At 30.9% G+C, this 115343-nt stretch carries 131 protein-coding genes, 1 tRNA gene and 1 pseudogene (2 of these 133 running past the window's edge); 58 read left to right on the forward strand and 75 right to left on the reverse strand.

Features of this window, described 5'->3' with window-relative positions; all coding sequences use genetic code 11:
* The 4 genes in view from B6F84_RS09460 to B6F84_RS09475 are tightly spaced (at most 15 nt apart) and all read left to right on the forward strand, a layout consistent with a single transcriptional unit that may run on beyond the window.
* Positions 1 to 11, forward strand: the 3' portion of a protein-coding gene (locus B6F84_RS09460; RefSeq protein ID WP_148692009.1) for a hypothetical protein. Its footprint begins 217 nt before the window's first position; the window shows 11 of its 228 coding nt (coding positions 218-228); its start codon lies beyond the left edge, outside the window; its stop codon occupies positions 9 to 11.
* Between the two features lie 2 nt (positions 12 to 13).
* Entirely contained in the window at positions 14 to 1525 is a 1512-nt protein-coding gene (locus tag B6F84_RS09465; protein WP_148692010.1) for a polysaccharide biosynthesis protein, read from the forward strand.
* Positions 1526 to 1540: 15 nt separating this feature from the next.
* Positions 1541 to 2344: a class I fructose-bisphosphate aldolase gene (locus tag B6F84_RS09470; RefSeq protein ID WP_148692011.1), complete on the forward strand. Its 804-nt coding sequence runs from the start codon at positions 1541 to 1543 to the stop codon at positions 2342 to 2344.
* A 10-nt stretch (positions 2345 to 2354) separates the two neighbouring features.
* Positions 2355 to 3110 (forward strand): sugar phosphate nucleotidyltransferase, encoded by a 756-nt coding sequence (locus B6F84_RS09475; RefSeq protein ID WP_148692012.1) that lies wholly within the window; start codon positions 2355 to 2357, stop codon positions 3108 to 3110.
* A gap of 11 nt (positions 3111 to 3121) precedes the next feature.
* On the opposite strand, the gene agl3 is transcribed toward B6F84_RS09475, so the two are convergent.
* A complete protein-coding gene (gene agl3 / locus B6F84_RS09480) occupies positions 3122 to 4276 on the reverse strand; it encodes a UDP-sulfoquinovose synthase (RefSeq protein ID WP_148692013.1) in 1155 nt (384 codons plus the stop codon).
* A gap of 473 nt (positions 4277 to 4749) precedes the next feature.
* Here agl3 and B6F84_RS09485 point away from each other — a divergent pair, with 473 nt between their 5' ends.
* Entirely contained in the window at positions 4750 to 5640 is an 891-nt protein-coding gene (locus B6F84_RS09485; RefSeq protein WP_148692014.1) for a BadF/BadG/BcrA/BcrD ATPase family protein, read from the forward strand.
* On the opposite strand, the gene B6F84_RS09490 is transcribed toward B6F84_RS09485, so the two are convergent.
* Positions 5624 to 7054, reverse strand: a complete 1431-nt coding sequence (locus B6F84_RS09490) for a gamma-glutamyltransferase family protein (protein WP_148692015.1) — start codon at positions 7052 to 7054, stop codon at positions 5624 to 5626. The genes B6F84_RS09485 and B6F84_RS09490 overlap by 17 nt on opposite strands.
* Before the next feature lie 39 nt (positions 7055 to 7093).
* On the opposite strand from B6F84_RS09490, the gene B6F84_RS09495 reads away from it, so the two are divergent.
* Genes B6F84_RS09495 through B6F84_RS09505 form a run of 3 tightly spaced genes read left to right on the forward strand, consistent with a single transcriptional unit; the run spans position 7094 to position 9987 of the window.
* Entirely contained in the window at positions 7094 to 7453 is a 360-nt protein-coding gene (locus B6F84_RS09495; RefSeq protein WP_148692016.1) for a hypothetical protein, read from the forward strand.
* The gene (locus B6F84_RS09500) at positions 7443 to 7688 is read left to right on the forward strand and encodes a MazG nucleotide pyrophosphohydrolase domain-containing protein (RefSeq protein WP_148692017.1); all 246 of its coding nucleotides are present in this window, start codon (positions 7443 to 7445) and stop codon (positions 7686 to 7688) included. The genes B6F84_RS09495 and B6F84_RS09500 overlap by 11 nt, the downstream gene beginning before the upstream one ends.
* A gap of 4 nt (positions 7689 to 7692) precedes the next feature.
* A complete protein-coding gene (locus tag B6F84_RS09505; RefSeq protein WP_148692018.1) occupies positions 7693 to 9987 on the forward strand; it encodes a tRNA(Met) cytidine acetyltransferase TmcA in 2295 nt (764 codons plus the stop codon).
* 27 nt (positions 9988 to 10014) lie between these two features.
* On the opposite strand, the gene B6F84_RS09510 is transcribed toward B6F84_RS09505, so the two are convergent.
* Entirely contained in the window at positions 10015 to 10776 is a 762-nt protein-coding gene (locus B6F84_RS09510; RefSeq protein WP_148692019.1) for a cytochrome C oxidase assembly protein, read from the reverse strand.
* 330 nt (positions 10777 to 11106) lie between these two features.
* On the opposite strand from B6F84_RS09510, the gene B6F84_RS09515 reads away from it, so the two are divergent.
* Complete coding sequence (locus tag B6F84_RS09515; RefSeq protein ID WP_236748939.1) at positions 11107 to 11442, forward strand: hypothetical protein; 336 nt, start codon at positions 11107 to 11109, stop codon at positions 11440 to 11442.
* Between the two features lie 163 nt (positions 11443 to 11605).
* On the forward strand, positions 11606 to 13018 hold the full coding sequence (locus tag B6F84_RS09520) for an APC family permease (protein WP_148692888.1): 1413 nt from the start codon (positions 11606 to 11608) through the stop codon (positions 13016 to 13018).
* On the opposite strand, the gene B6F84_RS09525 is transcribed toward B6F84_RS09520, so the two are convergent.
* Genes B6F84_RS09525 through tldD form a run of 3 tightly spaced genes read right to left on the reverse strand, consistent with a single transcriptional unit; the run spans position 13019 to position 16047 of the window.
* Entirely contained in the window at positions 13019 to 13411 is a 393-nt protein-coding gene (locus B6F84_RS09525) for a universal stress protein (RefSeq protein WP_148692020.1), read from the reverse strand. It lies immediately after the preceding gene.
* Between the two features lie 58 nt (positions 13412 to 13469).
* Positions 13470 to 14717, reverse strand: a complete 1248-nt coding sequence (locus B6F84_RS09530; RefSeq protein ID WP_148692021.1) for a TldD/PmbA family protein — start codon at positions 14715 to 14717, stop codon at positions 13470 to 13472.
* A complete protein-coding gene (gene tldD / locus B6F84_RS09535) occupies positions 14710 to 16047 on the reverse strand; it encodes a zinc metalloprotease TldD (protein ID WP_148692022.1) in 1338 nt (445 codons plus the stop codon). The genes B6F84_RS09530 and tldD overlap by 8 nt, the downstream gene beginning before the upstream one ends.
* Positions 16048 to 16080: 33 nt before the next feature.
* Between tldD and B6F84_RS09540 the strand changes: the two genes are divergently transcribed.
* From B6F84_RS09540 to cyoE, 4 genes are all read left to right on the forward strand, one after another.
* A complete protein-coding gene (locus tag B6F84_RS09540; protein ID WP_148692023.1) occupies positions 16081 to 16476 on the forward strand; it encodes a CopG family ribbon-helix-helix protein in 396 nt (131 codons plus the stop codon).
* Positions 16473 to 17135, forward strand: coding sequence for a B3/B4 domain-containing protein (locus tag B6F84_RS09545; protein ID WP_148692024.1), 663 nt, complete (start codon positions 16473 to 16475; stop codon positions 17133 to 17135). The genes B6F84_RS09540 and B6F84_RS09545 overlap by 4 nt, the downstream gene beginning before the upstream one ends.
* Positions 17132 to 18067 (forward strand): homoserine dehydrogenase, encoded by a 936-nt coding sequence (locus B6F84_RS09550; RefSeq protein WP_148692025.1) that lies wholly within the window; start codon positions 17132 to 17134, stop codon positions 18065 to 18067. The genes B6F84_RS09545 and B6F84_RS09550 overlap by 4 nt, the downstream gene beginning before the upstream one ends.
* An 83-nt stretch (positions 18068 to 18150) precedes the next feature.
* On the forward strand, positions 18151 to 19008 hold the full coding sequence (gene cyoE, locus B6F84_RS09555) for a heme o synthase (protein ID WP_148692026.1): 858 nt from the start codon (positions 18151 to 18153) through the stop codon (positions 19006 to 19008).
* Here the strand turns inward: cyoE and B6F84_RS09560 are convergent.
* On the reverse strand, positions 19005 to 19625 hold the full coding sequence (locus B6F84_RS09560; RefSeq protein ID WP_148692027.1) for a hypothetical protein: 621 nt from the start codon (positions 19623 to 19625) through the stop codon (positions 19005 to 19007). The two genes, cyoE and B6F84_RS09560, sit on opposite strands and share 4 nt — an antisense overlap.
* Positions 19626 to 19689: 64 nt before the next feature.
* On the opposite strand from B6F84_RS09560, the gene B6F84_RS09565 reads away from it, so the two are divergent.
* A complete protein-coding gene (locus B6F84_RS09565; protein WP_148692028.1) occupies positions 19690 to 20463 on the forward strand; it encodes an enoyl-CoA hydratase/isomerase family protein in 774 nt (257 codons plus the stop codon).
* A 42-nt stretch (positions 20464 to 20505) separates the two neighbouring features.
* On the opposite strand, the gene amrS is transcribed toward B6F84_RS09565, so the two are convergent.
* The gene (gene amrS / locus B6F84_RS09570) at positions 20506 to 21561 is read right to left on the reverse strand and encodes an AmmeMemoRadiSam system radical SAM enzyme (RefSeq protein ID WP_148692029.1); all 1056 of its coding nucleotides are present in this window, start codon (positions 21559 to 21561) and stop codon (positions 20506 to 20508) included.
* A 19-nt stretch (positions 21562 to 21580) separates the two neighbouring features.
* Between amrS and B6F84_RS09575 the strand changes: the two genes are divergently transcribed.
* Positions 21581 to 22030, forward strand: coding sequence for a DUF309 domain-containing protein (locus tag B6F84_RS09575; protein WP_236748940.1), 450 nt, complete (start codon positions 21581 to 21583; stop codon positions 22028 to 22030).
* Here the strand turns inward: B6F84_RS09575 and B6F84_RS09580 are convergent.
* Both B6F84_RS09580 and B6F84_RS09585 read right to left on the reverse strand, forming a co-directional pair.
* On the reverse strand, positions 21959 to 22444 hold the full coding sequence (locus tag B6F84_RS09580; protein WP_148692030.1) for an adenosine-specific kinase: 486 nt from the start codon (positions 22442 to 22444) through the stop codon (positions 21959 to 21961). The two genes, B6F84_RS09575 and B6F84_RS09580, sit on opposite strands and share 72 nt — an antisense overlap.
* Before the next feature lie 30 nt (positions 22445 to 22474).
* Positions 22475 to 22855, reverse strand: a complete 381-nt coding sequence (locus B6F84_RS09585; protein WP_148692031.1) for a prealbumin-like fold domain-containing protein — start codon at positions 22853 to 22855, stop codon at positions 22475 to 22477.
* A 44-nt stretch (positions 22856 to 22899) separates the two neighbouring features.
* Here B6F84_RS09585 and B6F84_RS09590 point away from each other — a divergent pair, with 44 nt between their 5' ends.
* Positions 22900 to 23445 (forward strand): hypothetical protein, encoded by a 546-nt coding sequence (locus B6F84_RS09590; protein ID WP_148692032.1) that lies wholly within the window; start codon positions 22900 to 22902, stop codon positions 23443 to 23445.
* 17 nt (positions 23446 to 23462) lie between these two features.
* Here the strand turns inward: B6F84_RS09590 and B6F84_RS09595 are convergent, their stop codons facing one another.
* A complete protein-coding gene (locus B6F84_RS09595; protein ID WP_148692033.1) occupies positions 23463 to 23654 on the reverse strand; it encodes a hypothetical protein in 192 nt (63 codons plus the stop codon).
* Positions 23655 to 23693: 39 nt separating this feature from the next.
* Here B6F84_RS09595 and B6F84_RS09600 point away from each other — a divergent pair, with 39 nt between their 5' ends.
* Positions 23694 to 24242 carry a cupin domain-containing protein gene (locus B6F84_RS09600; RefSeq protein ID WP_148692034.1) on the forward strand — a complete coding sequence of 183 codons (549 nt, stop codon included), beginning with the start codon at positions 23694 to 23696 and terminating at the stop codon, positions 24240 to 24242.
* A gap of 20 nt (positions 24243 to 24262) precedes the next feature.
* On the opposite strand, the gene B6F84_RS09605 is transcribed toward B6F84_RS09600, so the two are convergent.
* The gene (locus B6F84_RS09605) at positions 24263 to 25222 is read right to left on the reverse strand and encodes a 3-hydroxyacyl-CoA dehydrogenase family protein (RefSeq protein ID WP_148692035.1); all 960 of its coding nucleotides are present in this window, start codon (positions 25220 to 25222) and stop codon (positions 24263 to 24265) included.
* A 283-nt stretch (positions 25223 to 25505) separates the two neighbouring features.
* Here B6F84_RS09605 and B6F84_RS09610 point away from each other — a divergent pair, with 283 nt between their 5' ends.
* Positions 25506 to 26096: a translin family protein gene (locus tag B6F84_RS09610; protein WP_148692036.1), complete on the forward strand. Its 591-nt coding sequence runs from the start codon at positions 25506 to 25508 to the stop codon at positions 26094 to 26096.
* On the opposite strand, the gene lysX is transcribed toward B6F84_RS09610, so the two are convergent.
* From lysX to purC, 15 genes are all read right to left on the reverse strand, one after another.
* Positions 26082 to 26927 carry a lysine biosynthesis protein LysX gene (lysX, locus tag B6F84_RS09615; RefSeq protein WP_148692037.1) on the reverse strand — a complete coding sequence of 282 codons (846 nt, stop codon included), beginning with the start codon at positions 26925 to 26927 and terminating at the stop codon, positions 26082 to 26084. The two genes, B6F84_RS09610 and lysX, sit on opposite strands and share 15 nt — an antisense overlap.
* A complete protein-coding gene (carB, locus tag B6F84_RS09620) occupies positions 26924 to 30073 on the reverse strand; it encodes a carbamoyl-phosphate synthase (glutamine-hydrolyzing) large subunit (RefSeq protein WP_148692038.1) in 3150 nt (1049 codons plus the stop codon). The genes lysX and carB overlap by 4 nt, the downstream gene beginning before the upstream one ends.
* A complete protein-coding gene (carA, locus tag B6F84_RS09625) occupies positions 30060 to 31178 on the reverse strand; it encodes a glutamine-hydrolyzing carbamoyl-phosphate synthase small subunit (protein ID WP_148692039.1) in 1119 nt (372 codons plus the stop codon). Before carA ends, carB begins: the two co-directional genes overlap by 14 nt.
* Positions 31159 to 32493 carry an argininosuccinate lyase gene (argH, locus tag B6F84_RS09630; RefSeq protein WP_148692040.1) on the reverse strand — a complete coding sequence of 445 codons (1335 nt, stop codon included), beginning with the start codon at positions 32491 to 32493 and terminating at the stop codon, positions 31159 to 31161. Before argH ends, carA begins: the two co-directional genes overlap by 20 nt.
* A 5-nt stretch (positions 32494 to 32498) precedes the next feature.
* Positions 32499 to 33674 (reverse strand): argininosuccinate synthase, encoded by a 1176-nt coding sequence (locus B6F84_RS09635; protein WP_148692041.1) that lies wholly within the window; start codon positions 33672 to 33674, stop codon positions 32499 to 32501.
* Between the two features lie 97 nt (positions 33675 to 33771).
* Positions 33772 to 33912, reverse strand: a complete 141-nt coding sequence (locus tag B6F84_RS09640; RefSeq protein ID WP_148692042.1) for a ribbon-helix-helix domain-containing protein — start codon at positions 33910 to 33912, stop codon at positions 33772 to 33774.
* Positions 33913 to 34011: 99 nt separating this feature from the next.
* Positions 34012 to 34461 (reverse strand): hypothetical protein, encoded by a 450-nt coding sequence (locus B6F84_RS09645; RefSeq protein WP_148692890.1) that lies wholly within the window; start codon positions 34459 to 34461, stop codon positions 34012 to 34014.
* A gap of 55 nt (positions 34462 to 34516) precedes the next feature.
* Complete coding sequence (gene purM, locus B6F84_RS09650) at positions 34517 to 35485, reverse strand: phosphoribosylformylglycinamidine cyclo-ligase (protein ID WP_148692043.1); 969 nt, start codon at positions 35483 to 35485, stop codon at positions 34517 to 34519.
* The gene (gene purD, locus B6F84_RS09655; RefSeq protein WP_148692044.1) at positions 35479 to 36909 is read right to left on the reverse strand and encodes a phosphoribosylamine--glycine ligase; all 1431 of its coding nucleotides are present in this window, start codon (positions 36907 to 36909) and stop codon (positions 35479 to 35481) included. Before purD ends, purM begins: the two co-directional genes overlap by 7 nt.
* 1 nt (position 36910) lies before the next feature.
* A complete protein-coding gene (locus B6F84_RS09660) occupies positions 36911 to 38116 on the reverse strand; it encodes an amidophosphoribosyltransferase (RefSeq protein WP_148692045.1) in 1206 nt (401 codons plus the stop codon).
* 6 nt (positions 38117 to 38122) lie between these two features.
* Positions 38123 to 39463 (reverse strand): amidophosphoribosyltransferase, encoded by a 1341-nt coding sequence (gene purF / locus B6F84_RS09665; protein WP_148692046.1) that lies wholly within the window; start codon positions 39461 to 39463, stop codon positions 38123 to 38125.
* Positions 39457 to 41565, reverse strand: a complete 2109-nt coding sequence (gene purL, locus B6F84_RS09670) for a phosphoribosylformylglycinamidine synthase subunit PurL (protein WP_148692047.1) — start codon at positions 41563 to 41565, stop codon at positions 39457 to 39459. Before purL ends, purF begins: the two co-directional genes overlap by 7 nt.
* Entirely contained in the window at positions 41562 to 42227 is a 666-nt protein-coding gene (gene purQ / locus B6F84_RS09675; RefSeq protein WP_148692048.1) for a phosphoribosylformylglycinamidine synthase I, read from the reverse strand. The genes purL and purQ overlap by 4 nt, the downstream gene beginning before the upstream one ends.
* Positions 42208 to 42471, reverse strand: a complete 264-nt coding sequence (purS, locus tag B6F84_RS09680; protein ID WP_148692049.1) for a phosphoribosylformylglycinamidine synthase subunit PurS — start codon at positions 42469 to 42471, stop codon at positions 42208 to 42210. The genes purQ and purS overlap by 20 nt, the downstream gene beginning before the upstream one ends.
* 3 nt (positions 42472 to 42474) lie before the next feature.
* Complete coding sequence (gene purC, locus B6F84_RS09685; RefSeq protein ID WP_148692050.1) at positions 42475 to 43185, reverse strand: phosphoribosylaminoimidazolesuccinocarboxamide synthase; 711 nt, start codon at positions 43183 to 43185, stop codon at positions 42475 to 42477.
* Positions 43186 to 43373: 188 nt separating this feature from the next.
* Between purC and metG (B6F84_RS09690) the strand changes: the two genes are divergently transcribed.
* The 3 genes from metG (B6F84_RS09690) to B6F84_RS09700 are packed head-to-tail and all read left to right on the forward strand — an operon-like array spanning position 43374 to position 45317.
* Entirely contained in the window at positions 43374 to 43712 is a 339-nt protein-coding gene (gene metG, locus B6F84_RS09690; RefSeq protein ID WP_148692051.1) for a methionine--tRNA ligase subunit beta, read from the forward strand.
* The gene (locus B6F84_RS09695; RefSeq protein ID WP_148692052.1) at positions 43706 to 44698 is read left to right on the forward strand and encodes an NOG1 family protein; all 993 of its coding nucleotides are present in this window, start codon (positions 43706 to 43708) and stop codon (positions 44696 to 44698) included. Before metG (B6F84_RS09690) ends, B6F84_RS09695 begins: the two co-directional genes overlap by 7 nt.
* Positions 44685 to 45317 (forward strand): 7-carboxy-7-deazaguanine synthase QueE, encoded by a 633-nt coding sequence (locus B6F84_RS09700; RefSeq protein WP_148692053.1) that lies wholly within the window; start codon positions 44685 to 44687, stop codon positions 45315 to 45317. Before B6F84_RS09695 ends, B6F84_RS09700 begins: the two co-directional genes overlap by 14 nt.
* Here the strand turns inward: B6F84_RS09700 and B6F84_RS09705 are convergent.
* The gene (locus B6F84_RS09705; RefSeq protein ID WP_148692054.1) at positions 45243 to 45881 is read right to left on the reverse strand and encodes a tRNA(Phe) 7-((3-amino-3-carboxypropyl)-4-demethylwyosine(37)-N(4))-methyltransferase; all 639 of its coding nucleotides are present in this window, start codon (positions 45879 to 45881) and stop codon (positions 45243 to 45245) included. The two genes, B6F84_RS09700 and B6F84_RS09705, sit on opposite strands and share 75 nt — an antisense overlap.
* A 37-nt stretch (positions 45882 to 45918) precedes the next feature.
* Here B6F84_RS09705 and B6F84_RS09710 point away from each other — a divergent pair, with 37 nt between their 5' ends.
* The 5 genes from B6F84_RS09710 to B6F84_RS09730 are packed head-to-tail and all read left to right on the forward strand — an operon-like array spanning position 45919 to position 49512.
* Positions 45919 to 46293, forward strand: coding sequence for a hypothetical protein (locus tag B6F84_RS09710; RefSeq protein ID WP_148692055.1), 375 nt, complete (start codon positions 45919 to 45921; stop codon positions 46291 to 46293).
* Complete coding sequence (locus B6F84_RS09715; RefSeq protein WP_148692056.1) at positions 46283 to 47632, forward strand: dihydrolipoyl dehydrogenase family protein; 1350 nt, start codon at positions 46283 to 46285, stop codon at positions 47630 to 47632. Before B6F84_RS09710 ends, B6F84_RS09715 begins: the two co-directional genes overlap by 11 nt.
* A 21-nt stretch (positions 47633 to 47653) precedes the next feature.
* Positions 47654 to 47959, forward strand: a complete 306-nt coding sequence (locus B6F84_RS09720) for a winged helix-turn-helix domain-containing protein (protein ID WP_148692057.1) — start codon at positions 47654 to 47656, stop codon at positions 47957 to 47959.
* 24 nt (positions 47960 to 47983) lie between these two features.
* Complete coding sequence (gene cdvB3, locus B6F84_RS09725) at positions 47984 to 48487, forward strand: cell division protein CdvB3 (protein ID WP_148692058.1); 504 nt, start codon at positions 47984 to 47986, stop codon at positions 48485 to 48487.
* A 17-nt stretch (positions 48488 to 48504) separates the two neighbouring features.
* Positions 48505 to 49512: a phosphate uptake regulator PhoU gene (locus tag B6F84_RS09730; protein WP_148692059.1), complete on the forward strand. Its 1008-nt coding sequence runs from the start codon at positions 48505 to 48507 to the stop codon at positions 49510 to 49512.
* Here B6F84_RS09730 and B6F84_RS09735 read toward each other — a convergent pair.
* The 3 genes from B6F84_RS09735 to pyrE are packed head-to-tail and all read right to left on the reverse strand — an operon-like array spanning position 49490 to position 51363.
* The gene (locus tag B6F84_RS09735; RefSeq protein ID WP_148692060.1) at positions 49490 to 50158 is read right to left on the reverse strand and encodes a hypothetical protein; all 669 of its coding nucleotides are present in this window, start codon (positions 50156 to 50158) and stop codon (positions 49490 to 49492) included. The two genes, B6F84_RS09730 and B6F84_RS09735, sit on opposite strands and share 23 nt — an antisense overlap.
* The gene (pyrF, locus tag B6F84_RS09740) at positions 50133 to 50792 is read right to left on the reverse strand and encodes an orotidine-5'-phosphate decarboxylase (RefSeq protein ID WP_420807157.1); all 660 of its coding nucleotides are present in this window, start codon (positions 50790 to 50792) and stop codon (positions 50133 to 50135) included. Before pyrF ends, B6F84_RS09735 begins: the two co-directional genes overlap by 26 nt.
* Positions 50785 to 51363 (reverse strand): orotate phosphoribosyltransferase, encoded by a 579-nt coding sequence (gene pyrE, locus B6F84_RS09745; protein WP_148692062.1) that lies wholly within the window; start codon positions 51361 to 51363, stop codon positions 50785 to 50787. Before pyrE ends, pyrF begins: the two co-directional genes overlap by 8 nt.
* Before the next feature lie 62 nt (positions 51364 to 51425).
* Here pyrE and pyrB point away from each other — a divergent pair, with 62 nt between their 5' ends.
* The 12 genes from pyrB (at position 51426) to B6F84_RS09805 (ending at position 59510) form a co-directional block, all read left to right on the forward strand.
* Entirely contained in the window at positions 51426 to 52319 is an 894-nt protein-coding gene (pyrB, locus tag B6F84_RS09750) for an aspartate carbamoyltransferase (protein ID WP_148692063.1), read from the forward strand.
* On the forward strand, positions 52319 to 52786 hold the full coding sequence (gene pyrI / locus B6F84_RS09755; RefSeq protein WP_148692064.1) for an aspartate carbamoyltransferase regulatory subunit: 468 nt from the start codon (positions 52319 to 52321) through the stop codon (positions 52784 to 52786). The genes pyrB and pyrI overlap by 1 nt, the downstream gene beginning before the upstream one ends.
* Positions 52783 to 53376, forward strand: a complete 594-nt coding sequence (locus tag B6F84_RS09760) for a ferredoxin reductase domain-containing protein (RefSeq protein ID WP_148692065.1) — start codon at positions 52783 to 52785, stop codon at positions 53374 to 53376. The genes pyrI and B6F84_RS09760 overlap by 4 nt, the downstream gene beginning before the upstream one ends.
* On the forward strand, positions 53366 to 54535 hold the full coding sequence (pyrC, locus tag B6F84_RS09765; RefSeq protein WP_148692066.1) for a dihydroorotase: 1170 nt from the start codon (positions 53366 to 53368) through the stop codon (positions 54533 to 54535). Before B6F84_RS09760 ends, pyrC begins: the two co-directional genes overlap by 11 nt.
* Complete coding sequence (gene pyrD, locus B6F84_RS09770; RefSeq protein WP_148692067.1) at positions 54504 to 55379, forward strand: dihydroorotate dehydrogenase PyrD; 876 nt, start codon at positions 54504 to 54506, stop codon at positions 55377 to 55379. The genes pyrC and pyrD overlap by 32 nt, the downstream gene beginning before the upstream one ends.
* Complete coding sequence (locus tag B6F84_RS09775) at positions 55376 to 55675, forward strand: hypothetical protein (protein ID WP_148692068.1); 300 nt, start codon at positions 55376 to 55378, stop codon at positions 55673 to 55675. Before pyrD ends, B6F84_RS09775 begins: the two co-directional genes overlap by 4 nt.
* Positions 55647 to 55964, forward strand: coding sequence for a hypothetical protein (locus B6F84_RS09780; RefSeq protein WP_148692069.1), 318 nt, complete (start codon positions 55647 to 55649; stop codon positions 55962 to 55964). Before B6F84_RS09775 ends, B6F84_RS09780 begins: the two co-directional genes overlap by 29 nt.
* Positions 55964 to 56572, forward strand: coding sequence for a MarC family protein (locus tag B6F84_RS09785; RefSeq protein ID WP_420807175.1), 609 nt, complete (start codon positions 55964 to 55966; stop codon positions 56570 to 56572). The genes B6F84_RS09780 and B6F84_RS09785 overlap by 1 nt, the downstream gene beginning before the upstream one ends.
* Positions 56573 to 56686: 114 nt before the next feature.
* Positions 56687 to 57157, forward strand: coding sequence for an Lrp/AsnC family transcriptional regulator (locus tag B6F84_RS09790; RefSeq protein WP_148692891.1), 471 nt, complete (start codon positions 56687 to 56689; stop codon positions 57155 to 57157).
* 63 nt (positions 57158 to 57220) lie between these two features.
* The gene (locus B6F84_RS09795) at positions 57221 to 57523 is read left to right on the forward strand and encodes an RPA12/RPB9/RPC11 RNA polymerase family protein (protein ID WP_148692071.1); all 303 of its coding nucleotides are present in this window, start codon (positions 57221 to 57223) and stop codon (positions 57521 to 57523) included.
* A gap of 233 nt (positions 57524 to 57756) precedes the next feature.
* Positions 57757 to 57993 (forward strand): hypothetical protein, encoded by a 237-nt coding sequence (locus B6F84_RS09800; RefSeq protein WP_148692072.1) that lies wholly within the window; start codon positions 57757 to 57759, stop codon positions 57991 to 57993.
* Between the two features lie 8 nt (positions 57994 to 58001).
* A complete protein-coding gene (locus tag B6F84_RS09805) occupies positions 58002 to 59510 on the forward strand; it encodes a B12-binding domain-containing radical SAM protein (protein ID WP_236748941.1) in 1509 nt (502 codons plus the stop codon).
* A gap of 15 nt (positions 59511 to 59525) precedes the next feature.
* Here the strand turns inward: B6F84_RS09805 and serS are convergent, their stop codons facing one another.
* From serS to hisC, 11 genes are all read right to left on the reverse strand, one after another.
* On the reverse strand, positions 59526 to 60890 hold the full coding sequence (gene serS, locus B6F84_RS09810; protein ID WP_148692073.1) for a serine--tRNA ligase: 1365 nt from the start codon (positions 60888 to 60890) through the stop codon (positions 59526 to 59528).
* 25 nt (positions 60891 to 60915) lie between these two features.
* Positions 60916 to 61314 carry a metal-sulfur cluster assembly factor gene (locus B6F84_RS09815; RefSeq protein WP_148692893.1) on the reverse strand — a complete coding sequence of 133 codons (399 nt, stop codon included), beginning with the start codon at positions 61312 to 61314 and terminating at the stop codon, positions 60916 to 60918.
* Positions 61315 to 61397: 83 nt separating this feature from the next.
* Positions 61398 to 61784, reverse strand: coding sequence for a phosphoribosyl-AMP cyclohydrolase (gene hisI, locus B6F84_RS09820; RefSeq protein ID WP_148692074.1), 387 nt, complete (start codon positions 61782 to 61784; stop codon positions 61398 to 61400).
* A gap of 2 nt (positions 61785 to 61786) precedes the next feature.
* Entirely contained in the window at positions 61787 to 62374 is a 588-nt protein-coding gene (gene hisH, locus B6F84_RS09825; RefSeq protein WP_148692075.1) for an imidazole glycerol phosphate synthase subunit HisH, read from the reverse strand.
* On the reverse strand, positions 62371 to 62658 hold the full coding sequence (gene hisE, locus B6F84_RS09830) for a phosphoribosyl-ATP diphosphatase (protein ID WP_148692076.1): 288 nt from the start codon (positions 62656 to 62658) through the stop codon (positions 62371 to 62373). Before hisE ends, hisH begins: the two co-directional genes overlap by 4 nt.
* On the reverse strand, positions 62651 to 63841 hold the full coding sequence (hisD, locus tag B6F84_RS09835) for a histidinol dehydrogenase (protein WP_148692077.1): 1191 nt from the start codon (positions 63839 to 63841) through the stop codon (positions 62651 to 62653). Before hisD ends, hisE begins: the two co-directional genes overlap by 8 nt.
* On the reverse strand, positions 63838 to 64590 hold the full coding sequence (hisF, locus tag B6F84_RS09840; protein WP_148692078.1) for an imidazole glycerol phosphate synthase subunit HisF: 753 nt from the start codon (positions 64588 to 64590) through the stop codon (positions 63838 to 63840). Before hisF ends, hisD begins: the two co-directional genes overlap by 4 nt.
* Positions 64587 to 65171, reverse strand: a complete 585-nt coding sequence (gene hisBd, locus B6F84_RS09845; protein ID WP_148692079.1) for an imidazoleglycerol-phosphate dehydratase — start codon at positions 65169 to 65171, stop codon at positions 64587 to 64589. The genes hisF and hisBd overlap by 4 nt, the downstream gene beginning before the upstream one ends.
* Complete coding sequence (gene hisA, locus B6F84_RS09850; RefSeq protein WP_187152780.1) at positions 65164 to 65856, reverse strand: 1-(5-phosphoribosyl)-5-((5-phosphoribosylamino)methylideneamino)imidazole-4-carboxamide isomerase; 693 nt, start codon at positions 65854 to 65856, stop codon at positions 65164 to 65166. The genes hisBd and hisA overlap by 8 nt, the downstream gene beginning before the upstream one ends.
* Positions 65853 to 66713 carry an ATP phosphoribosyltransferase gene (hisG, locus tag B6F84_RS09855; RefSeq protein WP_148692081.1) on the reverse strand — a complete coding sequence of 287 codons (861 nt, stop codon included), beginning with the start codon at positions 66711 to 66713 and terminating at the stop codon, positions 65853 to 65855. Before hisG ends, hisA begins: the two co-directional genes overlap by 4 nt.
* Entirely contained in the window at positions 66691 to 67722 is a 1032-nt protein-coding gene (gene hisC, locus B6F84_RS09860; protein WP_148692082.1) for a histidinol-phosphate transaminase, read from the reverse strand. The genes hisG and hisC overlap by 23 nt, the downstream gene beginning before the upstream one ends.
* A gap of 91 nt (positions 67723 to 67813) precedes the next feature.
* Between hisC and B6F84_RS09865 the strand changes: the two genes are divergently transcribed.
* On the forward strand, positions 67814 to 68410 hold the full coding sequence (locus tag B6F84_RS09865) for a hypothetical protein (protein WP_148692083.1): 597 nt from the start codon (positions 67814 to 67816) through the stop codon (positions 68408 to 68410).
* On the opposite strand, the gene leuS is transcribed toward B6F84_RS09865, so the two are convergent.
* On the reverse strand, positions 68400 to 71261 hold the full coding sequence (gene leuS / locus B6F84_RS09870) for a leucine--tRNA ligase (RefSeq protein WP_236748942.1): 2862 nt from the start codon (positions 71259 to 71261) through the stop codon (positions 68400 to 68402). The two genes, B6F84_RS09865 and leuS, sit on opposite strands and share 11 nt — an antisense overlap.
* Positions 71262 to 71300: 39 nt before the next feature.
* Here leuS and B6F84_RS09875 point away from each other — a divergent pair, with 39 nt between their 5' ends.
* Positions 71301 to 71825 carry a cob(I)yrinic acid a,c-diamide adenosyltransferase gene (locus B6F84_RS09875; RefSeq protein WP_148692084.1) on the forward strand — a complete coding sequence of 175 codons (525 nt, stop codon included), beginning with the start codon at positions 71301 to 71303 and terminating at the stop codon, positions 71823 to 71825.
* Here the strand turns inward: B6F84_RS09875 and B6F84_RS09880 are convergent.
* Positions 71801 to 72760 carry a TIGR00269 family protein gene (locus B6F84_RS09880; RefSeq protein WP_148692085.1) on the reverse strand — a complete coding sequence of 320 codons (960 nt, stop codon included), beginning with the start codon at positions 72758 to 72760 and terminating at the stop codon, positions 71801 to 71803. The genes B6F84_RS09875 and B6F84_RS09880 overlap by 25 nt on opposite strands.
* Complete coding sequence (locus B6F84_RS09885; protein WP_148692086.1) at positions 72757 to 73038, reverse strand: DUF211 domain-containing protein; 282 nt, start codon at positions 73036 to 73038, stop codon at positions 72757 to 72759. The genes B6F84_RS09880 and B6F84_RS09885 overlap by 4 nt, the downstream gene beginning before the upstream one ends.
* A gap of 213 nt (positions 73039 to 73251) precedes the next feature.
* Here B6F84_RS09885 and speD point away from each other — a divergent pair, with 213 nt between their 5' ends.
* Positions 73252 to 73626, forward strand: a complete 375-nt coding sequence (speD, locus tag B6F84_RS09890; protein ID WP_187152676.1) for an adenosylmethionine decarboxylase — start codon at positions 73252 to 73254, stop codon at positions 73624 to 73626.
* Positions 73627 to 74114: 488 nt separating this feature from the next.
* Complete coding sequence (locus tag B6F84_RS14100) at positions 74115 to 74507, forward strand: hypothetical protein (RefSeq protein WP_236748943.1); 393 nt, start codon at positions 74115 to 74117, stop codon at positions 74505 to 74507.
* Here B6F84_RS14100 and B6F84_RS09900 read toward each other — a convergent pair.
* Positions 74487 to 74675 (reverse strand): PolB1-binding protein PBP2 family protein, encoded by a 189-nt coding sequence (locus tag B6F84_RS09900; RefSeq protein WP_187152677.1) that lies wholly within the window; start codon positions 74673 to 74675, stop codon positions 74487 to 74489. The genes B6F84_RS14100 and B6F84_RS09900 overlap by 21 nt on opposite strands.
* Before the next feature lie 38 nt (positions 74676 to 74713).
* On the opposite strand from B6F84_RS09900, the gene B6F84_RS09905 reads away from it, so the two are divergent.
* A complete protein-coding gene (locus B6F84_RS09905; RefSeq protein WP_148692089.1) occupies positions 74714 to 75556 on the forward strand; it encodes a UbiA family prenyltransferase in 843 nt (280 codons plus the stop codon).
* On the opposite strand, the gene B6F84_RS09910 is transcribed toward B6F84_RS09905, so the two are convergent.
* Positions 75533 to 76477 carry a hypothetical protein gene (locus B6F84_RS09910; RefSeq protein WP_148692090.1) on the reverse strand — a complete coding sequence of 315 codons (945 nt, stop codon included), beginning with the start codon at positions 76475 to 76477 and terminating at the stop codon, positions 75533 to 75535. The genes B6F84_RS09905 and B6F84_RS09910 overlap by 24 nt on opposite strands.
* Before the next feature lie 34 nt (positions 76478 to 76511).
* Between B6F84_RS09910 and B6F84_RS09915 the strand changes: the two genes are divergently transcribed.
* The 6 genes from B6F84_RS09915 (at position 76512) to hjc (ending at position 81516) form a co-directional block, all read left to right on the forward strand.
* Positions 76512 to 77315, forward strand: coding sequence for a GTPase (locus B6F84_RS09915; protein WP_148692091.1), 804 nt, complete (start codon positions 76512 to 76514; stop codon positions 77313 to 77315).
* On the forward strand, positions 77290 to 77775 hold the full coding sequence (locus tag B6F84_RS09920; protein WP_148692092.1) for a magnesium-dependent phosphatase-1: 486 nt from the start codon (positions 77290 to 77292) through the stop codon (positions 77773 to 77775). Before B6F84_RS09915 ends, B6F84_RS09920 begins: the two co-directional genes overlap by 26 nt.
* Positions 77776 to 78002: 227 nt before the next feature.
* Positions 78003 to 79721, forward strand: coding sequence for an acetolactate synthase large subunit (locus tag B6F84_RS09925; protein WP_148692093.1), 1719 nt, complete (start codon positions 78003 to 78005; stop codon positions 79719 to 79721).
* A complete protein-coding gene (locus B6F84_RS09930; RefSeq protein ID WP_148692094.1) occupies positions 79699 to 80073 on the forward strand; it encodes an ACT domain-containing protein in 375 nt (124 codons plus the stop codon). The genes B6F84_RS09925 and B6F84_RS09930 overlap by 23 nt, the downstream gene beginning before the upstream one ends.
* A complete protein-coding gene (gene ilvC / locus B6F84_RS09935; RefSeq protein ID WP_420807158.1) occupies positions 80054 to 81064 on the forward strand; it encodes a ketol-acid reductoisomerase in 1011 nt (336 codons plus the stop codon). Before B6F84_RS09930 ends, ilvC begins: the two co-directional genes overlap by 20 nt.
* Positions 81065 to 81081: 17 nt before the next feature.
* Positions 81082 to 81516, forward strand: a complete 435-nt coding sequence (gene hjc / locus B6F84_RS09940; protein ID WP_148692096.1) for a Holliday junction resolvase Hjc — start codon at positions 81082 to 81084, stop codon at positions 81514 to 81516.
* Here the strand turns inward: hjc and B6F84_RS09945 are convergent.
* From B6F84_RS09945 to B6F84_RS10000, 12 genes are read right to left on the reverse strand one after another with little or no spacing between them, the layout of a single operon-like run.
* Positions 81505 to 83073, reverse strand: a complete 1569-nt coding sequence (locus B6F84_RS09945; protein ID WP_148692097.1) for a holliday junction branch migration ATPase PINA — start codon at positions 83071 to 83073, stop codon at positions 81505 to 81507. The genes hjc and B6F84_RS09945 overlap by 12 nt on opposite strands.
* Before the next feature lie 47 nt (positions 83074 to 83120).
* Entirely contained in the window at positions 83121 to 83723 is a 603-nt protein-coding gene (gene pdxT, locus B6F84_RS09950) for a pyridoxal 5'-phosphate synthase glutaminase subunit PdxT (RefSeq protein ID WP_148692098.1), read from the reverse strand.
* The gene (gene pdxS / locus B6F84_RS09955) at positions 83720 to 84730 is read right to left on the reverse strand and encodes a pyridoxal 5'-phosphate synthase lyase subunit PdxS (protein ID WP_148692099.1); all 1011 of its coding nucleotides are present in this window, start codon (positions 84728 to 84730) and stop codon (positions 83720 to 83722) included. The genes pdxT and pdxS overlap by 4 nt, the downstream gene beginning before the upstream one ends.
* A gap of 38 nt (positions 84731 to 84768) precedes the next feature.
* The gene (locus B6F84_RS09960) at positions 84769 to 85056 is read right to left on the reverse strand and encodes a 30S ribosomal protein S26e (protein WP_148692100.1); all 288 of its coding nucleotides are present in this window, start codon (positions 85054 to 85056) and stop codon (positions 84769 to 84771) included.
* Between the two features lie 32 nt (positions 85057 to 85088).
* Entirely contained in the window at positions 85089 to 86534 is a 1446-nt protein-coding gene (gene proS, locus B6F84_RS09965) for a proline--tRNA ligase (RefSeq protein ID WP_148692101.1), read from the reverse strand.
* 43 nt (positions 86535 to 86577) lie between these two features.
* Positions 86578 to 86883, reverse strand: coding sequence for an ATP synthase subunit c family protein (locus tag B6F84_RS09970; protein ID WP_148692102.1), 306 nt, complete (start codon positions 86881 to 86883; stop codon positions 86578 to 86580).
* Positions 86884 to 86901: 18 nt separating this feature from the next.
* On the reverse strand, positions 86902 to 87063 hold the full coding sequence (locus tag B6F84_RS09975) for a hypothetical protein (protein ID WP_148692103.1): 162 nt from the start codon (positions 87061 to 87063) through the stop codon (positions 86902 to 86904).
* Positions 87053 to 87694 (reverse strand): V-type ATP synthase subunit D, encoded by a 642-nt coding sequence (locus B6F84_RS09980; protein ID WP_148692104.1) that lies wholly within the window; start codon positions 87692 to 87694, stop codon positions 87053 to 87055. The genes B6F84_RS09975 and B6F84_RS09980 overlap by 11 nt, the downstream gene beginning before the upstream one ends.
* Positions 87691 to 89088, reverse strand: a complete 1398-nt coding sequence (locus tag B6F84_RS09985) for a V-type ATP synthase subunit B (RefSeq protein ID WP_148692105.1) — start codon at positions 89086 to 89088, stop codon at positions 87691 to 87693. The genes B6F84_RS09980 and B6F84_RS09985 overlap by 4 nt, the downstream gene beginning before the upstream one ends.
* A gap of 2 nt (positions 89089 to 89090) precedes the next feature.
* Entirely contained in the window at positions 89091 to 90866 is a 1776-nt protein-coding gene (locus B6F84_RS09990; protein WP_148692106.1) for an ATP synthase subunit A, read from the reverse strand.
* Between the two features lie 2 nt (positions 90867 to 90868).
* A complete protein-coding gene (locus B6F84_RS09995) occupies positions 90869 to 91441 on the reverse strand; it encodes a V-type ATP synthase subunit E (protein WP_148692107.1) in 573 nt (190 codons plus the stop codon).
* Between the two features lie 7 nt (positions 91442 to 91448).
* Positions 91449 to 91751, reverse strand: a complete 303-nt coding sequence (locus tag B6F84_RS10000; RefSeq protein ID WP_148692108.1) for a V-type ATP synthase subunit F — start codon at positions 91749 to 91751, stop codon at positions 91449 to 91451.
* A gap of 66 nt (positions 91752 to 91817) precedes the next feature.
* On the opposite strand from B6F84_RS10000, the gene B6F84_RS10005 reads away from it, so the two are divergent.
* Positions 91818 to 93995 (forward strand): V-type ATP synthase subunit I, encoded by a 2178-nt coding sequence (locus tag B6F84_RS10005; RefSeq protein ID WP_187152678.1) that lies wholly within the window; start codon positions 91818 to 91820, stop codon positions 93993 to 93995.
* On the opposite strand, the gene metG (B6F84_RS10010) is transcribed toward B6F84_RS10005, so the two are convergent.
* Entirely contained in the window at positions 93973 to 95688 is a 1716-nt protein-coding gene (metG, locus tag B6F84_RS10010) for a methionine--tRNA ligase (RefSeq protein ID WP_148692109.1), read from the reverse strand. The genes B6F84_RS10005 and metG (B6F84_RS10010) overlap by 23 nt on opposite strands.
* A 156-nt stretch (positions 95689 to 95844) precedes the next feature.
* Between metG (B6F84_RS10010) and B6F84_RS10015 the strand changes: the two genes are divergently transcribed.
* On the forward strand, positions 95845 to 97200 hold the full coding sequence (locus B6F84_RS10015; RefSeq protein WP_148692110.1) for an RNA-guided endonuclease InsQ/TnpB family protein: 1356 nt from the start codon (positions 95845 to 95847) through the stop codon (positions 97198 to 97200).
* A gap of 58 nt (positions 97201 to 97258) precedes the next feature.
* Positions 97259 to 98188, forward strand: a complete 930-nt coding sequence (locus tag B6F84_RS10020) for a DNA primase regulatory subunit PriL (RefSeq protein WP_148692111.1) — start codon at positions 97259 to 97261, stop codon at positions 98186 to 98188.
* Here B6F84_RS10020 and pgsA read toward each other — a convergent pair.
* Positions 98158 to 98742 carry an archaetidylinositol phosphate synthase gene (pgsA, locus tag B6F84_RS10025; protein ID WP_187152679.1) on the reverse strand — a complete coding sequence of 195 codons (585 nt, stop codon included), beginning with the start codon at positions 98740 to 98742 and terminating at the stop codon, positions 98158 to 98160. The two genes, B6F84_RS10020 and pgsA, sit on opposite strands and share 31 nt — an antisense overlap.
* A 42-nt stretch (positions 98743 to 98784) precedes the next feature.
* Between pgsA and B6F84_RS10030 the strand changes: the two genes are divergently transcribed.
* Genes B6F84_RS10030 through B6F84_RS10040 form a run of 3 tightly spaced genes read left to right on the forward strand, consistent with a single transcriptional unit; the run spans position 98785 to position 100047 of the window.
* The gene (locus B6F84_RS10030; RefSeq protein ID WP_148692113.1) at positions 98785 to 99099 is read left to right on the forward strand and encodes a hypothetical protein; all 315 of its coding nucleotides are present in this window, start codon (positions 98785 to 98787) and stop codon (positions 99097 to 99099) included.
* 22 nt (positions 99100 to 99121) lie between these two features.
* Positions 99122 to 99607, forward strand: coding sequence for a protein-lysine N-methyltransferase (locus B6F84_RS10035; protein ID WP_148692114.1), 486 nt, complete (start codon positions 99122 to 99124; stop codon positions 99605 to 99607).
* Positions 99604 to 100047 (forward strand): DUF2286 domain-containing protein, encoded by a 444-nt coding sequence (locus B6F84_RS10040; protein WP_148692115.1) that lies wholly within the window; start codon positions 99604 to 99606, stop codon positions 100045 to 100047. The genes B6F84_RS10035 and B6F84_RS10040 overlap by 4 nt, the downstream gene beginning before the upstream one ends.
* A 112-nt stretch (positions 100048 to 100159) precedes the next feature.
* Here the strand turns inward: B6F84_RS10040 and B6F84_RS10045 are convergent, their stop codons facing one another.
* Positions 100160 to 102778: a DNA-directed DNA polymerase I gene (locus B6F84_RS10045; RefSeq protein ID WP_148692116.1), complete on the reverse strand. Its 2619-nt coding sequence runs from the start codon at positions 102776 to 102778 to the stop codon at positions 100160 to 100162.
* A 73-nt stretch (positions 102779 to 102851) separates the two neighbouring features.
* Between B6F84_RS10045 and B6F84_RS10050 the strand changes: the two genes are divergently transcribed.
* Positions 102852 to 102926, forward strand: a tRNA-Arg gene (locus tag B6F84_RS10050).
* 28 nt (positions 102927 to 102954) lie between these two features.
* On the opposite strand, the pseudogene B6F84_RS10055 reads toward B6F84_RS10050, so the two are convergent.
* The 13 genes and pseudogenes from B6F84_RS10055 to B6F84_RS10115 form a co-directional block, all read right to left on the reverse strand.
* Positions 102955 to 103116: pseudogene (locus B6F84_RS10055) on the reverse strand (putative integrase); the annotation flags it as partial.
* Between the two features lie 563 nt (positions 103117 to 103679).
* Positions 103680 to 104711: an inositol-3-phosphate synthase gene (locus B6F84_RS10060; protein ID WP_148692117.1), complete on the reverse strand. Its 1032-nt coding sequence runs from the start codon at positions 104709 to 104711 to the stop codon at positions 103680 to 103682.
* Positions 104708 to 106081 (reverse strand): NADH-quinone oxidoreductase subunit NuoN, encoded by a 1374-nt coding sequence (gene nuoN, locus B6F84_RS10065; RefSeq protein ID WP_148692118.1) that lies wholly within the window; start codon positions 106079 to 106081, stop codon positions 104708 to 104710. Before nuoN ends, B6F84_RS10060 begins: the two co-directional genes overlap by 4 nt.
* Before the next feature lie 6 nt (positions 106082 to 106087).
* Positions 106088 to 109543, reverse strand: a complete 3456-nt coding sequence (locus B6F84_RS10070) for a proton-conducting transporter transmembrane domain-containing protein (protein WP_148692119.1) — start codon at positions 109541 to 109543, stop codon at positions 106088 to 106090.
* A gap of 4 nt (positions 109544 to 109547) precedes the next feature.
* Complete coding sequence (locus tag B6F84_RS10075; protein WP_148692120.1) at positions 109548 to 109832, reverse strand: NADH-quinone oxidoreductase subunit NuoK; 285 nt, start codon at positions 109830 to 109832, stop codon at positions 109548 to 109550.
* Between the two features lies 1 nt (position 109833).
* The gene (locus tag B6F84_RS10080; protein WP_148692121.1) at positions 109834 to 110325 is read right to left on the reverse strand and encodes an NADH-quinone oxidoreductase subunit J family protein; all 492 of its coding nucleotides are present in this window, start codon (positions 110323 to 110325) and stop codon (positions 109834 to 109836) included.
* Positions 110309 to 110803, reverse strand: coding sequence for an NADH-quinone oxidoreductase subunit NuoI (gene nuoI / locus B6F84_RS10085; protein ID WP_148692122.1), 495 nt, complete (start codon positions 110801 to 110803; stop codon positions 110309 to 110311). Before nuoI ends, B6F84_RS10080 begins: the two co-directional genes overlap by 17 nt.
* Positions 110794 to 111849: an NADH-quinone oxidoreductase subunit NuoH gene (gene nuoH / locus B6F84_RS10090; RefSeq protein WP_148692897.1), complete on the reverse strand. Its 1056-nt coding sequence runs from the start codon at positions 111847 to 111849 to the stop codon at positions 110794 to 110796. Before nuoH ends, nuoI begins: the two co-directional genes overlap by 10 nt.
* Positions 111849 to 113030 carry an NADH-quinone oxidoreductase subunit D gene (locus tag B6F84_RS10095; RefSeq protein WP_148692898.1) on the reverse strand — a complete coding sequence of 394 codons (1182 nt, stop codon included), beginning with the start codon at positions 113028 to 113030 and terminating at the stop codon, positions 111849 to 111851. The genes nuoH and B6F84_RS10095 overlap by 1 nt, the downstream gene beginning before the upstream one ends.
* A gap of 10 nt (positions 113031 to 113040) precedes the next feature.
* Complete coding sequence (locus B6F84_RS10100) at positions 113041 to 113523, reverse strand: NADH-quinone oxidoreductase subunit C (protein WP_148692123.1); 483 nt, start codon at positions 113521 to 113523, stop codon at positions 113041 to 113043.
* The gene (locus B6F84_RS10105; protein WP_148692124.1) at positions 113520 to 113909 is read right to left on the reverse strand and encodes an NADH dehydrogenase subunit 3; all 390 of its coding nucleotides are present in this window, start codon (positions 113907 to 113909) and stop codon (positions 113520 to 113522) included. The genes B6F84_RS10100 and B6F84_RS10105 overlap by 4 nt, the downstream gene beginning before the upstream one ends.
* A 100-nt stretch (positions 113910 to 114009) precedes the next feature.
* A complete protein-coding gene (thyX, locus tag B6F84_RS10110) occupies positions 114010 to 114780 on the reverse strand; it encodes an FAD-dependent thymidylate synthase (protein ID WP_148692125.1) in 771 nt (256 codons plus the stop codon).
* A 99-nt stretch (positions 114781 to 114879) separates the two neighbouring features.
* A complete protein-coding gene (locus B6F84_RS10115) occupies positions 114880 to 115215 on the reverse strand; it encodes a DUF2175 domain-containing protein (protein ID WP_148692126.1) in 336 nt (111 codons plus the stop codon).
* A gap of 44 nt (positions 115216 to 115259) precedes the next feature.
* Here B6F84_RS10115 and B6F84_RS10120 point away from each other — a divergent pair, with 44 nt between their 5' ends.
* A protein-coding gene (locus B6F84_RS10120; protein WP_148692127.1) for a hypothetical protein crosses the window boundary here: on the forward strand, positions 115260 to 115343 show its start. It continues 1077 nt past the right edge of the window; only the first 84 of its 1161 coding nucleotides appear in the window; its start codon is at positions 115260 to 115262; its stop codon lies off the right edge, out of view.

Here is a 115343-nt window from a genome sequence, read left to right on the forward strand (position 1 = left end):
TTTGTGATTAATTATGGAAAATAAGGAAAAGCAAGGGAATAGGAGTGCAGGATTTGTAAGAATAGGCTTATTCAATCTTTTGTTAAAAACTTTAGTTGCTCCTATTTCTTTCCTTTTTTCGCTTTTAGTTGTTAGATACTTGTCTTCAATATCAATAGAAACTTTTGGAATATGGCAGTATATTTTCATTTTAGTAACTGGTTATTTTACTATTCCTGGAGATCTTTTTTCGTCAATAACGTCTAGATATTCCGCAGAAGGAAGAAAAATAGGTGGAATAATTATAATAAACGCTCTGGCAGGAGCTTTGTCCTCTCTTATTTATTTCTTTCTTATTCCTGACTTTGTAAATATTTCTGGGTATCATATATTTTCGTACTTTTACTTAGCCATTCTCTTAATAATATCAATTTATCTAATGAAGATAAGCAATTCTATAGCTATAGGAAAATCTCCTAGATTAACAGCTATATCTACAGTATCTTTTCAATTATTGAGATTAGGATCGGGTATTGTACTAATGTTTTATTTTCATTTATCAATAGAAGCAGTAATTTTAGCGTACACTATAGGCTACTTGTCTCAAATACTTTTCAACTTAGTTTTCGTCAATGCCAACTTAAAAGTAGATTTTAAAGTAGCATTTACAGCAGTTAAAAAGTCTCTAGTCTTTATCATGAATTATGTGCAATTAATAATAGAATCGACTTTAACGCTAATTATAGTTGCATTAGTAGGCTCTGCAATTCCAATTTCTTATTTTGAATCCGCATTAATAATTTCGAATATAGTATATTGGAGCCAAGCTTCAACAGATGGACTAGTTTTAAAGTTACAAGAATCTAAAGATCCTAAGCTAATTGAAACAGCATTAAAGCTATTTTTTACTGCCGGAGGAATTTTTCTCTTAATAATATTAGTAGATGGAGAAAGACTTTTGTATATTCTAAGACCAGAGTATATAGCTTCCATATGGGCATTGTTAGTTCTTTCTACTTCAAATTTTATCCGCGCTTTATATAGCATTTTTTATAGAGCAATATACATGAAGGATGAGACTCTGTCAGTAGAGTCAAAAGGTGAATTTAAAGGATATACAGCTAAATTGACTAGAAATAATGTAATAATATCAGCTTTTGGTGTAACATCAATGCTAATATTAGCATATATGATTAAAGATAATGAAAATATATATCAAATCTCTCCTTTACTTGCTGTAATAATATCTTCTGCTTTACTCATTAATTCTATTGGTATGTTAATTTCTTCTTTCTTAACCTCAAAAAAATTGTATAGTTTTAGATTTCCAAAAAGAGAAGCTATAGTATCAATTTTCTTATCGTTGTTAGCTTCGTTTCCTTTTCTTGGATTAACTAAAGAAAGAACTATTCCTGAATTAGAAATAATGATAAAACTAACACTTTTCTCGATAATAATTTATGTAGTATTAAGCTACTTCTTAAATCCATATGCAAGAAGCTTGATTAGAACGGCAATAAAAGAAGTAAAAAACTTTAAGCTATAAGATTGCTCTATATATATGTCAGGTTTAGATATAAGGTTAAAAAGACTTTTCGAAAAAGGGAAAACTTTCATTGTAGCCTTGGATCATGGATTAGTAATGGGACCATTAAAGGGAATAGAAAATCCGGCTGAAATAGTTTCAAAACTCTCTGGAATACCAGATGCATTACAGATGTCTCCTGCTATGCTAAGAATAGTAGAAGAAAACTTTTACACCAGATCTTCTTCTATGATAATAGCTAGGCTTGATACTGCAAACGTATGGAGAAAAGAAAGAAAGTTCTCGTCTGGCTATTATTCAATGGTTTATAATGTTAAAGAAGCAGTAGAAGCTGGAGCTGACGCTGTAGTCACTTACTTAGTAGTAGGCTATGGAGATGATAGAGTTGAAGGATATAACATAGATCAACTATCATTAGCTAGGAAAGAAGCTCATGATTATGGAATTCCTTTTATTATCGAACCATTATACGTTTCTCCAGATAATCCAGATTCTGTTAAAGATGTAAACTTAGTGAAATATGTTACTAGGTTAGCATCAGAAATAGGTGCTGATATTCTAAAAGTCGATTATACTGGAAGCAAAGAATCATTTAGAGAAGTAGTAAATGTTGCCTTTTCACCTATAGTAATTAGAGGAGGTCCAAAGACTAAGGATGATAAAGAATTTCTCATGATGTTAAAAGATGCTATAGATGCTGGAGCAAAAGGCATTACAGTAGGAAGAAACTTATGGCAATCCAAAGATCCAGTTAGTATGGCTAAGGCAATAGCTAGTATAATAAAAGAAGATAAAAAAATCGAGGAAATAACAGTCTAATGTGAATATAATGGTAAGCAAAGCTATTATTACGTCTGCTGGCCTAGGAAGTAGAATGAAATATATAACTTCAGTAATGCCTAAAGCACTACTACCACTATTTAAAAAAGAAGATGGAAAAAGAGTAATGAGACCTATAATTGATCTTATTATGGATTCTTTAAGAGCTTGTGGAGTTAACAATTTTAGCATAGTTGTAGGAAAACATGGAAAGCTTTTAATGGATTATTTATTCGAAAGAGGAGTAACTTTCTTCTTTCAAGACACTCCAAAAGGATTTGGGGATGCAGTATTAAGAGCAGAAAATTTTGCTTGTGGTGAACCCTTTTTTGTACATGCAGATGATGGTGTACTAACTGGAGGATATTATGAAGCAAAAGAATTATTTGAACAAAATAATCCTGATGCAGTATTATTATTAAGGAAGGTAAATAATCCACATAGATACGGTATAGCAAAAGTCAAAGACCAGGGAAAATTCATGAATCATGCTATGTATTACATTTTAGATGTTCAAGAAAAACCTCCTCAGCCTTTCTCTAATTTAGCAATTTCAGCAGTTTATATTTTCAAACCTAAAATCTTTACATATCTGAAAAATATAAAAATAAGCGAAGGAGAATTAGAATTAACATATGGGATAAAGAAAATTTTAGATGATGGAGGAGAAGTATTAAGTCTTGAATTAGAAGATGAAAAATGGTTAAATGTAGGAGATCCAGATAATTACTTTAAAGCATTAGAGTATTCATTTCAAAATTTATAATTATTTTCTTATTACCTCCATTTTGTTTTTGGCATAATTACTTGTTTATATCTTTCTAGCCTTTCCTTATAAGGAAGCAAATCTTCTATCATTACTTTTACTTCATCTTTCATATTTCTTTTTGGTTTGAATCCTAATTCTTCTAGAATTCTCTTCTCAGGATTATAATAATGTTCTTCTTTTTCTACTCTTGGATTTGGAACATGTTGAATTGAAGTCTGTAGTCCTAACTGTTCTCCAGCATTTTTTACCATTTCTGCAATTTCATTTACGCTATGAACTTCCATGAATTGATTTACAACTCTATATTCTCCTTGCTTAGGTGGATGCTCTATTAATGTCTTTAAAGCCTCTACGCTATCCTCGAGGGATATAAATCCTCTAGTTTGTCCACCTTTCCCGTATGGAGTTAGAGGTAAACCTAGGATTGCTTCTACACAAAATCTATTCACTACTGTACCATAGCTTTCATCGAAATCAAATCTAGTTCTTAATGATTCTGAAGTCATTTCTGGAATTTTTGTACCATAAACTGGACCTTGCATTATATCAGTCATTGTTAATCCATATAATTGATTATAGTAAGCTAAGAGATAGCTATCGAATATTTTAGAAAAATGGTAAATAGAACCTCCCCACCTAGGTGTAAAAATTTTGTCTTCTTTTCCATTTATTATAGCATTTACAAATGGAGATTCAGGAATATCGAAGTTAGGTGTACCGAATTCACCCATAGTACCCATTTTAAGAATATGAATTGCTGGATCAATTTCTTTCACAGAGTAAATTAAATTAAGAGTACCAAATAAATTGTTTTGCAAAGTGTATTTTGCATGATCAAGATCTCTCATAGAATATGGAGCAGATCTTTGTTCGGCAAAGTGAACTACAACATCAGGCTTATTCCTTTTTATTATATCAGAAAGAAAATCCTTATTAGTTATATCTCCAACATGAAATTCGAGATTTCCTCCTAGGTGTTTTTTAACTTCTTTAACTCTTTCTTCTGGACTAGGTAAAGGAAATGCTGAATCTGAACCTATTTCTTCTACTGCTTTCCTTGTTGCTAAATTATCTATACCTATTACTTCATGATTTCTTGATATTAGTCTTAATGCTAAAGCCCAACCCAAGTATCCGTCTATTCCAAGTATAAGAACTTTCATCACTAATAATTAGAATAAAAGATAAAAAAAGAATCGCTTCAAGTCACAAAATATCGTATAAATTTTATATACGTAATTCTGGGAAATTTTTAGTAGATGATTTTCTTTAGCTTTCTAAAACTTTAAACCATATATCCCAAAATCTTATAAAGTCTAAAAGGAATAAAGACTTATTAAACTTCTTACTGCATTTTTGTAAGTTAATTGGTTATTTCTAACTCTATATAGATAGCAGTTTTTATCTTGTATAATTATACGTTGTTCATCAATGAAAATTTATTTATATTACTGTTTTAAGATGATAAAAGCTGATATAACATCTAAAGTTGTCCATCAATTTAATCAATTTAAATTAGATTTTTATTTATATCTAGTCAGTAATATTATCGAAGGCTTAACTATCTTGAATAGCTATTCCATCTAATATCTTTCATAAAAATTTATTTGGTACTTTTTAAAAAGTATATATTATCATGATTCTTGTAGGAGTAGATGCAGGAGGAACTTCTACGGCAGCTATAGCATATTCTTGTGATGGAAAATACATAGGTGAAGGAGAAGCAGGACCAGGCAATTTTCATAATATAGGAATAGAAAAAACTGTAAATAATATAAGGGAAGCAATACAGTCAGCAACTCATAATATTAAACCTGATGTAGCATGTATAGGTTTAGCTGGATTAGATTCTAAGCATGACTATAAAATTTTGTTTAATGCATTGAAAGATATTGCAGAAAATACAATAATAGAGCATGATTCATTTATTTCACTATATGCAGAGACTAGAGGAAGGCCCGGCGTAATAGTAATTTCAGGTACTGGAAGCGTGGTTATGGGATTTGATGGAAAGAATAGAATTAGAGTAGGAGGAGCAGGATGGTTATTATCAGATGAGGGATCAGCTTATTGGATAGGAAGAAAAGCATTAAGATTACTTGTAAAAATGCTAGATGGAAGAGAAGAAAAATCATTATTAGCAGAACTTATTCTTGCAAATATAAAAGCAAGGGATTTAGATGATATAATAAGATGGAGTTATCACGAAGGACATAAAATTGACGAAATAGCATCTTTAGCAAAAGTAGTAAATGAGGCAGCAATTAAAGGCGATAATAAAGCAAAACAAATAATGATTGAAGCAGCAAAGCAATTAGCTGAGGATGCTATCTATGTTTCTAAACGAGTAGGTATATCACAAGTATATGTAAGCGGAGGGATGTTCGAATCTGAATTTTTCTCTTCAAATTTTCAGTCATTATTGAAAGAAAAAGGAATAGAAACTCTTAAGAAGAAAAAATCACCTGAATATGGCGCATTACTAATAGCTTTTGATTATGCCAATTGCGTTAACGTACCGGAATAACAACGCCTTCACTTCTAGGATCGGCTACTCCAATAATTTTTCCGTTTTTATTCTTTATAGCTTGAACAATTCCTACGTTTCTCGAATAATAGTCTTCTTGTGTTGCGGGAATACCTAGTCTCTTTTCAGCAATTACTTTATTTCCTAAGTACATAAATCTAGGAGCATTTACTGCTTCATCTATTTCCATCATATAATCAGAGTAATATTCAAAAACTTCAGCATGAATTTGTGGTCTTAAATCTCCACCTGCACAACCTATTATTAAACTCTCTTTATCTCTTTTCTCCGCATATAGTATAGAAAGCGTATGTAATGGCCTTTTTCTTCCCTCTGGTTTGTTATTTCCTTCTGAGAATCCATATCCTCTATTATTGAATACTATGTCATCTATAATTATTCCCGAACCAAAAGGATAAAATAAGCTTTGAACTAATCCCACATCGTTTTCACCATCTGAAACTGCAAAAAATGTAGTGTCTCCGTTGTTAAGTGATAATTGAACTCCTTCATCTATCATTCTTTTTGCTAAATATTCCTCATCTAACAAGTAATCCGGAATTTTGTAAAATCTTGGATCAGCAACGTAATTATTTCTATCTTCGTAAGCTATTGTAGAAATTTTTATATGATTATTTACTCTTTTAATATCGTTATAAGGCATTGAGTTAATTTTTGATATTTCTACCATTTTCAAGATCTGTAAAGTAGTTATACCTTGAGTATTTGGAGGAAATTCATGAACAACAAAATCTTTGTAATTAATTTTTATTAGATTAACTTTCTCTCCATGAAATTCAGAAAAGTCTGACTGCTCTACAGGGACATTAAACTTGTGTAATCCTTCTACTAATTCTTCTGATATCTTTCCTTCATAAAAGCTTCTTGGATCTCTTGCAATCTCTTTAAGTATTCTGCCCAGTTTAGGAAACTTTATAAAATCTCCAAATCTTTTATTGCCAAAAACAGAATACCATTCATTATTTAGCTTTACTGTATTTAAAATTGCATGATGAAGAGACTTCCCTACATAAAATCCATTAATAGCTAATGAAATTGCTGGATAAAGTAATTCTTCATAAGGTAGAGTAGTATATTCTTCTAGAAAATACCATAAATCTACTAGCCCCGGAATTACTACAGAATTAGGATCTCTTTCACCTATTTTTTCTGCCTTAAGATTCTTAGGAGACCAACCAGAAGAATTATACGCTATAATCCCTTCTGGAGTTCTAGCTAATAGAAAGCCATCTCCTCCTAATCCGCTTGTATGAGGGATTACTACAGATAATGCAGCACTAACTGCTATGGCAGCGTCAAAAGCATTTCCTCCTTTTTCTAGTATTTCTGCACCTATATGAGAAGCTATATAGTTTTCAGACGTAACTATTTTTTTGCCTGTTGCTGTAGGCATACATATTTTTATTTTTAAGTTATAATTAAGTATATAGTCTTGAACATTCCAGAAGATATTAAGAATGCATTAAACGAGAATTCATGTATATTATGTTGTGACGAATTTGTTATATGTAAAACTACAGAATTACCTAAAAAATATGATGCAAAAACTGATTTAGAAGTTGATAGAGAAAAGGGCCAAGTATTACTTAGAAATATAATAAATGATGATCCTAATAATCCATTATATATTGAATATTTTATTAATAGAAAATTTGTCGATAAGATCAGTAAAGAGATGAAAATAGATATAATATTTGTAGATAATAGCTGGAACGAAAGAGCTAAATATACAGTAAAATTGATGAAAGATGATATATCAATAATAAGGAGGGAGATAGGACTTGGAACTTAAAGAATTGCAAGATAAAATGAGGCAAATGTACTTAGAGCAAGATACTAAGAGAGGATTATTCCCAACTTTCACGTGGTTTGTAGAAGAAGTGGGCGAATTAGCAGAAGCTTTATTATCAAACGAAGATAAAAATATTCAAGAAGAATTAGCAGACGTTATAGCTTGGGCTATATCAATAGCAAACATGAAAAATATAGATGTAGAAGAAGCTTTAAGGAAAAAATATAATTTGTAGGTAAATGGAAAAACAGGAATTTTACGCTCAGCTAAAAAATGCGCTCATTGATGGAATGAATAGATATTACAGAAATTTAGTTTATATAGAAAAAGAGGATTATATTAGCGATTTAATAGATACTATTAAAACATACTTACAAGTTAATAGTTCTCCTAGTATATTATATGCGTTCCATCCTTGGGTTAAACACGCAAAAGATAGAAGAGATGAAATTAAGAAAATTCTTTCAGATAAAAACTTTGAAGATATAGATTATTCGTCATCAGAAAATTATCTTGGTAATACTTATGATTTAGTTATTCTTGATTTAGTAGATAATTTCCAGCCTAATTACATTGGTAGATTAGTAGACTTAGCAAGAGGTGGCGGATTAATAATATTATATACCAATGATTTAGTGACTAATAAGATATTTAGAAATTCAATAATAAGAAATGGTAAAATATCTAATATATATGAAAATCGATTTAAAAGAAAATTACATGATCATCAAGGAATATTTATAGTAGAACAAGATACTTATACTGCAAATATATTTAGTGGCAATGTAAAAAAACCAGAAAAAATAATTCCCAATAGAATACTAATGCCAAAAGAACTCCATGAATTAACTATCAGCCAAGATCAAATTAAAGCACTAGATGGAATAAAATATATAATAAGAGGAGGAAAAAGAATAGTAGCAATTACAGCACCCAGAGGAAGAGGCAAAAGCGCAGTAACCGGCCTAGGATTAGCAGGAATAATAAAAGAAAATTTAGAAGATAATTTTGATAGTGATATTGTAGTTACAGCTCCTTCAATAGCTTCTTCGTCTCAAATAATGGAATTTGCAAAAAAAGGATTGGAGGCACTAGACATAGAATTTGATGAGGAAAAATCAGACCTAGGTTTTACCAGGAGTATAGAAGGCAAAAAATTTAGGATAATCTATAAACCACCCGACGCTGCAGTAGAAAGTAAAGGAAATTTAATTGTTGTAGATGAGGCAGCAGCAATAGGCATGAATTTTTTGATTCATACTCTTAGAAAGTGGAGAAAAATAATTTTAGTTACAACAACTCATGGATATGAAGGTACTGGAAAGACATTTTTAAGATATTTAAATGAATTAATCAAAGAAAAGAAAATTCCAGTAAATTGGATCACTATGGAAAAGCCTTTGCGTTATGCTGAAGGAGATCCAATAGAATCTTGGCTTTATGATGCTTTAGTATTAAACGCTGATATAACTCCCCTACCTAAAGATATAAAAATAGCTGAATATGAAACTCAAGATAAAGAATCATTATTTAACCAAGATGAAAAATTATCGCAGGTATATGGAATTTTGGTAACAGCACATTATAGAAATAATCCAGATGACTTGATGATTATGGCAGATGGAGTTCATCATACAATAAAGACAATTTCAACATGTGAAGGAAAATATTACATTGCTGTAGCTCAAGTTTCAGAAGAAGGAGAATTAAGCGATAGTTTAATTGATACTGCTTTGAGAGGAGGTACTTTTGATGGGGATTTGATTCCAGATAGAATATTAAAGCATGGACGAATAAGAGATTTTGGAAAACTAAAAGGCTGGAGAATAGTTAGAATTGCTGTAACTCCAGAATTTCAAGGGAAAGGATTTGGGAGTAAACTACTGCAATTAATAAGTGAAAATTCTAATGTAGATTGGATAGGCTCTTCATTTATGGGAGATCCAAAAGTCTTGAATTTTTGGATAAAAAATGGTTTCATTCCTGTTCATGTTTCACCTAGAAAAAATGAGAAATTTGGAGACTTTCCAGTAATAGTCATCAAACCTATATCAGAAAAAGCAAAGGAAATACTAAGCATAATATCATTCATTTTCAAAGAGAGATTGTTACAAACTTTACATGACATATACTTTAATATGAGTCCACAATTAGCTAGATTACTATTAAAAGGAAATCCTTCTGTTAAGGAATTTAAAATCAATAAAATATATTTAGCTAAAGCATTAGCATTCCTTCAAGGCTCAAGTCCATATGAAGCTTCAGCAGATGCAATACATCTACTTACGTTAAAATATTTCTGGAGTACTGATAAATTATTGGATCCAGAAGAAGAAATAATACTTATAGGAAAAGTGCTACAAGGAAAACCTTGGGGAGTTATATCTTCTGAATCTGGTATTAATAGAACAACTATGTCTGAATTTATATACTCAGCAATAGCTAAGATTATAAAGAAATATTATAACTTAGATGCAGATACACAACTTAATATAACACTTGATACTTTAGATGATGAATTCACAACACGATGATATTATGATATGATGCACCTCGACTGATTAGACAGATGCAATTATTAGTGCAGTTACTACCAGAAGAGAAAACAATTGATGTAAACCTACAGATATGCCTGGTTTGCTGGCATTTCTATTAGATGAATCATAAACCCATAAACCTACTATTGCTTCAATTATGGTTAAACCTAAAGCTAAATAAAGCCTTTCTATAGCTAATGCAATAATAAATATAGCTGCTAAAGCTCCATGAATAAGCCAAGCGTATTGTATTTTATTTTTAGGTCTAGTTACATTTCCTATTTGGAATTTCATTTTTCGAAGTCCAGTTACTACCCCACCCATAAATATAACAAAATATAGGAAATGAGGTGGTAAAACTGCATAAAGGAAGAAGCTTATAATATTAAAGTTAAATCCTTTTAAAAATATTACTAAGTAAACTGCGAATACACTATATGCAGCAATATCATGCAATCCTTGAAAATATGATGGTAGTTTGCCAGCTAATACGTATAAAGTGGCCATCCCTAATAATGCAGTAGCTACAACTCCCAGGAATCCTGCTAATGTAATTATAGAGAATCTTAAAATTAAGAAAGCTAATGATATTAATCCTACTATAGTAGCGCTAATTCTATGTATAGCTTCTGGATCTTTTTTAGCTGCTGTTTGTAATATATCTCTGGTATAAGGCCAATTAGTACCTAGGGATAAACCATAGCCGTATCCCTCTACTATTCCACCTAACACTATTGTTATACCTGCAAAAATTGCTCCGATTAAACTAATTTGACTTAATAACATATGCTATTCATTATCATAATGTATAATAAAAAATTTGTTAATAGTTTCTTATCATATGGACTTTCGGTTAAATTTCAAATAAATAGTTATTTTTTGATATAATCATTTCTATAAACTAAGAATATTTCTATAAAACTAATAAAAAGAATAACTTATCTATATAAGCTGACTTCTCCCAGTACTGATTCTCCTTATTTTAGGTTTACATTCCATCTTAGGATCTAGACCTACTCCATCTTTGCTGTTTAAAAAGATTAGAGTCATTTATCTTAGCCAAGCTCACACTTTATGTAATAATAGCTTATTTTCTTTAGCTTCTCTTTAAACTTGATGAGCATAATAAACAAATTATGGATGGTAATAGATTTACAGCTACCGCTAGTTAAGAGTGATATGAATACATTTTTACTACAAGATGGAGAGATAACTCAAGACGACCTAAATAATTTTAATAATGCTGAAAAAATCATAAGGCAGGCTTATCAAATATCTGATAGTAATGAAAGCAAAGCTAAAGATCTTATTAAAGACGCTTTACAAATTTTAGATAATATAAAACCTAAAAAACCATTTCCGCCAGAAATGAGAATTAGATTTGAAGAATTAAAGGCTTCACTTAAAGATATACTATCTGAAAATGTTTCTCAATCTGCAGTTCAGAAATAACAATATATCAAAAATCTTTTGTTAACCTTAAGTAACTTTTTTATCTCCCTATAAGCCAAGTTAATATTTTTTATATATTCTTCCCTTTAAGTTTTGCTGAAACTTATGTAAAAAAGTAAGGGAAACTTTATAATAGCTTATGACCGAAAAGCTTAAAGGGAGTATGAAACTCAGTAAATCTTCCATTTCATTAAAAGAAACTTATGGCCAAGCAATGGCTGTTACAGCACCATTAGGTAGTGTAGTCTCTACTACTACAGCAGCAATAGCTTTTGTAGGATATTCTGTAGTTTTCACTACAATTTTGGCTTTACTTGGTAGTGCATTATGGATATATACTCTAACAAGGTATACTTCTAAAGTTGCATCAGCCGGAGGATATTATACTTTTGGATATAGTGCATGGAAAAATAGAACTGTATCTTTTTATGAGGCAGTACTTGAAGCCTTAGCTTATTCTTTTCTTAACGCTGTAAACGCAATCGCAATATACCTTTTGTTAAGTGTCGCGTTAAGTATGTATGGAATATCTTTATCCCCAATTTATGAAGGAATTATAATAGCATTTGGAATATTATATCCTTCCCTAATTTCTTTAACTCATATTAAATTTGTTTTAGGAAAAATAGTAAGTATAAGTGCAACAGCAGAAGCTATCCTACTTATAGCTCTTTTTGGAATTTCATTGACTAGAGGATTTCATGCAAATTACGTTATGCCTTCATCAAATATTCCAATGACTGATTTAGCTGCAGCTTTTGTATTATCAATGGTAAGTATTTCTGGAGCAGGAGCTTCTACATATTTAGGAGAAGAGACTAAGAAGCCATTTGAGAATATCAGTAAAGGCATGTGGCTAGCTCTTTTAATAGGAGGATTAGCAATGACATTAGGTACTTATGCTTTAGTAGCATTATGGAGTGGCTCGCTTAATTCATTATCTAATTCACCTCAACCTTTGATTACAGAAATGTACAATTTTGGATTTATTCCATTAATAATTGCTTTAATTTTATCAGTTAATAGTTTATTATCTTCTAATATAGGAACAACATTAGGTTCTGCAAGAATTCTATTTAACTTGGCTAGAGAAAAATCAGCTCCTTCAATATTTTCCAAAGTAAATAAATCAAATGAACCTATAATAGCTACGTTAATGATTGGATCTATAACTGCTATAGTTACTATAGCTGCTATACTATCTGTTGGAATTACTACAGCATTCGCGGATATTAGCTTAATAAGTGGAATTGTATGGTTATCTGGAAGAATAATTGATGGAGCTGGAGTTCCATTCCTCTATTATAGAATAGGTCAACTCAGAGTTTTAGAAGTAATAATTCCATTAGTAGCTACAGGGATAAACCTATGGGGAGTTATTGAATCATTAGCAGTTCCAGACATGTTTACTACTTCTTTAATTGCAGTAATTGCAGTACTATCAGTAGTATGGTATTTTCTTAAAGGAAGAAAAGGAAAGCCTGGTAGTTTAGTAGTTGACGAGAATAACGAAATAGTTACTATTGACGAATACTTACAAAAATTAAAGAATAAAAGGGAAAAAGCTATTACTTAATTATTTTACTACTAGAACTGGAAAATTTGCTTTATTAACTAATGCTGAAGATACACTTCCCATTATAGCTTTTTTTAATCCTGTCAAACCTCTACTACCAGTTATAGCTAGGTCGCATTGAATTTGTTTACAATAATCTATTATAGCATCTGCTACGTCATTGCTTTCTAATACTTTTGTTTTTATATTAAATCCTGCTGTTTCGGAAGTTATGCTATTTAATAATTCTTTGGCTTTTTCTTCATTTTCAATTATAATTTGCTCTGGACTTTTAGGAGCTTCTTTAACAACTGTTACTATGTGAATTTCATCTTCTTTCTTTAGAAATCTTAAAGCAAAAAACACTGCCTTTTTAGAATAATCTGAACCATCATATGCTAATATTACTTTCATAAAGAAAACTATTAATAAACAATATTTAAACTTTGTGAAAATCCTTATTAAAAATTTTTTAAACTATTGATACATTTAATATTTCTAAATTACCAGTTATTATATTTCCTTGTATTTCCCTCTTTTTAGTTGAAGCCACAATATTCTTTAATAAGTCCTTTAATGTAGATGTAATAACTATTTCTCTAAGAGAGATTTTTTTACCTCCTTTAATAATCCAACTAAAAGAACCTACTACACTAAATTCTCCAGTATCGAAATTACTAGTATGAACACCTTGAACCTCGTCTATGTATATTTTATTTTCGTCATCTAGGTTATCATATTCCTCTTTGTATGATATAGAAATATTGCTTGGATATATTATTGGAGTAGTAGCATAGCTCCTTGAAGCCGAGGCAGTATTTTCTCTTTTAGTCTTATTAGCCCAATAAGTATTACTAAGAAATGTCTTAATTTCCCCATCTATTATAGTATTTACCTTGGACTGTTGGCCTTCTGCGTCAAAAGATCTACTATAGATAGATTCCTTAATCGTAGGATCATCTATAATCTTAAGCTTATCATTTATGCTTTCTCCTTCTTTAAATGGAGTTCTTCCTCTATAATAATTTTCAGTGGATATAGCATATCTCAAAAGCGGAAATATTAAGCTATAAGTAGCCTTTGGAGTTAAGATAACAGATTTTGGTTTAAAGTCCAATTTGTTTTTTTCTTTGGTTATCATTACTTTGTCAACTAATTTTTCTTTAAGTTGTTGAATATCTGTTTTAGGATTTCTAAAACTCATATACTCGTAAATTTCTGGACCTACATATCCTGCCTCTTTATAGTTTCCTGATGCTGAAACACTTATACCAGATCTTTTTTCATACACGTCTAATCCTTCAGTGTTTATTATGCCAATTTTACTAATCCATGTTGTGGAATTTAAATTTATTACATTTATTTTCTCCTTTTTTATATCTTCTAATTCTTTTATTTTTTCTTTAGCTACTTCTATTAAATCAAAATCATAATACAAATTGATATAATTTGGTTTATTGTATGGAGGTATTTTATTTGCGTCATCACTTTGTGAAACTTTTAACGATTCTATTGCGTTTTCTAAGATTGAATCACTAAGCTTCGTAGAATATGCGAAACCTACTTTACCATCCTTAAATACGCGTAAGCCATATCCTTCTTCATTTAAATATCTAGAATATGTTTGATCTCCTTCTTCTATTGAATATTCTTCTCTATTTATGTAAATTAATTCTGCCGAATATCCTAGATCTTTTGCTTTCTCTATTATATTATACATTTCCTCCCACCTTCATTTTAACTCTAATATACGCACCGCCTGTCCCAACTGGAACAGATTGGCCTCCCTTACCACAAAAACCTGGCCATACATCAAATTCTTTAGATACTGCTTCTATTTTACTTAACGTTTCTATAGTATATCCAGATATCCCAACATTTCTTAATGGTTCACCTATTTCTCCATTATGTATAATATAACCTTCTTGTATACCAAATTGAAAAGTTCCATCTGGGCTTGTTTGCCCACCTAAAGGAGAAACAAGAAGATAACCGTCTTTTACTTCTTTTATCATTTCTTCTACATTATAATCTCCAGACAGCATATATGTGTTTCTCATTCTTACTAAAATTGGGCTTCTAAAATCTTCAGCCCTAGCATTCCCTGTAGGTTTTTCTCCAAGGTAAGTAGAATAATATCTATCAACTAAAAATTCAGAAACTGCTCCTTTGTCTATAATTTTTACATCTCTTCCTTCTACTCCTTCATCATCGTATGGAGTTACTCCTATAGCTCTATTATAATCGATAAATGGTGAGTCGTAAATGCTTACAAAGTCAGGAGCTATCTTTTTTCCTCTTAACCTATTTAAAATTCCATTTATTGCTAAATCTGCTTCAGCTAAATGTCCTACAGCTTCATGAGAAAAAACACCAACCACGTCAGGTGCTAAAACTACTTCTGATTCTCCTCCCTTGGGTATTTTTCCTTTAAGTTGATTTTTTAATCTTTTTTCAATAATTTCTATCATCTCATTTTCATCAAAAATTTCTAATGGATAACCTTTGAAAGTCGACGCTCCGTGATAAGCTGAAGCTACGATATCTCCTTCTTTTGATACTGCTGATATAGCTATTCCATTTATGATATAGTCTTGTAAGATCTCTCTTTCTTCAGTACTATAATATTCTTTATGAATACTGCTCAAAAAATATCTGACATTAACAGATTTTACTGAAGTATTTTGTAATATTCTGTTTTTTATTCTATCCAAATCTTTAACTATTTCCTCAATGGATTTGTTAACTTCTTTTTGCTGTTTAATTTTTACTTCATCTTTTTTAGATGGCAAGTAAGTTATGTTTACTTTTCCATTACCATAGGCTGAATCTACGGCTTTTTTGACATCTGAATCATTTAAATTGCTAGTACTAACGTATCCCCAATTACCGTCATAAAGTACTCTTAAAGAATATCCTATATCACTACCATTAGTTGAAATGTAAACTCCTTGCTCAGTATCTGAAATAGAAATCTCTTTTACTTCATAATATCTTAAATCTGCAAACATTGATCCTAATTTTTCTGCTTTTAACAATAGTTCATGCATTACTAATATAAAACCTCAATATAATTTTTAAACATGAGTGCTGAAAAGATAAGCGTTTCAATCCCTAGAGATTTACTAGAACAGCTCGAAAAATTCATGAAGAAATCTTCAGTAATGGATAGATCTAAGATTTTTCAAATAGCATTAAGAAATTTTTTAGATGAGAACTTATCTGAAGATAAAGAAGTAACAGGGATAATAAATATAATTTATAATGAAGATTCTACTGGAGATATAACAAAAGTACAGCATGAAAAATTAATTTCAATAATTTCAACATTACATATACATTTAAATGAAAAAGAATGCATGGAAGCTATAGCAGTAAAAGGAAAAAAGAAAGAACTCATTGATTTAGCTTTAATATTATCTCAAATAAGAGGAGTTAAAAAGGTTAAACTATTAACATATAATGAAAACGAAAAATGAATATACGCATATGTCAAAAGTGTAAAGATCTTGGAATATTCGTATCTCACACTGAAGTTTTAGGTGTAACTAATTCAAAAGGAAAATCAGAAGACGAATTAAAAAAAGTAGAGGACTTGTATTCTAACGAAGAATCAGAAGAATTAAAAAACAATCCTATAGTTAGAGCATACAGGGATTTTTATTGGAAAATAGGAATAGATCCAACAAAGATAAGGCCAGCAGGAGAAGCTTTAAGAAGAAGAATAACTAGGACTGGAAAGTTACCTAGGATAAACGATATAGTAGATCTAGGGAATGTAGTAAGCTCAAACACATTAGTCCCAATTGGAATCTACGACCTTTCAAAAGTAAAAGGAGAGCCTTCCATAATTTTAAGTAGGGGAGGAGAAGAATTTTATCCAATAGGAAAAGATAAACCAGAAATTCTAGAAAAAGGAATACCGATAATGGTTGATTCTGAAAAAGTAATGCATATATATCCACATAGAGATTCAAAAATAACTAGTGTAACAGAAAATACAAAAGATATTCTAATAGTATCTGCAGGAGTAAAAGGAGTTCCAGAAACACTAATTTTAGAAGCATCCAAAAGTGTAGCATGTCTAATTCAAAAATATTTAGGTGGAAGAATTACACATGAAGTGATCATATCTTGAAAATACTACTGTTAGGATTCGGAAACGTAGGAAAAGCATTTAGAAAACTAGTTAATGAAAAAGATAGAGCAAAAGAGTTACAAAATGTAAAGATAATAGGTATAGTAAATTCTAAAGGATTAATGATAGGTGATAATGAGAATTTTAAAGTAGATAAGAAAATTGATTTGCTTCAAGCAATAGACGAAGTACAACCAGATGTTATTGTAGATATGCTACCTGCAAATTATAATAATGGCGAACCATCATTATCTTTATACTTAAACGCACTTCATAAAGGCATTCATGTTATTACTACAAATAAAGCACCACTCGCTTTGAAATATTCAGAAATAATGAAAGAAGCAGAAAAACATAACGCTAAAGTCTTGTTCCAAGGTACAGTAATGAGCGGAACACCTTCTGTAAATCTGTATAAAGTAATGCCTGGCCAAAGAGTTTTTAGAATAAAAGGAATACTAAATGGAACAACTAATTATATTCTTACTAAGATGTATGAAGGATTAGACTACAACTCAGCATTAAAGGAAGCACAAGATAAAGGTTACGCTGAAAGAGATCCAGAATTAGACATAAACGGTTTTGATGCAGCAGGCAAAATAAGTATATTAACCAACGTATATTTTGGCAAAAATATAACTATTCACGATGTAAAATTTGAAGGAATAAAAAATATAAATAATGAATTAATAAATAAAACTAGAGAAAAAGGGACTAAAATAAAATTAATAGCTTACTCAGATGGAAAGGAAACTTATGTAAAGCCTTTGGAGATAGATAAAAACGATCCACTTTATAATGTTAATGGCGTTTTAAATGCCTTAGAAATTGAGAGCGATATACAAAATACAACCATAATAGGCCCTGGAGCAGGCCCAATTAATGCAGCATATGGTGCTTTATCGGATCTAATACTTTTAATTAGAACGTGATAATTTTTCTTAAAAAGACTAAATACATATCATTCAAACTAAAATTTTTATTTATAAAATCAAAAACTTAAGTCTGATAAAGAATGGCAGTTTCGCCTAGAATTAGACTTATCTATTATGCTAAATTAAGTAAACCAAGAATTATATGGCTGTTAGATTTAGCAGCTTTAGCTGGAGCCTTCTTAACTGGCAAGATACTTCTAATAAATTTAATAGCAGTTCTTATAGGAGGTACTCTAGCTTCTGGAGGTTCAATGATAGTAAACGAAGGGGTAGAAATTGATAGAGATAAGGTAATGAAAAGGACTTCAAAAAGACCTACAGTTATGGGATATGTAAGTAAGAAAGAAGCAATAATAGTAGGAAGTACCTTATTAGGTATTGGTAGCTTGATAGGTTTAATAGCAAATCCCCTTACTGCTTTATTTATTCTTTTAGGAGGTTTAATTTATATTTTTGTATATACTATTTGGTTAAAACCCAGATCACCTTTAAATATAGTAATAGGTGGATTTGCTGGTAGTGCAGCAGCATGGGCTGGTTATGCAGCTATGACAAATAATTTTACTCTAGCATCACTTCTTTTAGGCTTATTAATATTCATGTGGACGCCAGGTCATTTCTGGTCTTTAGCGTTAAAATTTAAGGAAGATTATAGTAAGGCAGGAATACCTATGTTACCAGTATTATTACCAGAGAAATCTGCTGCAAAATATATTGCTATATCAAATATATTAATGATACCATTTGCGCTTATATTATATCTTTACGTAGGAATGATTTATCTAGTCATTGCTAGTATATTTTCTGCAATTTTACTATTGTTCTCCTTTAAATTGCTTAAAAATCCTACTGGAGAAGAAGCGTGGAGATCATTTAAAATATCTGCTCCATATTTAGCTATACTACTAATAGCATTAATAATAATAAAAATAGTTTAAGTTGTCGAATTAGCTAACTTTGTATTCTTATTGTTGTTTATTATTATTTCAATTATAACGTCACCACATTTCTTTTTTAAAATCATTTTATCTTGTGATACAGAAACCCTTAGGTTTGAGCATTTGTCTAACTCAATAAAACGAAGTTTAGCATAGTATGGAGATCTTCTCAATTTAGTCTTTAAAGCTCTGCTAAATAGCTTCTTAAATAATAAATTAGGATCTATAACTTGATCTTCATCAAGTAACGAACTAGATGTGTAAGAGGCTGGTATGTTTAAAGTAACTTCAATGTAATGATCTTCTGGGCTTAATTCATAATGGTCATTAATCTCTACTGTATAATTTTCATATTTCTTTGAGATTAAGAAAGATGTTGCAAACGGAATAAGTAAAGAGTAAACTACTGTAACATACATGAAAAGAAAATTCCTAAAATAAAGAAAGATGGATATGGCAGAAGACGCTATAAAGACTGGTGTCGAGATTAATAAATATGGTAATGAATCAAAGAAATCTTTTGTAGCTCTTGTAACTATAGCACTATCTGCTATTCCTCCTGCTATTGGTATTATAGAAAATATTGTATATGATAATAATTTCTTATTAAGTTTCATACTCATATCTATGCAAAACAAAAATTAAAGTATTATTTTTATATATCTATTTAAAGAGATAACCATGGAAAACATTTCTGTTAAAAAAGAAAATAAAATTGGATGGATAATATTAAACAGACCAGATAAATTAAACGCACTAAGCTTAGCAATGTTAACTGAAATAGAGGAGGCTATAAAACAATTTGAAGTAGATAACGAAGTTAATCTGGTAATATTCACAGGAAATGGAAAAGCTTTCTCAGCAGGAGCAGACATATCACAATTTAAGGAATTAAACTCCATTTCAGCAATAAACTTTGCCAGAAAAGGAAGAAAAGTAATGGATTACATTGAAAGCCTAATGAAACCTACTATTGCAATGATTAATGGATATGCATTAGGTGGAGGACTAGAATTAGCACTAGCTTGTGATTTTAGAATATCTGCTGAAGAAGCACAATTAGGATTACCTGAAATAAATCTTGGAATATACCCAGGTTTTGGAGGAACACAAAGGTTAGTAAGATTAATAGGAAAAGCCAAAGCAATGGAAATGATGATGACAGGAGATAGAATAAGCAGTAAAGAAGCTGAAAGAATAGGATTAGTAAATAAAGTTGTACCATTGTCAAACTTAGAAGAAGAGACTCTAAAGTTTGCAAATAAATTACTCGAAAAATCTCCAATTTCTCTAGCTATATTAAAGTCTGTAATACTATATGGAAATGATTCACCTATATTAGATGGACTAAATATGGAAAGCTTAGGCTGGGGAGTAGCATTTTCAACTCAAGATCAAAAAGAAGGAGTATCAGCTTTCTTAGAAAAAAGAAAACCAAATTTCAAAGGAGTATAAAGGGTTTTTCCATTATATACAAAATAAATGGAATATTGATTTTTATATGAATACTGGCTCAAATCTATCATCAAAGGCTTTTTTAGATAGTTTTCCTAATATAGGTAATTTATATCCACAATATTTACATCTCATATCTTCAGTTAGATTCCAATCTGTTATTCTAAAACCATACCTGCCTATTACCAAATTACCACAGTTAGGACAATAAGTACTTTCATAAGGATGACCTGGAACATTACCTATATACGCGAATCTAAATCCTATCTCTTTAGCTAATCTATAATGCTTCTCTAAAGTTTCAACAGGAGTATTAGGAATATAGTCTAATTTATAGTCAGGATGAAATCTTAGAAAATGAATAGGAACATCTGGTCCTAACTCGTCATACAATTTACTTAGTAAACTCTTTGCAGCTTCTAAATTATCTCCAATTTGAGGGATTATCAAATCGGTAATTTCTACATGAACTCCATTTTTATTAAGTTCTCGTATAGTGTCTATAATTGGTTCTGGTCCTGATGCTCCAGTATATCTTTTCATAAATTTAGCTTCTCCATTTCCTTTAAAGTCAATAGTTACAGCATCTAAAAAGTCTTTAGAATATTCAACTAGTTCTTCAGTCCAGTAGCCATTACTCACCATTGTGTTAAAAAGTCCATATTTCCTAGCGATAACACCAGTATCATGAGCAAATTCAGCAAATATAGCAGGCTCATTATAAGTATATGTAATTCCGTCTACGTCATATCCTCTTGCCATTTCAACTATATCTTCTGGTGAAATTTCATATCCTTCGTTCTTCCTTCTTTGGCTTATATCATAGTTTTGGCAATACATGCACATCCAATTACATCCAAAAGTAGAAAACGAGAAAACTTTAGATCCAGGATAGAAATGAACTAATGGTTTTTTCTCTATGGGATCAATATGTGCTGCAGCTATTTTTCCATATACGTCAAGATATAATTTGCCATTATGTACTGATCTTACTCCACAAAATCCTATTTGGCCTTCTCCAATTAAACATCTTCTAGCGCATGCTAGGCACTGGACTCTATTTTCTGATATTCTATAAAGTACTGCTTCTTTACTCATATGTTTAAAGTATTAGATTTTGGAAATAAAAGTTATGAGATATTTACTTATTTATCCTCCTAATGTTGACACAAGTATCCTTGATAATATAAAAATTGTAGATATCAGAAAATGTAAATTTACAGAGATAGATATCCAAGATGATCCAGAAAAGGTAATAAAAAAATTAGGTAAGCCATTAGAGATTGTTAATACTTCAGAAATAAAGGGAAATTTTGCTTCATTGTTTTCCGATTGTAGGTTTTGGGAAGCGCATGAAGTCTTAGAAGAAAAATGGAAGATAAATAATAACGAAATGGAAAGGAAGTATTTGCAAGCACTTATTCTTATCTGTGCTTCTATGATAAAATATTTGAAAGGACAAAAAGAGATTTCTGACAAATTACTTAATCAAGCGTTATCTCTTATATCCGAACTTCCTGAGGATGTCCTTCCTTTCTTTTATGTCAGATTCTGTCTCAACTCCTAAAGGCGTAAATCCGTCTACTACACCTATGACTCCTCTACCTTGATCAGTTTCAGCCACTAAAATCTGTAATGGATTTGCTGTAGCAGCATATATTCCAACAACTTCTTCTACATTTTTTATTCTATTTAAAACATTTATGGGATATGCGTTTTTTATATATACTATAAACGTATGTCCAGCAGAGATTTTCTTTAAATTCTCTATTGCTAAATTTATTAATTCTTGATCATTACCATCATATCTTATTAATCTCTTCCCGCTTGCTTCTGAAAAAGCAAAGCCGAATTTTATTGTTGGGGATGAAGAAGCTAAAGTTTCGTACAAATCTTCTACAGTTTTAATAAAATGAGAATGACCTACTATTACGTTTGTACCTTCTGGAATATCTATTTTAACTACATCTATTTTTATCATATGATTAACTTTGTTCTATGCCTAAAAAATTTAAGAATATAAATATGCATAGTTTATAGATATTTCTTTAGATGAGTCTAGATTAATACTGTAAGAATAATGTAAATCAGTAACTTCTACCTTATATTCTCCAGCAGGTAAATGAAATACTGCAACTCCTTGAGCATTAGTGAAATTCTCAGTAATAAATCCAGAACTATTATATATTTGAACTACTGCATCGCTTAATGGAGCTGTACCACCAAAAGGTCCATAATTCATGATAACTTTGACTTCTAAGGTTTCTGTAGATCCAGATGTAGGTATATTAGAGACTGAAACAGTCGTTTTGTAACTAGATGCTATAAAAACTCCTATTCCAGTTAATAGTAAAATTACAACACCTACAATTAACAATACCTTCTTATTCATATGCAAGACTATTAATATACTTAGTATTTAAATTGATCCGAAATATGATAGATAAAATCATTGATGGACTTAAATACTCTCTCAAGAATGAAAGGAGTATTCTAAGAAGATATCTAATTTTAGGGTCTTTTGATGGATTATTACTAGCTGTAAGTATAGTAACTTCTGCTTTAATAACGCATTTAAATACTAAAACTACTGACTTAACAGTAATAAGTGGACTATTATCAATTTCAATTTCATCAATACTAAATTCAGCAATAGCAGAAATTAAGGAGAGAGAGATAGAATTTGAGTATTTAGAAAAGCAAATGATGAAAAGCTTAAAAGGAACAATCTATGACTATGGAATGAAAATTACTGTAATACTTTCTGCTATATCTCATGGGTTATCTCCATTTTTAGGTATTGCTATTCTTTTAGCATATGATTATACTAAAAATCTAATCATAATTCTATTATCCTCTTCATTAATTCTATTTTTGCTAGGCATATTATATGAAGGAGATATAAAAGAAAAAATAAAGACTAGCATTTTTATTGTATTATCTGGATTAATAGTAGCATTTATAGTATATTTGATAAGTTAAAAAAGAGGTACCTTAAATTACCACCACCAACCTGAAGTACTCCAGCATCCATATCTTTCAGTCATTTCTATGCAAGCCTTTTTATCGCCAGAAACGCATCTTTCACATAATTTTCCGTAATCGTCTACTGTATCCTTATCGCAAACTAACTTTCCGCATATCATTACACAGACGTCGTCTCCTTGTTGTACATAACATTTATCATTCATTGTAGTAACCTTTTTATACTATTTAAACAATTTAAATATATGGAGAAAGTTTTAGAAAGAGAAGATAAGCAGGAAGAACTAACTAAAAACATTAAGGAATTAGTAAAAGAAATAGAAAAGGAAGATGATTTGAAAGTAGTCACTTTCATGGAATTTACACCACCACCAAAACAAGTAAAACCTAAAGTTATTAAATTTAATACGGCATTACAGCTATTAAGATTAATAGCAAAAGAAGGAAAAATACAGAAAGGAGTAGCAAAAATAATGTTTTACTCTCCAAGTACTGATAGATCTAGAGGATTAACACCATCAATGATGGCTGGATTACAATACGTAGAGCCAGGAGTAGCTACAGAACCACATTCTCACAATATGGCCTCAATATATTTAGTAGTAAAAGGAAAAGGATATTCAATAATAGACAAAGAAAAGTATTATTGGGAAGAAGGAGACATTTTCGTAGTACCTGCAAATGCAGTACACTCTCATGTGAATACTGGAAATGAAGAAGTAGTACTATTTGATGTTACTGATTCTGGCTTGTTAGAAAATCTTGGCATATTAGAGTTTAAAGAAGAAAAATAGAATAAAATCAATTTTATTTCTTATTTATTATTTTCCTTATCTCCCCAAACTATCTTATAGATCTTAAACAACTTTTCATCTCTCCATTTAGATAACTCTTGGAATGATTTACCTTTTATTGCTGAATATTCTTTCATTTGCTGTACAGCTTTAACTACTCCAGTATATGGAAACTTATCATATTTTGCTAAAGTATTCATCCATTCGTTAGCTCCATATCCAAAGCCTCTGCTGAAGAAATACTCTAAACCACCTTCTCCTCCACCTAAATGATACGTTAAGAAAGGTCCCATGAATGCCCATCTTAGACCTATAGCTGCCGTCATGACTTTATCTATATCTTCAACTGATGCTATTCCTTCGTCTACTAAATATACTGCTTCTCTAAACAATGCAAAAGCTAATCTATTTCCTAGAAATCCTGGTACTTCTTTCTTTAAAACTACAACGACTCTATCTAAAGCTTCCATGAATTCTTTTGTAGTATCTAATACTTCTTTACTTGTCTTCTCTCCTGGAACTATTTCTACTAATGGTAGTAAATGAGGTGGATTCCATGGATGTACGATTACTCCTCTCTCTGGATATCTTTTCATTGCTTTTTGTATCTCTGTCATTAATAATCCAGAGGTACTACTTCCCAGAATAACGTTTTTATCTAATTTATTATCTAAATATCCGAATAATTTCTTTTTAGCATCATAATCTTCTATTATGGCTTCGATTACAAAATCTGGATTCTGAGTTGCCTCGTCAAGATCGGTTGTAGTTTTAATATTTTTTAAATAATATTCTGGCGATTCAGTTACTAAATTAGTATTTTTCATTATTTCTAAGTAAGATTTTATTTTACTTATTCCTTTATCTAAGGTTTCTTTTTTATCTGTATACAAGTATACTTGATATCCCTTTGTCGCTAATAGTGTAGCCCAACCAGAGCCTATTAACCCAGCTCCTATTACTGAAACGTTTTTGATCATATGGTATAAGCTGTATAAGTAATATAAGTATATTTCTACTCGATTATTCAGTATTTAAGCTTAAAACACAGAGTACATATTAATCTAATAAACAGTTTGAATAATTTATTTAATTGATATCAATAATATTTTAAACTAAGTAATTAACATCATACTATACGAATAGCTCACATGTACTCATAGTATTTGCTAAATATACTTTAAAAAAATTATAGTTCCTTAATAGAGCTAGATAGTAAATACTTACCTATGACTTTTTTATTATTACTAACCACTTAATGTTATGTTAGAAGAATTAGAGAATTATTTAAACTCAGCTGAAGAAAAATTGTCTCTCAGGTTCGATAATAGAGAAAAATTGCTTCTAATGTCTAGAGAATTAATAAGGTTATGTGGTGAAACAATATCATTATCGCATAGGCAAAATAAAGAAGAAGCACTAAAAAAATTCTCTCAAGCTTTACAAAAAGCAAAAGATATACAACAAATTACGTCTAAATATCCGGATTTAATTTATGGAGATATCGTAACATCTTTCCAAGAGCTTGCAGAAGCAAGTATAGTAACATCAATCTATTTTAGAGATAAACCTTTACTTCCTTCTGATCTAGGAATATCAGATATTTGTTATATATTAGGAGTCGCAGATGCAATCGGAGAAATGAGAAGAGCAATTTTAGAGTTTCTAAGGAAAGGAAATATAGAAAAAGCAGAAGAATTCTTCAATATTATGGAAAAATTATATGAAGACATTTGGAAACTGGAATATCCTAAATCGTTAATTCCTGGCTTACGTCAAAAAATAGATAATCTTAGAAGATTATTAGAAGAAACAAGACATGACTTGTTTTTAGCAAAGTTAGGAAAAGTTTGATATGATATAATTTACTAATTTTTCTGGAACGTTTATACCAGTTGCTAACATGAATCCCTTAAATTCTGGCGTATCATTTAATTCGTTTATAACATATCCTTTAGATGAGTGCTCTAGAACGTCTATAGATATAAATTCTCCATTAATTACGCTTGCTGCTTTTAATGCAATTTCTTTTAATTTGTCATCTACAACTAATGAAGAAGGATTACCTCCTAAAGCTACATTTGCTCTCCATTCGTTAGCAGGAATATTTCTTGCATAACATCCTAGTAATTCCTTTCCCATTACAATACATCTAATATCCCTATTTTTGTCTTTAATATATTCTTGAACTATGTGTACTTTTAATGCAGAATTTCCTAGCATCTCCCTATGTTCTATTATTGTTTTTCCTTCGAATAAATCTCTGACTAAAGATACCATTCTTCCCCAACTGCCAATTGGTGGTTTGTCTATTAATGGATATCCTATCTGTTCATATGCTTTTAAAGTAGCATCAGGTGACATGGAAATGATAGAATCAGGTATTGGTATTCCTGCCTTATATAATTTTGAATAAGTCAATATTTTATCTCCAGCAGTAGATATTACTTCCATAGAATTTATTGTATGAACTCCAACACTTTCAAATACTGCAGATGCATATAAAGATCTATACATGCTTATAGCCCTTATTATTGCTACATCATATCTTCCTAGTGCTCTATTGAACGGTAAAGGTTCTTGAGCTACATTTATTATATCGTAATTAATTTGTTTTTCATTTAGAGTTTTTACAATTAACTTTTCTTCTTGTCTAATAATATCTACAACTAATGCTACTTTCATTGTAAACCACTGTAAAATTTCATTTCATTAAATGATAAATTATCTTTATTTAAAAATGCAATACTTAATTCCTTACCTAACCTACCATTTAATATAAGAGGGATATTATAGTCAACTGCATCTCTCCTTATTTTGTAATCTACATCCTTTAAATAGCCATTAGTTATTATTATTCCGATTTTACCTGATATAATTAACTTTTCTACTGAACTTGAATCAACATATTCACCTTTATCTATACCAAATTTATCTAATGTAATAATCTGCATACCGTATTTTTCTAAGTTATCTGCTGCTTCATTAAGAAATTCTTCATTTCCTTTACCATATATTAACGCATAGTTTCCTTTTTCTGGAATTTTATTTGGAATAGATGATAGCCAACTCTTTAGTAAGGCGTCATAGAAATTTAAGCCAAACGATGCTGCCTCTCCAGTACTTCTCATTTCTGGACCTAACATTGGATATGCACCTCTTATTTGCGTCCATGAAAATTGAGGCGACTTTACAGCCCAATATTTAGATGGTGGCTCGTAAAATTCATCAATTCCTAATCCTACGATTATTCCATCTAAAGCTTTTTCAATAATATTAATTCCTTTAGCTTTACTAGAGAATGGCATTGATCTGCTAGCTCTTAAATTCAATTCAATTATGTAAGGAGTATTATCCTTAACTACAAACTGCAAATTAAATGGACCTTTAATATTTATCTCTCTAGATATAGTTAAAGTATATTCTTTCATTTTATTTACTATAGATTCTGACAACAATCTGTAAGGAATAGACATTGTAGCATCTCCACTATGTACTCCTGCTTCTTCTACATGTTCTATCACAGTTCCAATTGCTCCTTTTCCATCACTAGCACCATCAATTTCTGCTTCTATAGCATTATCTAGGAATTTGGAAATAACTATAGGATATTTTGTAGAAATTTGAAGCTCTTTTATTAACTTCATTAGCTCAGACTCGTTATAAATTATTCTCATTGAAGATCCACTTAATACATAGCTTGGTCTTACTAATACTGGATATCCTACCGTATCTATAAACTTCTTGACCTCGTCTAGATTTATAGCAGATATCCAGTCAGGTTGTTTTATATTTAATTTATCTAATAATTTAGAGAATTTTTCTCTATTTTCAGCAATGTCTACACTAGAACCTGAAGTACCTAGCAAAGAGATACCATGCTCTTCAAGAGATTTCGAGATATTATTACCTAATTGTCCGCCTGTAAACGTTGCTACATACCTAAAGTTTTCTTTCTTTATAATGTCTATAGTCCTTTCTAAATTAACCTCATCAAAATAGAGTTTTTTTGCTATGTCCCAATCTGTTGATACTGTTTCAGGGTTATAATTCAATATTGCTACGTCATCAAAATATTTAGTTGCGGCATCCAATAGTGATACTACACTCCAATCAAATTCTACAGATACTCCTATTCTGAATACTCCTGCACCTAGTATTAGCAATTTATTATGCGAAGAAGATACTTCTATATCATCTTCATTACCATTATATGTTAAGTATAAGTAATTTGTAACTGCAGGCCATTCACCAGCTAAGGTATCTATTTGCTTTATTGATGGAAATACATTTTTTTCTACTCTTATTTTCTCTATTTCTCCTAAAGGTACATGATATGCCTTAGATAATTGTTCGTCGCTAAATCCTAATCTCTTAGCTTCAATCAATTTATCTATATTTATAGATCTATCATTTTTTAATTGTAAATAAAAGTCTACAAGATTTTTAATCTTATTTAAGAAGAATTTATCTACTCCAGTAGATTCATATACTTCATCTATTGTTGCACCTTCCTTAAATGCCTTTGCAGCGTAGAGGAACCAGTATGGATATTTATTCTTTAAGTATTCTAATGCTTCTTCTTTTGTCATATTAGAGTCAAAAATTTTACCTCCTACAATACCTGGTTCACTGATATCTAACATTCTAATAGCCTTCTGTAATGCTTCTTCAAATGATCTGCCTATGCTCATTACTTCTCCTATACTTTTCATTTCGGTAGCTAAACTCCATTCAGCATTTTCAAATTTTTGCAAATCCCATCTAGGTATTTTAATTACAACATAATCTAAACTTGGTTCAAAGCATGCACAAGTCGAACCAGATACTTTGTTAATAACTTCGTGCAATGAATATCCTAATGATAATTTAGCTGAAACATAAGCTAATGGATAACCAGTGGCTTTACTTGCTAGAGCGCTAGATCTAGACATCCTTGGATTAGTTTCTATAATGTAATTTGTATAGCTTTTAGGATCTACAGCAAATTGTACATTGCATTCACCTGTTAAATTTATTGATTTTGCTACTTCAATAGCTCTACTCCTCATTTCTTGATACTCGTAATTATCTAATGTTTGACATGGTGCAATTACTGTGGACTCACCAGTGTGAGTACCCATAGGATCTAAATTTTCTATACAAGCTATTACTGCACTATTTCCTTTATTGTCTCTTACTACTTCATATTCCAATTCTTTCCAATGATATAGATATTTCTCTATAAGAACCTCATGAGTATAACTTTGAGAGAATGCTCTTCCTATTTCTCTCTTTAGCATTTCCTCATTAAAAGCTACAGTAGATCCTCTTCCTCCTAGATTAAAACTTACTCTAACCATTACTGGATATCCTATTTCCCTGGCTTTTTCTATTGCTTCTTCTTCACTTTTTGCCGCTAAACTTGGCGGAACTGGTAATCCTACATCTATCATTGTCTCCCTAAATTTTTCTCTACTTAAAGCTCTTTCAATACCTTCTATTGGAGTCCCTAGTACTTTTATTCCATATTTTTGAAGAATGCCTTTCTTATATAAATCAACACCTACATTTAATGCTGTTTGGCCTCCAAAGCCTATCATAATACCGTCTGGTCTTTCTTGTTCTATGACTTTCTCTACAAACCACCAATTTACTGGTAACATATAGATTTTATCTGCAATTTTATAGCTAGTTTGAACTGTAGCTACGTTTGAATTGACTAAAACTGATTGTATTCCTTCTTCTTTTAATGCCTTTAAGGCTTGACTTCCACTATAATCAAATTCAGCTGCTTCTGCTACTTTTATTGGCCCTGAGCCTATGACTAGAACTTTCTTAAGGTTTTCCATTTTTTATCACCTGATCAAATTTATCGAACACCCATGTCACATCCCAAGGACCTGGATTTGCCTCAGGATGAAACTGAGTAGTAATTATTGGTAACTTTTCATGAATCATCCCTTCTATTGTTCCATCATCTGGGTTGATAAACCACACTTTCATATCTTTTGGAACATCCTCTTTACTTAATATTCCATATCCATGATTATGAGTAGTAATATAGCATTTTTGTGATTGTAAATCTACAACTGGCTTATTTATTGCTCTATGACCATATTTCATCTTCTTTACTTTTCCTCCTAATGCTATTGCAGTAATTTGATGCCCTAGGCATATGCCCATTATTGGAATTTTGTATTCCATCAAATTTTTATAATTTTTAATTAATGATGATAGTAAATTTGGATTACTAGGTCCATTACCATATACTACTCCCTTAGGTGAATAGTCCATGATTTTATCCGCTGAAAAATTACATGGAACTCTTACTATTGTATATCCTCTTAAGTAAAGCTGATAAAGAATACCATGTTTTATTCCGCAATCAACTAATACTATAATTCCTTTATTAGATTTACCAGGATGAATTATTGGAGATTTGGGAGAAACATAAGTAGTAAAATCAATTTCATCGTACTTCTTCTCTAGGTATTTTCTAGGATCGTCTATTTCTCTCCCAGAAGAAATTATTCCCATCATTGTTCCATATGTTCTAATTTTTTTAACTAATGACCTTGTGTCTAAATCTGAAATAGCTGGAATATCATAAGATTTTAACCACTCATGTAATGATTTACTAGAATTCCATTTGTAAGGATCAGTTTCTTCTGCTACAACTAATCCTGAAACTTGAATTTCTTCAGATTCAAAGTTCCTCAATATTCCGTTTTCTCTTATCTTTTCTGGTATTCCATAATTCCCAACTAGTGGATGTGTTATTACTAATATTTGGCCTCTATATGATGGATCTGTTAAACTTTCTGGATATCCATTCATTGATGTTGTGAATACAACTTCTCCTGATATTGTCTTATCAGCTCCAAACCCACAACCTTCAATTATAGTCCCATCTTCTAAATATAAATATCCTTTTTTACCCCTCTTGCAAATCATTTTCAATCGCCTCCAATTGAGAGATTTTTTGTGTTATATTTTGAATATAATTATTCAATTTCTTTTTATCAAATTCTAATCTATCTTGTGCATACTTAATATCATTTAATAGGATATTTGGATTTGGAGATCCCTCAGTTTTCTTTAAATTTATAGATTCAGTGAAATTAATTGAAGGTATAAAAGTGCCCGCTCTAACTTTATCAGCAACAGTAAAATAAGCTTTTCTATATGGAATATTGGACTGAGTTAGCTTTTCTGCTTCATCAGTAGCTAGCATTGAAGGATCTAAATCTTTTTTAATAACCTTTATCCCATCAAATAATGATATTAATACTAAAAGGGATTTATTCACTATCATAGTGCAATTCCAAAAATATTTGTTAATTTCTTGTAAATCCAAATCATATCCTGATGGTAATCCCTTATATATTGCCATCATGCTATTAAGAAAACCTATACATTCTCCTGCTTTAGACCTGAGAATCTCCATTGTTACAGGATTTCTTTTTTGAGGCATCAAACTACTAGTACTCACATGATTATCTGGTAATTTTACTAAGCCTAAAGTAGAGTAAACTACCATATCTTCTGCAATCCTACTTAACGATAGCATTAGATTTGTAAGCTCCATAGTTGATGAGATTAAATCGGATCTAGATGAAGTAGCTGAGATAGTATTGATTATAACGCTATCAAATCCTAGCAACTCAGATTCCCTATTCCTATCTATTTCTACATTAGATCCAACAATAGCTCCACTTCCTAAAGGAGATCTATTAACATTTTTTAGACTATCAAAGATTATATTCCATCTAGAACTTAATTCTTCTTCTAAATAAAGTAAATAATGAGAAAACGTAGAAGGTTGAGCAAATTGCAAATGAGTAAATGAAGGAAACAATGTATCAGTATAATCTTTACTTTTATCTATTAACAATTGCCTTAACTCGTTAACATTTTGTAATATAGAAATTAATTCTTCTCTCATTTTTAATCTTAATGCAGTAGCTACGTGATCGTTTCTACTTCTTCCCAATCCTATCCATTCTCCTGCTTCTCCAGCATTTTTGATTATATGATCCTCTAACGCTTCATGAATATCTTCGTAACCGGCTGGTATTGAATTAAATGAATTTATTGCATTTAATACTTTACTACAATAATCCCTATTTATTATCTTTTGCAAATATAATTCTATAACATGAGCTTTCATAGTCAATTTTACTTCATTAAGGATATAATTATCGGTATCAATAGACGAAGTAAAAGTAACTACTTCGTCTTCCTTATTTCCCCATTTCCTATATAACATTTTAATTACCCATACCTAACTTTCCTAGCTAATAACGAATGCATTCCCCATATTTCAATAAAGCCTTTAGCCATTTCTTCAGTAGGATACCATCCTTTATTATAACTCGCTACTTTATCGGAATATGAGGAATAAGGAGAATTTCTACCTAATATTCTTATACCATCACCATAAATTTCTAATTCTACATCTCCGGTTATCCATTCATTCATTTGTAAGCCTGTCTTCTCTATTGTTTCTTTTAGTGGCTCATACCATAAGCCTTCGTATACTAAATCACTCCATGTTTGATCAAGATTTTTCTTAAATCTTAACTCTAATGGTGTGTACACAGTTTTCTCTAAATCTTTATGAGCAGAAATTATACATAAGGCAGCAGGAACTTCATATATTTCTCTTGATTTAAATCCTACAACTCTGTTCTCTAAATGATCTACTCTACCAAAACCTAAATTGCCAGCTATCTGAGTTAAAGTGTAAATTATATCTAGTAAATCCATCTTTTTACCATTTATTTTTACTGGAACACCTTTTTCGAATGAAATAATAATTTTTTCTTTTCCGTCTTTTATTTTTTTGGTTATCTCAAATGCATCCTCTGGAACTTCAGTAAATGGATTATCTATTATATCTCCTTCAATACTTCTTCCCCATAAATTTTCATCAATGCTATATTTACTACTCTCTTCTTTTATTGGAATTCCATGCTCCTTAGCAAATTTTACTTCATCTTCCCTAGTCATATTCCAGCTTCTTGCTGGAGTTATAATCTTGGCATTAGGCATATTAGCTTGAATAGCCAAATCAAATCTTACTTGATCATTACCTTTAGAGGTAGATCCATGCGCAATATATTCAGTGTTTTCTTTTTTTGCAACTTCTACTACTTTTTCGGCAATTAATGGCCTAGCTAAGGCAGTAGATAGAGGATATACGTCTTCATATAAGCCGTTCATAATTATGTCGTATAAAACATATTTTTCAACAAATTCTTTTTTTGCATCTATAGTGTAATGTTTGCTAGATCCTGCTACATATGCCCTTTCTTCTAATTTTTTAAAATCGTCTTTTTGACCTACATCAACGCTAACTGTAATTACATCAGCATTGTATTTTTCCTTTAACCATCTAATTGAAACTGTAGTATCTAACCCACCAGAATATGCTAAAACTATTTTCATTCCAAGATAAGGGACTTAATCAAAGTTAAAAGCTATGTATACCATGAAAATTACGTTATTCCTATAAAGAGAATGTTGAAGGATTACCTTAATTCTTTCACTTTACCTTTCGATTCAAATAAAATTTTATAGCTTCTTTTATGAAATCAGTTCGACTATCGAAACCCAATTGCTTATACCTATTATCTATTTGTCTTACTAGTTCTTCTTTTAGCCTAACGCTAATTACTTTTCTCATTATGTATCAATTATAAAAATACATGACAATTAAAAAAGGCTTTACTTCGAATTATGTAAAAAGAGTTTAAAAAGACTGACCAAAAATCAAAAATTTTCCTTAACTTGCTGAAGTAAATATTACGGGCTTTTCCTTTTTTGCCTTTATTTCGTCTAATTTTTCCATCATGTCCTTTATTGTAAGTGTAAGAACGTCCTTATGATATTTTCTAACGTGCTCTTCTGCGTCTTCTCTAGCTATTACTGTATTACAAACTGTACATGTGTATACTCCATTTTCATCTCTATTAACTATCGGTTTAATGCCTGATGACATCTCCTTAAGAATCGGAATAAGTTTCTTAGCTCTAATTTCGCTACCGCTCTTCTCAATAATTCTTTGAGCGTAACCTCTAAGTTGATGCTTTGAAATATTATATCTATGTGCGACTATTGCTGGTCCTTCGCCATTAACTAGATATTCTTCTAGAGCTTGTACTAGGTAGTCGCTTCCTCCTAATATTTTTAGTGCTACATAATTTATTAAAGATTTCATATCTACGGGTTTCATATTAGCCACTAGACACACCATTATGCTTTAGAGTTTAAAAGGTATTCATTAAATTCTATATATGAAGAACAACGTTCTTATATGTAAAGATTGATATTCCCGTACCTTCAGAAACTTTTCCAATTTCATAGATATCGATATATTTTTGAACAGTTTTTATTATATCATCCTTATACTCTGGAGAAGTAAAAATAGTCATACCAATGCCCATGTTAAAAACTTTATACATTTCCTCATGACTAATTCCACATTTTTCAAGCTCTTTAAATATTTCTTGAGGTTCCGGCAAACTAAGTTCAATCTTATAATTAGTAATCCTTCTCAGTTTAGAAAATGAACCACCAGTTATATGCGCAGCAGCCTTTATCTTATCTAAAACCTCAAGTATTGGTTTAACATAAATTTGCGTAGGCTTCATAAGTTCATCTTTCCAAGTATCTAACGAAAGTTTTCCTTCAGCTATTAATTTCCTAACTAAAGAATATCCATTATCGTGAATTCCATTACTGCGTAATCCTAAAATTATATCTCCAGGCTTTACATCCCTTCCATCTTTAATTTTATCTACAGTACCTATAGCAGTACATGCTAAGTCAAATCCATTAACTACATCAGGCATTATAGCAGTTTCTCCACCTACGATTTCAGCATCTGATTCTTTAGCTCCTTTAACTAAACCCTTCATTACTTTATCTACTACTTCATCCATTGGCTTTTCCATTGCTAGATAATCCACTACTGCTAAGGGCTTTGCTCCTATAGAGATAAGATCATTAACATTCATAGCAATACAATCTATTCCTATAGGTTCAATTATTCCAGTTTTTAGAGCTAAAATTGATTTAGTACCAACACCGTCAGCATGCATTGCCAATTTTAAACCATTTACATTAATAATACCAGAATAGTGACCAGCACCTAATATAGTATTTTTATATGTTTTAGAAATTTCACTTGCAACTTTACTATGGAAATCTCTTAACTTATCTAAATCTACGCCAGATTTTGAATACTCACTCACCATAAACCACCATTAGGAGACCAGTCAGCAGAAACTCCTAGTAAATCTTTCTTTTCTCGATTTTTATATGAGTATCTAACTATTTCAGCCTTTTCTTTCATCTCATCGATTGTATTACCTATATCGGTCCTATAAACCATTTTCCTATCACTTGAAATAAAACCCATACATTGATCTAATCTCTTCGTCGCCTCATTAAAAGAGCTTGCTAACGCTACTAACTCCAATGCTCTAGATCCTTTAGATATAATCTGTCCTTCATTTAATTCAACTGAACCGAAATATAAAATACAACCTTTTTCCCTTATTTTTTCTAAATCTATATAAAATCTCTGTCCCTTAGCTATAGACTTATCTAATGGATATCCATATGGAGCTATTGCTCTAACTACTGAAACTAAATTATCCTTTACTTCTAATTTAGCCTTAGATAATTTACCTTCAGCAGCAAATTGCAAAATTTCCCCAAAATCATTATTTATCCTTGGAACTATTGAAGCAGTTTCTGGATCACCCATTCTTGAATAGTATTCGATAATTGTAGGTCCCCACAACTCTGTGAGCATCATCTGGCCCGATATAAAACCCTTATAACTTACTCTAGTTTCATCTTCTATAGCTTTAGAAGTTAACTTAACTATATCGAGACTCCTCTCGTATTCTTCTTCATTTATAAAAGGCAACAATTTACCTGGTCCAGAAATAGATCCCATACCTCCAGTCTCTGGGCCTATCCCATCTTGATATGCATGTTTATAGTCTTGAGCTAAAGGTAAAGGCAAATAACTATATCCATCAGTCAATACATGAAGAGTATATTCTGGCCCATCAACTCTTTCTTCTATGATAATTTTTACTTCATCAGAAACTAAGCTACCTATTTCATCTACACTTTTACTTAATGCTTTCCTTTTATCTTGAGATAAATACGCTTGTAAATCAGCTACAACTTTTACTCCTTTTCCACCAACTTGTTCAGAAGGTTTTATTGCTACTGAACCTCCATAATCTAAAATAAATTTAGCAGCATCTTCTAGATTACTAAATGTTTTAAATCTCAATCTTCCTGGAATATTATATTTCCACATTAATTCTCTCATCCATGCTTTTGATTTCTCTATTTGTGCATCATTTTTACTAGGGCCTACTACTGGTATACCTTCATTATAGAAAACATCTGATACACCATTAAATAGAGGATCTTCTGGCCCTATAACACTAAAATCTGGATTTACTTCTGAAATGACTTTCTTAACGAAATCTGGAGAGTTTATATCGCCTATGAAATATTTTCCTTTGCTTTTTTCTACAATATCTTTAATTCCAGGATTAATAAATGATGAGATTGCATAAACTTGATAGTTGATTAGTGTACTTGCTAACGCATGTTCTCTAGCTCCTTCTCCTATTAATAATACTTTAGTCATTTTAGATCACCTTAGGATATTTTCCTACCATACAACCTACGCATAGATTCTTATTTCCTATGACTTTATATAATCCTTCTAAACTTAGCCAGTAAATAGAGTCAGCTCCTATCACTCTAGAAACTTCTTCATCGCTTAGATTAGCAGCTATTAATTCATTTGAAGGAGGAACTTCTACTTCATAAGGACAATATGAAATCAATTTTGGACTACCTATTAAAACATGAACTTCCTTTGCTCCTAATCTTCTTAGATTATAAACTGTATTTTTCAATGTTGTACCAGTTACCATAGAATCATCAATTAGAATTACTCTTTGTCCGAAAACTGCAGATTTTATAGGATTTAATTTTAGTTGAACTCCAACTATTTTAAGAAAATCGTCTGAAGCAAGCATTGTTCGTATTGGACTCCCAGTTCTTGTAAAGCCTAAGTTCATAGGAATTCCAGTTTTTCTAGAATAGCCTAATGCAAAAGGCAGTGCAGTTTCTGGAACTCCAATTACTGTATCTGCATCAATTTTTCTCTCTTCAGCTAATTCTTCCCCTATTTTTATCCTTAAATCATAAATAGGCTTTCCATTAACATAGCTGTCTATTCTAGATTGATAAATATATTCTATTGAACAATAAGAGGACTTAGGCTCAACTAATTGTTTAGTTTCAATATTATACTTATTCATTAATACTAGCTCTCCAGGTTTTATCTCTCTTCTAAAATCTCCACCTATTACTATTATTCCAGTCATTTCAGATGCTATTATCCCCATATCAAATCCAAATCCTCCTAATGCTAATGGTTTTAGACCACTATCGTCTCTATATGCTATTATTTCTCCCTCTTTAGTTAAGGCAATAAGTGAAAAAGCTCCTTTTACGTTTTTTAAATTCTCTGGATCTTTCAATATTATTTTGCTGATTTCTTCTGGAGTTTCTTTTGTTATTCCGTCAATTGTAATTGCCATTTGATCAAAAAGATATAATTTATTTTGTCTACTTCCAGTATATCCTATTCCTGCCCATCCTTCGTCATTTATTTCAAAATCTTCTGGCGCTAAATTACTATCAGATTTTAATATTTTCTCATTTAATATTGCAACAGAGGTATTTGAATATCCTCTATGTTGTAATCCCATCAATGAATATTTTAAAAATTTACTTATGTTCCAAATTTTATCATATGATAAAATACCTACTATTCCACCCATTTTTTATCACTTCCCAAATATTTTTTCTAATTCATTATAATCATATTTCTTCTTTAAGGGATAAATACCAGAAAAACATGCAATACATAAATCTTGCCTACCTATTGCGTTTTTCATTTCATCTACCGTCAAATATTCTACAGAATCAGCATTTAGATATTGAGCTATTTCTTTCTCTGACTTATCATTAGCTATTAATTCCTTTTTACTTGGAAAATCTATACCCATATAGCAAGGATACTTTATCATAGGAGAACCTATTCTAACATGAATCTCGTTAGCTCCATCATCTCTTAATAATTTTATAAGTCTTCTCATTGTATTTCCTCTAACTATAGAATCGTCAATTAGAATTATTCTTTTGCCTCTAATTATTTCATCTACTATTCCAAATTTTTCTTCTAAAACTGATTTTCTCTTATCATTAGTAGGCATTATAAAGCTCCTTTTAGAGACTATGGTTCTAATGAGACCTTCTTCTAAAGGTAAGCCACTTTTTCTTGAAAAGCCTAATGCTATAGGTCTGGAAGAGTCAGGAACTGGAACAACTACATCACCTTTAGCAGGATGATTTTCTGCTAAAATTTCACCTAATTTTACCCTAGCAGTATAAACTGAAATTCCATCTATTTTACTATCAGCTCTAGAAAAATAAATATATTCAAAGGAACACGTGTAATTATTACTACTTGGTACTCTTTCAGAATATAAACTTCCATCAGGATTAACCAAAACTATTTCTCCAGCTCTTACGTCTTTTATAATTTTACCTCCTAATTGTTTTATTGCAGAATCTTCTGAAGAGAATACTATATTTTCTCCTATTTTCCCTAAAGTTAATGGTCTAAATCCTTTAGGATCCCTTACTGCAATAATTCTTTTTTGATTATCCATTATTAACATGGAATAAGCTCCATCTGCTATATCTACGAAATGTTTAACTGCCGAAATTATATTATCACCTTTTTCTATTTTGCTTGATATAAAATCTAATATAAACTCCGTATCAGTTTTGTAATTTCCAAATTCGTAATAATTGGTAATAGTTCCATTAAAGGCAACAGATATCTTATCATTGCTTAACGGTTGAGCTTCATCTAAGCTCACTTTTCCTGTAGTAGAATATCTAACATGGCCTATACTATATTTCGAAGATATTCTTACTATATTCTCACGTAAAGCCTCATCTACTAACCCTAATCCTTTTTCAGTTTTTATTCCATCATTAAAATACGATATTCCAGCGGAATCTTGTCCTCTATGTTGCAGTAATTTTAAACCTTCATACGTATATTTAATTGAATTATCCCCTATAGTTGCAAATATACCACAGTGCTCTTTTAACATAATTTCGCCTCCAAGTAATTATAATAGTTTTCTATCTCCTTTTTCAAATCTATATAGGTAGAACCTATATGTAAACCAGAACCATTACTTACTTTACCTATAGTAGAAACTATAGCACCCTTCCTTTTAGCCTTGTTAACAAACCAATTAGAATCATTAGTTAAAACAATAAATCTACCTCCGTTTTCTGAAAATAACTTAGCTATTATGTCATCTGTACCTAAAATCGAATTAGCATTTAGCGATATAGAATATCCTCTTACAATGATTTGCCATAATGCTCCTATTATGCCACCTCTAGAAATATCTTTAGCAAATATAGTCTTTTCTTCATAAATACTTTCTCTAACTATTTCACTATTGATATAATCCTCTGAAAGTATTTCCCTAGGTATTTTTCCATAATTTCCAAATATCTTGCTAAATAACGAACCTCTCATTTCATTCCTAGTTATACCTAATAGAACTATGTCAAGCCCATCTTCAATCTTAGGTTTAAAGATTTTTTCAGAAATACCTGCCATGACTATTAATGGAGTAGGCTTTATTGGATCTCCCTTACTATTTTCATTATAAAATGAAACTTTCCCACCTACAATTGGTATAGAAAAGAATCTAGCAGAATCAGAGATTCCCCTTATAGCATCTACAAAACTTGAGTAGACTTCAGGCTTTTTAGGATCTCCAAATTGCAAATGATCAACAGCTGCTATCCCTCTAGCTCCTACTGTTGATAAGTTTCTGTAGCTTTCAGCAAAAATAGACTTACCGCATTCATATGAATCTTCTGCACATAAGTCTGGATTAGCATCACCTTTTATTGCTAAATATTTATTGTTAGGTAATTTAATTAGTGATGAATCTGCATCTCCCGGTTTAATTACTGTTGAAGTTCCTACTTCATAGTCAAACTGTGAATAAGCCCATTCCTTACTTACAATGTTTGATACTATACTTTTTATTGCATCTTCTAGCCTTACATTAGGCTTTTCTCCTTCCTTAACCTTTTCTTGAGAAGATATATTCCAGATATAATTAGGTGGAGAAAGTAAAAGTGTAGACGGTATAGATGCAATAATTTTATCTCCATATAAGAATGTTATCTTTGGTTCATCTACTATTTCTCCTATAACTGCACAAGGATATTCATAATATTCAAATTCTTTACATATTTCATCTACTTTATCTTCTTTTACTGCATAAAGCATTCTTTCTTGCGTTTCTGATATTATAATGTCTTCTGGTTGCATATCCTTAACTCTTAAAGGAACTTTATCCAAATTTATTACAGCACCTAAGCCATTTGCCATTTCAGTTACAGCTACAGCTAAGCCTCCCCCTCCAAGATCCTTTATTGCTTCTACTTTGTCCGCAATCTTTAAAGTTACATCAAGAATTATCTTACCAGCAAAAGGATCTGCTATTTGTACAGCACCAATTTCGTCTTCTCCACTCAGTTTTCTGGAAGCAAAAGAAGCTCCTCCTAGTCCGTCTATTCCAGTTAATCCAGCTAGAACTAATTTTAATCCGGCTTTTTTAACAATGCTTGGTACTATTTTATCTTTTTTTACCACACCAACTGCTGCTACATCAATTAATGGATTATCGTTATAAGTATCATCAAAATCTAGTTCTCCACCTACAACTGGTACTCCAATACTATTACCGTAAAATCCTATTCCAGATATAATTCCTTTTAATAGCCATCTATTTCTTTGTGATTTTAAATTACCAACTCTTATCATATCCAATAAAGCTATTGGTTTGGCTCCTTTGCTAATTATATCCCTTATTATGCCTCCAACTCCAGTAGCTGCACCGTTAAATGGATCTATCGCAGACGGATGATTATGACTTTCAACCTTCATTACTATAGCATAACCATCTCCAATATCTACTGCTCCTGCATCTTGCCAATCTTCAATACTCATTACTACGTTTTGACCCTCACTTGGTAGGCTTCTGAGAAATACTTTAGAAGATTTATATGAACAATGCTCAGACCATAATGCGTCAATTAATTTCCATTCTGCTTCTTTTGGTTCTCTGTCTAAATATTTTCTTACTATTTCCATTTCATAATTCGAGAGCGTAAGTTTCATTTTAACCCCCTTAATAAAAGAAGTCCATCTGTTGTAGAGTCTATACTAGTTTCTTTAAATGAGGCTCTTTCTGGATGAGGCATTAAACCTATAACATTACCTTCTTCATTCGATATTCCAGCTATATTTAGTAATGATCCATTTGGATTATACTTTTCTAAAACGTTTCCTTTCTCATCTGAATATTGAAATAATGCTAGATTTTTTGCTTCTTCTATATCATTAATATAATATCTGCCTTCAGCATGAGCTATAGGCAATCTCAAGACTTTATTTTCAAGACCTTTAGTTAAATAAGATGATTTTACTACTTTTACATACACCCATTTACTAATGAATCTTAAATTAAGATTAGGTAATAATGCGCCTTTTAGTATTCCACTTTCTACTAATATTTGAAATCCATTGCATATACCTAGAACTATTTTTCCATTATTTGCCATTTCTTTAATTTTTTTCATTGTTTCTGTACTTGCAGCTATACTTCCAGCTCTTAGATAGTCTCCAAAGCTAAATCCTCCAGGTATTATAACTGCTTCATATTTATCAGGATCAAAGCTCTTATAGCTTACTATTTCGGAATCTACTTTTGCTTCTCTTAATGCTTTTAAGACGTCACAGTCACAAGTAGTTCCTGGGAATTTAATTACTGCCGTTTTCAATTTTTTCAGCCCTTATTTCAATTTTATGTACAATAGGATTGTAAAGTCTATTTTCTTCTGCGATTTTCTTTACAATTTCTACTGCATCGTTTTTATCATCACTATTGATATTAAATAGCAAATATTTTCCAGCTCTTACTTCTTTTACTTTGTCAGTTACTTTATTTACTATATATCTTTGAATAGTTTCTCCTTCTGGGTCTCTTACTCCTTCTTTATTGGTGATTATTAATTCTACTTTTATCGTTCATATCACCTTTTCTATTCTAGATAAAAATTCTTCATAAGCAGATTTTACAGTATTTAAATCGGCTCCTTTTCTATACAGATCTTTATCTAATATTCTATTTGTATTTGGTTCTCTAACTCTCATAGAATCTAAGCTTATCTCATCTCCTACTATTAACTCATTTTTTTCGTTTTTACCAAATTCTAACTTAAAATCATAAAGAACAAGACCAGCTTTAGATACTGCATCTTTCATTACTTCATTAGCTTTAAGCATTATTGACTCTATTTCTTCTGCATCTTTTCTGCTCATCAATTTAAAATATTCTAAATGGGAATAATTTAACATAGGGTCATGTCTTGAGTCATCCTTTAGGAAAAATTCAATTATTGGAGGATTAAATACTTCTCCCTCTTTTATTGGTAACCTCTTTACTATACTTCCTGTAGCTATATTTCTTAAAACCACTTCTACGGGAATCATTTTTAGTTTCCTAGCTATCATAGTTCTGTCATCGAACATTCCAACGTAATGTGTTTTTATATTATTTCTTTCTAATAATCTAAAAAATAAAGCAGAAGTTTGAGCGTTTAATACGCCTTTACCAGATAAAATATCCAATCTAGCTCCATCTCCTGCAGTTATAGAATCTTTGAACTTCAGGAGAACAAGATTATCTTCATAGGAAAAAACTTGTTTTGTCTTACCTTCGCCTATTAGAGTCTCCATATCTTAGCTTTACATAACCAGTATAAAAAATCTTCTCATATTATACTTATATATTTACTTGCTTAAGGAAATGATAATTCAACTAATAAAGATCTTTTATAAATTAAGTACAAATGCTAGGAGATCATTTATACTTCTTATCTAAACAGATGGGTAAACGTTAAAAGGTTACAAAAATATGATGGCTCATGGAAATAACAATAGATGACTTTGCAAAACTCGAATTAAAAGTAGGTATAGTTAGAAAGGCAGAAAGAATAGAAGGCACTAAACTTTTAAAACTAATAGTTGACCTAGGAGGAGAAGAACGGCAAATAATATCAGGAATAGCAGAATATTATACGCCAGAAAGTATGATAGACAAAAGAGTAATTGTAATTACTAATCTTAAACCAAGAATAATAAGAGGATATGAAAGTCAAGGAATGATCTTAGCCGCAGGATGTAAAGAAGATGAAGAAGAAGGTATTAAACCTAGTTTACTTACAATAGATGGAGACGTTCCAGCAGGCACAAGAATATGTTAAATGTTTTTCAAAAAATCAAATGCCCTCCAAAGGTAGAAGATTTAATAAAAATTGAATTAAATCAATTACCCAAAATTCAAGGAAATACTATAAAAGATAGAGAAATAAGAAGATTAAAATCCTACTCTGATTTAATACAAAGATATATAGATTTTGTAAAAAGCTTCCCAAGATTAGATGACTTACATCCATTTTACAAAGAATCTATAGAAATATATGCAGGAAAAAATATAGGTGAAATAAAAAATTGTTTAGCAATAACAAGTAGAGCATCATTAAACGCTATTATAATTTTAAAAAAATATATAGGACTAATAAAAAAATTGGACGAAAGTAATAGTAATAAATTAATGAGACAAGGATTTGGAAGAGCCTCCTCAATTCTCAGGCAGAAAAAAGATTGCATAGATTGGCTAATAGATTTAGCAAAAACATTAAGAAAAATGAAATATATAGATCCAGAACTTCCTACTGTAATAGTTGCAGGTGCGCCAAACGTAGGGAAATCAACACTAGTAACTAAGATTTCTTCTGGAAAGCCCGAAATAGCTAATTATCCTTTTACTACAAGAGATATTCATGTGGGCCATTTCTACATTAGAGAAAATCAGATTCAAGTAATTGATACGCCTGGAATATTAGATAGACCTAATTCACAAAGGAATCAAATTGAAAGAAAAGCTATAAACGCCCTAAAAAATCTAAAGGGTATTGTAGTATTTTTATTTGACGTATCAAAACAAGCACTATACTCGCCTGAAGAACAAATAAATATTCTTAAAGATACTTTAACATTATCAAAGAAAATAATAATAGCAATTAATAAAATTGATGAGATGCATAAGGAATATTACGACAAAGTAATTGAATATTTAAACAAAAGCAATTTAGACTTTACAGAAATAAGTGCAGAAAAAGAAATTGGCATTGATAAACTTAAAGAAAAGATACTCAAATTATTAGCAGAAGAATATGAGCTTATATAGAGTCATAGAAATTTTTACTTCAATTCAAGGAGAGGGAAACGTAATAGGAACTCCCTCGAATTTTATTAGATTAGCTACTTGTAATCTAAGATGTTTATGGTGCGATACTAAGTATTCATGGGAAAAGGGAGAATTAATGTCTATAACAGATATTTTATCTCAGCTAAATCATAAAATAAAAGTAACAACTATAACTGGAGGAGAACCTTTATTACAAAATATAACTCCATTAGCAAAAGAATTGAAAAATATAAATCATACAATAATTGTAGAAACTAATGGAACAATAAAACCTTCTGAAGAACTTAGAAAAATAATTGACGTGTTTTCTGTATCTCCTAAATTATCAAATAGTGGACATTCACTAAAATATAGCTTTAAAGAAGACGACTGGGCTACTTATTACAAATTTGTTATAACAAATCCAGAAAAAGATTTAAAAGAATTATCAGATTTTGTAGCTAGTCAAAGAATTGATCCTAAGAAAGTCATTATTCAACCAGATGGAAATAGAGAAGATTATATTTCTGCTTTGAAAGAATTATCAGATTTTGTTATTAAGCTTAATCTTCCCTTCAGAGTCCTTCCTCAATTGCATAGAATCATTTCCTACAGATGAGACAAGATCTTTCAATAGATTCAATTTTTCCTTTCCTTTCATAAGCACTTCATTAGATATTTTTGTTAGAGTTTTGATCTCTTCTTCGCTTACTTTTTGTTCTGAATTCTCTCTTAATAAATGAACAAATTTTACTCCTGTTCTTAATTCTACTAAAATTCCTTTCTTATTTGTAGTTAATATTCCGGAATGCTTAAAACCAGCTTGCCTAGAAATCTTTATTATTTCCCATGCCTCATCCCAATCCTTAGTATAAACGTGAAGAATAGGACCTTGAGAAATTAACCATAACCTATTAACTTGATCTTTCTGTAAAATGTCTTTTATATCATCCTCTTTTATGCCTAAATGATTTTTAAATACTATTGTAGAATCATTTCTTACCCAAGGTAATATTGAATCCACAATAGTTATTCTACCACTACAACTACTGTAAGTAAAGCTTTTTTCTCTATTGAAGAATGCCATTAAAACATCAAAGATATCAGGATCTAGATATCCTATTTCTTGATCTCTTAGCATACGCTCATAAGCCTTCTTCTTCCACTCTTCCCAAGACATCATAAAGCTAATAATTTCTTAGAAAATATAAAGTATTTCTATGAAGCTTTCAGAGTTTCTGGAATTATACAAATTAAAAGAAGAAGACGAAATAGAAATAAAAGAAAATATACAGTTTGAAGATATTTACGTAGATATAGGAACTAGAGTACTCCTAAACGACGGAAAAAGAAAAAGAATAGTAGATCTAGGATTATTAGCTATTGCATATAAGTGCAATAAAAATTTTGTAAACGATTACCTTGATTTATCTCTTTCACTTGAAGATATACATAAAAAATACAATGTATATACTGAATTGGAATATATAGCTATAAATTGTGAAAATTTAATCAATGATAAAGATCTTCTTGAAGTAATTAAAAAGCTCAAAACCTATATACTCGCTAGAGAAAATAATCAGCATGGACTTTGATGTAATAGTACTCGGAGGAGGAGTAGGAGGATACTCAGCTGCTCTAAGAGCTGCTGAACTAGGTAAAAAAGTAGCAATAATAGAAAAAGATCAGATTGGAGGGGAGTGCATAAACAGAGCATGCATACCGTCAAAAACTTTGATAGATGCAGTAAAAATAATAAACAAGGTAAAAAAATCTCCATGGTTATCTGGAACTATATCTTTGAAATATGATAAGTTAAATGAATACAAAAACAGTATAATATATAATATTAGAGATATAATGACAAAAAATCTTGAAAAATATTCTGTAAAAGTAATTAATGGTACAGGAAAAATAAACGATAATGGAGAATTATTGGTAGGAAATCAAACATATACTTACGATAATCTAGTTATATCCACAGGATCAGTACCAATATCTTTAGCTGATTTTCCTCTGAATTTTAAAAACGTAGTTGATCCATGGACTGCAATGAATCTTCCTGAGGTTCCTAATAATATAGTAATAGTAGGTGGTGGAGTAGCAGGAGTTGAGCTTGCGACATTGTTTAGAGCAATGAATAAAGAAGTAAAAATTCTAGAGCTAATGCCACAGTTATTACCGGGCTTCGATAAAGATTTGGCATCAGAAACTAAGAAAAGGTTAGAAGAACAAGGAATTCAAATTTTCCTTAATGCTAAATCAAAAATTACCAAAACAGAAGATAAAGTAAACTTTAGTGTAAACTTACCTAATCAAAGTGAAGAAATAACTACAGATTTAGCAGTTATAACTATTGGTAGAAAAGCAAGTACTGATGGATTAAACTTACAAGCAATCAAAGTAGAGACTGATAAAAGAGGATATATAAAAGTTGACGAAAGAGCTAGGACTACAAATCCAAAAGTTTATTCTGCAGGAGATGTTGCAGGAGTTCCATTATCAGCAACAAAAGCGTGGAAGCAAGGAATAGTTGCAGGAGATAATATAGGGAATAAGGATTCGAAAATGCCTAAATATTCTCCAATTTCTATATTTGCTGATTTAGAAATAGGAAGTATAGGAAAAACACTAGAAGATGCTAAGAAAGAAGATCTAAATGCTCATGAAATTATCGTACAAATGAAAGATATACCTAGAGCATGGACAGTAAATGAAACCGAAGGTTTTCTCAAGTTAGTAATAAGTAATAACAAGATAGCAGGAGCTCATATGATAGGTGAAGGAGCAACTGAAATAATTAATACTTTATCTCTAGCTATGGAAAATGATGTAACAATTGATAAAATATACAATACATTATTCTCTCATCCTACTTTGACCGAAATAATCTCAGAGGCTATTCAAAGATTAGCTAATGGGGAAATATATTAAGTAAAACTCTGGTCTTTTTTTGTGAATGATAAAGAGAGAAAGAATGTCAGAAAGCTCTTCAAATTTATGTTTTTTACCTCTAGGGGAGGTTTAACAAGGCTCAAAATAGTTAAACTCCTAGAGGAATCACCTCTGAATGCTAATCAAATTTCTACTAAATTGAATATAGATTATAAAACAGCCATACATCATCTGGATATACTAACTAAAAATGGAATAATAATTAAGAGTAATGAAAAATATGGAGCAGAATATAAGTTAACTTCGTTTTATAAAATGTATAGAGATGTTCTTATAGAACTGGAAAAAGAGGGCAAACTGTCTTAAATCTTTCAGCACAATAAAATACTCGTGAAAAGTAAAGTAGATCTTGCTGAAATTCTTACTGATGTTAGAATAAGCAGAAACAAAATAAGACTATGGAAGTCCAGAATACAAAGCAAAGTAGCTAAATTTGAAGAACTTTCTGCAAGTAATGTAACTAGATACAACATAATAGCTAGAGAATATATAAAAGAAGCAGAACAGTTACAGAAAATTTCAGATTTTCTAGATCAATTAGATATACTTCTAGAAATGCTTGAAATAAAAATAGAGACTATAATCTATATAGGCTATATAGTTAATAATGCACCATCAGTAATAGAAGCACTAAAAGAACTAAAGAAAACGGCACAAGTAATCAACCCAGAAATGTCACTCGTAATAGACAACATCTATAATGAATTCTATTCCGCGATATCAATTCCACAAAATATACGCATCCAGGCAAAAGAAGATGCTAAGAAAATACTTCAAGAAGCAGAAAATATGGTAAAAGAGAAGAAAAAGGAATCTATAGATATAAATACTTAAATATATATACACTATATATGCCAGCGTCAATCTCTAGAAGGATCCAGCTGACAGGTGGATCAACATATATAATTTCGTTGCCAAAAAATTGGGTTAAACAATTATCATTAAAACCAGGCGATGAAGTAGAAATTTTGCAAGATAATAATCTAAAATTAATAATAACGCCAAGAGGAAAAGAATTAGAAACAAAACAAAATAAAGCAATAATTACATGCGAAAATGCGATCCCAAGCTTTGCAATTAGAGAATTTATAGCTTACTATATGGCTGGTTATACTACAGTATCATTTATTTGCAATAAAATGAAAGCTGAAGATAGAACGATAATTAAAGATTCAATCAGAAAAAGGCTATTAGGTGCAGAAGTAGTAGAAGAAGATGCAAATAATATAACAGTCCAGTTTTTAGTAAATGAAAAAGATTTACCTATTTCTAAGGCAATTTCTAGAGCTGCTTCTATATCACAAAATATGGTTAAAGATAGTATAGATGCATTAAAGACGAAGGATACAGAAGTAGCTGAAGAAATAATTGAAAGAGACGATGAGGTAGATAGATTCTACTTCTATGTAGCTAGACAATTAACGCTAAGTGTTTCTTCTTTTGAAATTTTAGAAGAAGAAGGTTACAATATAACTCAATTAGTAGATATTCATGCTGTGATAAAATCTATAGAAAGAATTTCAGATCACGCAAGTAGAATTGCCAGTCTAGTAAAAGATCTTAAGAATGCAGATACTAGCAAACCAGTAGAATTAGGAATAGTCTCGTTACAAGCGTTTAAAGAATCCATTGAGGCTTTCATGAAAGAGAACCGCGAAATGGCAAACAAAATCATACAGAAGGATCAAGAGATAGGAGAGCTACACAAAAATATATCAAAACAAATTTTATCAAAGTCATCAGACTACAATACATCGTTACTTTTAATTGCTGACTCTTTTAGAAGGATTGGTAGATATTCAGTAGATATAGCAGAAAACACTATAAATATTATGGCTAAGAAATTAGAAAAGATGTAAAGATTATATTCTCTGCATTAAAACTGTTATAAGCTTTTCTTAGGTCTTCTACAGTTTTAGAATCTTTAACTTTCTTGTAAAGTTTTTTCAATTCTTGTTGATCGTCTTCAGTATATACCCCTTTTCTGTAAAATAATGAAATACACTTAGGATTCATTACTGCTATTACCACATAACCCTTAGTAAATAGATCATCTGCAGTACTAATATCAACATGAGAAAATACGCAAATACCAGGATGAGTATGTGATGATGCTATTCCCTTGGGCATAGGCATAGAGACTTTATCTACATCCCCTTGAAATATTGCAAAATTACCATTTTCTAGAATAAAGTTTATATATTCTATTTGAGTTTCCATAGTTTTTTGAGAATAAGGTAGCATAACGTAACGAAGAAATTTTACATACTCGTCTTTAATAAGATCATAAATTACAAAATATGGGAACTTACCCTGTCCAACTTTGTATAATTCGTAGTCATCTAGATCTTCATTTTTTTCATTTCCGTAAACATAATTCAAATCTGTAGTAGGAGGATTTCCAGTTATTTCATGCACATCTTCTGCAGTTGTCAAAAGCTCGTACAGTTTTGAAATCTTAAGACTTATATCATTATTACTAAGGATTTGATCCTTTGCAGACATTTATTTTTTCCTCCTGAAGCTTTACTATTTCTTTTATTTTCCCTATTGGATCTTTAGAAGTATATATACTCCTTCCGATGATTTCATAATCTGCTCCGTAACACAGTGCGTCACCAAATTCTCCACCTTGTGCTCCTATACCTGGAGAAATTATAATCTTTTTAGGAAAATCTTTTCTAATTGTTTTAAGAATTTGCAATTTAGTAGCAGGAGCTACTATACCATAAGGATCTATTTTACTTATTACATTTTTTATATAAGGATAAAAATTATCGTTCCAGCCTTTATGACTCATCGACGCCAATAGATATAATTTTTTATTTTTTTCATCAATATATTTCTTTAATTCGTCTAAAGCGCCTTCTATTCCAATAAAAGAGTGAGCAATATACGAATCTGCAAATTCTAATTGAGAAACTATGCTTTTCATTGTATTATCTATATCTGCTAATTTTAAATCCATAATAATTTCCTTATCATTTTTTATAAAATTATGAACTAAATTTATGGTTTCATTAACTCCTATTTTAAGGAGTAAAGGATAACCAATTTTTATACCATAAATATATTCAAATAGATTATCAAGAATTGATTTATCTAGAACTTCATCAATAGCAAAAATTATTTTATTCAACATTTTTCACCAGATAATCTTGAATCAGCTTTTTCTCGTTTTCTCCTAGCTTATCTACAATCTCTTTTAGCACGTCGTCTATAGAATAAATATAATTTAATTTTACGCCTATTTTTTCTAATTTTTCTTTAGCTCCTTCTTTTCTATCTATTATGACAAAAGCATTATTTACTATTCCTCCGTTCTTTCTGACTTCCTCCACTGCTCTTTCAATAGAACCTCCAGTAGTTGCTACATCATCAACAATTAAAATATCTTTATCTTTGACATCTGCTTCTAAAAGCTTATCAGTTCCATATCCTTTCTTTTCTGATCTCACATATCCCATTGGCTTATTGAGTTTACATGCAATAAAAGATGCTAAAGGTATTCCTCCTGTTGCGATTCCTATTATCATGTCAGTTTTTATATCCCTTATCCTTTGAGTAGCTAAATTAACAATTTCGTTAAATTCAGGATAGTTAGGAAATCTTCTTAAATCTAAATAATATGGACTATTTTTTCCTGATGTTAAAATAAAATTGCCTATTAATAGCAATTTTCTATTCAACAATACTTCTCCTATATTCATGACGATGTATATTGAGAAAAGAGTTTAAATACAGTTTTCGCTAATAAACATCAAGGGCGTTATTGAGAGATATTATTTCGGCTCTTGACTTATCTAGAGAAGATTTCTTATCCCTTTTTCACCTTTCTGACGAAATATTAAAAGGTAAAAAAATAGAAGTTAAAGATAAAATAATATCAGTAGCATTTTTCGAACCAAGTACTAGAACAGCATTAAGCTTTACAACTGCAGGAGAAAAATTAGGAGCCAAAATTATAGGTTTCTCTTCTACAGAAGGTACTTCAGTAGCTAAGGGAGAAAATTTAGCAGATACCATTAGAATGCTTGAAAACTACTCAGATTGTATCATAATTAGGCATAAATTTGATGGAGCAGCTAAATTCGCATCAGAAATTTCTGATAAACCAATAATAAATGCAGGAGATGGAAAGCATGAACATCCAACTCAAACATTAATTGACCTATATACTGTATACAAGACTTTTGGAGAAATAGATAATCTAACATTTGGAATTTTAGGAGATTTAAGATATGCAAGAACAGTAAATAGTCTCTTAAGAGGATTAACGAGATTTAAACCTAAAATTGTATATCTTATATCTCCTCCTACATTATCTGCTAGAAAGGAAATTTTAAAGGATTTGAATTATGAAATAAAAGAGTTAAATAATCCTTACGATATTATTTCAGACTTAGATGTGCTATATATCACAAGAATACAAAAAGAAAGATTTGCAGATGAAATGGAATATGAAAAAGTTAAGGAGAGTTACAAAATAGATGAAAATCTAGTAAATAAAATGAAAAAAGAATCTATAATACTACATCCCTTACCAAGAGTTAATGAAATAGATAGAAAAATAGATTCAACACCTCAAGCTAAATATTTCTATCAAGCATCTTTGGCTGTTCCTATTAGAATGGCATTATTATATTCAGTATTAGGTGAGCAATAATGAAAAACGGACTTATTGTAAGTAAACTAAAGAATGGAACAGTAATAGATCATATTCCTGCAGGAAGAGCACTTGCTGTGCTCAAAGTTTTAGGCATAAAAGGAAATGAAGGAAATAGAGTAGCATTAGTAATGAACGTCGAAAGCAAAAAAATGCAAAGAAAAGATATAGTAAAAATTGATGGAAGATCAATCACTGAGAAAGAAGCACAATTAATTACCCTAATAGCTCCAACAGCAACAATAAATATTGTTAAAGATTATGAAGTAATAGAAAAAAGAAAATTAGACATTCCAGAAAAAGTAGAAGGATTACTAAAATGCCCAAATCCAAGTTGCATAACAAATAACGATATAGAAGCTAAATCCAGGTTTATTAAAGAAAGCAAATCTCCGTTAATACTAAAATGCGATTACTGTGAAACATACATAACAGAAGAAGATGTACTGAGGCAAATATTATCATGAAATATGCAAAACTTTTATCAATTTCAAAAATTAATAGCGAAATATTTGAAGTAAAATTAGATATAAGAATGAATTTATTACCTGGCCATTTCATTTCTATTATTTTTCCTTCTATTTCTGAAATCCCATTAGGTGTAGGTGACTATCACAATAATATTCTTTCTCTATATATAGAGTCAGAAAAAATAATTAAACTATTAAAAGAAAAAAATGAAATCCTTGTAAAAGGACCTTTAGGAAAACCGATAAAATTAGGCGATAAAATTTTAGGCATAGGAAAAGGCAAACTATATTACGATCTAATTTATCCTCTTAGATACGCTTCTAGGCAAGGTAAAAAAATAAGCGTATTTTGTGAAGACTGCAACACAGAGTTTGAAAAAGTGAATGAAATAACGGGAGATTGGGACACTATAATATCTTCTGTTCCAAAAGAAGAAATAAGTAATCTCCCAAAAAATGCTTACGTTTATGTCAGATGGGTAAAAATGAATTGTAGCTTAGGTGTATGCGGAGTTTGTAATATAAACAATAAGATACTTCCTTGTATCGAAGGCCCTTTTATTAAGGTGAAAGAACTTGTGGATTAAAGGAAAAATATATTATAATAAGGAAATAACTGAAGGTTGCATAAATTTTGATAGAAAAATAAAAGATATAAGAAAAGACTGTAGACCTGACATAATGTTTCCTGATTATACTGTAATTTTTCCAGGATCAATAGATATTCATGTACATACTCGAGGTTTAGAATTATCTTACAAAGAAACAGTAACTTCAGCAACGTCAGAAGCAGTATATGGAGGAATAACTACAATATTTGATATGCCAAACACCAAACCAGTATTAAACAATTCAAAAACTATATTAGAAAAGTTTAGAGAATTTGAAAATTATTCAAGATGCGATTATGGACTCTATTCTGGAGTAACTACAGACAAAACAGTAGAAAATTTACCTATAGCAGGATATAAAGTATTTCCAGAAGATCTAGATAAAAAAGAAGAATTACAGTTTGTATTTAATTCAATAAAATTAAAAATATTACACCCAGAATTACCATTATCTACAAATCAGTTTAGAAACTTAAGATCATTATGGCAAGAATTAGCTTCCTTATATTTAGTAAAAGGACATTTTCATATTACTCATGCAACGAACATAGAAACTATAAGATTAGCAAAATCTCTAGGATTTACAACTGACTTTACTCCACACCATTTAATAGTAAATGGAGAAAAAGATTGCTTAAGCAAAGTAAATCCACCAATAAGAGACTTTACAGAAAGAAGAAAATTGTTAAATGCGTTATTTGAAGCTGATACAGTTGTAAGTGATCATGCACCTCATAGTAACAAAGAAAAATCTTTGCCATACGAATTATGTTCTCCAGGCATAGCTGGTATATCTTTTACTACACCATTCATATATAGCCTAGCAAAAAAAGGTATTATAAGTTATAATAGAGCCGTAGAACTGCTAGCTGAAAATCCAGCTAAAATTATAGGTTTAACCAAATACGGAGAAATAAAAGAAGGCAATGTAGCCAATTTTACCATAGTAGACTTTAGCAAGAACTGGAAATACCATACTGAATATACTAAAGTAGTCGAAACGCCGTTAGACTATTATCCTTTAGATATATCAATCTACTCCACTATAGTGGAAGGAAAGATAGCATATGATGGAAATGAAGTTTATCCAATAAGAGGAGTGAATGCGATTGAAAGTAGCAAATCTGAATTTTGAAGATCCTTTAATTATAGCATCAGGAATAATTCCAGATATTCCAGGATTTATGCAGAAAATATGTGAAAAATACAAACCATCGGCATTAACTACAAAAACATTTACTCTAAATCCTATTGAACCACATAATCCTCCAACAGTAATTAAATTCGCCGATAAATGCTATATGAATGCTATTGGATTAGGAAATCCAGGTATAAAAACTGTAAATGATATTAAAGTTAATTGCAAATTATTCATAAGTATTGGCGGAAATAATATAAATGAAATAGTAAAATCCGCAGAAATAGCTCAAAAGAAAGCAGATCTGATAGAAATAAACGTTAGCAGTCCAAATAGAAAAGGATATGGAGAAAGTTTAGCTAATATTGCTCATGAAATAGTAAAAAACGTAAAATCATCTGTCAATAAACCCGTTTTCGTAAAACTAGGTCCATGGGAAAATATACTAGAAATTGCAGGAAAAGCTTTAGAAGCAGGCGCTGATGGGCTAACGCTAATTAATACCTTAAAAGGATTATACATTGATACTGAAGAATTCAAACCAGTCTTAAGTTATGGAACGGGTGGAATATCAGGTAAATGCATATTTCCATTAGCGTTAAGGATAATTAGAGATATATATGCTGAATATAATACAGATATAATTGGAGTGGGAGGAGTATTTTCTTATAGAGATGTGCTAAGTATGATAAGTGTAGGTGCTAAACTAGTAGGATTAGGAACTGTACTAATAGATAAAGGTTTCAATTATATACCAAGAATAAGGAAAGGCTTGTACTCATATTTGAATAAAAAGGGATTAAAACTTGAAAACATATTAGGTATTTCAGTGAAAAAATGAGGGCCGTAATGAAGGGAAGAGACCTAGAAGGACTTGTGTTTTTAGGAAAAGTAGAATCGGTAAATGTTGAGTATTGTGATGAAAAGAAAACACTAGCTAAGGTGGTAGTTAAAACTACTGATGGAGATGAAGTAGAATCTGAGTGCATCCCAATAAGAGCAGCAGGAAAAATTTCAATAGTAATAAAACATTATTTAAAAATGGGTATAGGAAAAATGATGATAACAAATGATACAACCGTAGGTAATGTTGACTTGGAGGGAGAAGATGAAACTGAGAATAGACAAGATTCCTAAAACAGATGAAGATCTTGAAGAAATACAAAGAGAAGTAGAATCAGAACATCACGACGAGCATCAGCACGAACATGAATCAAATAATTTAGAACAAGTATTAGGAGAAGTTTATCTAACAGTACAAAATTTGCAAACTAAGGTGGAAAAACTAGAAAAAGAGAACGATGACTGCAAAAAAGAAATATCCAACATATATAAAATTATTTCTAAACTATTAATAGCTCTATCTACTAAAGATGATAATGAAAAACTTAAAAATCTCAAAGAAGTTTTAAACCTATTAGAATAATTATGGAATTATCTCAAACCTTTGTAATAGCAATAAAATTATTCGCAATAATGGATCCTTTTTCTATAATACCATATTTACTAGCTTTATATGAAGAAGCGTCACAATCATCAGAGACAAAAATTTCTTGGACTTATCTAATAAATAAAGTAGAAATAGCTATTCTAATTCTTTTAGTATTTTTTTCATTAATAGGAAAAGCATTTTTAGATTTTTTAGGATTATCTCCAGCATCATTAGAAATAGGTGGCGGTATAATTCTTATATACCTAGGAATTGATACAATGGGTGGATTTCAGCAATTAAGATTTTTAGGAAGAAATCTTGTAGAAGCAGCAGTAACTCCAATAGCTACACCTTTAATAGTTGGACCAGGTACAATGGCAGCCTTAGTTACTTTATCTGTTACATATGGAGTTCTATATTTAGTTATAGGTAGTTTAATAGCAGCCCTAATAACTTATATAGTATTAAGAATAGGTCCATTATTAGTTAAAATTCTAGGAAGAACAGGTACTGTAGCAGCTGGAAGATTTACTGCAATAATAATTGCTGCATTTGGAGTCCAATTAATATTAGAAGGGTTAACTCAAATTAAGGTTATCTAAATTCTAGCCTATTTAAACTATTAGTGTTTTAAAACTGAAACCAAAGTTTGTATGAGGATATCTAGTTTAAATGAAAATTTTTTAACTAGAACTATGATAGAATTAACGAAATATATGTCTACAAACAATAAAAGAAACGTAGATATGGATACAGTAGATAGAAAATTACTTATAGAATTATTAAGAGATGCAAGAACTAGTTTAAGGAGATTATCAGAAGAGATGAATGTATCTCCAGCTACTTTACATAATAGACTAACCCGTCTAGTTCAAGAAGGAATAGTTAGAGGTTTTACAGCATTAGTAGATTACACTAAGTTAGGATATTCTCTGTCTGCTGTAATAATGGCAAAAGTAGATGGTAAACATTTAACAGAATTCGAAAGAGAAATAGCTAGTTCAGACAATGTAGTAGCAGTTTACGATGTAGTAGGAGAATATGATGTAGTAATAATATCTAAATTTAAAAACGTTGAAGACTTAGATGCGTTCTTAAAACAATTGCTAAAAAATCCTAAAATTGAAAGAACTTATACAAGCATAGTATTAAACGTAGTCAAGGAAGATCCAAGAATTAAAATATAACAAATACATGCAAAAGCCTTATATATAATGTTATCGCCGTATATTATTTATTGGTGCATTAGTATGCAATTCTGTCCTAAATGTGGAGGCTTAATGATTCCAGTAAAGAAGGATGGAAAAGAGATACTAAAATGCAAAAAGTGCGGATATGAAAAAGAAATGGATAACAAAGACAAAAAAGCATATGAAATTAAAGAAGCTTCAAAAAATAATAAAGTACTTACGACATCAATAGTGAGTGAAAAAGAAGGAAGAAAAAGAGACGAAGACGAGTTAGAACAAGAAAGAGAAGAATATTATAAAGAAATAGGATTGGAATTATTAAGAGATGAGTTCGAAGGCTCAGAAGAAAATGATGAAGATTAATAAATTATTTCATTTTTATTTTTAATATAGGAGAGACTAGCATATACACATAATATTAAGTTAAGATAAATAGATTTCTATATAGCAATATTTAAAAATACCTTATTATTGATCTATAATATAATATTTAGTTAATTTCTTTCTTTAAGAAACAAAATACTTAAGTTATGATACTTTAAATATTTCTTTAACAGAGTAAAAGTTATAACTGATTTAGATACATTGTATTAAGTATGAAGATCTCGGAGACAACTAATAAGTATATTCTAGATCTAGAGAAAAAGCAAATTCTTATTGAAGAGCTAAAAAATGAAAAAGGAGAAAAAATTTATTCTATTTCTGAAATTAAAACTTATCCAATTAATGATAAGGAATGGTCACCTAAAACAGATGACGCAAAAACGATAGATAAAAACAATATACCAGATGATTTAAAGAAAATATTAAGAAAAGCTAGATTTTACGTTTAGGTGATTAAATGGATTTTGACTTTATAATAACTACAGATCGTTGTTTGATGACAAACCACCATCATAAAGAGTTCTTGGGTTTCTTAGGAACTGGACCAGCTGTTGGAATTCCAGAAAAAGCCTGGAAATGGTTAGCTTGTCCAAAAATGAAAACTGATGAATATGGAAGACCAGTAGAAGCTCCTTATGGAATGAGAAAAATAGAAGCAAAACTAATAGATGAAGGATTTAACGCAGCAATAATAGATCCAGACTATATAGGAAGATATACTAAAAACGCAAAAGCATTATTATTTTCTCATCACGATTATTTCGCTTTTGGACCACCATCTTCAACGTGGTGGGGTATAACAAAGAAAGAGCCTATAAATTACAAAAGTTTTCAAGAATTAATAAATAAACCAGAGATAGCTGAAGGTAAAAAGAATGGAATGAAAATACTAGTAGGAGGACCATCAACGTGGCAATGGTTATGGAGAGAAGATATGATAGAAAAATTAGGCGTTGACGCGTTAGTTGACGGGGAAGGAGAGAAAGTAATAGTAAAATTAGCTCAAATGATTTTAGATGGAGAACCATTACCTAAATATACCTATGTTAGCGGAGACGATGTCCCATCATTAGAAGACATTCCAGACATAAAAGGTGGAAGTGTAAACGGTTTAATAGAAGTTATGAGAGGATGTGCAAGATCATGCAGATTCTGTTCTGTCACTTTAAGGCCAACAAGATATTATCCTTTAGAGAAAATAGAAAGAGAGCTACAAGTAAATGTTAAAGCAGGAATAAAAGATGGAGTAATACATAGTGATGACGTGCTCTTTTATGGTGCTGTAGGAATTTTACCTAGACCAGAACCTTTAATTAAATTACATCAATTAGTGAAAAAATATTATAGAACTATAGCATGGAGTCATGCTAGCCTAGCAGCAATAAGATATTCAGAAGAAAAATATGGTTTAATTTCTAAGCTATCAGAGATAATATATGAAAACGAAGAACAAAAATACTTAGGAGTAGAAGTAGGAATAGAAACAGGATCAGTAAGATTAGCAAAAGAAATAATGCCAGCTAAATCAGCACCATACAAGCCAGATAGTTATCCAGAAACCGTTGAAGAAGCATTCAAAATAATGCATGAACACAATATTATACCAGCAGGTACAATGATTATAGGTTTACCTGAAGAAAAAGAAGAAGACGTATATAGGACTATTGAACTAGTAGACAATTTAAGATCCTATAGAAGTATTCTAGTTCCAATGTTCTTCGTTCCTATGGGATTCTTTAAGAATAGAGATTGGTTCACTAGAGTAAAATTAAGTGATGCACATATAGAATTATATAAGAAAGTGTTCTGGCATGACGTTTATTGGGCTGAAGATATAATTAATAAATACTATATGAAAGGACCATTATATTATCCAGTAAGACTAACATTAAAATTATTCCTAGCCGCTGCAAAGAGAAAAATGAAAAAAGTAGAAGAATACTTGGAATCAAATTTAAAGGCATAAAAATAAAATTTTTAATTATTTCTTTCTTGGATAGATATAGTCTTTTGGAGCTTTATTGAATGGTTCTAGATATTTTCTTAACACTTTAGGAATAGTTACAGATCCGTCTTCGTTTTGGTTATTCTCTAAAATAGCAGTAATAGTTCTTGTACTAGCAATAGCTGTACTATTTAAAGTATGAACATACCCTTTCTTTCCTGCCTTTCTATCTATGTATCTTATCTTCATTCTAAATGCTTGCCAATCTGTACAATTACTACAACTAACCATTTCTCTAAATTTTGCTTGAGCTGGCATCCACGCTTCTAAATCATATTTTTTAAACGCACAAGCGCCTAAATCTCCAGACGCTATATTTATAATCCTATAAGGAATTTCCAATCCTTGGAAAATCTCTTCAACATTATTCAATAACTCTTGGTGAAGCTTTTTACTATCTTCTGGTAAACAGTAAATAAATTGCTCAACTTTATGGAATTGATGGACTCTGAAAATTCCTTTTAAATCCTTATTAGCTGCTCCCGCTTCTTTCCTAAATGCAGGACTTATTCCAGCTAGCTTTATAGGTAAGTTCTCTTTCTCAATATCTTCTTTATAATATAAAGCTGCTAAAGGATGCTCCGCAGTAGCTATTAAGTATAAATCTTCATTTTCTATTTTATATATAGCATCTTTAAAAGTGTCCATATCGATTACTGAATAAATTATCTCTCCCCTAAGCATATAAGGTGGTAATACAAGTCTGTATCCTTTAGATGTCATCACATCTATAGCATAAAGCAAGAGAGAAAAGTCCAACCAAACTATATCATCAAAAAGATAATAAAATCTGGATCCTGAAACTTGCGATGCCTTCTCTGTATTTTCTAATTTTAAAACACTTTCGAGCATATCAGCATGACCTTTAGGTTTCCATTTTAGTATTTCATAATCTACTTGATGATTAGCTAGTTGCTTATTGAATTCTTCTAGATCTTTTTCATAAACTCTAAATTTTCCCCAGAATTTTATCGGAATACTGTAATTCTCATCAGGTCCTATTGGAACGTCTTCTGCTAATATGTTAGGAAGGCTTCTTATTATATTATCTCTTTCTTCTTCTATTTGTTTTAGTTCTTTTTCTTTATTTTCTAAAACTTGAAGCAATTTCTTAGCTTCTTCAATTTTTGCTTTTCTTTCATCTGGAGAAACTCTAGGTATCTGAGAAGTTATTTGATTATGCTGATGTCTTAATTTGTCAACTTCTTGTAGTGTAGAACGCCATTTCTTATCTAATTCTACTGCCTTTAAAGCTAGAGAAGTATCCATATTCCTCTTCTTTAGACTATCTATCAATAAGTCCGGATTGCTTCTTATGAGGTCTAATAAACTCCAAGACATAATAAAACACAAAAAGTACTAGATTTTATGACTTCTGTTCTTGTGTAGAGTCTTGAGTAGGCAAACCATAAGTTTGAACCCACATTTCTACAATATCATAACCATAAAGTTTTTTAAACTTCTCTCTTCCTTCTGCAGACATTTTTAGTGGAGTCCATTGAGTATCTAAATCAATATCTACATCTACGCTTTTCGCTGGTACTGATTCTTTAATTACTTGCTCAACTGTATAAACTAAATCATCAATAACTGGGCAACCTGGAGCAGTAAGTCCAAGTCTTATGTATACGTCTCCATCATTAGAAATTTTTAACTCGTATATCAATCCTAGATTTACTATGTCTACTGGAATTTCTGGATCATAAACTTGAGATAATCCTTCCATAATTTTCTTTTTCCATTCGTCTATATTTATCTGTGACATTTCTACCATAGAAATATTATGCACAACACAAATTAATAGTTAGCTATAAAAACGTAGAATTTTTATTATTATTAATAATTCTTCTATTCTGTTTTTTCTTGAGATTGTTTAGGATTATATTTTATAAATTCTATATAATTTCTATAAAAACAAGATTGATTTCCAGTATGACACGTAGGTCCTAAAGGATTTACTAGAAAAACCAGTGCATCTTCATCGCAGTCAATAAATAAATCTTCAACTATTTGAAAATGTCCACTAGTCTCTCCCTTTAGCCAAAGTTTTTTTCTACTCAATGACCAAAAATGAGCATAACCACTAGTGAGAGTCTTAAAAACTGCTTCTTTATTCATGTTTCCTACCATTAAAACTTGCTTAGTCTTAAAATGTTGCAAAATTCCAATAACTGTATCTTCCTCATGTCTAAAATTTAGTAATTTTATAATCTTATTTGCTTCATCTTCAGACATCTTTAAGATTTTAACCACCTTTTTAAATTATAAAAGAAAATTTTTCCTGTATTGCTACTTTTTTCTGGATGAAACTGAGTACCAACAATATTATCTTTGCATATCATAACTGGATAATCAATACCATAATGACTTATCATTGCTATATTATCTTTAGTATAAGCTACATAACTATGAACGAAATACGCATATTTTCCATCCAAATTTTCCGCTAATTCACAATTTCCTAAGTTATATATTTTATCCCAACCTATATGTGGAAGCTTAACTTGCGCGTCTATTTTATCTACTTTACCTTTAAACCATCCCAAACCTTTAGAATATCCACCTTCAGTACCTTCATCAAACATTATTTGCATGCCCAAACATACTCCTAAGAAACTTATTCCGTTATTACGAAGCTCATTTATTTTATCTTTTCTATCATTTATGAATTTAGACACAGCTGAAAAAGATCCAACTCCTGGAAAAACTATTAAATCAGCCTCCTTTAACTCCTCACTTATTTCTACATCAAATCCATTCCTTTTTAATGCAGACGATATACTAAATAAGTTTCCTACACCATAATTAATTACTATGGCTTTCATTTCATCCTCCTCTTTAATTCCTTATATAAATCATCTGGACTAACATTTTCAACTGCCATTAAAACCCATAAATGATAAATAAGATCTGCTGCTTCAGAAATGAATCTTTCTCTTCCTTCGTCCAAAGATGCAACAATTGCTTCCACTGCTTCTTCTCCAACTTTTCTAGCTATGTAACCTTTACCTTTCTTAGCCAATTCAGCAGTATAACTATTCTCTGGCATACTTCTAAGCCTATCAAGAATTATATTATATAATTTATCTAATATTTCATTTTCACTCATATCTATCACTTATACTCTTTGCATGAATAACAAAACCCTCATATTTAGCTAAAGTTATTCCAGCATTTATTAAGTCTTTATTTGGAGAACTTGAATTTGCATAAGTGATAGGTTTAATAAAGTCGTAAATTGTTAGACCACCCTTAAAGCGAGACCATCCATTTGTAGGTAAAATATGATTAGGTCCTGCATTATAATCTATAATAGCTGGAGGAGTATTTCCTAAGGTTACTGCTCCAGCATTTTTAACTAGCTTCAAAGCTTCTCTAGGGCATTTAATCTGCAAAGATAAATGCTCTGGCGCTATTTTATTAGCATATTCTATAGCTTCTTTTAAATCATTAGCCAACACAACATAATATTTTCTATCAGATGAAGATAATCTTTTTTCTACTTCTTTAGCTATTTTATCAGATAACGATATTAAAACTAAAAGGCTTGAGTCTCCATGTTCTCCTTGAGCAAATAAATCGTCTGCTAAATATTCTGGATTAGCAGAATCATCTGCTATAATAACTAGTTCAGTTGGACCTTCTATTCCATCTATTCCAACGTCTTTACTTACTAAATACTTAGCAGCTTGAACATAAACGTTCCCTGGTCCTACTATTTTTTCAACTTTTGTTACACTGGTAGTACCGTAGGCTAGAGCAGAAATAGCTTGAGCTCCACCTATTTTATATACTTCCTTAATTCCAAGTCTATTAGATATGTAAGCTATTGCCGGATCTATTTCACCCTTAGTAGGTGTGGCTACGTAAATTTCCTTAACGCCAGCCACAAGTGCTGGTATTGAAGCCATTAACAAAGTGGAAGGATATAATTTTTTACCTCCTGGGACATATATTCCTAACTTTTCTATTGGTTTCCACATTATCCCAAATTCTATTCCGTTTTTTCCTCCACCCATTTGTGGAGGCATAGTTGACAAATGGAATTCTTTTAGTTGATCTATGATAATTTCTATAGCATTTCTTAGATTATTATCTATTTTTTTAGACTGATTATCTATTTCAGTTTTAGAAACTCTTATTTCATTTAATTTGATTCCATCGAATTTTTCTGTATATTCTATTAATGCAGCATCTCCTCTTTCTTTCACATCTTCAACAATCTTTTTTACCTTATCCAGAACATCCTCAAAACTAATTAGCCTAGTTTCAGGTAAAGAATTAATTATCATATTCTTACTTCAACTCCTTTATTTTTTAAGTAATTCTTAAGCTCAACTATTCTTATTATTCCATCATGAAATACTCCTGCAGCTAAAGCAGCATCAGCTTTTCCATAAGTTAAAACTTCAAAAAAATCTTCCATTTTGCCTGCACCACCACTAGCTATTACTGGTATGTTAACACTTTCCACTACTCTTCTAGTTAAATCAATATCATAGCCATTTCTTGTACCGTCTTTATCTATGCTAGTTAATAGAATTTCTCCTGATCCCAATCTTTCAACTTTTTGTGCCCACTCTATAGCATCTAATCCCGTATTATAGGTACCGGATTTTGTATATACAATCCATTTATTAGCTAAAAGCTTAGCATCAATAGCCGTTACTATAGCTTGAGCTCCAAATTCTTCTGACGCTACTGAAATTATATTAGGATTCTCAACAGCTGCAGTATTTATACTAACCTTATCAGCTCCGGAAGATAGAATCTTAGAAACATCATCTACTGATCTTATTCCTCCTCCTACAGTTAAAGGAATTGACAATACACTCGCAGTATTTTTAACTACTTCCAGAAGAGTTTTTCTTCCTTCTATGGTTGCAGAAATATCCAAAAATACTATTTCATCAGCTCCTTCTTCTTCATATTTTGATGCTAACTCTACTGGATCTCCTTTATCTTTAAGATTCAGAAAATTTACTCCTTTTACTACTCTTCCATTTTTAACATCTAGACAAGCTATAATCCTTTTTGTCATAAAGATCCCTTCGTGCTAGGAACTTCGTTAGAAACTATTCTAGTAGCCTCGTATAAGCAAAGTCCTAATCCCTTAAAAGCTGCTTCAACTATATGGTGCTCGTTCTCTCCCCTGAATTTCTTAATATGCAATGTTATTCCAGAATTAATAGCAAAAGATGAAAAGAAATGAGGAACGTTTTCCATAGATAAACCACCTATTTGTTCTCTTTTTAGATCTAATTCAGTAATACCCATACCTCTACCAGAAATATCTAAAGCAACTAAAACTAGAGCCTCGTCCATAGGAATGAAGATACTACTAAATCTCTTTATCCCTTTTTTATCACCTAAAGCTTCTTTTAATGCTTGACCTAAAGTAATCGCTGTATCTTCTACTATATGATGATCATCGTAATTTTGATGATCAACAGCTATTATTGAAGCTGAACTTTTCATATAATATAGCAAAGAGTTTAACATGTGATTGAAAAATGGCACAGGCGTATTCACTTCTATTTTGCCTGGAGAATCTATATTCAAATAAATTTGTATTGTAGTTTCTTTAGTTTCTCTCTTTATTGATGAATTTCTGTTATACAACCTTAACACCTCTAAGATTTCCAGAATAAAAAGACATACCTACTATTGCAAAATCTATTCCTTTATTTTTTAAATCTTGTAAATCTTCTATTTTTCCTATACCTCCAGCATAACCTTTAATTCCTTTAATCAAATTAACATATTTTCCTACATTCTCATCAATACCAAGCTTAGTACCTTCATTACAAACATATGTAAAAATAATTCCTTCCACATCATATTTGGATAATTGCAACAAAACATCTGATATTTTTCCTCCTTTTTCTTTCCATCCTTTTATTAAAACTACATCATTACAATAATCTATAGAAATCATAGTTTTATTGCCTAATTCTGTAGATATTTTTCTAAATTCCTGTAAATTAGTAAATGGAAGTGTAGAAATTACTATATCAGTTACGCCTAATGAAAACAATTTATTTGCTTTATCATAACTTCTTATTCCTCCACCTACTTCTATTTTATCAAAACCTATTTTAGCTATCAAAGAGATCTCTTTCTCATTATTACCTGAACCTTCAGCAGAATCTAAATCAACTACATGTATAAAATCGTATCCCTCTGAATATATTTCCTCTGCTATTTTAACTGGATCTCCTAATATAAGTCCGGAATTCTTTATTCCTTTTATTCTTTTTACTGCTTTTCCTTCACTTATATCAATACTGGGTACTATTTTCATTATTTTACTACCTTCTCTATATTTAATACTACAATATCTTTAGCCCCTGCTGCCTTAGCTTTAGCTATAACTTCAGGTAATTGAGATTCTTCCGCAACTGTAACTACTTCCCATGCATCGGATTTGCTTAGCCTAGATATCGCAGGAGATAACATTGCAGGTAATGAAGATAATACATTATCCAGATATCTATCTTCTACATTCATAAATATCATTTTTTTACCCCTAGCACTCATTACTCCTTTCATCATTGTTAGTACTAAGTTGATTCTTTCAGCTTCTTCTGTTTTCATCCAATATTTATTGCCTATTACTACACCATAAGATTCTATTACATCATCTAAAGGCTTTAATCCATGTAATTTCAATGTAGTACCTGTACTTACAACATCAATTATTGCATCTGCTGCTCCCAATGATGGCATAACTTCTGCTGCTCCACTTATTTTTACTATTTTAGCTTTTATATCGTTCTTTTCAAGATAATATTTTGCAATGTTATAATATTTTGTTGCTATTCTTATCTCTTTACCTCTTAATTCGCTTATACTACTAATCTGCCAACTTTGAGGTACTGCCAGAACTATTTTGGCTTTTCCAAAATCTAATTTAACTAATTCTTCTACTTCTGCTTCTGATTCTACTACATAATCGTGACCTGTTATTCCAATATCCGAAGCTCCTGCTTCTACTAAATTAGGGATGTCTTCTGTCCTCATCATAACTAGTTGAACTCCATCCCAACTTGTAGGTAATATTAATGCTCTTTCGTCGCTGGCTAAGGGTTTAATTCCTACTGAGGACAAAAATTGTAAGACAGGTTGTTGTAATCTTCCTTTATTTGGTATTGCTATTTTCAAGAATATCACCTAAATTTTCTATTAAAATTTCACATTGCTTTTTTGTTCCTACAGTTATTCTATAATAACCATTTATAGGCTTTCTTATAGCTATTTTTCTAGTTAAAAGAGGATTTAGCAAATCTCTATCGTCTTTTATAAAGAGGAAATTCGTTACTGACTTATAAACATGTAAGCCTAACTTCTTTAACTCATTATACAAAAATTCTCTATTTTCAGATATCTCATTAGCTATATTTTTAGCGTAAGATGGATTTTCCATTGCTACAATTCCTGCAATTAACGATGGTAGAGCTACATCAAAGGGAGTAGAAGTTTTATTTAGTGCATCTATAACTTCTTTGTTTCCTATCAAATATCCTACTCTAAAAGATGCAAGAGAAAAAGCCTTGCTTAGTGTTCTAACAATTACAATATTTGGATATTCGTTAATTAAAGAAGATACTGAATATCCTGAAAATTCATAATATGCTTCATCAAATATTATAAAACCTTTAGTATTTTCTGCTAAAGCAGATATTAATTTTTTATCAGCCTTTAACATAGGAGAACCAGTTGGATTATTAGGATCATCTATTGCTACTATTTTGGCATTTTTTGAAAGATCATATAATTTATCCAGATCCTCTTTCCACCAATCTCCATTTTCCAAAAGATTTACCCTATTTACCTTTAATCCCCTTACTGAAGAATAAACAGAATACATACTATAAGATGGATAGTTATACACTACAGTATCTCCAGGATTTGCAAAATTGTAGAACATCGATCTTAAAGCTCCATCTCCACCTGGTGTTGGAAAAATATTTGATGGTTCTACTTTGTTGTATTCAGCCACAAGATCTTTAAACCTAGCTGATAAGTCTGGGTGCTGATATCTATTACCTTGACTTAAATATTTTGTTATTTCTTGAATTATAAAATCTGGAGGAGAGTATGGAGATTCATTAAGATGTAGTCTTAATCCTTCTTTTATATCACTATAATCGTATTCTTTAGATTCTTTCAACCATTTTGGAATTAAATCGGTTGGTGCAATAAGAAACCCTAACTAAAACAGTATAAATAACTTTAAAAACTTTTCGTTGAAAAAAGTAAAAATGTTTTTAGAGAATATAATAGACAATTCAAGTTTAATTATCTCATACTACTATTCTGTAAACTTAACTATTTTGATGAATTTCGCATCTATATTACACAAAAAACGAAATAAAAATATATGTATAGCAAATTACGGAAAAATAAAATGGGAATTTTATCCTTATGAAATTGATTTTCCTATAAGATGTGACGAAAACTCTGCATTGCTAATATTTGAAGCAGAAAGCGAAAAAGAAATACCGGATAAAAAATTCTCTTTAATTACTTCATATAAAAATCTAAAAATTGATGCCATAAAAATAAAAATTGATAAAACAAGCAATAATTTATACAAGGCTATAGTAAAAGATAATGTAATCTCATTATTCAAAATAAATGAAGGAAAAATTATCGAAGAAAGATTAGATAATACTTATACTGAAATATTAAATATAATTAATGATTTAGGAGGTACCTGCGATTTAAAAGACCTTCTTAATATCTCTTCTAAAAAACTTAACACAACAAAAGAAGAAATCAAAGAAAAGCTATTATTTCTAAAGGAAATAAATAAAATAGAGATAGACAAAAATAAAGTAACTAAAATCACTCAATAATAATTGCAGGCCTTAATGGTAATGAATCTTTATTATACTTTTTCTTTATTTCATCGTTAAATTTCTCTACTTTTACTTCTATACCTAATTTATATTGAATATACTGAATCCCTTCCTTTATTACTTCTTCCTCATTAATATCATATAATGCTAGTTTTTTCATATAATCACTTAAACTATTAGCATATTCGAAAATCTTCTGGTTCTCCTTTGCTTCATTACTATTCTTTGGCTTATGCGTTGACATGAAATTCTTTAAAGTACCACCAGAATTCAAAACTTCAATAGCATCTTTTAGTAATTTCATTTTATAATCTTCTGCTACATATATTTTGATAATTTTAGGAGTACCTTTAAATACGTTTAAGATTGCCTTAACGTCATCAATTAGGTCATGATGATACTCATGAATTAGCTCAGTTTTAATATCAATTTTTCCTTCATCATATGTTGGCCATGTTTCTATTGATACAAAACCGTCTTTACCTAATAAGCTCCATATTTCTTCAGCTAAATGAGGAGCAAAAGGTGATACTAATTTAGTCCATCCTTCTAAAACTTCTTTTAGCACTTTCCCATTAGGATCTCTCTTTTCAGCCTTAATCATTTCGAAATACTCGTTTATATCAGATAACAATCCAAACAATATCATATTCAAAGCTTCTCTAAATCTCATTTGATCCATTAATGGCGTAGCTAATTTGATTACATCATTTAACCTAGACAATAACCATCTCTCTTCCATTCCATAAGTCTCTCCCTTATATTGTGATAATGAAGAAGAGATATCATAAAATCTCTTTAGAGTATCAGACACAGCCTTGGCTGAAGAATCCGTGAAGTTACTCTCTGAACCCATGTCGGCTAATGCAGCTAATACAATTCTAATCACATCAGAACCATAAATTCTAATGGCTTTTCTTAAAGGTATTATGTTTCTCAATGATTTACTCATTTTCTTTCCTTCATACAAGACTAGGCCATTTACTGCAACTCCTCTTGGCCATAGATTTTCTGGAAATACTGCAGCATGATTAAATATGAAGAAAGATAGATGGTTAGGAATTAAATCAGAACCACTATGCCTCATATCTAAAGGATACCAATACGTAAACTCCTTTCTTATATCTTCTATAATGTTTTTAGGTATTTTAGTAGATACTGCTACTTCATCTATATTTCCTTTACCTAACATAACATAGTTCCAAAAGTCTAAGGTTAATTGAGACGCATGAAGCTTATTTTCTCTTATTTTATGAGCAATAGTATAGAATGCCATATAAATAGTGGAGTCAGATAAACTTTCAATTATCCATTTTTTATCCCATGGTAATGGAGTACCTAATCCTCTAGTTCTAGCGCATGCTCTTTTTTGTAGCCAATCCAAAGCATATTCAAAGTCTTTTCTTACCTCATCTGGCACTACTCTCATTGAAGATAATAGCTTCTTAGCTAACGCTTTCCATTCTGGATTTCCATAATCTAAAAACCATTGATCCTTTAATATCTTCACGACCACTTCATTTCCACATCTACAATATACTGGCCTATTCATTATTTCAAGAATTTTAGTCCCTAAGTTATTATCAATAATAAATGATGTAATTATTTTTCTAGCATCTGGAACTGATAATCCTACTATTTCTTTTAATTTATCCTTATATTTATCCTCAACGTATTGTAATACATCATCTCTCATTTTTCCTTTATTATATTCAGTTTTATACACTAATTCTGTTAATTTTTTCAAATCAGTATCGTTTTTAGGATTATTCTTCTCTACTACTTCTACTGCTGTAGGTTTTGAATAACCTTCTACACTTACTACTGGGATAATATCTGTATGATAATTTATTTTTCGCAAATAATAGTAATCAAAAGGAGCATGAGCAGGCACACTCATTACTACACCAGTAGCAACATCTGGATCTACGAAATCCGCTGGCAATAATGGAACTTCCTTTCCAGTTATTGGATTTTTAGCTTTAAGCTTAGTTAATTCTGAACCTGAAATCTTACCTATAACCTCTACGTCGTCAATTTGAAAACCTAGTTTAAATGCAGCTCTTTCAGATACTATCATATTTATTCCTTTAATTTTAGCTAATACGTACGTTACTTTTGGATTAATCCAAATTGCTACTACTCCAAATATTGTTTCTGGTCTAAGCGTAGCTACTGGTAATACACCTTTTTCACTTTCAAAATATATTACAATATATTCTCCAATATCTGGCTCCATATCTCCCTTAGTATCGTGCATACCTACAGGTAAATTATGTACTGGACACCATCCTACTGGATGAGTATCTTTCACAATGTATCCTTTTGATTGCAAAATGTTAAATTGCCAAATAATAAATGAGGAAAATTCAGGATCTATTGTTGTAAATTCTCTTCTCCAATCTATGCTTAAACCTAATTCTCTCATTGCTTGTTTAATATCTTCCTTAAAGTAATTCGCCATAAATAGAGGATCAGATAATTTTGGTATAACATCAGATGGAATTTCATAAATGTTTTTAAAGATATCGATAACTTCTTTTTCTCCCTTAGCCACATCATCAGCCATTGTTATGATAGGTGTTCCAGTATAGTGAAATCCCATAGGAAACAATACATTATATCCTTTCATTCTCATGTATCTAGCGTAAATATCTGCTGTAGTGTAAGTCCTTCCATGTCCTAGATGAAAAGGACTATTAGGATAAGGAAAAGCTACTGTAGTAAAATACTTTTTTTCTGTATCATTTGGATTAGATTCAAATAATTTACTTTCCGCCCATTTCTTTTGCCATTTTTCTGATATATTAACAAGAAACGAGTTAAAGTTTTGAGAAATTTGACTCACCAAAACCTATTTAACTGAGGTTATTTTTAAGTTTATTAAATGTTTACAAGAAACGGAGACGATGGAAATACAGATGTAATACGAAAAAGAGTAGGCAAAGATTCCCCACTAGTTAATATGCTTGGAGATCTAGACGAAATTAACTCATTTATTGGGTTAGCAATAGCTAAAATACCTTGGGACGATATTAAATCAGATCTAAACAAAGTGCAAAGAGATCTTTTTGCTATAGGCGAAGAATTATCTACCGGAAAAATAAAAATAACTCAAGAAGACGTAAAGTTTTTGGAAGAAAGAACTATACAGTATAGAAAAGAAAGTGGACCAGTAAAACTTTTTGTAATACCTGGAGGATCAGAAGAAGCATCATACTTACACGTCGCTAGAAGTGTAGCAAGAAGAGTGGAAAGAAATTCAGTCAAATATTCAAAAGAAATCGAATTTGACAAGTGGATAATAGTATATCTAAATAGATTATCATCACTACTTTTCTCCATGGCAACGGTAGCTAACAAAAGAAAAGGAATAGAAGAAAAGATTTACGACATAAATAAATACTTCTGATCCATTAATCCAGATTTTATTAAAAGTTCACAATTTTTACAGATATCTCTTCCATAACTTGTTGGATCACCACATATCTTACATCTAGGTAGTTCTTCTCTGCTTGTATTATTTTTGATATTATCAGATATCAAATCAAATTCCTCAACTATTCTCATTAAACTACCTGGATTTTTCTCTTCGATAAGATAGAGCAAATCCCTTACTCTAGCTCTCAAAGTAGGCTTTTGAGAAATATAAGGACATTCTACATCTTGAAATTCAAATCCCTTAAAGTATGCGTACATAGTTGTTTCCCACTCATAAACCTTTCTAAGAGGCTTAACTCTAAGAACAAACCTATCACTTAACTTGAGTGGAACATCACCTAGTCTTACTAGCCTTTTTATATCTCCTCTCAATAAATTTACAATAATAGTCTGAGCTTCATCATCTAAATTATGACCTGTGGCTACTAAATCAGCCTTAACTTTCCAGCCTGCATTATTTATAAGCTTCCTCCTAAAACCTCCACAGAATGTACATGCTGCAATATTTAAGCCCCTATTCTTTGACGACGAAATCATTTCGTCTAAAGAATAGCCTACTTCTTCCTTAAAGGAAGAAGAAATAAGTTCAATACCTAAATCATCTAAATATTTCTTTAATTTCATTGCAGCTTCTTTTCTATTATAACCAGAAATTCCTTCTACAATATTAAAAGCTATAAGCTTCTTAGGATTAACAATAGATGCCAAAGTATCAGCCAAAGTTAAACTATCCTTTCCTCCAGATACAGCCAATAACACTTTATTAGCTTTTAATATTCCTTGTTTTTCAGCTTCTTCCCTAACTCTCCTCCTTACATCATCAATAAAGCAATCTTTGCAAAGTCTCCTTCCAGAATAAGGTTGATATATCACTGCATCTTTTGATTTGCATATGTCGCATTTCATTTTCCTTTTCTACCTTCTATTATTCTATTTCCACTAGCTACTTCATCAATGCTGTGGATTGCGCATCCTTCTTCTTCTAATACTTTCCTGATATCTTCAAAATTTACATTAGGGCCTTCAACTACTACCATTAAACCCATAGTCTCAACGTCCATATCAGTAACGCTAATATTGACTCCATCTATGCCTTCTATCTCGTTTAGTTTTTCAGCTAAATCAACTATTGTAGAACCTTTTATAGGTTTTAAAACATCAAGAACGATTCTCCTTATACTCACGACAGATCTTTAATAATAATAATAATTTCTGACGTTAAAAAATTATTTAGAGCATTAAGTTAGTTACTAAGCTTCATTAATAGTTACAATGAATTATTAAGCCAAAATAAATATTTATTATAATTCGACTACTATAAATAAGGGTTTATAAAGGCTTCTCTTTTAGGTTAATTTTAAATAAAAAGAAGAGGGGGTATATAAAGGGGGGTAAATATGATGGGGGTAAAGCAAGAAATATTTCCTAAAGTAGTCGGAAAGCAAGTCTATGGAAATCTCTATAACTGTGATGAAAACACTTTAAAGAACATAGAAGATTTAAAGAGAATAGTTACTAATGCTGCAAAAATTGGAAATATGACTCTCCTTGATATTAAAGCCTGGAAGATTGGAGAAGGAGCTAGTGTTGTAGCTATAATTTTAGAAAGTCATATTACAATTCATACCTGGCCGGAATATGATTTTGCAACAGTTGATGTTTACTCTTGTGGACCTCATTCTGACCCTAAAAAAGCTTTTATGTATATAGTAGAAGAATTAAAAGCAAAAAGATATATTATGAATGAGGCTGATAGATCATCAGACTTTTAATCGTAGGAGGAGGACTAGCTGGATTATTAACAGGCTATAAGAATAAAGATAATGAAGTAATAATTTTTGATAGAAAAAGATTTCCAGGCAAAAAGTGTACTGGAATTATAAGTTATTCTACTTTTGAAAAACTTGGCATTTCAAAAGAATTCATAGAAGGCAAATTTAAGGAAATAGAAATCATTGTTGATAATAAATATTCTGTATATATCAAAACCAATGTTATAAGATTAGACAGAGTAAGTCTAGAAAAATGGCTTGATTCGAATTTAAACGTAATAAGACCAGTAAATGCCATAATAAAGAATCGAAATGAAGTAATAGTAAATGATACTAAATATTCCGGCGAGGTAATAGATGCGTCTGGATGGAAAGGTAAAGCTAAATGGATTAAAGCACTGGAGGAAGTTAAGGAACCGATACAAGAAGATAAAATTATAGTTTACATAAATTCAAAAAATAAAGGAGGTTTTTCATGGATAGTTCCGTTGCCAACTAGAACATTAGTAGGCTCTCTAGCATATTCAAGTCCAGAATTATTTTTACCAAAACTGGATAAAAGAAGAATAGAAATACATGGAGGAAGTATTCCAAGAACTAAACCTATAAGAACGGAAGTTAAAAGCATAGGAGATAGAACAGGATTAATAAAAACATTTACTGGCGGAGGAATATTCGGAATAGCCGAACTCTTAAGTACAAATAATTACGAAAAGACTTTTTCGAAATTGTCCAAAGAGATAATTAGACAATATTATTTGACTTTAACACTAGAGAAAAGCTGGTGGTTTTGGATTCACTTTGCTAGATTATTTAAGGATAGAACAATAAATGCAGATAAAGAATTTGATTTTCATTCTTTACTTTTTACTCCTCACTAGGTTATAACATCCTTCTCCTTTTTCTATTACTCCTTTTTCCATAAGCTCTGCTATAACTTTCTCAGGCTCTTTAACTCCTAGAGCTTTTAAATCTCTAACTGCTATAATTTCTCCAACAGAAAGATATTTTTTAAAATATTTTTCTGCTATCTCTAGGTCTGTTTCCATAATAAAAATTTATTTCCTTATACACATTTAACGCTATCGTGAGTTCATATTTAAAATTAGTAAGGATACACAATGTTGTTGGGGCTGCTTTAGGAGATTTTACAGGCTATGTTGTTGCATCAGAATGGAGATTTGACATAAAATCGATTATTCTTTCAATACTGATAGTTGCATTAGTTGCAGCAGGTGGATATGCAATTAATGATGTGTATGATATAGAAATTGATAAAATCAATAAACCAGATAGACCATTACCATCTGGAAAGATAAAACTAAAAAATGCTGTAATATTGTCTTACGCAACTATGATTATAGGAGTATTTCTATCAATATTTTTAGGCTATATACAGTTTTTAATAGCTTTGATAACTGCAGTCCTTTTATTCTATTATGCAAAATCTCTTAAAAGACAGGGATTACCAGGTAACTTAGTGGTAGCATTAACAACTGCTTTTTCAATATTTTATGGTGGAGTAGCGTTTTTTCAAGGGAGTTGGTTAGAAAGAGTTATCATACCTACTGTATATTCTTTCCTTTTAACATTAGGTAGAGAATTCGTAAAAGGCATAGAAGATTATGAAGGAGATAAAACATACAACGTAAAGACATTGGCTACAACATTAGGAATTAAAAATGCATGGAAAATATCAAGAATTGTTTTAATTAGTATGCTGATAATTTCACCTTTACCTCTTTTATTAGGTTTTAATGTATTCTATATTATAATATTAATTCCATTTTTCTATTTTACTTTAAGAGCCATACTAAGCGAAACAACAAGCAAAGGAGGAGGATACGCTAGAGGATTCTTAAAAGTATCTGCTTTTTTAGGCATGATAGCGTTTATAATAGGAAGTTTACCAATTTACATCCTTGTCTAAAACTTTTCTTAAACCACTTTTAATCCCAACAATCCTTAAATGCAAATTGCCTTTTTTAGGTATATTAAAAGAATATTCTATTTTATCTCCAACCTTAATATTATTAAACGTTTTGAAATTTACAGTTATTCCATTTAACATTGCATTAACGATTAATTTATCTAACTCTATCTCACTTATGTTTTCTAAAGAAATTATAACTTCGTTACTATTCGTTTTAGCCTCAACATTTACATCAATTTTAGGTGAAATACTTCTTACAGAATAATGAAGATAAACAAAAGCAGGATTCTTTTGGGAAGAATCATGAAATATACTCACGTTTCCTTCTGCTTCTATCTCATCACTGTCTTGACTATCACCTATTTCGTTTATTACCCCTTCACTATTCATTATTTTTAACTTTGACTTGTTAGGATTTCTTACTATTATATAATTTTTCTTTTGTATGCAGTTAAAATCTATTTTTTCTAAGGGCTTAATTAAAAGTATACCGCTTTCTAGATTATATTCAGTATTAATTTCTGGTGCATCATACATTAGCACTGAATTTACTACTTGAACTGATATTCCTTCTATTGATGCATGACTAACAATAAACTCGTTCTTTCCTGCTATAACTAAAGGGGTTATATCAAATAGATGTAGATTTATAAAATTATTTCCATAACGAATACTATAATTTGGCTTGAATTCTTTCGTTAAAGAAAAATTGTTTAACCATAGGCGCCATTTTATAGAATTATCTTTACTTTCTGTTATCAAAAGAATATATGCTCTCATTGGCTTCTTTTCAGCATAGAAAGGATATTTTAGTTCTCTATTTTCTGCATTAAGTCTAGTAGATTTTAACATTGAGGAATATTCAATAGTTCCTTGAATACTGCCCTCGTCAAATATAGCTAGCTTACCATTAGGCATGAATATATAATTATGTATTAAGAAAATAAAATGAATGCTGACGAATGTACTTAATGTTATAAGAAAATCTGATGTAGTGCTAGAAGTAATAGACTCAAGAGAACCAGATTTAACTAGATCACATAAAATAGAAAATTACATAGAAAAATTAAACAAAGGATTAATTTTAGTGATAAATAAAGGAGATTTAGTTCCAAGAGATGTAATAGAAAAATGGACAAATTATTTCAGGAAAGAAGGATTAGCTGCAGTATATATTTCAGCAACAAATCACATGGGAACTAGAATACTAAGGCATTACATTAGAGAAAAACTAAAGGGAAACGAAGGAGTTGTATGCTTTATAGGATATCCAAAAACTGGAAAATCCTCTATTATAAACGCTTTAAAAGGAAAACATTCAGCTTCTACATCCGCACACCCAATGTCTTATGGGTATACAAAAACAGTACAAAAATTCAGAATAGATAGCAAAATTTATGCATGGGACACGCCAGGAATAATACCCCCAGATGGAAGCCAGCTGGAAAGAATAATTAGAGGTTATCCAGTAGAAAAATTAGAAGATCCAGTAAAAGCAGCACTATTATTAATATCTAGAATATTACAGTTTGACAAGAATTCACTAATATCAGCATACAAAACAGATTTTACTGATGGACTAGATTTACTTAAAAAAATTGCAATTAAGAGAGGATGGTTCTATAAAAAAGATAAAGAACCAATAATAGAAGAAGCTGCTAGACAATTAATAAGAGATTATCACGAAGGAAAGATAACTTATTTTACCCTTCCACCTTTAGACAATAATAATGAAAATAAAGTTAGTAATATTTGACGCAGACAAAACTTTATGGGATCACTATAATATTTCTGAATTTCAAGATCCTATAAAGATAATAAATGAAAATGAAATTGAAGATTATAAAGGAAGAAAACTTAAAGTATTTCCAGAAGTTAGAAATACTTTACATGAACTTAAAGATAAAGGAATAATTTTAGGCTTAGCAACATGGAATTTTCCAGATAAAACTGAAAAAATACTCAAAATATTAAACCTTTATAACTATTTTGATATCATAATTTCAAGAGACTTCCCGTATAAGTTTATAATGATATCAGAAATATACAATGAATTAAGAAAAAAAGGAATTAAAGTAAAACCAGAAGAGATTATGTTTATAGATGATAGAAGAAGCCACTTCGGTAATGTATGGCTATATCTTGGGAATATAAACTGCATAGAAATGTGGAAAGATATAAAAAATCATAAAGAAATACTTTTCCTTATAGAATGAAATGTTTTTAATTTTAGACAACTTTAACTTTTTAAACAATTAAAAAGTTTCAGTTTGTAAATGTATATATTAACAATAATGCTTAAAAACACTCTCTACTATTTGGTTAGTCGGGAAAAAAGATGATAGGTGACTGTACCCTCCAAATCGACTAAGTTACCTAAATTCTACGCAAATCAAGTTAATGAGAAAAATAGTTTATACAATAAAAATTTTGGTGATAAAAAATGCCAAATGGAGCTAGAATTATAGTAGAAGCTTTAAAAAGAGAAGGAGTAAAAACAATCTTCGGAATACCAGGATTATATAACATGCCATTTTATGATGAACTATATTACGAAATAGAAAATCAAGAAATAAGACACGTATTAATGAGACATGAACAGGCAGCAGCACATGCAGCTGATGGTTTCGCAAGAGTTACTGGATTTCCTGGAGTAGTAACTGCTACATCTGGACCTGGAGCAACAAACTTAGTTACTGGATTCATAACTGCTTATTGGGATAGTTCTCCAATAGTAGCAATAACAGGTCAAGTTAATAGAGCTGTAATAGGAAAAATGGCTTTCCAAGAATCTGATACTCCAGGTATATTTAAAGATGTTTCAAAATATGTAGTACAATTAAAACAAGTTCAAGAAATTCCATTATGGATAAAGAATGCATTTTATATTGCTACTACTGGAAGACCAGGTCCAGTTGTAGTAGATATTCCAAGAGACGTACAAATTGACAAATTGGACGATGTACAATGGCCAGAAAAACCTTTAGTAAAAGGATATAAACCATTTAAAACAGAAATAGATCCAATTAAACTAAAGAAAGCAGCAGAAATACTAGTAAATGCAGAAAAACCAATTATTTTGGTAGGAACTGGTGCAGTATGGTCCGGAGCTACTCCCGAAATTCTGAATCTAGCTGAAACATTAATATGTCCAATAACATCTACATTACCAGGTAAATCCGCAATACCTCATGATCATCCTTTATATTTAGGGCCTATGGGCTATTATGGTAGAGCCGAAGCATCTTTAGCAGCACTAGAATCCGACGTAATGGTAGTTATAGGAGCTAAATTAAGCGATAGAACGTTTACTTCATATGACGAAATGGTAGAAACTGGAAAGAAATTCATCATGATAAATATAGATCCAACTGACTCTGAAAGAGCATTTAAAGTAGATGTACCAATGTATGGAGATGCTAAAGTTCTAACTAGAGAATTACTAAATGCGGTAATGAAAGTCGGAACCAAGAAAGATAGATCAGCATGGATGAAGAGAGTAAAAGAACTTAGAGATTATTATTCACAATTCTATTATCCAGACGAGCCAGGTAAAATAAAGCCTTGGAAAGCATTAAAAACAATTAGACAAGCAATACCCAGAGATTCCATAGTAACAACTGGTGTAGGTCAACATCAGATGTGGGCAGAAGTATTCTGGGAGGTATTAGAGCCTAGAACTTTCTTATCTTCTACTGGAATGGGGACAATGGGATTTGGATTACCAGCAGCAATGGGAGCAAAATTAGCTAGACCAGATAAAGTAGTAGTAGATTTAGATGGAGATGGATCGTTCTTAATGACAGGAAATAATTTGGCTACAGCAGTTGATGAGCACATACCTATAATATCAGTAATATTCGATAATAGAAGCTTAGGATTAGTAAGACAAGTACAAGATTTATTCCAAGAAAAAAGAATAGTAGGAGTAGAATATGGTCCATCGCCAGATTTTGTAAAATATGCTGAATCATTTGGCGCATTAGGATTTAATGCAGATAGTTACGAAGAATTAGAAAAAGATATTAAGACTGCGATTAAAGAAAATATTCCAGCAGTAATTAGATTACCTATAGATAGACAAGAATTAGCATTACCCACCTTACCTCCAGGTGGAAAATTAAGACAGGTGATAGTAAGTGACCCAAGAAAAAATAGTTAAAGTAATTGGATATTATAGAGATCCAGGATTCCTAGAGAGAATAATAAGCAACTTCAGAAAACTATGGGTAGATATAGACTGGATGACTGCAAGAAAAATAAACGATGAAGGATTATACGAAGTTTACTTAAGCATAAGAAATGTAAAAAATACTGAATTGGCAATATTAAACTTAAGTAAAACGGTTGATATAGAAAAAGTAGAAGTACTAGAAGACGGAAAGTTAGTTAAATACTATGCTAATGAAAAAGGAGAAATATCAAGTGACGAAAACGAAGGTAATATCAGGATTTTTGTACCCGTATATTCTAAAGTAACTACATATAGTTGGGGTGAAAAAAGTGGTAGCTAAAATATACACAGATCAAGATGCAAATTTAGATAAAATAAAGAATAAAAAAATAGCAGTATTAGGATATGGAAGCCAAGGAAGAGCATGGGCATTAAATCTAAGAGATTCAGGATTAAATGTTACTGTTGGTCTAGAAAGAGAAGGAAACTCTTGGAAACAAGCTGAAAAAGATGGATTTAAGCCAGTTCATACTGAAGAAGCAGTAAAGAATGCCGATATAGTTATTTTCCTAGTACCAGATATGGTCCAAAGATATGTATACTTAGAAAAAGTTAAACCATATTTGAAAGAGGGAATGGATCTAGTATTTGCACATGGATTTAATATTCATTACAGATTAATTGAACCACCTAAGAACGTAGACGTATATATGGTAGCACCAAAAGGTCCAGGTCCAACAGTCAGAGATTTCTATACAAAGGGTGGCGGAGTTCCATCACTAATAGCAGTTCATCAAGATTACTCTGGAGAAGCTAAAGAAAAAGCATTAGCAATAGCAAAAGGAATAGGATCTACGAGAGCTGGTGTAATAGAAACCACTTTTAAAGAGGAAACAGAAACTGATCTATTCGGCGAACAAACTACATTAGTTGGCGGAGTTATGGAATTAATGAGATCAGCTTTTAAGACTCTAGTCGATTTAGGATACCAACCAGAAGTAGCGTATTTCGAAACTATAAATGAAATGAAAATGATAGTTGACATTATATATGACAAAGGGTTTAGCGGAATGCTAAAAGCAGTTTCTGACACAGCAAAGTATGGAGGATTAACATCAGGTAAATATGAAATAAACGAAGACGTTAGAAAAAGAATGTTAGAGATTGCTGAAAAGATAAGATCTGGAAAATTTGCAGAAGAATGGATAGAAGAATACGGTAGAGGAAGCCCAACAATTAAAGAAGGTATGGAAGAAGTAGAAAATAGCTTAGAAGAACAAACTGGTAGAAGATTAAAAGAACTTATTGAAAGAGGAAAACCTAAATCTTAGATTTTTTAATTATTATTGTGAATGAGAGAAAGAGTAAAGCAAGCAGTATAGAAAGACAAGTTCTTTCCCTATTAAGAGATAGGGGATTTGCAGTAATTAGAGCACCAGCAAGCGGAAGTAAAAGAAAAGATCCTATTCCAGATATAGTAGCATTAAAAAATGGAATAATCCTTCTAATAGAAGTTAAAAGTAGAAAAATGAAAAATAAAGTTTATATTGGAAGAGACCAAGCAGAAGGAATCTTAGACTTTGCAAGAAAAAGTGGAGGAGAAATTTTTATAGCTATTAAATTTCCCAAATTCCTTAAATTTGTTAGATTTGAAAAACTAAGAAAAACAAGCTCAGGAAATTATGTAGCAGATGAAGATACTATAAATGAAGGATTAACAATAGACGATCTTACTAGATATGTAGAATCAAAATTTTCAAAAACTTTAGATTCATTCATCTGAATTATCATTATTTGACTCATTACTAGCCCCATTACTAGACTCTCCTAAAGTTATTTTAATCCTTATTCCATGCTTTTTCTCTAATTTTCTTATTTTATTATTTAATCTTCTATTAAATTTACCTATTTCGTTCTTTGGTATTTTGATAATATATTCACCATTTTCATACTTAACATCGGCATCAGGTATACTTTGCATAACAGTCTTAGCTATTTTAGATTCTATAGTGTTAGAAGATGTAGTCCTAGTAGCAGGAACTATCATAGTCTGTTCTCCGAAAACATATATTTCGTATTCTACAGTATCAGTCATAAAATCTTTTATTTCGACAACTGGCCTAGCTAAGTCAGCTTCTTTTAATCCTAGAGGAACTTTTACAGTCATTTCTAAACTATATACTTTCTTTACGCTTCCTTCACTGATGAATATCACAGTATCTAAAATTCCTGGTATAGTACCTAAATCAATCCTACTTAAAAATCTATGAATAGCATCTATTGGAGTAGTAGCGTGAACAACTCCTATCATCCCTATACCTGCAAGTCTTAAATCAATGTATAATCTAAAATCATCATCATTTCTCATTTCATCGTAAACAGTATAATCAGGCCTACTTAATAATAGAATATCGTGAAGTTCGCCTATTTCTGCATAATTTTTAGAGTACTGTGTAATATCAGGAGGTAAATGCATATCTCTTGGTGATTCTATAGTCTTAACAATTTTACCTAGTTGCATGTAATATTCAGCTAAAGCTTGTGCAAAAGTAGTTTTACCCATACCTGGAGATCCTGCGATCAAAATACCTTCAGCTCTGTTTTTCAATCTCTCTATCAATTTATCTGCTAGATTATATTCTTGTAAAGATTTCTTAGTTACGGGTCTAGTAATAGTAACCTCCCATCCATCACTTAATGGTGGTCTAGTAATAACTATTCTATAGTTACCTAATTGAACTATAGTAGAACCTTTTCTTTCTATCTCTATGAACGAGTTTTTGACATATCGTATCGAATTTATGATTTCAGAAACTATATGTTTTATATCTTCAGCAGTAGTAACAGAATTAGATAAGTTAACAAACTGCCAACTACCAGGCTTTCCCTTTTTTGCTTTAGGAATAGTATCCTCCTTTAAGTGAACGCTCATAGTATTCTCATCAAACATCTTTTCAATACTCAACTCTGGTTGACTTGGCTCCAAGTATATAACAGAAATTCCTAAAAATTGAGAAACTTGTTTTTGAATTTCATCTGAAGTCACGATAGTACATCCTTTTTCTTTGCAATATTCTCTAATTGCTTGATCAACATTTGAAGAATATTCTCCAACAAATTCAACACTAAACAAATATCTTTCAGAAACTTCTTTTATTCTCTGAATTTCATCTAAAGCTAATTCTCCTGAAAGTAATCCATCTCTAGTTTCTTTTTCTAGTTCAGACAACAATGATCTATGAATAAGAATATTACCATTTATCACTCCTTTTTCTATATATCTAGAAACACCTTCTAATAATGCAGACTTGTCAACAAGTAGCTCATTATTATTCGACAAAAGTATTTTCCCCACTACGTAAAAAATTGACAATGTACATTAAAAAATTATTTCTTTATTAAAGATATGAAGTATTCATGGACTAATGTAGTTCCAGATAATTCTGGATGAAAAGTAGTAGCTAGTAGATTTCCTTCTTGAACCATGGTATATGTACCATTTAATTCTGATAATACTTTTGAATTCCCCCAAACTTTAGTTATTGCTGGAGCTCTAATGAAAACAACTTTAGCAGTACTACCACCTATCTTACTTAAGTCTATTAATGCCTCAAAACTTTCTCTTTGTCTACCATAATAATTCCTTATAACAGTGATATCCATAGTACCTATTAATGGCTGAGATTTTTTACCAACTTTAGCATCGCTAACATCTTTAGCTAGCATAATTGCACCTGCACAAGTTCCTAATACTGGAAGACCTTCTAAGATTTTATCTTTTAATGGTTCTAATAATCCCATTTTCTGAGCTACTATACCAATAGTAGTGCTTTCTCCTCCTGGAATTATTATACCGTCTACGCTATTTAACTCATTAACCTTCTTAACTGGAACTACGTCGCCATCAATTTTCAAATTAAATAAAGCTCTTTTAGTCTGTAATGCATGCTCTTCAAAACTACCTTGATAAGCTAAAATACCTACTTTCATGTGTCCCTCACTTGCAATAATTCTTCTGGTTTTAATGTCTTAATATCAATACCCATCATTGATTTTTCTTCAGTTATCATTTTTTGTGCTTCTAATACTACTTCTGGATATTCCCATCCAGATACTGAAAGAACTATAGCTTTAGCTCTTTCTGATGGATCTTGACTCTTAAATATTCCTGAACCTACAAACACACCATCTGCTCCTAACCACATCATTAATGCAGCGTCAGCTGGAGTAGTTATTCCACCAGCTGCAAAGTTGACTATTGGTAATCTTTTTATTTTTGTAGTTAATTCTACCAATTCATAAGGAACTTGGTATTCTCTAGCTTTTTTGACTCTATCCTCTTCTGACATACTTGCTAAGGCGTTTATTTCTGAATTTATTATCTTCATATGTTTTACTGCTTCGCTTACGTTTCCAGTTCCTGGCTCACCTTTAGTTCTTATCATTGACGCACCCTCAGTGATTCTCCTTAACGCTTCTCCTAAATTTCTAGCCCCATTAACAAATGGAACCTTAAATTCCCATTTATTTATATGATGTTCTTCGTCAGCTGGTGTTAATACTTCACTTTCGTCTATTGTGTCTACTCCTAAAGCCTCTAGTAATTTTGCCTCATAATAATGACCAATTCTTACTTTTGCCATTATTGGTATTGTTATAGAATTCATTACTTCTTCTATTATCTTAGGATCAGCCATTCTTGCTACTCCGCCTGATTTTCTTACATCATAAGGTAATTTATCTAAAACCATAACTGATGTAGCTCCTGCATCTTCTGCTATACTTGCTTGATTAACGTTAGTAACATCCATTATTACTCCTCCTTTTTGGAATATTGGAAAAGCGTGTTTTACTCTTACAGTACCATTAGCTATATTTGATACTTCTTTTTCTGGTAAATACGAAAGTAAACCAGAATCTTTTAGTATATCTCTAACTTCAGCAAGTTTGTAGAAGAATTCTTCAATTTCGTTGAAGGATAACTCGTATAGCCTCATAATTAAAGAAAAACGTAAAATAACATAAAAAATTTTTATTAAAATGTTGTGGGATGTATTTTCCTTTCGTTTTCAGCTCTAATTTTAACTATACCAAAGTGTATTGCACAATTAATACAATAGCATTTCCTAACGGGATATCTAGGAATTATAGCTCCTTTCTTTTCTAATTCCGCTGCTAATGCAGGTTCTACTGGAGTATACATTCTTGTTACGCATATTGCTTTATCTTCTGGAACTCTAGCTCCACAGTTATCGCATGTTATATATCCAACATGTCCTTTGTCTCCTTTTCTTCTGCCTCTATTCTCTCTTTTTTTAGGCAAATTAGCACCCATTTAAATTCAGACTAATATATCTAATAAGTTTTTGCTATTCTCAGAACATTAGTAGATGGTTTTTTACATACAATACATGGATCATTTGTCTTTTTAGCTTCTATAGGATATCCTAATACTCTTGCAGTAATACTATCTTGAAGTTTTTGCCCGCAAGCTTCATCTCCACACCATGGAACTTCTACAATTCCTCCTTTTTCTTCAATAATTTTTGTTAATTCTTCTTGAGTTTTAGCATAATATATTTTTGAATTAAATTCTTCCCAGGCCTTCTTTTTAAGATCGTTATACATTAAATCTAGCATATTTTTAACTTCTTGCACTATATCATCTTTTTTAACAATTTTAGATGTAAGAGTATCTCTTCTTTTTATCGTAACATTTCCAGAATTATATTCCCTTAAACCTATCTCTAGTCTAATTGGAACACCCTTTAATTCCCATATATAATATTTTTCTCCAGGTGTAATATCTTTGTTATTATCAACTACTGTTTCTATTCCACTATCATTAAGCAATTTAGCTAAGCTATTGCAATAATCTTCTATTTTCTTTCTATCATCGTCATTTTTTACTGGTATAGGTATTATTACAACTTTTATTGGAGCTATTGAGGGAGATAAGACTGGTCCATGATCATCACCATTTATTGCTATGGATACAGCAATTGCCCTATCTGAAATACCATAACTAGTCTGATAAGGATAATCCAAACTTCCATCAGCTTTCTGAATTTTATAATCTAAAGCTTTAGAAAAATGCTGTCCAAGATGATGAACAGTACCTATTTGCAAAGCTTTGCCATCTGGCATTAACGTGTCAAAAGCATACGTATGTTCTGCTCCAGCAAACCTATCCCATTTTGGTCTTTCAGAAAGCAGATAAGGAATACCTAAAATATCAAAGAACTTTTTATATATTTCTATAGCCTCATTAACTTGACGTTGAGCATCTTCATAAGTCTCATGTAATGTGTGAGCTTCTTTGAACGTTGTAACTTCTCTTAATCTTATCATAGGTCTGGTAGCTTTTGTTTCATACCTAAAAATACTTACTATTTGATAGAATTTTTTTGGAAGTTGTTTGTAACTTTGAATCCATAATGACTCCATATAGGTAATTGCAACTTCAGAAGTAGGCCTTAATGCTAATTTTACATCTAAATCTTCCTCTCCCCCTTTAGTTACCCAATAAACTTCTCCTTCAAATCCTTTTATATGTTCACTTTCTCTCTTTAGTAAATCTTCTGGTATGAGCATAGGAAATAAAACTTCTTCATGGCCAGTATTATCGAGTAATCTTCTTATAGTATTTATTATATTTTGTCTAATTTTGAATCCATATGGCCTCCAAACTCCCATCCCCTTTACAGGATATCTTCCATAATCGTAAAATTCTCCTTCAGATAGAACTCTATCGAACCATTCACTAAAATTCGACTTCCATTTTTCTCTTGGAATTTGCATAGCAAAAGAAAATAGGTTGAGATAAAAAATTTTTATATCTTATTTACACGTGGGCAAAGAGCATTAATACCGCAAATACTAAACCATATACTACTATTCCTTCTCCAATAGCTACGAATATTAATATCGTACCGAACATATCTCTTCTTTCAGTTAATACACCTACACCAGCTGCAGCTGCCATACCAACTGCTACACCAGCACCTATTGCTGCTAATCCTATAGCTAATCCTGCTCCTATATTTACTCCTTCAAATCCTGCTCCTGTAGAATATGGTGATGTAGCTGCAGATGTTACTAAACCTACTACTAAAGGTAGAAGAAGGAATAGATAGTTTATCCTTTTCATATCTTAATCCACCACATATTACTTTGATAGTTCCTTTAAAGCCTTTCTCTTTATATTATCAAGCTCATTCTTCTTATTTTCAAGAATTTTTTGGTATTCTTTATCTAAAGCTTCTAAAGCATCGGCTTTTTGTTTATCTAATACAGTTTTTATCATTTTTATATATTTTTCAGCCTCCACTTAACCTCCTCCTCTGTAATATTCTTCTAGTTGTTTTAAGTCTTACGAATTCTTCTCTATTTTTATCATCTAAAACCGATTTAATATATTTTACAGAAGATGTATAAAAAGGAAGTATAGATGTGTCTATTGCATTTATTATCCTCTGTGTTTTTCTTAGCTCATTAGCTAATGATCTTATAGTAGACTCTAATTCAACTAGCTGTATTACCTTAACTAAAGCTTCTCTAATTTTATCATATGCTTCGGAAAGATATGGTGAAGTTTCTACTTCACCAAAAGGCTTCTCTGGAATACTCTTCTCATCTATATTAATTACTGGTATCTTAACTCCAAAAATAACTTTAATTATGTTATCTACTTTTAATGTTTTAGCTTGGCTATCTGCCATCAATTCTATATTACTAAGACCTTCATCTGCAACTGCTTGCAAAAAACTATCATATGCATCTTTTAACGCTTTATTAACTTCTCCATACAATTTTTCATATTCTGCTGCATATGTACGTAAATAAAGTAATAAAACTTCTCTTTTATTTTCCAATAATCTTTTTATATTCCTTATAACTTTTAACTCTGATTTAAATTTTATTAAATTAATTTTTGTTGGTAATACTTTATTTGAACTCATTTAGTACCACTTTTATGAAGATATTTCTGTATATATGCAGACTTTATGTTGGTTAGCTCACTTTCTGGTAATATAGATAAAACTTCCCAGCCTATATCTAATGTTTTCTCAACATCTCTATTTTCATTTACTCCTTGGTTAAGGAATTTTCTTTCAAATGCTTCGCCGAACAATAAGTACTTTTTATCAACATCTGACAAACTATCTTCGCCTATTATTGCAGCTAATCCTCTAGTATCTATTGCTCTAGCATACGAAGCGAATAATTGATTCATAACATTGCTGTGATCCTCTCTTGTTTTTCCTTCGCCTATTCCATCTTTTCCTAATCTTGAAAGACTTAGTAGAACATTTATTGGTGGATATATTCCCTTATTATATAAAGACCTATCTAACGTGATTTGGCCTTCCGTAATATATCCAGTTAAATCAGGTATTGGATGAGTCATATCATCATTAGGCATTGTCAATATAGGCATTTGAGTTATAGATCCTTTCTTTCCTTTTACTTTTCCAGCTCTTTCATAGATAGTAGCTAAATCAGTATACATGTATCCAGGATATCCTCCTCTGCCTGGAACTTCTTCTTTTGATGCACTAATTTCTCTTAATGATTCACAGTAGTTTGTCATATCTATAAGGATAGCCAATACATGCATATCCTTTTCAAAAGCTAAATATTCGGCTAAAGTTAATGCTGTTTTAGGTGTCAATATCTTAACTACTGGAGGTTCATTAGCCAACGTCATGAACATCGCTACTCTATTTATTGCTCCAGTTTCTTCAAAGAATTTTCTAAAGAATAATGCTTCATCATATCTTATTCCTATAGCTCCAAAAACTACCGCAAAATTACTTTCTTCTCCTCTTACTGTAGCTTGCTTAGCTATCTGTGCGGCTAGAGTATTAGCGGGTAAACCGCTTCCACTAAATATCGGTAATTTTTGACCCCTAACTAATGGATTAAGACCATCTATTGCTGAAATACCTGTTTGAATAAATTCTTCTGGATAATCTCTAACTGCTGGATTTATAGGATTGCCATTTATATCCCTCTTTTCTCCAGAAATTATAGGTGAACCGTTATCTAATGGTTCACCTAATGGATTGAATACTCTACCCAACATTTCATCTGATATCTTTACCTCTAATCCTCTTCCTAAGAATTTCACAGTAGTTCCTGTAGGAGATATTCCAGTTGTACCTTCAAATACCTGAACTATGCTTATTCCCATTTGAGAATCTACAACCATTCCTCTTCTTTTTTCACCATTTTCCATCTCAATTTCTACTAATTCATTATAAGCTGCATCAGTAATGCCTTGAACAACTAGCAAAGGACCTTTAATCATGGAAATATTAGAGTATTCTCTTACATTTAATACGGGTTCCATTTTTATGCACCAACTTGCTTTGCTAATTCTTCGAATTGATTCTTTAATACTTTTTCTAACTCGTCGTATTTTTGTAGCTCATCATTTTTAATTGTAGCTTTAGATCTTATAATATCTGATGTAACTTTTATACTATCTGAAATTTTCTTAATTGGAACTCCTTTTTGAACCAAATCACTAGCTAACTGATTATATAATGCTATGAGTTTCATAATTCTAAATTGTTTTTGCGGAGAGGAGAAAGCATCTATATCATCAAATGCATTTTGTTTTAAGAATGCTTCTTTGATTAATCTTGCAACTTCGAGGACTAATTTATCTTTTTCTGCTAAAGATTCTGGACCTACTAATCTTACTATTTGCTTTAGTTCATCTTCTCTAATTAGAGTCTTTACCATTAGTTCCCTTATATCCTTCCATGAGGGATCCACATTAGTTGCCCACCATTTAGCTACTAAATCGACATAAGCTGAGAATCCCTGTAACCAATTTATTGCTGGGAAGTGTCTAGCATGAGCTAGTGAAACATCTAATGGCCAGAATACTCTTACAAATCTTAAAGTATTGCTAGTTACTGGTTCTGTAAAATCTCCACCTGGAGGAGAGACTGCAGAAGCTAACGTCACAGATCCCAATCTTTCTTGGCTCCCTAATGTTATCACTCTCCCAGCTCTTTCGTAGTATTCTGCTAATCTTGATGGAAGATAACTTGGGAATCCTTCTTCTGCTGGCATTTCTTCCATTCTTCCTCCTAAATCTCTTAAAGCCTCAGCCCATCTCGTAGTAGAATCTGCTACTACTAATACGTCGTAACCTTGGTCTCTAAAGTACTCACCTAAGGTCACACCAAAATAAATACTAGCTTCTCTAGCAGCTACTGGCATGTTACTAGTATTAGCTACTAGTATTGTTCTATCTAATAATGGCTTACCAGTCCAAGGATCCTTTAATGTTGGAAACTGTCTTAACTCATCTGTCATTTCATTTCCTCTTTCTCCACAACCTACATATATTACGATTTTTGCAGAACTCCATTTTGCTAGACTTTGCAAAGTTACAGTTTTTCCTGAACCGAATGGACCAGGAATAGCAGCTGTTCCACCTTTAGCTAAAGGAAATATTGTATCTAAAACTCTTACTCCAGTTAATAATGGCTCTGAAGGTTCTAGTTTGTCTTTAAAAGGTCTTGGGAATCTTACTGGCCACTTTTGTAGCATCTGTATTTTTATTTCATCTCCATTCATGTCTACTGTAGCTATAGTTTCCTCTACTGTATAATCTCCTTCTGACACTATTTCTTTTATAGTTCCATGATAATTTGGAGGAACTAAAATTCTATGCTCTACTAATGGCGTTTCTTCAACTGTACCTAAAATATCTCCAGCTTCTACTTTATCTCCTTTTTTAACTTTAGGTGTAAAATGCCATTTTTTATTTCTATCTATAGAAGTAACTTTTATTCCTCTTTGTACATAGGGTGATTTTGTAATTGTAGCAATGTCACTTAAAGGTCTTTCTAATCCATCGAATATTTTTCCGATTAATCCTGGACCTAATTCAGCTGATAATGGTGCTCCAGTGCCATAAACTGGTTCTCCTGGCTTAATACCGCTAGTATCCTCATAAACTTGAATGAATGCTCTATCTCCCTCTATTCTGGTCACTTCTCCAATTAATCTAAGATCTCCAACTTCAACGACTTCATACATCATAGAATCTTTCATATTATCTGCTACTACTAAAGGACCATTTACTCTAACAATTCTACCTACGACCATTCTTACTCACCAAATAGAATCTTTGCTACATTTGGTTTTTCTGACTCAAAAACTTGATTTAATATAAGATTAAGCGAATAATCCCTTGTTAATCCAACATCAGGATAATAAATTTTTACTCCACCAATCATACTATCTTCTGTTTCTACTGTTAAACTCATTTTTAATTCCTTAATTATATTTTTTATTTTATCAAAATCTTGTTTTGAAGATATGATTTTGGAATTTTCTTTAGCTTCTCTTTTTATAATCTCTTTTATACCATTTATGTATTCTTGAGATTGAGTAATAATAAATAATTTTTTATTAACTTCATCATAAACTTTGTTAAGCCAGAAATTTTCTTCGTTTAAAATGTTTCTCTTGTTCTCTATATCCAATTTGGCTTTTTCACCTTCTAATTGTTCCTTTTTCTTAGATATCAAATCATTAATTTTAACAGTATATTGATTAAGCAAATTATTATAATTTGTATTAATTATCTTAGTGGCTTCTGCTAATCCTTGATCTATATTACTTTTTATATCATCAAAAGTTTTTTTAATTGCGATATCTAATAATTCTTCAAACTCCATTTTCTTCTCACCCAAAACCTAAAGCTCTTAAAATCATTTTCTTTACATCCATAGGTTGTGCTTCACTATAAGGAGAAGGAATTACAGTAATTAAAGGTTTTGTTTGATTACTTATAACACTTTCAAGCTTTTCTCTAACTGGATCATAAAGATCTTTGGTAATAAGAACCAAATCTATATCTTGCCTTTTATTAATTTCTTTTATTTTACTTTCTAAAACATAAGGATCTTCTATTACTTCGCCTTCAGTACCAACTAATTTAAAAAGGGATACCGTATACTTGTCTCCTAAAAGCAAAATTTTTCCCATTACTTCTCAATCTGTAATGTGGATTAAATATTTTAAATATTTTAGATACTCTATATCTAGATCATTTTGATTTTGCCTGAAACAATGTCCAAGGTCCAAATAATAACTACGAAAGAGAATCTAGATAAAACTATAATACAAGTATTAAAATTTGGAAATTTAGAACCTACAGAACCAGACCAACCAATATCATCTAACAGATTTGAAGAATATAGAAGAAAATTGGGAGAAATACAAGAACATTTAACAAAACTCAAAATTATTATGGATTTAGGTAGCATTGTACTTGAACCAAAAGGCAATATGAAAATAACAAATTGGTTAGAAGCATCAGATGAAGCTTCCAGAGAATCTGCAAATATAGAAGATAAATACAAGGATCTTCTAGAAGAGATAGGTAAAATTAGAAGTGAAATAGAATTATATACTTTACAACTAAAAGAAATAGAACCATTTAAAGACATCACAGTCGATTTAAACAAATTATATAATCTAAAATTATTTGATGTCTATTTAATTACTGCCAACTCTTCACAAATAGAAAAAATAAAAAGATTAAATGCCTTTATTTCGTATCAGAAAGTTAATGAAAATAAATATGCAGTAATTATAATAGCTTTGAAAAATCAAATCAAAAAAGAAGATATAGAAAGAGAAATAGGAGCAAGAATTTTCGAGACAGCTGAAGGAAAATCTCCTTTTGATGTTTATAAAGATCTTACTCAAAAACTACAAAATTTACAGAAAGCACTTGAAGAAGCTAGAGGAGGCTTAAGATCAGACTTAAAAAAGAATGAAAACGAATTAAAAGAAATCTACGGTAGACTACTAACCATAAGAGATGGATTAACAATACTAAGTAGGGCTAGGTTCTCTAATTTTTATGTACAAATACAAGGTTATGTGCCAGAAAAACAAGTTAATAAGCTTAAGTCAATGCTAGAAAAGTATGCTACAGTAATTTCTACATTACCTAGGAGGTATGGAGAAAAAGAACAACCTCCAACTCTAATATCATTACCAAAGAGATTAAAAGCAGTAGAATCTGTAGTGGAATTATACGGTACGCCATCATATTGGGAGATTTCTCCAATAGTATTTCTAATATTCACTTTCCCTTTACTATTCGGTTTGATGTTTCCTGATTTCGGAAACGCATTAGTAGTCTTCATTTTTGCTATATGGTTCTATAAATATGGAGTAAAGAAAGGAAGCGAGAATACAAAAAATCTTAGCTTAGTACTAATATATTCTAGCATAGTAGCAATGGTAACTGGGCTATTAGCTAGAGAATTCTTTGGTCCGGTACTAGTTGGAGGACCTAGAGAAGTTTTTAATAACGATTCATATCCAGTAGGTCCATTATATAATGTTTGGCCAGTACCAGTTAGTGTAAGCAATGCATTAAAATATATCATACCATTTGGACATTACTCTATATTATCTACTGAAATAGAGGATGCAATGATTCTCTCTATCTTATTAGGAGCCATAGCTTTATTCGTAAGCTCTTTATTAGGAATTATTAATGCAATAAAGAAGAAAGATACAGAATTCTTACTATATGAAAAATTACCTTTATTAATCTTATATACTGTACCTTTAATCATATTTGGATACGGTGTTATAAATATAAGCAATTATTTTGGAGAAGTAGAGAATTTACTAGGAGGAATACTAACTAACATATTTACTATTCCTCCCAATTTGTCTACGCCTACATTAGCTTTAGCTTATATTTTAGTGCTATGGGTAGAATTAGGATTAATATATAATTGGATAAGTAAAATTATATTATTAAAAAGACATGGAGATGTAGGAATAGGAGCAGCAATTGGTATGGGATTTATAGAAGGAGGATTTGAAGCTGGAATTCTATTACTTTCTAATACAATATCTTTCATAAGAATTTTAGTATTTGCATTAGCCCACTATTATTTATTGTATGCTTTCTCTTACATGGGGCTTCTAGTACTTTATAGTAAAGGAATTCCATACGCCGCTGGAGTAATTATAGCTGGTATAATAATAGCGCTAGGAAACTTGCTAGCAATTGCATTAGAAGGATTAATAGTATTCATTCAGGATATGAGATTGCACTTCTACGAAATGTTTAGCAAATTCTATGAAGGAGGAGGAAGAAAATTTGAGCCAGTAACAAGTTACGTCGAAATAGAGGAAAAAGAAGAAGAGAAAAATATTCAGAAAGCAATGGAAAAGCCTATCTTAGCAGAGGAGGCCTAATTTTTTCCAAACTCCTTCTTATATCATTTAATTTTTTATCAACGTCCATATCTTCTTTTATTTTCTTAAATATCGGGGAAACTGAACCTATTTTGTGCCCAGGCTTTATTGTAAAATCTTTAGCAGAATCCCATGTTTCATTCTCTAAATTATTTAATCCTATTTGAGAATATATTTCATTAGCAGATTTAGGAATTAATGGATATAATAATATAGCTAAACTTCTTATGGAATTTATACCTATATACAACGTATTCTCTACAATCTGTTTATCTTTCTTTATTTGATCCCATGGTGCTTTTATGTTTAGATAAGAGTTACCTTCTCTAGGTATCTTCAAAATCTCATCGCTACCTGCTTTTAATTTTCCCTTATCAAATAACTGAGATACTTTATCTGGCGTTTCCTTTATTATATTTATTAATTTTTTATCGTATTCGTCCTCTAAATTTTCATAAAATTGAGGAACTTGACCGTTGAAATATCTATTAATCATATTCAAAATTCTATTTATATAATTTCCTATGTCATCATTAAGTTCTGTATTTACTATTCTTAGAGCTTCTCTCCATAAGAAGTTAGTATCTTTCTCTTCTGGCCTTAATCTTATCAGAACATATCTCCAGTAATCTATATCCATTATTTCTTGTGCTTCGTCTATCCATACACCTATCCTCCTGCTTTTGCTAAATTTTTGTCCTTCATACATTAGATATTCAGTAGATGATATAATATTAGGTAAATGATAGCCCTCTTCTGAAGCAATAAGCATTGCTGGAAATATTACTGCATGGAACGGAATATTATCTTTTCCTATAAAATAATAACTCTTTACTTCATCTCCAAACCAGAATTCTTTCCAGTTTTCTGGTAATTTTTTATATTTCTCGAAGTATTCTATACTTGCAGAAATATAGCCTAATAATGCTTCAAACCAAACATAAATTGTTTTACCTTCAGCACCTTCAAAAGGAGCAGGAATTCCCCAAGAAGTATCTCTAGTAAGGCTTCTAGGTTTTAGACCTTCTCCAATCCAACTTAACGCTACTGACTTCACATTATCTGGCATATCTTTAGAATTCTGTAACCATTCCTTCAATTTATCAGAGAATAAATTTAAGTCAAAAAACCAATGTTTTGTTTTCTTTATAACTGGCTTACTTCCACATATAGCACATCTAGGATTAATTAAAAGAGATGGAGATAATAATCTTCCACACTTATCGCATTGGTCTCCCCTAGCATCCTCATAGCCACAGTATGGACATGTACCTTTTATAAATCTATCAGGCAAAAATATTTTATCATTTTCACAATACGGCATTTCCTCCTCTTCAGTATGAATATATTTCTGTATTCCCAGCAAGAAATCTTTCACGAACTCCTTATGAACATCAGATTCTGTCCTTGTATAATTATCATAACTTATATTCCATACTTCAAGGAATAACTTTTTAACATATTCGTGAGCTTGATCCGTCAACTCCCTAGGATTTATTTTTCTTTTTATAGCTTCTATTTCAATAGGTGTTCCATGTTCATCACTACCGCTTACAAAAAGTACATTTTCTTTACCATATTTTAATCTAGCATATCTAGCAAATACATCTGCCGATAAAACAGAACCTACTAAATTACCTAAATGTGGAACCGTTTCTACATAAGGCCATGCGGACGCTACAAATATTTTCATAAGTGAGTATAATCTAAAGCCAATTTAAAAATGTAGTGAACTCAAATATCTTTTGAGACTTTTCATCTAAACATAAATGATAAACAAGAAGACAAACCTCGCCTTTTTAAGGCGGAGTAAAAAAGACTTTTAAACCAAAAATCCCCTCTTTTCTTAATGGGTACCTCTGCTGGTCAACTTAGAAAGAATGAGGGGCAGGAGCCGACACTCACTCCTGCAATACCAGTAGAAGTACCCAACATAAAAACAAACGTTATCAGGCTTTTAGTAAACGGTTTTCAAAACAGAAAACTACACAAACTAGCTAACACTTCAGCAAAACTATGGAACGAACTAAACTACGAAAGAAGACAACAATACTTTAAAGAAAAGAAAGTAAACTTCAAAGAAACATACAAGAAATACTACGAAAAATACAAGAGCATTCTCAAAGTTAACGCACAAACTATTATTCAGAAAAACAATGAAGCATGGTCATCCTTCTTCTCACTAATAAAACAAGGTGAAAAAGCAACACCACCAGGCTATTGGAAGAGTGACGGAAAAAGAAAAGAGATACTAGTAATTAGACAAGACAGATACGAAGTACACGAAAACAAAATCATTTTAAAAGATTTTAGCATGGAACTTGAGTTCGCTGGCAAACTTAGATGGAGTGGAAAACAAGGAAGATTAGAGATAATTTACGACGAACTGAAAAACGCCTGGTACGCAAATATACCAGTAGAAGTTGGCGTTTATTTAGCAAGAACTGGCAAACCATCAAAATACATTGTAAAAGGAAAGAGAGATAAAATAACCATAGCAACACCTAAAAGTAACAAGAAAGCATCAATTGACCTCGGAATTAACATGTTAGCTAGTGTTGTAGTTGATGATGGCACTTGGTTATTATATCGCGGAACTAGGGCAAAAGAGGACTACTTCTATTTTCAAAAGAAGATTGCTGAAGTGCAATCACTTGCAGATAAGATAAAGAATATTGGTGAGGCTGAAGCTTATGAAGAATTAAACAGAGAGAAGAGAAGGTCATTTAAGAAGTTATACTCTCGTTTGCTACACTTGTACAGAACTCTAGCATCACATTTAGCAAAAGCACTTTATGAACTTGGTGTTTCAGAAGTCTATATTGGCTATCCTTATGAGATTGCTCAAGATAAGGGGAATAAGTTTACAGTAAATATGTGGAGCTACAGAAAGTTGTTTGAAGTTCTTTCACAAAAACTCATTGAATATGGCATCAAAGTGTACAAAGTAGTTGAGTATAATACGTCTAGATATTGTGCGTACCATGACGTTGAAGTTATGAGAAAACCAAGAGGAGTAATAAGCTGTAGTTTTGGTCATACACTGCATTCAGATCTTAATGGAGCGTTAAACATTATGAAGAGAGTAATAAAGGAGATACCTAGGCAGATTAAGAAACCATTTTCCTTCTTTGTATTTCATAACGGAGTAGCACCCGTAAAGGGGTGTAACGCTTTAGACCCTAGCAGAATCCTCACCCTTTAGGGTGTGGAGTGGGTCAAATCACATAAAAGTCTTATATCTAAGTTATATAGTGGAAAAATTGACTAGTATAGACTACAATAAATATCCATTTATGAAAAAATTAAGTGACATAATAGATAAAAATATAACTATCTATGACATGCTATCAGAAAATAGTACACCACTAAAAGATGCGAAAGACAGAATAAATAAAATTTTGAAAGACGAAGATATACAAGATTTCAGAACATATTCGTTTCCTTACTTAGTTTTTTACTCAGAACTAATAATATTATCAATTTTAGGAGATAAAAAAATAATTGGAAAAGTAGTAAGGAAAGAGGCTAAATTATTTTCTGAAGAGATTTCTAAGGAACCGGATGACGTATTCGACACTATCTTAAATTTTCTCAAAATAAATGTAGAAAAAAAGGAAATAAGTTATCACATACAGAAGGGAAGAAAAATAAGCCTTTGTTATAGAATTCATTTCATAGATTATCTAAAAGCTACTAAAAATTTTAAAGATAATCAATATATGTCACTATCTATGCAGATTCTGGATAAAGGCTACGTTTACTTGAATAAAAATACATTAAAACTACTAATTAGAGAACAAATTTATGAATATATAACTAACTTAATAAGGCCTATATCATTAAGCGAAATACCAGAGTCCATAAAAGACTTAATATTTTTAAAAAGAAAAACCACACCACCTTGTATTGAGGCAATAATGCATAAACAAAATAAAAGCATAGAAGAATTAAAAATAATCTCTACCTACATGATAGATATAGGAGCAAGTACTGATTCCATTTCAACATTTCTAAAAAATAATGGAATAGCAACCCCAGAAGATATAATAAATAAACTTAGTGGAAATAGGAAAAGTAAATATATAGTATATTCTTGTGACATAATGAAAAAAATGAACTTATGTGTATCGAATTGTGGTGTAAAAAATCCATTAGAACTTTATTTTGGAAAGTTAGACATTACTAAGTAAAATCTTTGGATAACAGTTACAGCAGATAAAATAATGAAAATATAAAATACATATTCTGCTATATTCACATTTATTAATAATAATAAAAGTATAATTAAGACAAATATTATCCTCTCTCCTCTTTCAATAATTCCTTTTCCTTCTGCTTTTATACCTAAAGCCTCAGCTCTAGCTCTTAAGTAAGGAATTACTAAAGATAACCCTATTAATATTCCCACAAGATATGATTCAAAATAGAAACTAAATACTGATAGAAATAATATATCCTCAATTCTATCTAGAGAAGAATCTAAAAACGCCCCTCTACTTCCAGCCTTGCCTGAAACCCTAGCAACCTCACCATCTAGAGCGTCAGAAAAACTAGACAATATTAATAATATAATTCCATATATAGGATTTCTAAATATAAACATAACTCCAAAATAAATGAAAGCTAATATTAAACCACCAATAGTTATACTATTGGCATTTAAACCTAGGTTTACTAAAGAATTAGCTATAGGCGTTAAAATCTTCTTACTCTCCTTCCTTAGTCTGGTAATCATATGCACCACTACTGTTTTTAACTAGTTCCCTAAGATTCAAATGAGATTAATATGAAAGCTAAAAAAGTAATCCTTGTTACTTCAGAAAGCCATCCAATGAATAAAGCGTTTTTAAATATCACAGAACAAATATCAAAGGAATTAGGAGTAGAAAAAGAGATTAAAAACGAAGATTATACTTTTTTGTCTGAATATGGCGAAAAAGACGAATTTGGTATGTCATGGCTACCTCAACTATTTATACAATTAGAAGATGGAAGAATTTATCCGATACTTACTCAAATGCCATTAGGTTCAGATTTAAAAGCAGATCCTGAACAAGGTAAAAAAGAAGCTCTTAATAAAATTAAAAGCTTAGTATCATAAAACATTATTTGAAGTGATAAAAGTGAGTTACGTACCACATGTACCATACGTGCCTACACCAGAAAAAGTAGTAAGAAAAATGTTAGAAATAGCAAAAACAGGACCAGAAGATGTAGTTTATGATTTGGGCTGTGGAGACGGAAGAATAGTTATTGCAGCAGCAAAAGACTTTAACGCAAAAAAAGCAATATGCATTGACATAAATGATGATAGATTAAAAGAAACAATGGAAAATATAAAGAAAAATGGAGTAGAAGGAAAAGTATCAGTCGAAAAAGGAAACTTTTTTGATGCAAATCTCTCAGAAGCTACAGTAATAACAATGTTTTTGCTAACTAACGTTAATGAAATGTTAAAACCAAAATTAGAGGCAGAACTTAAACCAGGAACTAGAGTAGTATCCCATGAATTCGAAATGAGAGGATGGACACCAAAAGAAGTAATAAAAGTCGAAGATGGAAATATGAATCACATTGTATATCTCTATATTATAGGTGAGCATAAATGAAGATTCTTGTTCTTAAAAGCGAAAGTGGAAAAATAACCTCTGAAAAAATAGTAGATGGAAATTTAGGAGATGTAGTTAGAGCTACTGCAACAGAAGCATTAAAAGAGTGGAATGACCTAACTTCAGACTTCATAATTATGAAAGATTCTCAAGAAGCTAGAGTTCCATTACCATTAAAACCTAGCTTTTACGAAGAAGTAAAAAATTTATTGGCCGCAAAAGAAAAATCAGTTGCAATACTTAAAATACCAATTTATATTGTTAGCTATGATAATATCTGGCAAGAAGAAGATTTCCAAGATAGAAAAGTATATGTTATAACATATTATATCAATGATGAAATTAAAAAAGATATAAACGCTTATGCTGCTGATGTAACGTCAGAAAATAAAAAAGAAACATCATCAGATGAATCAGACGAAGAATCTGAAGAAGAATAGAAAATACTTCAATAAAAACAAAAATTTCATCCTAATTATATTACTTTACTATCTCCCTATCATTTTATTATATAAAAAATAAGTTTTTGAATATAGAGTTGAAATTATTATTTTATTTAAAAAATGAATCTATGGATATAGTAGATGCAATTTCGTCCCAACTAATTCCTAAAGATTTCAATAACTGCTCAAAAGTACTTTTTACGGCTTCATAGTACTTGTCTACATCAATTTCTGTTATTTTAGCTAATTGAACTGGCTTAACGCCTTCTTTACTTTTTACTTTTACAAAAAGTATTATATCTCTAGGTAGAGTTTGAATGCCTAAAGCCTTTAATTGCATTGCGGCCTTGACATGTTGTGGAGTAGTTTTCTCGTAAGATTCTAGATCCCTAGATAACATCACTTTGAATGCCACATCGTCTAAATTATATTCCTTGTTTTTCAGTTTATTATATACTTCTTTTACTTTGTTTGCAATTTCTTTCTTAGCTTCTTCTAAATCTGAAGGAGAATTAATATTTATCATTAGATCTTTTACTTCTTTGAAAGCTTCCTTTAGAAACTCAGGAGTATTTCTTTTCTTAGCTAGCATACCTTTTATATCTACAGTAGAGTCAGTGAAGACACCAAAATAGTTTTTCTTTAATCCTGAAAATGCAATAAATCTATAACTCTTATCTAATTCTAAGTCCAACTTAAAATTGTCTTTAACCCATTTTACAATTTCGTTTAATTGAGCTTGAGTAGGTTGATAAAGAAATAAAGAATCAGTATCACCATATAAAACTCTCATACCTAATTCTCTAGCTCTTTTAACAGTATTAGTAATAACATACCTCCCTAAAGCTGTAACACTTTCAGCTACAGCAGGAGCATATAATGGGAAAGTCTCAGCCCCGAACACACCATATGTAGCATTAATGAACACTTTCATACCGCTTTGAACAACATTATACATCATCTTACGATCTTCATCAATATCCTTTTGCTTAGATTTTTTCTTGTAAATTTTTACTCTAAAATCTCTTAATAATCCAGTTATTACTGCAGTTATACCAGGTTTATCCATACAGACTTCATGCAATTTTTCTCCAGTTTCATCCTTAATTTCATAAATTTTTTTACAGTTTCCTACATCAACTGTCTCGTAACTTAAATTCCAATTTCTTATAACAGAAGGATACAGAGAAGCAAAATCTAGCACAGTAACATTAAAGAATACTCCTACTGGAGGATCAATAACAACAGCACCTTTATATCCTTTACCTTTTATAGTAGCAGCAGTCCTTAATTTAGAAGACCTCTCTAAAATTTCTTCTTTAAGAGGAATAAGCCAATTCCTCTTTCTATGCTCCCAGTAATATAGATTCTTAACCCAGGCCGATATCTCAGTTCTAGTCATCTCTTCAATTCCTAACTTAGAAATTCTAGCGAACAAAATAATTAACTTCCACGTTAAATCATTATTAAATGTAGTTAACCTTAATGTAATTTCAGAATCTCTAAAATTATATTGAATCAACTTAGAAATGTCCAAATCACTAATCATAGAATCTACTTTTACTTTTGACATTCCCAACAATGCAGAAGCTACAGCATCTAAATTGTATTCGCTATATTTTCCACCAAAAGCATAATTTCTAACTGCCTTATTAAAGAAAAACCTGTACAAATCAACATGAAATCCACACAAAAACTTTGTCTCCCTACTTCCAATCTCAAATGGAATTTCTTCGGGGAAATAACCTAGCTTTAAAGACCTGTAATAAATATATGGAATATCAAAATCATCACCGTTAAACGTAAGCATAAGAGGATAATTCTTGATAATTTCAAAAAATCTTTCAAGCAACTTTCCTTCAGTTTCAAAATATTCTACAGAAATTCCATCATTATTAACAGAACCTTGAGAAACATCTTCTCTTTTAAGCACTAAAACCTTTTTTAAACCATCATTTCCTGCTAAAGATATACTTATTACTGGAAACTCAGCTTTATATGGATCTGGAACTCTTCCCTTCACGGGTGTATAAACTTCTATATCTATAGCAACTCTCTTTACAGCCGGAATATCAGCTTCAAATAGTGGAGCCCACTGAATAGCCATTTCTTTTGTTAGTTCGTCAGAATCCGCAAAAGCTTTCTTAACTTCCTCAATATCAACATTAAGATTAACTTGCTCAAGCTTACCATGATTTAACTTATAAGGCATTCCAGGAATTAATTGCAAATCATAGATATAATTATTAAAATACTTAATATGAGCCTCATAAGCTTTAGGTACATGTTCCCTCATTCTCCTCACAGCTAAAGGATCTTTTACTACAATCTTAGTCAAAGAAATAGGCTTACCAGTGTACGGGTCAATCTTACTAACTACTTCTAAATGATCAAAAGATGGATCCCTTATTATTTTAGGAATTTTCCTAACTTGTTCCGGAGTAAGATCAACAAGAAAATATGATTTGTGACCAGTTTGATCATAATATACAGCAGACTCACCAGTTTCGGGATCATATAATTTTAACAAAGCCTTTCCTTTTTTTCCATCATAATCCGCTGATAACAAATAATAAGTTCTCCCTTCTTTAGCTTCCTTCATCCATACTATTTCCTTAGGTTTTTTAACATCAGATAATTCTACCTCTTCTTCTTTAGGCTTAGTATTATTCTTAGTATTTTCATTAGAAGGCAATGAAAAATCAAAGAGAGTAATTTGCTTAGCCATAAGTATAACTTATGCGAAATACTCTTTAAACATTAAGGTTTCCTTTATTAGTAATAATTATACTAAATAGTTTGGACCCGTAGCTCAGCCAGGATAGAGCGCAGGCCTTCGGAGCCTGTGGTCCCGGGTTCAAATCCCGGCGGGCCCGCTAAAGGGGGAACACCCCCTTTGACCCCCAATTTCAATTTTTCGTAAGTTTCAACGATGTCAATTAAGGGACCGACGTAATGTTCCTTTATCTCACCGTTTATCGTTTCCAATTTATAGACATAATACCGACTTCTAACTTGACGTATGATGATATCACCAAACGTATAAGTCTTCTTTTTATCCTTCATTTTCGCCCTAAATTTACGGTTAACAAAAAACGATTTATAAGCTTTGTTAACGCGTTAAAAGTTAACAAAAAATACATTAAATTGAAATATAACATTGATAATTCCATATTATCGAAAAATAGTGATATCTTTACTTCGTCACTAAGCGAAACAATTTTAGTCCATAATTAGCTACTTTAAAACGAATTCCGTCTTTATCAAAAATTATATTTCACACTATATATGAAAGACTTATAAGATATTTTCAACTATATTAAAATAATAAAATGATGGAATTATTCGTTTGGAAGATAATTTAGTTGTTCTTTATTGTAAAAAGATTGAATAGTTTGTAATAAATGAAAGTATATACAGTATTGTATTTTCCTTAATTCTAGAAAGTTTAATTAAATATCTCTACTTTATCTATTTTTCTATTTAGGTATAATTAAATATATAATACCAAAATAAATTAAAAATAATCTAAATCTAAAATATTTAACATTCACATATATAAAATACTTATTTAAAACTTAAATAGTAATCTCAGCTCTCACACGGTTCTTCATCATTCTGATCCACTTTTACTTCATCATGTCTAAGAATTTCATAAGTTCTTCTTTTGCTTCATCTAAGTTATTATATCTTTTAGTTGTATTCTTAAAATAATACCCGCATACTTGTGGTATTGGTCCGCCTATTCCTTTATCTTTGGCTATTTTAGCTAATCTAATTAAATCTATTAATGGTTGTACAGCATTGGTTGAGTCTAAAGTCTTCATAGAGATGTCTATTCTAACTTTAGATCCTAAAGAATATTCTCCTTCAATGACCATGTAACTAACTCTTCTATCTCCAAGAAATTCTACATAGTCTGAAGTACCTGCTACTATTTCTGAATCATTAGTCCTTTGAGAAATATACGAGGATTTAATTTTCTTTTTTAGATCTTTTTTGGAATCCTCTAAGGTAGCAAAAGTTTCAGTATTACCTGCTATGTCAATTTGATAAGATCTTATTACTTTTACGCCTCTTTTTTGTAAGAATTCTATAATGCCTGAGTGTAAGATTGTACCTCCTATTTGGCTAATTAAATCATCCCCAAATATCGGTATATTCATATCTTGATATTTACTACCTAAAACCTCAGTAACGTTCGTAGGAGTTGCATTGATAAAAGACGAGTTTGCTCTAAGAGACTCATTAGCATAAAATATACTAGCTTTTTCAGCTCCTACTGGAAGAAGATTAAGCACTACATCTACATTATTTTCTCTTAATGTATCGTAAACATCTATTGGCTTTTCATCTGATTCTTCAATTATTTTAGATAAATGATCGTCTATGCCATCTAAAGTAGGCCCTCTTAATACTATAATATCAGAATTAACTTCTGTATATTTTTCAACTACATTAGGTTTAGAAAATATAGCTTCTGAAAGTTTCTTTCCAACTTTTCTTTTATCTACATCAATAGCTGTAACTATTTCTATATCTTCTGGTTTTATAGAGAGATTTAATATTCCAGGTATTTCTATTCCTCTTTTAACCTCTTCTAAAGCTTGAACTAATGCTGAAGCTGAATTTCCTATTCCTACTAACGCTACTCTTATCATATTATCACCAAAATTAAGGGTGATATTATACCAACAGCTATACTTAAAATCGCAGACAATATAACACTACCTCTTTCATCACTCTGTATAAATGAAAATTCTCCATCTTTGAACATTTCCCTTATTACAGGGATATAATATCCTGCTGATATTGCGCTATTTACTACTGCAATAATTATAAGCCAAGGAAACTGATAAACTGATTCAAACAAGAATAATTTTCCCCAGAATCCTATTATTGGAGGAATACCTAACAAACTTAAAAGTAAAATTGATGATGCTGCAGCTAATCCCTTATCATTCTTAGCTAAACCTTCTAATCCTTCAAACCTTGAAGTACCTGAAGTTTTTTCTACATGATTTACAAAATTAAATAATCCTGCCTGAGCTATAATATAAGCTAATGACTGCACTATTAATCCAGCTTCTGCAATTGTTGTATTAACTTCTAACGCTACAAATCCTATGAGAATAAATCCCATTTGCGAAATGCTACTAAAGGATAGTATTGACGATAATTCCTTTCTTGAAAATGCTATAATGTTTCCTATAGTCATGCTTAATATGGAGATAGTTGAAAATAATACTATCATTAGAGTAGTAACTAATTGTGAAGGATCTCCAAAAATAAATAATCTAATTAATGGAATTATACCCAAAAGTTTTCCTACGCTAGACACAAAAGCTACTGATTCTCTATCTGCGTTAGTATACACATCGGGTAACCATCCTTGGAATGGAAAAGCTCCAATTTTAAATAGAAATGCTACTGATAAAAACGCAATCCCTGTTATAAACAAATATGGATAATATATTGTACCATAATCCAAATATAACGTCTGAGTAGAAACAATATAGAATGCAAATCCTAAAATCATAAAAGATGAGGATATCAACCCCATTATAAGATATTTCATGCCAGCATTTACAGAATTATAATCTTTCTTAAGCATCGCTATTACGTAAGAAGCTGCTGAGGCTATTCCCCAACCGCCTAAAATTATTAAAATATTATATGCAAACGATAAATATATTATGCCTAGCGTAGATAAAGACATCAAAGATAACATTGAACTTCTTGTAGGCCATCCTTCTATGTGACTTTTACCACCTATTAGTACTATAATAGTACCTACTATTGCTATCATCGAAAATAGGTAGCCAGTATCATCAATATATAGTGATTTAGAGAATAGCGCATAATTGATATATCCAAATATCCAAGTTAATATTAGACTTATTAATGAAACTATACTTATAGTTAACATTAAATAAAATGCTATAGAGTATTTTTTTATAAATAAAACTGATATAGAAGAAAAAAGTAAAAGAACAGAAGGAACTAATATTGGTAAATAATCTAATATCATTTTATATCACCCAGTTGCAAATAATAGTATAAGAATAACTAACAATAATACAACACCTCCAACAAAATAACCTATATAATCCCTCAATATGCCACTTTGTATTCTAGAGAACATATTCTGGCCATACTTTATTATTCCAGAAGGCAATCTTTGATTCAACGAATTATCTATAGTCTCAGACTCTACTTTCTTGAATATTATATTATTAAATACCATACCATATCTACCTAATAGGTCAAATATTGGATATACATACCATCCATAGTAGAAGAAATTAATTAATGGAATTATTGCATTCAAATTAAATTCAGTAGTATAAAGTAAGAATCCTATAAATATACCTACCAAAGATGCTATAAGCTCTATACCGTTATACATAAAAATACTACTAGGTACAGAGAAATTATTTGTGAAAAATACTGCTAAATCTGATATAAATACTGCTAATACAATACTGGCTATCATCAGTATAGATGGTGAAACTAACATAATAGGTGAAACATGCCCTTCTTCCTCTTTTTCACCTTTACCATAGAAAAATACTCTCGCGATATACCTAGTTATATATACTGCACCTAAGAATTCCAAACCAACATAAAGCAAATCAAAATCAAAATTATATGATGAAGTTAAATATGATATAAAAGAGTGTGCCCAGAACCCTATGAATATTGGTATATTTGCCAAATTTAAAGCTGCAAATAATTGAAGTACAAATATTGCCTTTAACTTCTTGTACAGATTAGGAAAACTTCCTACATATCTACTCTCAGTATAATGTATTATAGATCCAGCATTCATGAATAGAGTTGCTTTATATATTCCATGTGCAATCATTTGAATCAATCCTATAACAATTCCTATGTATACAAAAGCAAAATTATGTAAAAATAACGCTAAAATTCCTCCTAATGAAGATGATAATATCATTAAACTTATTTGATCTGCAGTAGAATTAGCTAATATAACTTTTTGTTCATTTGAAACTAATGCATTAATGCTAGTATATAAGGCAGTAAAAGTAGAAATTCCTATTAAAAATTCCAAAAATGGTATCAAATTAGAAGAGTATGTCTGAATTAAATAAGGAAATGTTAGAAATGTAAACATAGCACCTAAATTAACCATAGTTGCCGCATGTATTAACGCACTAACTGGCGTAGGACCAGTCATTGCAGTGACCAACCATTGAGTAAATGGAAATTGAGCACTTTTAGATAGACCTCCTAAATATAGAAAAACAAGGACTAAGGCTGAGAATGGTAATACTAACAATGAAGATAATTCAGTAAACATACTTGGCATTGAACTTCCTATAATAGGATATATCAGAGATATTCCATTAAAGTAAGAAGTAGTAGTTAAGTAAAGTAAATAACCTAAGATAGATATCATTGCTACATCAGCAATTCTGGTAAATATTAATGCTCTAATTCCGCTAGTTGTAGGTTTAGATAGATACTCTATACCTAAAACATATCTTTTGAAATCTCCTACAACGTTTTTCTCGTTATCATCTAACCAATAACTAATTAATCCATACGAAGCTAGGCTAGTTCCTTCCCATCCTGCTAAGAACAACAATATATTATCTGATAATACTACTGCTAACATTGATGTAACGAAAAATCCAAAGAATCCCCAATACCTTCTTAACACTTTATCTTCTTTCATATATCCAATACTATACAATGCAATGAAGAAAGACAAACTAGAAACAAATACTGCTAATATAGCTTGAAGAACTGAAGAACTAAAGGTGAAATAAGTAAATACTGTTCCCTCATATGATGGTACAAAGAAATTAGGATGAGATACTGTTAACGTATTAATTAGATTGTATATTGATAATATCATTGAAATACCTATTAATGCTACTACTATTGAACCTCTTACATCTTGATTTAAGGATTTAGTTGATATTAAAGCAATTAAAGACCCTATCGCAGGTAAAATAACTATAAGGAAGAGATAATATACATTAAATGATGGATTTATTATAGTTATGAAATTATTAACTGATATAGATAATATATTTGGATAGAAGAAAAAGATGACACTAACTACACTTAAGATAGCCATTGGAAGAGTATATTCTATTACATTATCAATATTCTTATTCTCCTTCTTACCACCATATACTTTCTTAAATAAATAACCCATATATCCACTAGATAACCCAATACCAATTGTCACACCCAATAGTGCTAAAACAAAATATGTAATCGCAGTAAATTTGAGTAAATCGCCTAATGAGAATACCAATAGTACTTCACTAATAAACCCTATAGTAGGAGGTAATCCCAAGATATTTAGCAAACCAAAGAATGATAAAGTAGAATGCAATGGAGATGATAAATAAAGTCCACCAAGATTATCAATGTTTCTTTCGTGTAGTTCTGTTATTGAAGCTCCTGCACTCATGAAAAGTAAACCTTTACCTAATCCGTGAGAAGCGTATATCAATACTGAAGCTAATACACCAATTGATAAAGTATTTACATTATCTCCTAGTCCTAGAATATAACCTATAGAAGCTGCAAGTAGCATATAACCCATTTGAGAAACTGTAGAATATGCTAAGAATCTCTTGAAGTCTTTTTGTGCAAATGCATTAATTCCTCCATATAACATCGTTATTATTGCCCATCCTATAAATATCCCAGAAATGTATGAAAAACTAGGGAAAAGATAGTAGTAGAGAATTATAACGTAAATTCCTAATCCTACTAGATTAGGACTTAATAAAACTGAAATTGGTGTTGGTGCTTCTCCATGAGCATATGGTAACCATATATTGAATCCGGCTTGCGCACCTTTTACCATCATCCCAATTATTCCTAAAACGAAAATGAGAATAGAGAAAGGTATAATAGATGAAATCTCACGGGTTATTCCATACGAGACATAAACATCCATAGTTTTTGTTTCTAGACCAATTAAAATAATCGAAGATAGCAATAGTACTGTGCCTACATGAGTCCAAATAAAATATAATAAGCTTATTCTCCTCCTATCTCCATATCCATAAAGTAGTATAAGTAGAAAAGATGTAACTAAAGAAACTTCTAAAAACACGTAAATTTCTAGCAAGTTTGTAGATAAAACAGCATATATCATAGCTAATGAGAACATAGTATAAAGAGCAAAATATAATCCCCAATTACTATTTCCACTTTCTCTAAATTTTTCTTCCATATACCTTAGAGAGTATACTGTTGTAACTATAGTTACAGCAAGAATTATAATTAGGAAAGCGTAATTTAAATCATTTACAGTGAATCCGAAGCTTCCTACATCAGTACCAACATAAAAAGTATAGAATAATCCTCTCCTCAATAGGAAATATCCATTTATAGCTATAGCTATTATAGATAATGAAAAAGCTATATTCTTATTTTTTTGGAAAAAAACAACAGAAGCAATTAAGAAAGATATAATTAAAATTAATAAAGATAACATACTTTTATTTCACCTCTAGAGAACCATTATTTCTATAATATAAGATAATTGAAGCAAAAGCTACAACTACTTCTATTAAAGCCATTCCAATAGCAAATATCGAAAAAATAACAGGCTGATACACAAGACCTAAGAGATCAGATAATGAAAAAACAAATAAAATAGCTGAATTCAAAATAATCTCCGATGACAATAATATTCTTATTATATTCCTGCTATTTAATAATCCGTATATTCCTATTCCTATTAAAATAATTGATAAAGATATACCAAACTCTCCTAATATCATCTTAATCCCTCCTAGATAGAGTAATTGCTTCTATTAACGTAGTCAATAGACCTATAACCAAGACTATTGCTGGAAACCAGTATTCGGATAATATAGTTTCAGCTAATTGTTGCAAATCTAAAGGCTTAGGCACAGAAACTTGTATTGTAGTCAAAGAAAGTACAACAACTGTAAATATTGCACCAGTGGCAATTATTGCAACAAAAGATGCCCAAGGAATATTAATCTGCCTTACACTTAATCCTTTAAACATTACTAAGGATACGGATAAAAATACAACAGTAGCTCCTACATATAATAATAAATGAAAAGCAGAGTATATTCCATAACTAGCTGGAGCAATTAAGGTTATCAGAACTGCTATACTAATTCCTAAGAACGCTAGAGTTATTGCAGAATAAAAAACATTCTTGGAAGATACAATAAATATAGCTGATGAAATAGATATTACAGAAAAAATTAAAAATAGTATTAAGTCAAGACTCAGATTCATATTTTATTCCCTTTTTCTCGTCTATTACAGTTCTTACTTTTTTCACTACCTTATCTTCTGGTACTGTATCAAAATTTTTATTGAATTTATCTGGATCAAATACTAAATCTCTTCTATTTGAGAACGCTACATCATGAACGCCAGTTTCCTTTAATGCATCAACTGGACAAATATCTACACAGAAACCACAGAACACACATCTACCATAATTTATTGTAGGAAGCTTCTTACCCCCTTCTGTCATCATTTTCATTGCATCAGCAGGGCATATCATAGCACATAGAGTACATCCTATGCAAACGTCTTTATACAATCTTATTAAGCCCCTATAGCCTTGCGGAAGAGTTAAAGACTCTTCTGGATATTTTAATGTTATAGTCTTTGGCTTAACCATATACTTTAATCCGGTAGTTATAGCTTCTAAATGATCTGCGAATAGTCTAAACGGATTTTCTTTTTTATATTCTTTTATATCCATAAGTAACCCACCACCATTCCTACAACTAATGAAATTAGGGCTAGTGGAAATAAGTATTTCCAACTACCCCTTAAAGCTTGATCAATCCTATATCTACCATACACACTTCTTAAAAATACAGAAAAGAATACAATAATTACAGCTTTTACTGCAGTAAGAACAGCTCCTGGAAATCCAGCGAATGGAAGCCAACCACCTAAAAATATGTCAGCAAAGATCAAAGAATAAATGAAAGTACCTACATATGAACCAGCCATGTTTAAAACAAATAAAAATCCACTATATTCGGTATATGGACCTATAACTACTTCTGTTTCAGCTTCAACAATATCGAATGGGAATCTAGAACTACCTATTAGCATTCCAACGAAAAATACAAATGCTGCAAAAGGATCAGCTATTATGCCAGGTATACCACTTTCAACTATTTTGGCAATATCTAATGTATGATATTCTACAGCTAAAGATAAAGTGGCTATTAAAATAAGAGTATCATAGCTAACTGACAAATAAGTTTCTCTAACCGCACCTACTATTGCAAACCTATTATTCGTAACCCACGCTAAGAATACTACAAATATAGGATATATAGCTTCCATTGCTAGAACTAAAACTAAGTTATATTGCACAAAAAATCCAGCCAAAACTCCTTCATTAATACTAGGATCAAAGAAATCATGGAAATATAATGAAAATATAGAGCCAGATTTTGGAATAATAGAAAATGGAATTACAGTCAGAGGTAATATTGATACCATAAGTAATAGTATAGGAGCTAGAACAAATAAAGTAGGATTTACATCATTAGGTATTATAATTTCAGAAAATACAAATTTCAGAGCATCAGCAACTAGTTGTAGATAGCCTCCTAACTTTTTAGACGCATAATAAGGACCTATTCTCATCTGAACTTTTGCTGCAGCTTTTCTTTCAAACCATATAGTAGTTAGTAATAAAATTCCAGTAAATATTAATCCTGGAAATATAATTACTACAAAAAATGAGGGATAGAAGAAATAAAATCTTAATAACCATAGAATATCCATCATCTATCCGCCTCTGGTGGAAAATAATCTAAACTACCATATATAGATACTACATCCGCATATCTAGCTCCTTTACATAAATTCTTGAATACATTAATTAGTCTGTAAGATGGAGTAATCATTCTCAATCTATAAGGTTTAGGTGACCCATCACTAACTACATAATATAAGAGTTCTCCTCTTCCTGCCTCTACTCTAGTTACTGCCTCACCTCTAGGTGGTCTGAATGATGCATAATATCCTGGCAAAACTATTCTTCCTTGTCCTTGGACCCATTTTTTCATTCTTATAGGAGGAATTTGTCTTAGGAATCTTTCTGAAAGAATTGGACCAGCAGGAATATCTTTTATAATTTGCTCTAGAATTCTCATGCTTTGTTCCATTTCTTCGAATCTAACTAGTGTCCTAGCATATCCGTCTCCTTCTTTATAGACTGGAATATCAAAGTCTAACCTGGAATATGCAGCATATGGCTCTACTTTTCTAACGTCATAATACACACCAGATGCTCTTAAATTTGGACCTACTGCTCCCCAAGAAATTGCTTGTTCTTTATTCATAACTCCAACATTCTGTAATCTATCTATAATAGTTGGATTCTTTACGAATATTTTTCTCCAATCCTCTATTTTTTTCCTAGTATAAGTTATAGCTTTTTGCGTCATTTCTATTATAGTTGGAGTAAGGTCTCGTCTAACTCCTCCAGGTATAATATAAGAATTCGTTACTCTAGCTCCAGTTAAAGCTTCAAGAATTTGAACCCATACTTCTCTATCTCCAAACCCCCACATAAAAGCAGTAGAATGCCCTATAAATATACCTAGAATACCTAAACCATATAGATGGCTAGCTATTCTATTTATTTCAGCAGCAAAGCTCCTTAAATATAGTGCTCTTTCGGGAACGTCAACATTTATTATTTTTTCGACAGCCATTACATAACCCATATTCATATGTATAGAATCTAATATTGCTGGTCTTTCAACTAAGGGAATTAAATGCATATAATTCCTATTTTCTCCTAGTTTCTCAACAGCTCTATGTACATATCCTACATCTAAATCGCATGATTCTACTATGTCTCCATTCAATTTTACCAAAATTCTCATGTGTCCAGATCCTGGATGCTGAGGGCCAACGTTTAATTCTCCTCCTTCTATGGGGACTACGTCTACTTCCATACCATATTGTTCAGGACTTGTCAACAAATAACCCCTCCAATTTTATTTTAAAATCTTTTCTTAATGGATAAACTCCCTCGAAGTCTTCAGGCAAGAATAATCTCTTAAGATCTGGGTGTCCATCAAATACAACTCCTAGCATCTCATAAGTTTCTCTCTCTCCAGTCCAGGCACTGTCCCAAATCCCAGTTAAACTCTTTATTTTTGGATCCTCGTAAGTAACGTAAGTTCTTATTGCGAATATTATTTTAGCTAATTCTAGATTTTCATAAGATGAAATATGATAAATTATCTGAATTTTATGTTGATCTGGAAAATCAATTCCAGTAACTGATTTAACGTGATCAAAACCAAGATTTTTAAGAGTAGTTGCTACATCAGTTATTTGATCCCTATTTACTTCTACATAGCCTCTATTATCACTTTCAGCCTTAGCTACGAATTTATTCTTCTGTAATTCGGAAATTATTTGATCTATTAATCTTTGGGTCATCTTCTCAACTCCCAGTTTAGTAGTACATTTATTTGACTTATGGCGTAATAAATTACAGGATAAACTAAAATAATAAATGAAAATAAAATAAATGCCAAATTTCTAAATAATATAAAATTATGAAGAATAGGTGCTGATGCTATGGTAAATAGTAGAACAAGAATAGGCTCTATAGTTACGTAAATTAATAGATATCCATAGTACTGAAGAGGAAACCATAGTCTTCCTTCCCCAGAAGGAATATTACCAGCTTCAAATCTACTTACCTTTAGAGGCGTAGGATCATGAGGAACTATTAATGATAGTAGTTTGTATCCACCATAACCTACAATTAAAACTAATATTGCTGGTAAACCAATTGCCACTAAAGGCTGTACTAATGACATTACATAAACTAAAAGCATAGTTAGGGTTAAATATTTTTCTTAATAGAAGTTCAACTTACTTATAATGCTTATACAATAATATACAATATAAAAAACGTACTTACTTTATGCTTTCTAATATACTTTTGGAATTTTGTATGCATTTGTATATTCCATCCCTTGGAACTCCTTCTATACAACGCTGTGATATGAATTCAGATTTTTCACTAAGTTCTTCTAGCGAGATTGGTTCATTTCTAATAAAATTCTCATGTATGATACAATTTGGTCCAACGTATTTGAAGAGATGCGGATGAACCTTTCTAACTTCTTCTAACATTTTCCATGCTATGGCACGAATTTCCCATTGAGCTCTGGAACATAAGCGAAGTCCAAAAAAGTTGTAAAGCTCTCTAGCGTTCATAGTTACAACTATGTTGGTATTTACTCCGTTAGGCAAAACGTATCTTGAATCTTCCTCTGGGATCCCTTTCTCTAATAGCTTAAAATAACTATCATATGCATCTTTGTAAGCTTTCTCTAATTCTTCTTTATCCCTCTTTTGAATTGAAGGAGGAATAACAGGCTGATAATACTCGTCAACTGGTTTTGCAAATCTATGGCTCATCTGCGTGTAAGATGCTATTCTGTGTCTTACAAGCTGATGAGAAGCTACTCTAGAAATACCTTCGATAGAAAAAGTGTATGAAGAATGCTCAAGAGGAGACCAATATCCATGAATTATCGCGTCTTTTATCCATGTTTCTATTTCTTCTTCTGTCATTGTTTCTTCATGATGCTTCCATCCTTTTCTGCTCCTGCTCATCTTAGAAGCAATAGCTACTACTTTTTCTCCATCTTTTGTAAATGAAACTAGAGAAACATTCATCATTTATTTTACCTTCTTTTCGTCTAAAGAAATATTAAAATGTATGGCATAATATTCTTATGTATTTATCATGATAGAAATTAAAATTAAAAAAGAATATATTTATTCAAGAACTCCTGATATTTTTTCAACTGCTCTTGTGAGCATTGCTGAGTTTTTCTCGGCATCCTTCTCTGCTTGATCCATAATTTTTTTAATCTCTTCATTAGTAATTGCATTTAACCTCTGTTTGTAAACTGTTATCATTTTTAACTCATCTTCTAATGAATCTAAAACTGCTTTTAATTGATTCTCGTCTACTTTAGCTGATTTTAATGCCTTTTCTCTAAAACATGTGTAGTGAACTACTGTTTTCTTAGTAGTAAATGTAAATAATTCGTCCCAATAAATTGTGTTTTTACATATATCGCAAGACCATTTTGTTGCAGCTCTGCTCATGTGCAAAGAATAGAATTATATACTAAATAAATATTACGGTATTGATGATCTCTGAGAAATTACTTTCAGATGCGAAGTTCTATGATAAACTAGTAGGTATATTCGTAACAACTGAATATTGTAATGGA

The organism is Acidianus manzaensis (assembly GCF_002116695.1).
Taxonomy (GTDB): domain Archaea; phylum Thermoproteota; class Thermoprotei_A; order Sulfolobales; family Sulfolobaceae; genus Acidianus; species Acidianus manzaensis.

Bases quoted from the DNA above. Each gene is read 5' to 3' on its own strand.
- cyoE (WP_148692026.1), top strand. From the start codon at position 18,151: ATGGCAGTTTCGCCTAGAATTAGACTTATCTATTATGCTAAATTAAGT.
- B6F84_RS09645 (WP_148692890.1), bottom strand. From the start codon at position 34,461: ATGAAACCCGTAGATATGAAATCTTTAATAAATTATGTAGCACTAAAA.
- purD (WP_148692044.1), bottom strand. From the start codon at position 36,909: ATGACTAAAGTATTATTAATAGGAGAAGGAGCTAGAGAACATGCGTTA.
- B6F84_RS09600 (WP_148692034.1), top strand. From the start codon at position 23,694: ATGGAGAAAGTTTTAGAAAGAGAAGATAAGCAGGAAGAACTAACTAAA.
- B6F84_RS09910 (WP_148692090.1), bottom strand. From the start codon at position 76,477: ATGCCTAATGGTAAGCTAGCTATATTTGACGAGGGCAGTATTCAAGGA.
- B6F84_RS09985 (WP_148692105.1), bottom strand. From the start codon at position 89,088: ATGGAACCCGTATTAAATGTAAGAGAATACTCTAATATTTCCATGATT.
- agl3 (WP_148692013.1), bottom strand. From the start codon at position 4,276: ATGAAAGTTCTTATACTTGGAATAGACGGATACTTGGGTTGGGCTTTA.
- B6F84_RS09580 (WP_148692030.1), bottom strand. From the start codon at position 22,444: ATGATAAAAATAGATGTAGTTAAAATAGATATTCCAGAAGGTACAAAC.
- B6F84_RS09980 (WP_148692104.1), bottom strand. From the start codon at position 87,694: ATGAGTTCAAATAAAGTATTACCAACAAAAATTAATTTAATAAAATTT.
- B6F84_RS09545 (WP_148692024.1), top strand. From the start codon at position 16,473: ATGAATATACGCATATGTCAAAAGTGTAAAGATCTTGGAATATTCGTA.
- B6F84_RS09610 (WP_148692036.1), top strand. From the start codon at position 25,506: ATGTTAGAAGAATTAGAGAATTATTTAAACTCAGCTGAAGAAAAATTG.
- B6F84_RS09865 (WP_148692083.1), top strand. From the start codon at position 67,814: ATGTTTTTAGAGAATATAATAGACAATTCAAGTTTAATTATCTCATAC.
- hisE (WP_148692076.1), bottom strand. From the start codon at position 62,658: ATGAGTGAAAATGAAATATTAGATAAATTATATAATATAATTCTTGAT.
- B6F84_RS09585 (WP_148692031.1), bottom strand. From the start codon at position 22,855: ATGAATAAGAAGGTATTGTTAATTGTAGGTGTTGTAATTTTACTATTA.
- B6F84_RS09800 (WP_148692072.1), top strand. From the start codon at position 57,757: ATGAAGATCTCGGAGACAACTAATAAGTATATTCTAGATCTAGAGAAA.
- nuoH (WP_148692897.1), bottom strand. From the start codon at position 111,849: ATGGATATTCTATGGTTATTAAGATTTTATTTCTTCTATCCCTCATTT.
- hisH (WP_148692075.1), bottom strand. From the start codon at position 62,374: ATGAAAGCCATAGTAATTAATTATGGTGTAGGAAACTTATTTAGTATA.
- B6F84_RS09880 (WP_148692085.1), bottom strand. From the start codon at position 72,760: ATGAAATGCGACATATGCAAATCAAAAGATGCAGTGATATATCAACCT.
- B6F84_RS09710 (WP_148692055.1), top strand. From the start codon at position 45,919: ATGAAGCTTTCAGAGTTTCTGGAATTATACAAATTAAAAGAAGAAGAC.
- B6F84_RS09465 (WP_148692010.1), top strand. From the start codon at position 14: ATGGAAAATAAGGAAAAGCAAGGGAATAGGAGTGCAGGATTTGTAAGA.
- B6F84_RS09990 (WP_148692106.1), bottom strand. From the start codon at position 90,866: ATGGTCGTAGGTAGAATTGTTAGAGTAAATGGTCCTTTAGTAGTAGCA.
- purL (WP_148692047.1), bottom strand. From the start codon at position 41,565: ATGAAACTTACGCTCTCGAATTATGAAATGGAAATAGTAAGAAAATAT.
- B6F84_RS09540 (WP_148692023.1), top strand. From the start codon at position 16,081: ATGAGTGCTGAAAAGATAAGCGTTTCAATCCCTAGAGATTTACTAGAA.
- B6F84_RS09900 (WP_187152677.1), bottom strand. From the start codon at position 74,675: ATGGAAACAGACCTAGAGATAGCAGAAAAATATTTTAAAAAATATCTT.
- B6F84_RS09635 (WP_148692041.1), bottom strand. From the start codon at position 33,674: ATGAAAATAGTTTTAGCATATTCTGGTGGGTTAGATACTACAGTTTCA.
- B6F84_RS09780 (WP_148692069.1), top strand. From the start codon at position 55,647: ATGAAACTGAGAATAGACAAGATTCCTAAAACAGATGAAGATCTTGAA.
- B6F84_RS09595 (WP_148692033.1), bottom strand. From the start codon at position 23,654: ATGAATGATAAATGTTATGTACAACAAGGAGACGACGTCTGTGTAATG.
- purM (WP_148692043.1), bottom strand. From the start codon at position 35,485: ATGGTGAGTGAGTATTCAAAATCTGGCGTAGATTTAGATAAGTTAAGA.
- B6F84_RS09510 (WP_148692019.1), bottom strand. From the start codon at position 10,776: ATGTTATTAAGTCAAATTAGTTTAATCGGAGCAATTTTTGCAGGTATA.
- B6F84_RS09715 (WP_148692056.1), top strand. From the start codon at position 46,283: ATGGACTTTGATGTAATAGTACTCGGAGGAGGAGTAGGAGGATACTCA.
- B6F84_RS10060 (WP_148692117.1), bottom strand. From the start codon at position 104,711: ATGATAAGAGTAGCGTTAGTAGGAATAGGAAATTCAGCTTCAGCATTA.
- B6F84_RS09815 (WP_148692893.1), bottom strand. From the start codon at position 61,314: ATGTCACAGATAAATATAGACGAATGGAAAAAGAAAATTATGGAAGGA.
- B6F84_RS10075 (WP_148692120.1), bottom strand. From the start codon at position 109,832: ATGATATTAGGAGAGTTTGGTATATCTTTATCAATTATTTTAATAGGA.
- serS (WP_148692073.1), bottom strand. From the start codon at position 60,890: ATGTCTTGGAGTTTATTAGACCTCATAAGAAGCAATCCGGACTTATTG.
- purF (WP_148692046.1), bottom strand. From the start codon at position 39,463: ATGTTAAAAGAGCACTGTGGTATATTTGCAACTATAGGGGATAATTCA.
- pyrE (WP_148692062.1), bottom strand. From the start codon at position 51,363: ATGAATATAGGAGAAGTATTGTTGAATAGAAAATTGCTATTAATAGGC.
- B6F84_RS09470 (WP_148692011.1), top strand. From the start codon at position 1,541: ATGTCAGGTTTAGATATAAGGTTAAAAAGACTTTTCGAAAAAGGGAAA.
- B6F84_RS09730 (WP_148692059.1), top strand. From the start codon at position 48,505: ATGCCAGCGTCAATCTCTAGAAGGATCCAGCTGACAGGTGGATCAACA.
- carA (WP_148692039.1), bottom strand. From the start codon at position 31,178: ATGATTTGCAAGAGGGGTAAAAAAGGATATTTATATTTAGAAGATGGG.
- pyrI (WP_148692064.1), top strand. From the start codon at position 52,319: ATGAAAAACGGACTTATTGTAAGTAAACTAAAGAATGGAACAGTAATA.
- B6F84_RS09520 (WP_148692888.1), top strand. From the start codon at position 11,606: ATGAAACTCAGTAAATCTTCCATTTCATTAAAAGAAACTTATGGCCAA.
- purC (WP_148692050.1), bottom strand. From the start codon at position 43,185: ATGGAGACTCTAATAGGCGAAGGTAAGACAAAACAAGTTTTTTCCTAT.
- lysX (WP_148692037.1), bottom strand. From the start codon at position 26,927: ATGAAAGTAGCATTAGTTGTAGATATTATTAGACAAGAAGAAAAGTTA.
- B6F84_RS10040 (WP_148692115.1), top strand. From the start codon at position 99,604: ATGAAGATTCTTGTTCTTAAAAGCGAAAGTGGAAAAATAACCTCTGAA.
- B6F84_RS09560 (WP_148692027.1), bottom strand. From the start codon at position 19,625: ATGAAACTTAATAAGAAATTATTATCATATACAATATTTTCTATAATA.
- B6F84_RS09705 (WP_148692054.1), bottom strand. From the start codon at position 45,881: ATGATGTCTTGGGAAGAGTGGAAGAAGAAGGCTTATGAGCGTATGCTA.
- metG (WP_148692109.1), bottom strand. From the start codon at position 95,688: ATGAAAATATTTGTAGCGTCCGCATGGCCTTATGTAGAAACGGTTCCA.
- hisI (WP_148692074.1), bottom strand. From the start codon at position 61,784: ATGTCTGAAGATGAAGCAAATAAGATTATAAAATTACTAAATTTTAGA.
- B6F84_RS09590 (WP_148692032.1), top strand. From the start codon at position 22,900: ATGATAGATAAAATCATTGATGGACTTAAATACTCTCTCAAGAATGAA.
- B6F84_RS09795 (WP_148692071.1), top strand. From the start codon at position 57,221: ATGCAATTCTGTCCTAAATGTGGAGGCTTAATGATTCCAGTAAAGAAG.
- B6F84_RS09695 (WP_148692052.1), top strand. From the start codon at position 43,706: ATGTTAAATGTTTTTCAAAAAATCAAATGCCCTCCAAAGGTAGAAGAT.
- speD (WP_187152676.1), top strand. From the start codon at position 73,252: ATGATGGGGGTAAAGCAAGAAATATTTCCTAAAGTAGTCGGAAAGCAA.
- hisF (WP_148692078.1), bottom strand. From the start codon at position 64,590: ATGACAAAAAGGATTATAGCTTGTCTAGATGTTAAAAATGGAAGAGTA.
- pdxS (WP_148692099.1), bottom strand. From the start codon at position 84,730: ATGAGGCTATACGAGTTATCCTTCAACGAAATTGAAGAATTCTTCTAC.
- nuoN (WP_148692118.1), bottom strand. From the start codon at position 106,081: ATGATATTAGATTATTTACCAATATTAGTTCCTTCTGTTCTTTTACTT.
- B6F84_RS09490 (WP_148692015.1), bottom strand. From the start codon at position 7,054: ATGCCTACAGCAACAGGCAAAAAAATAGTTACGTCTGAAAACTATATA.
- B6F84_RS09660 (WP_148692045.1), bottom strand. From the start codon at position 38,116: ATGGGTGGAATAGTAGGTATTTTATCATATGATAAAATTTGGAACATA.
- B6F84_RS09605 (WP_148692035.1), bottom strand. From the start codon at position 25,222: ATGATCAAAAACGTTTCAGTAATAGGAGCTGGGTTAATAGGCTCTGGT.
- B6F84_RS09525 (WP_148692020.1), bottom strand. From the start codon at position 13,411: ATGAAAGTAATATTAGCATATGATGGTTCAGATTATTCTAAAAAGGCA.
- nuoI (WP_148692122.1), bottom strand. From the start codon at position 110,803: ATGGATATAAAAGAATATAAAAAAGAAAATCCGTTTAGACTATTCGCA.
- B6F84_RS09875 (WP_148692084.1), top strand. From the start codon at position 71,301: ATGTTTACAAGAAACGGAGACGATGGAAATACAGATGTAATACGAAAA.
- pdxT (WP_148692098.1), bottom strand. From the start codon at position 83,723: ATGAAAGTAGGTATTTTAGCTTATCAAGGTAGTTTTGAAGAGCATGCA.
- amrS (WP_148692029.1), bottom strand. From the start codon at position 21,561: ATGAGTAAAGAAGCAGTACTTTATAGAATATCAGAAAATAGAGTCCAG.
- B6F84_RS10030 (WP_148692113.1), top strand. From the start codon at position 98,785: ATGAAAGCTAAAAAAGTAATCCTTGTTACTTCAGAAAGCCATCCAATG.
- B6F84_RS10100 (WP_148692123.1), bottom strand. From the start codon at position 113,523: ATGACCCAAAGATTAATAGATCAAATAATTTCCGAATTACAGAAGAAT.
- B6F84_RS10105 (WP_148692124.1), bottom strand. From the start codon at position 113,909: ATGTCATTAGTACAGCCTTTAGTGGCAATTGGTTTACCAGCAATATTA.
- B6F84_RS10070 (WP_148692119.1), bottom strand. From the start codon at position 109,543: ATGTTATCTTTATTAATTTTAATTATATCTTTCTTAATTGCTTCTGTT.
- B6F84_RS09530 (WP_148692021.1), bottom strand. From the start codon at position 14,717: ATGTATAATATAATAGAGAAAGCAAAAGATCTAGGATATTCGGCAGAA.
- B6F84_RS09790 (WP_148692891.1), top strand. From the start codon at position 56,687: ATGTCTACAAACAATAAAAGAAACGTAGATATGGATACAGTAGATAGA.
- B6F84_RS09995 (WP_148692107.1), bottom strand. From the start codon at position 91,441: ATGGAGTTTGAAGAATTATTAGATATCGCAATTAAAAAAACTTTTGAT.
- hisD (WP_148692077.1), bottom strand. From the start codon at position 63,841: ATGATAATTAATTCTTTACCTGAAACTAGGCTAATTAGTTTTGAGGAT.
- B6F84_RS09475 (WP_148692012.1), top strand. From the start codon at position 2,355: ATGGTAAGCAAAGCTATTATTACGTCTGCTGGCCTAGGAAGTAGAATG.
- B6F84_RS09515 (WP_236748939.1), top strand. From the start codon at position 11,107: ATGAGCATAATAAACAAATTATGGATGGTAATAGATTTACAGCTACCG.
- B6F84_RS09505 (WP_148692018.1), top strand. From the start codon at position 7,693: ATGGAAAAACAGGAATTTTACGCTCAGCTAAAAAATGCGCTCATTGAT.
- B6F84_RS10095 (WP_148692898.1), bottom strand. From the start codon at position 113,030: ATGGAAGTAGACGTAGTCCCCATAGAAGGAGGAGAATTAAACGTTGGC.
- pyrD (WP_148692067.1), top strand. From the start codon at position 54,504: ATGCGATTGAAAGTAGCAAATCTGAATTTTGAAGATCCTTTAATTATA.
- carB (WP_148692038.1), bottom strand. From the start codon at position 30,073: ATGGAAAACCTTAAGAAAGTTCTAGTCATAGGCTCAGGGCCAATAAAA.
- B6F84_RS09775 (WP_148692068.1), top strand. From the start codon at position 55,376: ATGAGGGCCGTAATGAAGGGAAGAGACCTAGAAGGACTTGTGTTTTTA.
- argH (WP_148692040.1), bottom strand. From the start codon at position 32,493: ATGTTATATAGGAAATGGGGAAATAAGGAAGACGAAGTAGTTACTTTT.
- thyX (WP_148692125.1), bottom strand. From the start codon at position 114,780: ATGATGAATGTTTCTCTAGTTTCATTTACAAAAGATGGAGAAAAAGTA.
- metG (WP_148692051.1), top strand. From the start codon at position 43,374: ATGGAAATAACAATAGATGACTTTGCAAAACTCGAATTAAAAGTAGGT.
- B6F84_RS09640 (WP_148692042.1), bottom strand. From the start codon at position 33,912: ATGAGAAAAGTAATTAGCGTTAGGCTAAAAGAAGAACTAGTAAGACAA.
- B6F84_RS10045 (WP_148692116.1), bottom strand. From the start codon at position 102,778: ATGGCTAAGCAAATTACTCTCTTTGATTTTTCATTGCCTTCTAATGAA.
- B6F84_RS10000 (WP_148692108.1), bottom strand. From the start codon at position 91,751: ATGGGAAAAATTTTGCTTTTAGGAGACAAGTATACGGTATCCCTTTTT.
- B6F84_RS10115 (WP_148692126.1), bottom strand. From the start codon at position 115,215: ATGAGCAGAGCTGCAACAAAATGGTCTTGCGATATATGTAAAAACACA.
- B6F84_RS10015 (WP_148692110.1), top strand. From the start codon at position 95,845: ATGGGTACCTCTGCTGGTCAACTTAGAAAGAATGAGGGGCAGGAGCCG.
- B6F84_RS09700 (WP_148692053.1), top strand. From the start codon at position 44,685: ATGAGCTTATATAGAGTCATAGAAATTTTTACTTCAATTCAAGGAGAG.
- B6F84_RS09805 (WP_236748941.1), top strand. From the start codon at position 58,002: ATGGATTTTGACTTTATAATAACTACAGATCGTTGTTTGATGACAAAC.
- B6F84_RS09485 (WP_148692014.1), top strand. From the start codon at position 4,750: ATGATTCTTGTAGGAGTAGATGCAGGAGGAACTTCTACGGCAGCTATA.
- B6F84_RS09915 (WP_148692091.1), top strand. From the start codon at position 76,512: ATGCTGACGAATGTACTTAATGTTATAAGAAAATCTGATGTAGTGCTA.
- proS (WP_148692101.1), bottom strand. From the start codon at position 86,534: ATGCAAATTCCAAGAGAAAAATGGAAGTCGAATTTTAGTGAATGGTTC.
- B6F84_RS09565 (WP_148692028.1), top strand. From the start codon at position 19,690: ATGGAAAACATTTCTGTTAAAAAAGAAAATAAAATTGGATGGATAATA.
- B6F84_RS10080 (WP_148692121.1), bottom strand. From the start codon at position 110,325: ATGAATCTGAGTCTTGACTTAATACTATTTTTAATTTTTTCTGTAATA.
- tldD (WP_148692022.1), bottom strand. From the start codon at position 16,047: ATGCATGAACTATTGTTAAAAGCAGAAAAATTAGGATCAATGTTTGCA.
- B6F84_RS09735 (WP_148692060.1), bottom strand. From the start codon at position 50,158: ATGTCTGCAAAGGATCAAATCCTTAGTAATAATGATATAAGTCTTAAG.
- B6F84_RS09920 (WP_148692092.1), top strand. From the start codon at position 77,290: ATGAAAATAAAGTTAGTAATATTTGACGCAGACAAAACTTTATGGGAT.
- B6F84_RS09970 (WP_148692102.1), bottom strand. From the start codon at position 86,883: ATGAAAAGGATAAACTATCTATTCCTTCTTCTACCTTTAGTAGTAGGT.
- B6F84_RS09760 (WP_148692065.1), top strand. From the start codon at position 52,783: ATGAAATATGCAAAACTTTTATCAATTTCAAAAATTAATAGCGAAATA.
- B6F84_RS09925 (WP_148692093.1), top strand. From the start codon at position 78,003: ATGCCAAATGGAGCTAGAATTATAGTAGAAGCTTTAAAAAGAGAAGGA.